The organism is Rhodococcus sp. BP-349 (assembly GCF_019835845.1).
GTDB lineage: Bacteria > Actinomycetota > Actinomycetes > Mycobacteriales > Mycobacteriaceae > Rhodococcoides.
Map to the genome: position 1 here is coordinate 1,763,096 of NZ_JABUDR010000001.1, position 115,343 is coordinate 1,878,438.

The 115,343-nt window shown below is 69.8% G+C and carries 99 protein-coding genes, 1 pseudogene and 1 riboswitch (2 of these 101 running past the window's edge); of the genes and pseudogenes, 63 read left to right on the forward strand and 37 right to left on the reverse strand.

Going from position 1 to position 115,343, the window contains the following annotated elements; genetic code table 11:
- Positions 1-468, forward strand: the 3' portion of a protein-coding gene (locus HQ325_RS08425; protein WP_222628019.1) for a TetR/AcrR family transcriptional regulator. It extends 159 nt beyond the left edge of the window; the window shows 468 of its 627 coding nt (coding positions 160-627); its start codon lies beyond the left edge, outside the window; it ends in the stop codon at positions 466-468.
- 103 nt (positions 469-571) lie between these two features.
- The gene (locus tag HQ325_RS08430; protein WP_222628020.1) at positions 572-1,603 is read left to right on the forward strand and encodes a beta-ketoacyl-ACP synthase III; all 1,032 of its coding nucleotides are present in this window, start codon (positions 572-574) and stop codon (positions 1,601-1,603) included.
- 5 nt (positions 1,604-1,608) lie between these two features.
- Here HQ325_RS08430 and HQ325_RS08435 read toward each other — a convergent pair whose 3' ends face one another.
- The 6 genes from HQ325_RS08435 to HQ325_RS08460 all read right to left on the reverse strand — a co-directional run bounded on the left by HQ325_RS08435 (position 1,609) and on the right by HQ325_RS08460 (position 12,425).
- Entirely contained in the window at positions 1,609-2,247 is a 639-nt protein-coding gene (locus HQ325_RS08435; RefSeq protein WP_308014313.1) for an AAA family ATPase, read from the reverse strand.
- An 82-nt stretch (positions 2,248-2,329) separates the two neighbouring features.
- The gene (locus tag HQ325_RS08440) at positions 2,330-6,115 is read right to left on the reverse strand and encodes a multifunctional oxoglutarate decarboxylase/oxoglutarate dehydrogenase thiamine pyrophosphate-binding subunit/dihydrolipoyllysine-residue succinyltransferase subunit (protein WP_222628022.1); all 3,786 of its coding nucleotides are present in this window, start codon (positions 6,113-6,115) and stop codon (positions 2,330-2,332) included.
- Positions 6,116-6,151: 36 nt separating this feature from the next.
- Positions 6,152-10,012 carry an ABC transporter ATP-binding protein gene (locus HQ325_RS08445; RefSeq protein WP_308014314.1) on the reverse strand — a complete coding sequence of 1,287 codons (3,861 nt, stop codon included), beginning with the start codon at positions 10,010-10,012 and terminating at the stop codon, positions 6,152-6,154.
- Positions 10,009-10,788: a hypothetical protein gene (locus HQ325_RS08450; protein ID WP_222628025.1), complete on the reverse strand. Its 780-nt coding sequence runs from the start codon at positions 10,786-10,788 to the stop codon at positions 10,009-10,011. The genes HQ325_RS08445 and HQ325_RS08450 overlap by 4 nt, the downstream gene beginning before the upstream one ends.
- Positions 10,785-11,735 (reverse strand): ATP-binding cassette domain-containing protein, encoded by a 951-nt coding sequence (locus HQ325_RS08455; protein ID WP_222628027.1) that lies wholly within the window; start codon positions 11,733-11,735, stop codon positions 10,785-10,787. Before HQ325_RS08455 ends, HQ325_RS08450 begins: the two co-directional genes overlap by 4 nt.
- Before the next feature lie 3 nt (positions 11,736-11,738).
- Complete coding sequence (locus tag HQ325_RS08460) at positions 11,739-12,425, reverse strand: hypothetical protein (protein WP_056442559.1); 687 nt, start codon at positions 12,423-12,425, stop codon at positions 11,739-11,741.
- Positions 12,426-12,499: 74 nt separating this feature from the next.
- On the opposite strand from HQ325_RS08460, the gene HQ325_RS08465 reads away from it, so the two are divergent.
- From HQ325_RS08465 to HQ325_RS08515, 11 genes are all read left to right on the forward strand, one after another.
- Positions 12,500-13,348, forward strand: coding sequence for an AraC family transcriptional regulator (locus tag HQ325_RS08465; protein ID WP_222628029.1), 849 nt, complete (start codon positions 12,500-12,502; stop codon positions 13,346-13,348).
- Positions 13,345-13,764 carry a glyoxalase/bleomycin resistance/extradiol dioxygenase family protein gene (locus HQ325_RS08470; protein ID WP_222628032.1) on the forward strand — a complete coding sequence of 140 codons (420 nt, stop codon included), beginning with the start codon at positions 13,345-13,347 and terminating at the stop codon, positions 13,762-13,764. Before HQ325_RS08465 ends, HQ325_RS08470 begins: the two co-directional genes overlap by 4 nt.
- A gap of 141 nt (positions 13,765-13,905) precedes the next feature.
- Positions 13,906-14,127, forward strand: a complete 222-nt coding sequence (infA, locus tag HQ325_RS08475) for a translation initiation factor IF-1 (RefSeq protein WP_005140011.1) — start codon at positions 13,906-13,908, stop codon at positions 14,125-14,127.
- Positions 14,128-14,226: 99 nt separating this feature from the next.
- A complete protein-coding gene (gene rpmJ, locus HQ325_RS08480; RefSeq protein WP_009679193.1) occupies positions 14,227-14,340 on the forward strand; it encodes a 50S ribosomal protein L36 in 114 nt (37 codons plus the stop codon).
- A 173-nt stretch (positions 14,341-14,513) separates the two neighbouring features.
- Positions 14,514-14,888: a 30S ribosomal protein S13 gene (gene rpsM, locus HQ325_RS08485; RefSeq protein WP_027503825.1), complete on the forward strand. Its 375-nt coding sequence runs from the start codon at positions 14,514-14,516 to the stop codon at positions 14,886-14,888.
- Positions 14,888-15,301, forward strand: a complete 414-nt coding sequence (gene rpsK / locus HQ325_RS08490) for a 30S ribosomal protein S11 (protein ID WP_027503824.1) — start codon at positions 14,888-14,890, stop codon at positions 15,299-15,301. Before rpsM ends, rpsK begins: the two co-directional genes overlap by 1 nt.
- A gap of 20 nt (positions 15,302-15,321) precedes the next feature.
- On the forward strand, positions 15,322-15,927 hold the full coding sequence (rpsD, locus tag HQ325_RS08495) for a 30S ribosomal protein S4 (protein ID WP_027503823.1): 606 nt from the start codon (positions 15,322-15,324) through the stop codon (positions 15,925-15,927).
- 117 nt (positions 15,928-16,044) lie between these two features.
- Positions 16,045-17,106 carry a DNA-directed RNA polymerase subunit alpha gene (locus HQ325_RS08500; RefSeq protein WP_027503822.1) on the forward strand — a complete coding sequence of 354 codons (1,062 nt, stop codon included), beginning with the start codon at positions 16,045-16,047 and terminating at the stop codon, positions 17,104-17,106.
- Positions 17,107-17,145: 39 nt separating this feature from the next.
- Complete coding sequence (rplQ, locus tag HQ325_RS08505; RefSeq protein ID WP_027503821.1) at positions 17,146-17,733, forward strand: 50S ribosomal protein L17; 588 nt, start codon at positions 17,146-17,148, stop codon at positions 17,731-17,733.
- A 62-nt stretch (positions 17,734-17,795) separates the two neighbouring features.
- Positions 17,796-18,635: a tRNA pseudouridine(38-40) synthase TruA gene (truA, locus tag HQ325_RS08510; RefSeq protein WP_222629110.1), complete on the forward strand. Its 840-nt coding sequence runs from the start codon at positions 17,796-17,798 to the stop codon at positions 18,633-18,635.
- Positions 18,636-18,646: 11 nt separating this feature from the next.
- A complete protein-coding gene (locus HQ325_RS08515; protein ID WP_222628034.1) occupies positions 18,647-19,189 on the forward strand; it encodes an NADPH-dependent FMN reductase in 543 nt (180 codons plus the stop codon).
- Here HQ325_RS08515 and eccE read toward each other — a convergent pair.
- A complete protein-coding gene (gene eccE, locus HQ325_RS08520; protein WP_222628036.1) occupies positions 19,154-20,800 on the reverse strand; it encodes a type VII secretion protein EccE in 1,647 nt (548 codons plus the stop codon). The two genes, HQ325_RS08515 and eccE, sit on opposite strands and share 36 nt — an antisense overlap.
- Before the next feature lie 116 nt (positions 20,801-20,916).
- Here eccE and eccB point away from each other — a divergent pair, with 116 nt between their 5' ends.
- Positions 20,917-22,305: a type VII secretion protein EccB gene (gene eccB, locus HQ325_RS08525; protein WP_222628038.1), complete on the forward strand. Its 1,389-nt coding sequence runs from the start codon at positions 20,917-20,919 to the stop codon at positions 22,303-22,305.
- Here eccB and mycP read toward each other — a convergent pair.
- Entirely contained in the window at positions 22,290-23,624 is a 1,335-nt protein-coding gene (gene mycP, locus HQ325_RS08530) for a type VII secretion-associated serine protease mycosin (protein WP_308014315.1), read from the reverse strand. The two genes, eccB and mycP, sit on opposite strands and share 16 nt — an antisense overlap.
- Positions 23,625-23,644: 20 nt before the next feature.
- Positions 23,645-25,123 (reverse strand): type VII secretion integral membrane protein EccD, encoded by a 1,479-nt coding sequence (eccD, locus tag HQ325_RS08535; RefSeq protein WP_222628040.1) that lies wholly within the window; start codon positions 25,121-25,123, stop codon positions 23,645-23,647.
- A 313-nt stretch (positions 25,124-25,436) separates the two neighbouring features.
- Between eccD and eccCa the strand changes: the two genes are divergently transcribed.
- The 8 genes from eccCa (at position 25,437) to glmM (ending at position 34,643) form a co-directional block, all read left to right on the forward strand.
- On the forward strand, positions 25,437-29,369 hold the full coding sequence (gene eccCa / locus HQ325_RS08540) for a type VII secretion protein EccCa (protein WP_222629114.1): 3,933 nt from the start codon (positions 25,437-25,439) through the stop codon (positions 29,367-29,369).
- The gene (locus HQ325_RS22770) at positions 29,366-30,793 is read left to right on the forward strand and encodes a type VII secretion-associated protein (protein WP_222628043.1); all 1,428 of its coding nucleotides are present in this window, start codon (positions 29,366-29,368) and stop codon (positions 30,791-30,793) included. Before eccCa ends, HQ325_RS22770 begins: the two co-directional genes overlap by 4 nt.
- A gap of 114 nt (positions 30,794-30,907) precedes the next feature.
- On the forward strand, positions 30,908-31,210 hold the full coding sequence (locus HQ325_RS08550) for a WXG100 family type VII secretion target (RefSeq protein ID WP_162246747.1): 303 nt from the start codon (positions 30,908-30,910) through the stop codon (positions 31,208-31,210).
- A 51-nt stretch (positions 31,211-31,261) separates the two neighbouring features.
- The gene (locus tag HQ325_RS08555; RefSeq protein WP_222628045.1) at positions 31,262-31,540 is read left to right on the forward strand and encodes a WXG100 family type VII secretion target; all 279 of its coding nucleotides are present in this window, start codon (positions 31,262-31,264) and stop codon (positions 31,538-31,540) included.
- 101 nt (positions 31,541-31,641) lie between these two features.
- Positions 31,642-32,040, forward strand: a complete 399-nt coding sequence (locus HQ325_RS08560) for a TraR/DksA C4-type zinc finger protein (RefSeq protein WP_222628047.1) — start codon at positions 31,642-31,644, stop codon at positions 32,038-32,040.
- Between the two features lie 172 nt (positions 32,041-32,212).
- On the forward strand, positions 32,213-32,656 hold the full coding sequence (rplM, locus tag HQ325_RS08565) for a 50S ribosomal protein L13 (protein ID WP_027503810.1): 444 nt from the start codon (positions 32,213-32,215) through the stop codon (positions 32,654-32,656).
- Positions 32,657-32,706: 50 nt separating this feature from the next.
- The gene (gene rpsI / locus HQ325_RS08570) at positions 32,707-33,192 is read left to right on the forward strand and encodes a 30S ribosomal protein S9 (RefSeq protein WP_371831715.1); all 486 of its coding nucleotides are present in this window, start codon (positions 32,707-32,709) and stop codon (positions 33,190-33,192) included.
- Positions 33,193-33,305: 113 nt separating this feature from the next.
- On the forward strand, positions 33,306-34,643 hold the full coding sequence (gene glmM, locus HQ325_RS08575) for a phosphoglucosamine mutase (RefSeq protein WP_222628049.1): 1,338 nt from the start codon (positions 33,306-33,308) through the stop codon (positions 34,641-34,643).
- Positions 34,644-34,655: 12 nt separating this feature from the next.
- Here the strand turns inward: glmM and HQ325_RS08580 are convergent, their stop codons facing one another.
- Positions 34,656-35,696 carry an LLM class F420-dependent oxidoreductase gene (locus tag HQ325_RS08580; protein ID WP_056442530.1) on the reverse strand — a complete coding sequence of 347 codons (1,041 nt, stop codon included), beginning with the start codon at positions 35,694-35,696 and terminating at the stop codon, positions 34,656-34,658.
- Between the two features lie 168 nt (positions 35,697-35,864).
- On the opposite strand from HQ325_RS08580, the gene HQ325_RS08585 reads away from it, so the two are divergent.
- The 3 genes from HQ325_RS08585 to HQ325_RS08595 are packed head-to-tail and all read left to right on the forward strand — an operon-like array spanning position 35,865 to position 38,094.
- Complete coding sequence (locus HQ325_RS08585; RefSeq protein WP_222628051.1) at positions 35,865-36,200, forward strand: hypothetical protein; 336 nt, start codon at positions 35,865-35,867, stop codon at positions 36,198-36,200.
- A complete protein-coding gene (locus tag HQ325_RS08590; protein ID WP_222628053.1) occupies positions 36,197-37,846 on the forward strand; it encodes a WXG100 family type VII secretion target in 1,650 nt (549 codons plus the stop codon). Before HQ325_RS08585 ends, HQ325_RS08590 begins: the two co-directional genes overlap by 4 nt.
- Entirely contained in the window at positions 37,843-38,094 is a 252-nt protein-coding gene (locus HQ325_RS08595; protein ID WP_222628055.1) for a hypothetical protein, read from the forward strand. Before HQ325_RS08590 ends, HQ325_RS08595 begins: the two co-directional genes overlap by 4 nt.
- Here the strand turns inward: HQ325_RS08595 and HQ325_RS08600 are convergent.
- Positions 38,067-38,933 carry an alpha/beta fold hydrolase gene (locus HQ325_RS08600; protein WP_308014316.1) on the reverse strand — a complete coding sequence of 289 codons (867 nt, stop codon included), beginning with the start codon at positions 38,931-38,933 and terminating at the stop codon, positions 38,067-38,069. The genes HQ325_RS08595 and HQ325_RS08600 overlap by 28 nt on opposite strands.
- Positions 38,934-39,023: 90 nt before the next feature.
- On the opposite strand from HQ325_RS08600, the gene glmS reads away from it, so the two are divergent.
- A complete protein-coding gene (gene glmS, locus HQ325_RS08605) occupies positions 39,024-40,886 on the forward strand; it encodes a glutamine--fructose-6-phosphate transaminase (isomerizing) (protein ID WP_222628058.1) in 1,863 nt (620 codons plus the stop codon).
- Here glmS and HQ325_RS08610 read toward each other — a convergent pair whose 3' ends face one another.
- Positions 40,887-41,255: a plastocyanin/azurin family copper-binding protein gene (locus HQ325_RS08610; protein WP_037184149.1), complete on the reverse strand. Its 369-nt coding sequence runs from the start codon at positions 41,253-41,255 to the stop codon at positions 40,887-40,889. It lies immediately after the preceding gene.
- 56 nt (positions 41,256-41,311) lie between these two features.
- Between HQ325_RS08610 and HQ325_RS08615 the strand changes: the two genes are divergently transcribed.
- Genes HQ325_RS08615 through tsaD form a run of 7 tightly spaced genes read left to right on the forward strand, consistent with a single transcriptional unit; the run spans position 41,312 to position 47,706 of the window.
- Positions 41,312-42,742, forward strand: a complete 1,431-nt coding sequence (locus tag HQ325_RS08615; protein ID WP_222628059.1) for an NAD(P)H-hydrate dehydratase — start codon at positions 41,312-41,314, stop codon at positions 42,740-42,742.
- A 40-nt stretch (positions 42,743-42,782) separates the two neighbouring features.
- Positions 42,783-43,973 carry an alanine racemase gene (gene alr / locus HQ325_RS08620; RefSeq protein ID WP_222628060.1) on the forward strand — a complete coding sequence of 397 codons (1,191 nt, stop codon included), beginning with the start codon at positions 42,783-42,785 and terminating at the stop codon, positions 43,971-43,973.
- Positions 43,974-43,993: 20 nt separating this feature from the next.
- Positions 43,994-45,043, forward strand: a complete 1,050-nt coding sequence (locus HQ325_RS08625) for an alpha/beta fold hydrolase (protein ID WP_222629117.1) — start codon at positions 43,994-43,996, stop codon at positions 45,041-45,043.
- The gene (tsaE, locus tag HQ325_RS08630) at positions 45,012-45,506 is read left to right on the forward strand and encodes a tRNA (adenosine(37)-N6)-threonylcarbamoyltransferase complex ATPase subunit type 1 TsaE (protein ID WP_374107195.1); all 495 of its coding nucleotides are present in this window, start codon (positions 45,012-45,014) and stop codon (positions 45,504-45,506) included. The genes HQ325_RS08625 and tsaE overlap by 32 nt, the downstream gene beginning before the upstream one ends.
- A 21-nt stretch (positions 45,507-45,527) precedes the next feature.
- Entirely contained in the window at positions 45,528-46,184 is a 657-nt protein-coding gene (gene tsaB / locus HQ325_RS08635) for a tRNA (adenosine(37)-N6)-threonylcarbamoyltransferase complex dimerization subunit type 1 TsaB (protein WP_222628061.1), read from the forward strand.
- A complete protein-coding gene (gene rimI, locus HQ325_RS08640; protein ID WP_222628062.1) occupies positions 46,181-46,663 on the forward strand; it encodes a ribosomal protein S18-alanine N-acetyltransferase in 483 nt (160 codons plus the stop codon). The genes tsaB and rimI overlap by 4 nt, the downstream gene beginning before the upstream one ends.
- Positions 46,660-47,706: a tRNA (adenosine(37)-N6)-threonylcarbamoyltransferase complex transferase subunit TsaD gene (gene tsaD / locus HQ325_RS08645; RefSeq protein WP_222628063.1), complete on the forward strand. Its 1,047-nt coding sequence runs from the start codon at positions 46,660-46,662 to the stop codon at positions 47,704-47,706. Before rimI ends, tsaD begins: the two co-directional genes overlap by 4 nt.
- Before the next feature lie 7 nt (positions 47,707-47,713).
- Here the strand turns inward: tsaD and HQ325_RS08650 are convergent, their stop codons facing one another.
- Positions 47,714-49,276: an Hsp70 family protein gene (locus HQ325_RS08650; RefSeq protein WP_222628065.1), complete on the reverse strand. Its 1,563-nt coding sequence runs from the start codon at positions 49,274-49,276 to the stop codon at positions 47,714-47,716.
- Between the two features lie 152 nt (positions 49,277-49,428).
- Here HQ325_RS08650 and HQ325_RS08655 point away from each other — a divergent pair, with 152 nt between their 5' ends.
- The 3 genes from HQ325_RS08655 to groL all read left to right on the forward strand — a co-directional run bounded on the left by HQ325_RS08655 (position 49,429) and on the right by groL (position 52,700).
- Positions 49,429-50,517, forward strand: coding sequence for an LLM class flavin-dependent oxidoreductase (locus tag HQ325_RS08655; RefSeq protein WP_374107196.1), 1,089 nt, complete (start codon positions 49,429-49,431; stop codon positions 50,515-50,517).
- A 179-nt stretch (positions 50,518-50,696) separates the two neighbouring features.
- Entirely contained in the window at positions 50,697-50,996 is a 300-nt protein-coding gene (gene groES, locus HQ325_RS08660) for a co-chaperone GroES (RefSeq protein ID WP_027503792.1), read from the forward strand.
- An 87-nt stretch (positions 50,997-51,083) separates the two neighbouring features.
- A complete protein-coding gene (groL, locus tag HQ325_RS08665; RefSeq protein WP_027503791.1) occupies positions 51,084-52,700 on the forward strand; it encodes a chaperonin GroEL in 1,617 nt (538 codons plus the stop codon).
- 82 nt (positions 52,701-52,782) lie between these two features.
- Here the strand turns inward: groL and HQ325_RS08670 are convergent, their stop codons facing one another.
- A complete protein-coding gene (locus tag HQ325_RS08670) occupies positions 52,783-53,076 on the reverse strand; it encodes a WhiB family transcriptional regulator (protein WP_037183820.1) in 294 nt (97 codons plus the stop codon).
- A gap of 298 nt (positions 53,077-53,374) precedes the next feature.
- Between HQ325_RS08670 and HQ325_RS08675 the strand changes: the two genes are divergently transcribed.
- The 3 genes from HQ325_RS08675 (at position 53,375) to HQ325_RS08685 (ending at position 55,860) form a co-directional block, all read left to right on the forward strand.
- The gene (locus tag HQ325_RS08675) at positions 53,375-54,130 is read left to right on the forward strand and encodes a hypothetical protein (RefSeq protein ID WP_222628067.1); all 756 of its coding nucleotides are present in this window, start codon (positions 53,375-53,377) and stop codon (positions 54,128-54,130) included.
- A 136-nt stretch (positions 54,131-54,266) separates the two neighbouring features.
- Complete coding sequence (locus HQ325_RS08680; protein ID WP_222628069.1) at positions 54,267-54,845, forward strand: sigma-70 family RNA polymerase sigma factor; 579 nt, start codon at positions 54,267-54,269, stop codon at positions 54,843-54,845.
- A complete protein-coding gene (locus HQ325_RS08685; RefSeq protein WP_222628072.1) occupies positions 54,838-55,860 on the forward strand; it encodes an anti-sigma-D factor RsdA in 1,023 nt (340 codons plus the stop codon). The genes HQ325_RS08680 and HQ325_RS08685 overlap by 8 nt, the downstream gene beginning before the upstream one ends.
- Before the next feature lie 87 nt (positions 55,861-55,947).
- Here the strand turns inward: HQ325_RS08685 and HQ325_RS08690 are convergent, their stop codons facing one another.
- A complete protein-coding gene (locus HQ325_RS08690; RefSeq protein WP_027503788.1) occupies positions 55,948-56,352 on the reverse strand; it encodes a DUF5319 domain-containing protein in 405 nt (134 codons plus the stop codon).
- A 185-nt stretch (positions 56,353-56,537) separates the two neighbouring features.
- Here HQ325_RS08690 and guaB point away from each other — a divergent pair, with 185 nt between their 5' ends.
- The 4 genes from guaB (at position 56,538) to guaA (ending at position 62,800) form a co-directional block, all read left to right on the forward strand.
- Positions 56,538-58,091: an IMP dehydrogenase gene (guaB, locus tag HQ325_RS08695; RefSeq protein WP_222628074.1), complete on the forward strand. Its 1,554-nt coding sequence runs from the start codon at positions 56,538-56,540 to the stop codon at positions 58,089-58,091.
- Positions 58,092-58,160: 69 nt separating this feature from the next.
- Complete coding sequence (locus tag HQ325_RS08700; RefSeq protein ID WP_222628076.1) at positions 58,161-59,303, forward strand: GuaB3 family IMP dehydrogenase-related protein; 1,143 nt, start codon at positions 58,161-58,163, stop codon at positions 59,301-59,303.
- 79 nt (positions 59,304-59,382) lie between these two features.
- Positions 59,383-61,173, forward strand: a complete 1,791-nt coding sequence (locus tag HQ325_RS08705; protein WP_222628078.1) for a GMC family oxidoreductase N-terminal domain-containing protein — start codon at positions 59,383-59,385, stop codon at positions 61,171-61,173.
- Positions 61,174-61,201: 28 nt separating this feature from the next.
- Entirely contained in the window at positions 61,202-62,800 is a 1,599-nt protein-coding gene (gene guaA / locus HQ325_RS08710; protein ID WP_056442621.1) for a glutamine-hydrolyzing GMP synthase, read from the forward strand.
- A gap of 17 nt (positions 62,801-62,817) precedes the next feature.
- On the opposite strand, the gene HQ325_RS08715 is transcribed toward guaA, so the two are convergent.
- Positions 62,818-63,054 (reverse strand): hypothetical protein, encoded by a 237-nt coding sequence (locus tag HQ325_RS08715; RefSeq protein ID WP_222628080.1) that lies wholly within the window; start codon positions 63,052-63,054, stop codon positions 62,818-62,820.
- Positions 63,044-64,312: a PspC domain-containing protein gene (locus HQ325_RS08720; protein ID WP_222628082.1), complete on the reverse strand. Its 1,269-nt coding sequence runs from the start codon at positions 64,310-64,312 to the stop codon at positions 63,044-63,046. Before HQ325_RS08720 ends, HQ325_RS08715 begins: the two co-directional genes overlap by 11 nt.
- Before the next feature lie 149 nt (positions 64,313-64,461).
- Between HQ325_RS08720 and HQ325_RS08725 the strand changes: the two genes are divergently transcribed.
- The 3 genes from HQ325_RS08725 to HQ325_RS08735 are packed head-to-tail and all read left to right on the forward strand — an operon-like array spanning position 64,462 to position 67,375.
- Positions 64,462-65,784, forward strand: coding sequence for a sensor histidine kinase (locus HQ325_RS08725; protein ID WP_374107211.1), 1,323 nt, complete (start codon positions 64,462-64,464; stop codon positions 65,782-65,784).
- Between the two features lie 2 nt (positions 65,785-65,786).
- Entirely contained in the window at positions 65,787-66,422 is a 636-nt protein-coding gene (locus HQ325_RS08730) for a response regulator transcription factor (protein ID WP_037184132.1), read from the forward strand.
- On the forward strand, positions 66,419-67,375 hold the full coding sequence (locus tag HQ325_RS08735; RefSeq protein ID WP_222628086.1) for an endonuclease/exonuclease/phosphatase family protein: 957 nt from the start codon (positions 66,419-66,421) through the stop codon (positions 67,373-67,375). Before HQ325_RS08730 ends, HQ325_RS08735 begins: the two co-directional genes overlap by 4 nt.
- Before the next feature lie 34 nt (positions 67,376-67,409).
- Here HQ325_RS08735 and HQ325_RS08740 read toward each other — a convergent pair whose 3' ends face one another.
- Positions 67,410-68,660: a serine/threonine-protein kinase gene (locus tag HQ325_RS08740; protein ID WP_308014318.1), complete on the reverse strand. Its 1,251-nt coding sequence runs from the start codon at positions 68,658-68,660 to the stop codon at positions 67,410-67,412.
- Positions 68,661-68,846: 186 nt separating this feature from the next.
- Between HQ325_RS08740 and HQ325_RS08745 the strand changes: the two genes are divergently transcribed.
- From HQ325_RS08745 to HQ325_RS08770, 6 genes are all read left to right on the forward strand, one after another.
- A complete protein-coding gene (locus HQ325_RS08745) occupies positions 68,847-69,653 on the forward strand; it encodes a hypothetical protein (protein ID WP_222628088.1) in 807 nt (268 codons plus the stop codon).
- Entirely contained in the window at positions 69,650-71,227 is a 1,578-nt protein-coding gene (locus HQ325_RS08750; protein ID WP_222628090.1) for a DNA polymerase Y family protein, read from the forward strand. The genes HQ325_RS08745 and HQ325_RS08750 overlap by 4 nt, the downstream gene beginning before the upstream one ends.
- Positions 71,224-72,459: a DNA polymerase IV gene (dinB, locus tag HQ325_RS08755; RefSeq protein ID WP_222628092.1), complete on the forward strand. Its 1,236-nt coding sequence runs from the start codon at positions 71,224-71,226 to the stop codon at positions 72,457-72,459. The genes HQ325_RS08750 and dinB overlap by 4 nt, the downstream gene beginning before the upstream one ends.
- 28 nt (positions 72,460-72,487) lie before the next feature.
- Positions 72,488-73,267, forward strand: a complete 780-nt coding sequence (locus HQ325_RS08760) for an alpha/beta fold hydrolase (RefSeq protein ID WP_222628094.1) — start codon at positions 72,488-72,490, stop codon at positions 73,265-73,267.
- A 61-nt stretch (positions 73,268-73,328) separates the two neighbouring features.
- Positions 73,329-73,877, forward strand: a complete 549-nt coding sequence (locus HQ325_RS08765) for a hypothetical protein (RefSeq protein WP_222628096.1) — start codon at positions 73,329-73,331, stop codon at positions 73,875-73,877.
- Between the two features lie 42 nt (positions 73,878-73,919).
- Entirely contained in the window at positions 73,920-74,876 is a 957-nt protein-coding gene (locus HQ325_RS08770) for a sensor histidine kinase (RefSeq protein ID WP_222628098.1), read from the forward strand.
- 1 nt (position 74,877) lies between these two features.
- Here HQ325_RS08770 and HQ325_RS08775 read toward each other — a convergent pair whose 3' ends face one another.
- Both HQ325_RS08775 and HQ325_RS22775 read right to left on the reverse strand, forming a co-directional pair.
- On the reverse strand, positions 74,878-75,246 hold the full coding sequence (locus tag HQ325_RS08775) for a helix-turn-helix domain-containing protein (protein WP_222628100.1): 369 nt from the start codon (positions 75,244-75,246) through the stop codon (positions 74,878-74,880).
- Positions 75,247-75,391: 145 nt separating this feature from the next.
- Positions 75,392-75,700: pseudogene (locus HQ325_RS22775) on the reverse strand (DUF6597 domain-containing transcriptional factor); the annotation flags it as partial.
- 72 nt (positions 75,701-75,772) lie between these two features.
- Between HQ325_RS22775 and HQ325_RS08780 the strand changes: the two are divergent.
- From HQ325_RS08780 to HQ325_RS08790, 3 genes are read left to right on the forward strand one after another with little or no spacing between them, the layout of a single operon-like run.
- Positions 75,773-76,150, forward strand: coding sequence for a VOC family protein (locus tag HQ325_RS08780; protein WP_222628101.1), 378 nt, complete (start codon positions 75,773-75,775; stop codon positions 76,148-76,150).
- 54 nt (positions 76,151-76,204) lie between these two features.
- A complete protein-coding gene (locus HQ325_RS08785) occupies positions 76,205-76,495 on the forward strand; it encodes an antibiotic biosynthesis monooxygenase family protein (RefSeq protein WP_222628102.1) in 291 nt (96 codons plus the stop codon).
- Positions 76,492-76,932 carry a 6,7-dimethyl-8-ribityllumazine synthase gene (locus HQ325_RS08790; RefSeq protein WP_222628103.1) on the forward strand — a complete coding sequence of 147 codons (441 nt, stop codon included), beginning with the start codon at positions 76,492-76,494 and terminating at the stop codon, positions 76,930-76,932. The genes HQ325_RS08785 and HQ325_RS08790 overlap by 4 nt, the downstream gene beginning before the upstream one ends.
- Positions 76,933-76,940: 8 nt before the next feature.
- Here the strand turns inward: HQ325_RS08790 and sigJ are convergent, their stop codons facing one another.
- From sigJ to HQ325_RS08810, 4 genes are all read right to left on the reverse strand, one after another.
- Positions 76,941-77,822, reverse strand: a complete 882-nt coding sequence (gene sigJ / locus HQ325_RS08795) for an RNA polymerase sigma factor SigJ (protein ID WP_222628104.1) — start codon at positions 77,820-77,822, stop codon at positions 76,941-76,943.
- Positions 77,819-78,574, reverse strand: a complete 756-nt coding sequence (locus HQ325_RS08800; protein WP_222628105.1) for an SDR family oxidoreductase — start codon at positions 78,572-78,574, stop codon at positions 77,819-77,821. The genes sigJ and HQ325_RS08800 overlap by 4 nt, the downstream gene beginning before the upstream one ends.
- Positions 78,575-78,652: 78 nt before the next feature.
- A complete protein-coding gene (locus HQ325_RS08805; protein WP_222628107.1) occupies positions 78,653-80,659 on the reverse strand; it encodes an SDR family oxidoreductase in 2,007 nt (668 codons plus the stop codon).
- A 36-nt stretch (positions 80,660-80,695) separates the two neighbouring features.
- Positions 80,696-82,810 (reverse strand): MMPL family transporter, encoded by a 2,115-nt coding sequence (locus tag HQ325_RS08810; RefSeq protein ID WP_222628109.1) that lies wholly within the window; start codon positions 82,808-82,810, stop codon positions 80,696-80,698.
- Positions 82,811-82,921: 111 nt separating this feature from the next.
- Here HQ325_RS08810 and HQ325_RS08815 point away from each other — a divergent pair, with 111 nt between their 5' ends.
- The 3 genes from HQ325_RS08815 (at position 82,922) to HQ325_RS08825 (ending at position 85,219) form a co-directional block, all read left to right on the forward strand.
- Entirely contained in the window at positions 82,922-83,236 is a 315-nt protein-coding gene (locus HQ325_RS08815; RefSeq protein WP_261777762.1) for a DUF6412 domain-containing protein, read from the forward strand.
- A gap of 64 nt (positions 83,237-83,300) precedes the next feature.
- A complete protein-coding gene (locus HQ325_RS08820; RefSeq protein ID WP_222628111.1) occupies positions 83,301-83,924 on the forward strand; it encodes an ABC transporter ATP-binding protein in 624 nt (207 codons plus the stop codon).
- The gene (locus tag HQ325_RS08825; RefSeq protein WP_222628113.1) at positions 83,915-85,219 is read left to right on the forward strand and encodes a DUF6297 family protein; all 1,305 of its coding nucleotides are present in this window, start codon (positions 83,915-83,917) and stop codon (positions 85,217-85,219) included. The genes HQ325_RS08820 and HQ325_RS08825 overlap by 10 nt, the downstream gene beginning before the upstream one ends.
- 10 nt (positions 85,220-85,229) lie before the next feature.
- Here the strand turns inward: HQ325_RS08825 and surE are convergent, their stop codons facing one another.
- Positions 85,230-86,036: a 5'/3'-nucleotidase SurE gene (surE, locus tag HQ325_RS08830; protein WP_222628115.1), complete on the reverse strand. Its 807-nt coding sequence runs from the start codon at positions 86,034-86,036 to the stop codon at positions 85,230-85,232.
- A gap of 29 nt (positions 86,037-86,065) precedes the next feature.
- A complete protein-coding gene (locus HQ325_RS08835; RefSeq protein WP_222628117.1) occupies positions 86,066-87,007 on the reverse strand; it encodes a 1-phosphofructokinase family hexose kinase in 942 nt (313 codons plus the stop codon).
- A gap of 119 nt (positions 87,008-87,126) precedes the next feature.
- Here HQ325_RS08835 and HQ325_RS08840 point away from each other — a divergent pair, with 119 nt between their 5' ends.
- Positions 87,127-90,438, forward strand: coding sequence for an error-prone DNA polymerase (locus tag HQ325_RS08840; protein ID WP_222628119.1), 3,312 nt, complete (start codon positions 87,127-87,129; stop codon positions 90,436-90,438).
- Positions 90,439-90,459: 21 nt separating this feature from the next.
- Here HQ325_RS08840 and HQ325_RS08845 read toward each other — a convergent pair whose 3' ends face one another.
- Entirely contained in the window at positions 90,460-90,924 is a 465-nt protein-coding gene (locus tag HQ325_RS08845) for a tRNA (cytidine(34)-2'-O)-methyltransferase (protein ID WP_222628121.1), read from the reverse strand.
- Between the two features lie 54 nt (positions 90,925-90,978).
- Between HQ325_RS08845 and HQ325_RS08850 the strand changes: the two genes are divergently transcribed.
- Together HQ325_RS08850 and HQ325_RS08855 are read left to right on the forward strand one after the other, a co-directional pair.
- Complete coding sequence (locus HQ325_RS08850; RefSeq protein WP_222628124.1) at positions 90,979-91,851, forward strand: bifunctional methylenetetrahydrofolate dehydrogenase/methenyltetrahydrofolate cyclohydrolase; 873 nt, start codon at positions 90,979-90,981, stop codon at positions 91,849-91,851.
- Between the two features lie 56 nt (positions 91,852-91,907).
- Positions 91,908-92,174 carry a DUF3017 domain-containing protein gene (locus tag HQ325_RS08855; RefSeq protein WP_222628594.1) on the forward strand — a complete coding sequence of 89 codons (267 nt, stop codon included), beginning with the start codon at positions 91,908-91,910 and terminating at the stop codon, positions 92,172-92,174.
- Here the strand turns inward: HQ325_RS08855 and HQ325_RS08860 are convergent.
- From HQ325_RS08860 to HQ325_RS08880, 5 genes are all read right to left on the reverse strand, one after another.
- Positions 92,171-93,010 (reverse strand): ABC transporter permease, encoded by an 840-nt coding sequence (locus HQ325_RS08860; RefSeq protein ID WP_308014319.1) that lies wholly within the window; start codon positions 93,008-93,010, stop codon positions 92,171-92,173. The two genes, HQ325_RS08855 and HQ325_RS08860, sit on opposite strands and share 4 nt — an antisense overlap.
- Entirely contained in the window at positions 93,007-94,005 is a 999-nt protein-coding gene (locus tag HQ325_RS08865) for an ATP-binding cassette domain-containing protein (RefSeq protein WP_222629230.1), read from the reverse strand. The genes HQ325_RS08860 and HQ325_RS08865 overlap by 4 nt, the downstream gene beginning before the upstream one ends.
- Complete coding sequence (locus tag HQ325_RS08870) at positions 94,002-104,537, reverse strand: non-ribosomal peptide synthetase (RefSeq protein WP_222628126.1); 10,536 nt, start codon at positions 104,535-104,537, stop codon at positions 94,002-94,004. Before HQ325_RS08870 ends, HQ325_RS08865 begins: the two co-directional genes overlap by 4 nt.
- Positions 104,538-104,714: 177 nt before the next feature.
- Positions 104,715-105,806 (reverse strand): homoserine O-acetyltransferase, encoded by a 1,092-nt coding sequence (locus HQ325_RS08875; protein ID WP_222628128.1) that lies wholly within the window; start codon positions 105,804-105,806, stop codon positions 104,715-104,717.
- Between the two features lie 56 nt (positions 105,807-105,862).
- Positions 105,863-107,218: a bifunctional o-acetylhomoserine/o-acetylserine sulfhydrylase gene (locus HQ325_RS08880; protein ID WP_081821014.1), complete on the reverse strand. Its 1,356-nt coding sequence runs from the start codon at positions 107,216-107,218 to the stop codon at positions 105,863-105,865.
- Positions 107,219-107,445: 227 nt separating this feature from the next.
- A riboswitch (SAM riboswitch) is annotated at positions 107,446-107,564 on the reverse strand.
- A 296-nt stretch (positions 107,565-107,860) separates the two neighbouring features.
- Here HQ325_RS08880 and HQ325_RS08885 point away from each other — a divergent pair.
- Both HQ325_RS08885 and HQ325_RS08890 read left to right on the forward strand, forming a co-directional pair.
- Positions 107,861-109,012: an MFS transporter gene (locus HQ325_RS08885; RefSeq protein ID WP_222629128.1), complete on the forward strand. Its 1,152-nt coding sequence runs from the start codon at positions 107,861-107,863 to the stop codon at positions 109,010-109,012.
- Between the two features lie 94 nt (positions 109,013-109,106).
- Complete coding sequence (locus HQ325_RS08890; protein WP_261778087.1) at positions 109,107-109,859, forward strand: exodeoxyribonuclease III; 753 nt, start codon at positions 109,107-109,109, stop codon at positions 109,857-109,859.
- Between the two features lie 9 nt (positions 109,860-109,868).
- On the opposite strand, the gene araA is transcribed toward HQ325_RS08890, so the two are convergent.
- The 5 genes from araA to yjfF all read right to left on the reverse strand — a co-directional run.
- Positions 109,869-111,413 (reverse strand): L-arabinose isomerase, encoded by a 1,545-nt coding sequence (gene araA / locus HQ325_RS08895; protein WP_222628131.1) that lies wholly within the window; start codon positions 111,411-111,413, stop codon positions 109,869-109,871.
- Positions 111,414-111,492: 79 nt separating this feature from the next.
- The gene (locus HQ325_RS08900; RefSeq protein ID WP_222628134.1) at positions 111,493-112,170 is read right to left on the reverse strand and encodes an L-ribulose-5-phosphate 4-epimerase; all 678 of its coding nucleotides are present in this window, start codon (positions 112,168-112,170) and stop codon (positions 111,493-111,495) included.
- A complete protein-coding gene (gene araB, locus HQ325_RS08905) occupies positions 112,167-113,849 on the reverse strand; it encodes a ribulokinase (protein ID WP_222628136.1) in 1,683 nt (560 codons plus the stop codon). The genes HQ325_RS08900 and araB overlap by 4 nt, the downstream gene beginning before the upstream one ends.
- Complete coding sequence (locus tag HQ325_RS08910; protein ID WP_222628138.1) at positions 113,846-114,874, reverse strand: LacI family DNA-binding transcriptional regulator; 1,029 nt, start codon at positions 114,872-114,874, stop codon at positions 113,846-113,848. The genes araB and HQ325_RS08910 overlap by 4 nt, the downstream gene beginning before the upstream one ends.
- A protein-coding gene (gene yjfF, locus HQ325_RS08915; protein ID WP_222628140.1) for a galactofuranose ABC transporter, permease protein YjfF crosses the window boundary here: on the reverse strand, positions 114,871-115,343 show its 3' end. 571 nt of this gene lie beyond the right edge of the window; 473 of the gene's 1,044 nt are visible here — the last part of the coding sequence; the start codon falls outside the window, past its right edge; the stop codon is at positions 114,871-114,873. The genes HQ325_RS08910 and yjfF overlap by 4 nt, the downstream gene beginning before the upstream one ends.

Consider the following 115,343-nt stretch of genomic DNA (forward strand, 5'->3'; position numbering starts at 1 on the left):
TTCTCGTCCAAGCACGACTTCCACGTCGCGATCGTCGAGCACACCAGTCGCCAGATGCTCGACGCCACCGAGCCGCCCGTCGGACTCGACCCGCTGACCACGCTCGCGTCGGCGCTCGCGTCGTACGTCGACTACGTCGCCGACCATCGCGCCAGCTACGTCTCGCTCCTCCGCGGCACCGCCAGCGGGGACCCCGACATGCGGGCCGTCTTCGAGCGCACCCGCGACGTGATGGTCGAGCGCACGGTGTCGCAACTTCCGTTGCTCGGAGTCGAGCGCACGCCACGGATCGCGCTGGCCATCCGCGGGTGGGTGGCGTTCTGCGAGGAGGTCACCATCACATGGCTGAACCAGGAGGATCTGAGCCGCGACGAGCTCATCGAATTGCTGGTGCACGCGCTGCCGGCCGTGGCGTTGCCTGCGGACGACGTGAGCGAGTTGTCGTGGTCCGGGGTCGACGCAGGATGACACTCCGAGCCACACCCCGTCCGATCGGCCGGTCCGCACCAGTAACGTGAGTGCGTACACCGACGCACGAGCGGCGGTCAGCAGCACGAGAGGACGGCCTTCGATGGGCGCGCAGATCAGTATCCCGACCGAGACGCGACACTCAGGAATCCTGGGTATCGGGGCATACCGGCCCGAGCGTGTCGTCACCAACGAGGAGATCTGCAAGACCATCGACTCGAGTGACGAATGGATCCGGACGCGCACCGGCATCGAGTCCCGCCGCTTCGCCGGCGAGAACGAGAACGTCGTGTCCATGTCGATCGAGGCCGGTCGCCGTGCGCTCGAGAACTCGGGCGTGGACGCCGCAGAGATCGACTGCGTCATCATCGCCACCTCCACCCACCTGCTCCTGACGCCTCCCGCCGCCTCGATCATCGCCGACGCTCTCGGTACCGGTGGCCCCGGCGCCTTCGACCTCGGTGCCGGGTGCGCGGGCTTCTGCTACGGCCTCGCACTCGCCTCGGACATGGTCCGCGCGGGCACGTCGGACAAGGTTCTGGTCATCGGCACCGAGCACCTGAGTGTCACGACGCGACCCGACGATCGCGGCACCCGCATGATCTTCGGTGACGGCGCCGGCGCCATGGTCGTCGGCCGCACCGAGGAGCCCGGCATCGGACCGGTCGTCTGGGGTTCGGACGGTTCGCAGTCCGACGCCATCAAGCAGGACAAGGACTGGCTGCAGTACTTCGCGGACCTGAAGGAGGATCCGAACGCCGATCGTCCCTGGATCGCGATGACCGGTATCGCCGTCTTCCGCTGGGCCGCGTTCGAGATGGCGAAGGTGGCGCGCGAGGCGCTCGACAAGGCAGGGCTGACGGCGTCGGAGTTGGACGTCTTCGTACCGCACCAGGCGAACTCGCGTATCACCGATCTGCTGGCGAAGAGTCTCGAGCTTGCCGAGGACATCCCGGTGGCGCACGACATCGCCGAGGCGGGCAACACCTCGGCCGCCTCCATCCCGCTCGCGGTGGAAGAAGTGCTGCGCACCGGCAAGGCGAAGAAGGGCGACACCGCCCTGCTGCTCGGTTTCGGCGCCGGCCTGTCCTTCGCCGGCCAGGTTGTCACATTGCCGGCGGCTCCGACCGCCTAGCCGTGTCAGAGGTGGCGCAGGAACCGTTCGGGACCGTCGAAGAACGCCGACCAGTCCCGGACGACCTGTGCCTCCTCCCACGTCGTCGCCGACAGGCCGTCGTCGCCGAGTTCGAGGATGCGTGCTCCGGGCATGGCTGCCAGCAGAGGTGAGTGGGTCGCCATCACGATCTGTGACCCCTCCTCCACCAGCTCCTTCATCACCGAGATCAACGCGAGGCACGAGTTGAAGGACAGGGCGGCCTCAGGCTCGTCCATCAACCAGAGCCCCACTGCGACAGGGCGATCCGCCACGTAGCGCAGGAACGACTGCCCGTGGGACAGTGCGTTGTAGACGACGTCGGTGTCGCGGACCCGCCGGGAGTCCGCGGACTCGAACAATCCGTGCATCGTCTCGGCGCGCAGGAAACACCCGCCCTGCGGCCGAGGTAGGGCACCGTGGCACGTCAGGTGCTTGTGCAGGTCGGTGTCCTGCGCGCCGCCGCCGGGTGACCACATCGCGTCGGCCGCACCGAGGCCGAAGGCCCAGCAGGCGGCCAGCGCCTCCATCAGTGTCGACTTCCCGGTTCCGTTCTCCCCGACGATGATGGTCACGGGACTGTCGAATTCGAGCCCCGTGCGCACGATCTCGTCGACGACGGGCACCTGGAGATACCACGAAGCCGGATCGAATCCCCTCCGTGGAGTGAACTCGATCCGGCTCAGTGGCAGCGTCGCAGGTGAGCGATCACCCGTTGAAGGCCGTATCGATGATCTCGGCCTGCTCGACCGCGTGGACCTTGCTCGAACCCGACGACGGTGCGGACATCGGACGTCGCGAGACGCGCTTGATGCCGGACAGACGCTCGGGCAGCAACTCCGGGAACGCGAGACCGAACGTCGGCCACGCACCCTGGTTCGCCGGCTCCTCCTGGACCCACCGGTACTCGGTGGCGTTGGGGTAGCCGTCCAGCGCCTCCGCGATGCGGCGGCTCGGGATCGGGTAGAGCTGCTCGACACGCACGATGGCGACGTCGTCCCGCTTGTTCTTCTGCTTGAAGGCGAGCAGCTCGTAGTACAGCTTGCCGCTGACCATGAGCACCCGCTCGACCTTCTTGCGGTCGCCGTCGCCCGAGTCGTAGGTGGGCTCGTCGAAGACGGAGTGGAACTTGCCGTCGGTGAAGTCCTCGATGTTGCTGACCGCAGCCTTGTTGCGCAGCATCGACTTCGGGGTGAACACGACCAGCGGCCGCTGGATGCCGTCACGTGCGTGACGACGCAGCAGGTGGAAGTAGTTCGCCGGCGTGGACGGCACCGCGACCGTCATCGATCCCTCGGCGCACAGCTGCAGGAACCGCTCGATGCGTCCCGAGGTGTGGTCGGGGCCCTGGCCCTCGTGGCCGTGCGGCAGCAGGAGCACGACGTCGGACAGCTGTCCCCATTTGGCCTCACCGGACGAGATGAACTCGTCGATGATGGACTGGGCACCGTTGACGAAGTCGCCGAACTGCGCCTCCCACAGCACCAGCGCGTCCGGGTTGCCCACGGAGTAGCCGTACTCGAAGCCGACCGCCGCGTACTCGCTCAGCGCGGAGTCGTAGACCAGGAACTTGCCCGGATCGTCGCTGCCGAGGTTGTGCAGCGGCGTGTACTCCTCACCGGTCTTGCGATCGATGATGACCGAGTGCCGCTGCGTGAACGTGCCGCGACGGGTGTCCTGGCCGGACATGCGCACGAGCTTGCCCTCGTCGATCAGCGTGCCGAGTGCGAGCAGTTCGCCGAACGCCCAGTCGACCTTGCCCTCGTAGGCCATCTCGCGACGCTTGTCGAGGACGGGCTGCACGCGCGGATGCACGGTGAAGCCGTCCGGGACGTCGACGAACGCGTCGCCGATGCGGTGCAGGACCGACTTGTCCACCGCGGTGGTGAGCTTGGCGGGCAGCTGCTGGTCGAGCTCGACGGACTCGCTGGGCTCCGGGGTGTACTTCTCGAGTTCGCGCACCTCGTTGAAGACGCGTTCGAGCTGGCCCTGGTAGTCGCGGAGTGCGTCCTCGGCCTCCTTGAGGCTGATGTCGCCACGACCGATGAGCGACTCGGTGTAGCTCTTGCGAACGCTGCGCTTTGTGTCGATGACGTCGTACATCGCCGGCTGCGTCATCGAGGGATCGTCACCCTCGTTGTGGCCGCGACGGCGGTAGCAGATCATGTCGATGACGACGTCCTTGTGGAACTTCTGACGGAAGTCGACCGCCAGTCGAGCCACCCAGGCGCACGCCTCCGGGTCGTCGCCGTTCACGTGGAAGATCGGTGCGCCGATCATCTTCGCGACGTCGGTGCAGTACTCGCTGGAGCGCGAGTGCTCCGGCGCCGTGGTGAAACCGACCTGGTTGTTGACGACGATGTGCACGGTGCCGCCGGTGCGGTACCCGCGCAGCAACGCGAGGTTCAGCGTCTCCGCCACCACGCCCTGGCCCGCGAAGGCCGCGTCGCCGTGCAGCATGAGCGGCAGGACGGAGAAGCCGTCGGACGAGTCGCCCTTGTTCAGCATGTCCTGCTTGGCGCGCACCAGGCCCTCGAGGACCGGGTCGACCGCCTCGAGGTGCGAGGGGTTGGCCGTGAGCGAGACCTTGATGTCGTTCTCGCCGAACATCTGGATGTAGTTGCCCTCGGCACCGAGGTGGTACTTCACGTCGCCCGACCCGTGTGCGGCGGCCGGGTTCATGTTGCCCTCGAACTCGGTGAAGATCTTCGAGTACGGCTTGCCGACGATGTTGGCGAGCACGTTCAGGCGTCCACGGTGCGGCATGCCGATGACGACCTCGTCGAGGGCGTGCTCGGCGGACTGGTCGATGACCGAGTCCATCATCGGGATGACGGACTCCGCGCCCTCGAGCGAGAAGCGCTTCTGTCCGACGTACTTCGTCTGCAGGAACGTCTCGAACGCCTCGGCCGCGTTGAGCTTGCTCAGGATGTACTTCTGCTGAGCGACCGTCGGCTTGACGTGCTTGGCCTCGACGCGCTCCTGGAGCCATGCCACCTGGTCGGTCTCGAGGATGTGCGTGTACTCGATGGCGGCGTGACGGCAGTAGGAGTCGCGCAGCACGCTGAGCACGTCACGCAGCTTCATCTTGTCCTGGCCGTGGAAGCCGCCGACCTGGAACTCGCGGTCGAGGTCCCACAGCGTCAGGTCGTGGCTGATCACGTCGAGGTCCGGGTGCATCCGGAACTTGTCCTTGGTGAACATCAACGGATCCGTGTCGGCCATGAGGTGGCCACGGTTCCGGTAGGCCGCGATGAGCTCGAGGACGCGCGTGTTCTTGTCGACGCCGCCCGTGGGGAGGTCACGACGCCAGCGGATCGGCTCGTACGGGATGGCCAGACCGTGGAAGATCTGGTCGTAGAACTCGTCGCTGATCAGCAGGTTGTGGATCGTGCGAAGGAAGTCGCCCGACTCCGCGCCCTGGATGAGGCGGTGGTCGTACGTCGAGGTGAGCGTCATCAGCTTGCCGACGCCCATCTCGGCGATGCGCTCCTCGCTGGAGCCCTGGAACTCTGCGGGGTACTCCATGGCGCCGGCGCCGATGATGGTGCCCTGGCCGTTCATCAGACGTGGCACCGAGTGCACGGTGCCGATGGTGCCCGGGTTGGTCAGCGAGATCGTGACGCCGCTGAAGTCGGCGGCGGTGAGCTTGCCGTCGCGCGCACGACGGACGATGTCCTCGTACGCAGTGTGGAACTGATTGAACGTGAACTCCTCGCACCCCTTGATGGCGGCGACGACGAGTGACCGCGAACCGTCCTTGCCCGGCAGGTCGATGGCGAGGCCGAGGTTGGTGTGCGCGGGGGTGACCGCGTTGGGCTTGCCGTCGATCTCGGCGAAGTGCCGGTTCATGTTGGGGAACGACTTGACCGCCTGCACGATGGCGTAGCCGAGCAGGTGAGTGAACGAGATCTTGCCACCGCGGGTGCGCGCGAGGTGGTTGTTGATCACGAGGCGGTTGTCGATCATCAGCTTCGCGGGGATGGCGCGCACGCTGGTGGCCGTCGGGATCTGCAACGAGGCGGCCATGTTCTTGGCGACCGCGGCCGAGGCGCCGCGGAGCACCTTGGTCGTGTCCTCCTTCGGCGCGTCCGACTCCGGCTGTGCGGGCGGCACGGCCGCGGACTTCTTCTCGGCCGGCCCGGCGGCGGCGGTCGACTTCGCGGGGGCAGCTGTGGTCACGGGCTTGGTCTCCGCCTTCGGTGCCGGCTTGTCGGTCTTCGGTGCAGCAGGCTTGTCGGCCTTCGGTGCAGCGGACTTCTCGGTCTTCGGCGCAGCAGGCTTCTCGGTCGCGCCCTTCGCGGAAGCGGGTGCGGCTGCGGTGGTCTCGGTGTCGGTGGCGGGATCGCCGCTACCGTTCTGCTCGGGCGTGTAGTCGGCGAGGAACTCGTGCCAGCTCTCGTCGACCGACGACGGATCGGTCTTGAAACGCTGGTACATTTCGTCGACCAACCACTGATTCTGTCCGAACTGTGTTGTAGAGCTGCTGCTCACGGCAGGTGTTCGCCTCGTTTCCTTCTTCGTTCTCGCTCAGCGCACGGCACGATCAAGGTTAGACCTTTCGGTCCGCGGCCGTGTGTCCGGATCACCCTTGTGATCGGCTTCACCGGTGTGTGGCGTGGTCGCGCCGTGGCCGGGTGCGTGACCCGCGCCACTCGCAGCCGTGGTACGTCCTTCGGTGGTTTCCCAGAGTTCGGCGTAGAAACCGTCCGAGCGCACCAGGTTCTCGTGGGTTCCGCTCTCCACGATGCGGCCGTCGTCGACCACCACGACGAGATCGGCCCGCGCGGCAGTGGCGAGGCGGTGCGCCACGATCACCGATGTCCGGCGGGTGGTGACGGTGCGGCCGGCGTCCAGGACGGCTCGTTCCGTCGCCGGGTCCAGGGTCGCCGTCGCCTCGTCGAGCAACAGGATGTCGGGATCGACCAGCTCGGCGCGCGCCAGCGCCAGCAACTGCCGGGTTCCCGCCGCGAGGCCGCGGCCACGTTCTCCGACGGGCGTCGCCATGCCGAGGGGGAGTGCGGCGATGGCGGGCAGTGCCCCCACGGCGCGGGCCGCGCTCTCGATGTCGGCGCGCGTCGCGCCCGGACGCCCGAAGGCGATGTTGGAGGCGATGGTGCCGCTGAAGAGATGCGCCTCCTGCGGTACTACTCCGAGGCGTCGGCGGTAGTCCCCGAGCGGGTAGGACCGCACGGGCACGTCGTCCACGACGACGTCCCCGGTGGTGGGGTCGTAGAACCGCGCCATCAACTTCACGATGGTCGACTTGCCGGCGCCGGTGCGACCCACCAGTGCCACCGTCGATCCCGCCGGAACGTGCAGGTCGACCGACGTCAGCGCATCCCGCGGAGCCCCGGCGTAGCGGAAGGTGACGTCGTTCAGCGCGATGTCGCCGCGCAGTCGCGGTGGGACCGCGACCGGTGTCGACGACCCGGCCTGCTCGATCGAGCTGCGGGTGCGCAACAGGTCACCGATGCGAGTGAGACCCACGGACGCCTGCTGGTAGCCGTCGAACACCTGGGACAACTGCTGGATGGGGCCGAAGAGCAGACCCAGGTACAGCACGAAGGCGACGAGGGCGCCGGCCGAGGTGCGCCCGTCGGCCACGCGGTACGCACCGACGAGGACCACGGCGGCGAGGGCGAGGTCCGACAGGAATGCGATGAACGGGAAGAACACCGAGATGGCCCGTTGTGACCGCATCCGGCTGCGGCGATACGACTCGGAGCGGGCGAGGAACGAGCGTGCCGCAGCCGGCTGATGCCGGTACGCCTGCGTGACCCGTAGTCCGGTGACGTTCTCCTGGAACTCGGCGTTGACGGCCGAGATCCGCTCGCGTGACGTCGAGTACGCGCGAGCGGAGATGCGTCGGAACACCAGCGTCGCCACCGCCAGGATCGGGACGACCGACAGGGCCACCGCGGCGAGGACGCCGTCGGTGAGGATCAACGCCGCCGACACCCCGACGATCGTCAGGAGGCTGACGACGGCCGTCGAGAGACCCGTCTGCATGAACGCCGACAACGCGTCCACGTCGGTCGTCATACGCGTCATGATCCTGCCGGACAGTTCCCGCTCGTAGTAGTCGAGGCCGAGACGCTGCAGGTGCGCGTAGCTGCGGACGCGGAGCCCGAAGAGCACGCGCTCACCGGCCCGCGCGGTCACCACCGTCATGGTGCGGACCACGAGCCAGTCGACGATCACCAGCGCCAGCGCGATGCCCGACACCGCCGCGAGGATTCCGGTGGACCTCTCGGCGACACCGTGGTCGACGGCGAACCGCACGATCGACGGGAAGGCGATGGTGACGGCCGAGTCGAACGCCAGGCAGACCATGACCACCGCGAGCAGTCCGGCGACGGGGGCGAGGGTGCGCCGCAGGGTGAACGTCGACTCGTCCCGCCGAGCCGTCGCGGTGTCGACGCGCGGGTCCTCGTCGGCCGGGGCGAGTCGGGTCAGGATCTCGGTCATGGCCTCGGTAGGCACGGCGCCGCCGAGTGACGACGCCATGTGACCGCCCGGGCCAGGAGGGCCGCCGGCAGCCGCGCCGTCCGCGCTCGCGCGGGAGGCGGGTGAGGACGCGAACTCGATGGAGTCGCCGTCGTCCGGCCACAGCGAGTCGGCGGGCACGTCGTCCTGCGCCGGCTCGGACTTCTCGCCTGCGCCGGACATCAGCGCGCGGAACAGGGGGCAACGCTCGTCGAGTTCGGCCTCGGTGCCGATGTCGACGATGCGCCCCCGGTCCAGGACGGCGACGCGATCGGCCAGCGCGAGCGTCGACCGGCGGTGCGCGAGCACCACCGTCGTCCGGCGTGGACCGGAACGCAGCCGGTCGAAGATCGCTGCCTCCGTGCGGGCATCGACGGCCGAGGTGGCGTCGTCGAGGACCAGGACGCGCGGGGAGGACAGCAGGACCCGCGCGAGCGCGATGCGTTGGCGTTGGCCACCGGACAGCGAGAGCCCGCGCTCACCCACCGTGGTGTCGTAACCGTCGGACAGGTCGCGGACGAAGTCGTCGGCCATGGCGCGCGTGGCTGCGTCGCGGACACTCGCCTCCGACGCGTCGGGGGCACCGAGGGCGATGTTGCGCGCGACGCTGGAGGAGAACAGGAACGGATCGTCGAACGCGACCGACACCGCCGCGCGGAGGTCGTCGGCGGACAGGTCGGCGATGTCGACGTCGCCGTTCTCGGACGTGAGCACGATGCTGCCCGACGAGGGTCGGTAGAACCGCGGCAGCAGCATCGACAGGGTCGACTTGCCGCTGCCGGAGGGGCCCACCACCGCCACCGTCTCGCCCGGCGCGACCGTGAGGTCCAGCCCGTCGAGCACGGGGGCATCGGGGTCGAAACCGAATCGGACGTCGCGCAGACGCAGCCCCAGTGGTCCGTCCGGGATCGGTACCGGATTCTCGGGTTCCTCGTGCGCCGGCCGGGTGTCGATGACGCCGTACACCCGTTCGACCGCGGCACGGGACAGCTGGGCCATGACCACGACGGACGTGAGTGTCCGGGTCACGGCGGCCATCGTGGCGACGTAACTCGCGAAGGCCAGGAACGTGCCGACGGTGATGGAACCCGACAGAGCCAACCACCCGCCCAGGGCCACCACACCCACCAGACCGAGCTGCGGCAGCGCCGCCATGCCGGGGGCGAATCGGGAGTTCACGACGGCGGCACGCAGGCGCTCGGCGTACAGCCGCCGGCCGATGCGCTCCAGCGTGTCCACGGCACGCGATTCCTGGCCGAAGCCCTTGACCACGCGCACGCCGGTGACCGTCTCCTCCACGTGCCCGGCCAGTTCCGCGGCCTGCTGCTGGGCCGACCAGGTGGCCGCGTACAGCGTGGGGCGCATGCGGACCACCAGCACGCTGATGGCCGGTACGACGGCGAGCGCCACCAGGGTGAGCAGCGGCGACAGATAGGCCATCACGCCGAGAGCCAGCACGAACTGCAGCAGGGCGCCCGCCGACAACGGGACCATCGCGAGCAGACCCTGCACCAGCTGCAGGTCGGTGATCGAGCGCGACACCACCTGACCGACCTGCACCTCGTCCTGCCGCTCGCCGTCGAGGCGGTGCAGCGACGCGAGCAGGCGTTGGCGCAGCCCGTGTTGCACGTCGATGGACAGGGCGCCGGCGAGGAGGCGCCGCCCGAACTGGCACGCGAAGCGGACGACGGCCAGTCCCGCGATGGCCGCGGCGATGGTGGCGATGTGGTCGGTGCGGCTGGCCGACGCGCCGTCGACGGCGGCGCGGGTGAGGAGGGGGAACATGATGTCGATGGCCGCGGCCACGAAGGTCACCGCGAGTGCGCCCACCGCGACGCGGCGATGAGCGAAGCAGTCCGACGCCAGCCTGCGGATCCACCCTCGCGAATCGGGAGTGCTCACGTCACGTCTCGGCGAGTGGTGCGCAGCCACCCGGCTCCGGCGATGCCGATGGTCCACAGCAGCAGTCCGACGACGGCAGCGGAGAACGGAAGCAGCATGTCGCCGTCCGTCCCCCTGTCCGCCGCCAGGATGGCGACGGTGGTGGCTCCGGGGAGCAGGGCGGCGACCGCGTCCGCGCCGATGCCGCTGAGCACCGCGATCACGACGAGCTCTCCGATCGGCAGCCACGCGACCACGACGATCGCCGCGATGGCGGGGGATCCGACGAGCAGTCCGAGCCCGCAGCCGAGGACGCACCACAGCGCGGAGACCACGATGCCGAGGAGGCAGACCGCGATCACCAGTCCGTCGTCCACCACTGCGCTGCCCCCGAACACAGCCAGCGACGCCACGCTGACGAGGACGGACACCACGGCGTACGCGGCACCGACGGCGGCCGAGACGAGAATCCTGGCGGCCACCACCTGACCGCGACGTTGTGCGGCGAGGAAGGTCGTGGACGCGGCGCCGTGGCGCAGGTCGGTCGCGGCGTGCACCGCGCCGAACACGGCGGCGAACAGCACCGACACACCCACGGCGACGTACAGCCCGATGAGAGCGGCGACGCGATTCGCGTCGTCGACGCTGGTGAGTGCGTCCGACGACGCGATGGCGGCGTACACGGCGCTGGCGAATCCGCCGATCAGCACGGGCGGCAGACCCAGTGCCCACCACGACCGCAACGATCCGACCCGGCGGATCTCCGATCGGAGCAGACCGCCTGCTGTGGGGCTCATCGCCGAGCTCCGGTGAGCGCGGGATGCGGACCGACCGGGGTCGTGAGGGACAGGTAGATCTGCTCGAGATCCACGGCGGACACCACGGTTCCGTGGACGGTCACTGCGGACGCGTGCGCCGTCGACCGGATCACGGCCTCGCCGACACCGGTGACCACGAGTCGGCCGTCGGGACCCAGCACGGCGTCGGTGTGGCCGGACGCGGCGAGGCCCAGTGCCAGGGCGGCGGGGTTCGAACTGTGCACCAGGATGCGGGCGGGCCGGATACCGCGGAGCTCGCCGATGCTGCCGTGGAAGACGACCGAGCCGCGGTCGAGGATCACGACGTGGTCGACGATCCCCTCGAGCTCGCGAACGACGTGGCCGGACACCAGAACGGTGCCGCCCGCACGAGCGAATCCGCGCAGGAAGTCGCGGAGCCACACGATGCCGCCGGGGTCGAGACCGTCGGTCGGCTCGTCCAGCACGAGGATGCGGGGTGTGCCGAGCAGCGCTGCCGCGAGCGCGAGGCGCTGCCGCATCCCGAGAGAGAACTCGCCGACGCGGCGACCGGCGACGTCGTGCAGACCGACGAGTGCGAGCACCTCCTCCACACGGGAGTCGGCGACACCGAGGACAGGCGCGAGAGTGCGCAGGTGTGCGCGCGCCGTGCGGCGGGGGTGCGCGCCGCCGCCGCCGAGCACGGCACCGACGGTGCGGCCCGGCTCGACGAGTGCCGCGTACGGCAGGCCCTCCACCAGCGCCGCACCCTCGTCGGGCTGTACGAGCCCGAGGAGCATTCGCAGCGTGGTCGACGTGCCGGAACCGACGGGTCCGAACAACCCGGTCACGGATCCGCGCGGTGCGACGAACCCGATTCGCGCGGCGGCGACCGCGGTGCCGTACGTCTTGGCGAGGTCACGCGCCTCGAGCGCGTGTCCGGGGCTCGTCTCGATGGTGACGTGCACGTGTCAGGCGTCCGGCTCGACGACGCCCGGTGCGTCCTGCCACCGCGCCGGCGGCGGCCCGAAGGCGTCGCGTGCATTGGTGACGACGCCTTTGCCCAAGGCGCGGTTGCCGGCTCCACCGATGACGGCTCCGATGCCCGCGGGCAGCAGCGTGCCGAGCATGACCGCCCCTCGCTTCGCGGCGTACTTGGCGACGAACTTGCGGACGAGCCGCTTGTTCAGACTGCCGAGGTTCGCGCCGGGGATCCCGGCGGTGAGCACGCGGCCCACGTTGCCGCGGCCCAGTGTCCTGCCGACGATCTCCCGGCCGGACTCACCGAGAGCGACCGCCAGCACCAGCGCACGCCGCTGTTCGTGGTCGTGCACGGCGATGCCGTGAACGGCGGCCACCGACAGGGTGAGCAGTGCGGAGGCCTCGACGAAGAAGGCCGTCTCGGTGCCGACGGCAGCGACCGACGCGACGGTGCCGATGCCGGGCACCGCGGCGGTGGCCCCGGCAGCCCCGCCGCTTCCCGTCACGGCGTTCAGGAACGTCTTCTCCAGGCGACCGATGATCTGCGCCGGCGACTCGGTGGGATGCGCGCGGCGAATTCGCCAGACGTACTTCTCGACGGCGGGGCCCTGCAGTCGGCTCCCGTTGTCGAGGATCGACACCAACGCCTTCTCGACGCGTCCTGGATCCTCGGCCATCGATCGGTCCTCCTCGTCCGCAGCGTGTGCACGAATGCCGTGCGGCCTCGCTCGTACCGTTCTACCGTGTGCCCATGACAGCCGTGTCGGACGGCGCGACCGCGGTGCCGTCGCGGCCCCTCCGCGGCCTCGTGCGTCGCTACGAGGGGTACCGCCTCTCCGGCTTCGCGCCGGGCTCGCACGTCGGCATGCCGTCCGTCGACCTGACGATCATTCTGCCGATCGGGCCACCGCTCACGATCTCCCGCACCGCGATGGCGGATCAGCGGCCGGGGGAGTTCGGTGCCTTCGCCTCGGGGCTGGGGACCGAACCCGTCGTGATCGAACACGACGGCGAGCAGCACGGTGTCCAGATCACGCTGACGCCCGCGGGGTGCCGCGCGCTGCTCCACGTCCCGCCCGCCGAGCTGCGCCAGTACATCGTGCCGTTGGACGACCTGCTCGGGCGCGATGCCGCACGGCTTCTCGACGGCGTGCACGCAGCTACCGAGTGGCGTACGGCGTTCGCGCTGCTGGACCGCACGCTGTGCACGCGACTGGGCCGAGCTCCGCAGCCGGACGCCCGGCTGGAGCGGGCGTGGGCGCGGACCACCGGCCCCACCGCGATCTCCGTGGAGCAGGTCGCCGCGGAGGTCGGATGGAGCCGTCGACGCCTCGAGACCGCGTTCGCCTCCGAGTACGCCGTCACGCCGCGGGACGCGGTCCGGCTGGGGCGGTTCGCCCGAGCGCACGCGATGCTGCGGGTGGCCGAACCGCCCCGACTCGTCGAGGTGGCGTCGGTCTGCGGCTACTTCGACCAGGCACACATGGCACGGGACTGGCGCGCGCTGGCGGGATCGGCGCCCTCGGTGTGGCGTGCGAACGAGGTGTTCGCATCCGTACAAGACGAGCGCACCTCCGCGGCGACAGGATCGACGGCATGACCGAGTCACAGCACACCGACACCACCCCGACCGTCGTCTGGCCCGCACTCCGCTACGACGACGCGCGTGCCGCGATCGCCTTCCTCGTCGACGTCCTCGGCTTCACCGAGGCCGCCGTGTACGGCGAGGGGGAGCGCGTCGACCACGCCGAGCTCGTCCGCCCCGGTGGCGGAGCCGTCATGCTCGGCTCGGCGCGACCGGACAGCAGCATCGGGGGTCTGCCCGCCGGCGTCGGCGCCGTGTACGTCGTGGTCGGCGCCGAGGAACTGGTCGCACTGCACGATCGCGCACGGGATGCAGGCGCTCGTATCGTGGAACCGTTGCGCGAGGAGGACTACGGGGGGCAGGGCTTCACCTGCCGCGATCCCGAGGGCGTGCACTGGTCCTTCGGCACCTATCGGGGCCATTCGGGCTGAGGGTGCTCCGCGCCTGTAGACGGCTGGTTTGGCCTGCTCGCTCCGACCCGGTAACATGGAACGTCGGTGCGTTCACGCGTGCCTGCACGAAGTGTGGTTACGAGACGTCAATCAGGTGTGCAAACCAGGATCGCGGAGGATATGGCAAAGAAGGACGGCGCAATCGAGGTCGAGGGCCGAGTAGTCGAACCCCTGCCCAATGCGATGTTTCGCATCGAGCTGGAGAACGGTCACAAGGTGCTCGCTCACATCAGCGGCAAGATGCGGCAGCACTACATCCGCATCCTCCCCGAGGATCGCGTCGTGGTCGAGCTGTCTCCCTACGACCTGACACGCGGGCGGATCGTCTACCGCTACAAGTAGTCAAGAGTCCCCGGTTCCTCGCGAGCCGGGGATCAACCATGTCCGAGGTTCGGCGCGTTCGCGCGTGATCCTCGGACGCGACCAGGAGATCGAACAGACGTGAAGGTCAAGCCGAGCGTCAAGCCGATCTGCGAGAAGTGCAAAGTGATCCGCCGTAACGGCCGGGTCATGGTGATCTGCGACAACCTGCGCCACAAGCAGCGTCAGGGCTGATCAACCCCCCTCTCGAAGATCTACTTGGCTCCACATGCCAGAAGAAGACCTCCCAGCACCAGCTGCCCACACGCGGGTAGTACACCCCCGGCCGCGGAGGCCGGGGCCCCGAGCACCACATGTATGGGGACGGACTGGGAGCAGACCTCCGCACGAATGAAGGAAAACGCCACATGGCACGTCTAGCCGGTGTGGATCTTCCGCGCGAGAAGCGCATGGAGATCGCACTCACCTACATCTACGGCATCGGCCGTACCCGTTCGCAGGAGATTCTCTCCGCCACGGGCGTCAGCCCCGATCTCCGGAGCAAGGACCTCACCGACGAGGACCTGACCAAGCTCCGCGAGTACATCGAGGAGTCGCTCAAGGTCGAGGGCGACCTGCGCCGCGAGGTGCAGGCCGACATCCGTCGCAAGATCGAGATCGGCTGCTACCAGGGCCTTCGCCACCGTCGTGGTCTGCCCGTCCGTGGACAGCGCACGAAGACCAATGCGCGCACCCGCAAGGGACCGAAGCGCACCATTGCCGGCAAGAAGAAGGCGAAGTAATGCCCCCGAAGTCACGCACCTCCGGTCCGAAGAAGACCCAGAAGACGCGCCGCAGGGACAAGAAGAACGTCCCGCACGGCAGTGCTCACATCAAGAGCACGTTCAACAACACGATCGTGTCGATCACCGACCCGTCGGGCAACGTCATCTCGTGGGCGTCCTCGGGCCACGTGGGCTTCAAGGGCTCGCGCAAGTCGACTCCGTTCGCCGCTCAGCTCGCTGCCGAGAGTGCCGCGCGCAAGGCGCAGGAGCACGGCGTCAAGAAGGTCGACGTCTTCGTGAAGGGTCCCGGCTCCGGCCGCGAGACCGCGATCCGTTCGCTCCAGGCGGCAGGCCTCGAGGTCGGCACCATCTCCGATGTCACCCCCCAGCCGCACAACGGCTGCCGTCCGCCCAAGCGCCGTCGCGTCTAGCGGGAAGGAAGTAACAGAACATGGCTCGTTATACCGGACCCATCACCCGCAAGTCGCGTCGTCTGCGCGTCGACCTCGTCGGAGGCGACCAGGCCTTCGAGCGTCGCCCGTACCCGCCCGGCCAGCACGGCCGCGCGCGTATCAAGGAGAGCGAGTACCTGCTCCAGCTGCAGGAGAAGCAGAAGGCACGCTTCACCTACGGCGTCATGGAGAAGCAGTTCTCGCTGTACTACAAGGAAGCGAACCGCCTCAAGGGCAAGACGGGTGAGAACCTTCTCCGCATCCTCGAGACGCGTCTCGACAACGTCGTCTACCGTGCGGGCCTCGCTCGCACGCGTCGTCAGGCACGCCAGCTGGTCACGCACGGCCACTTCTTGGTCAACAACAAGAAGGTCGACATCCCCAGCTACCGCGTCTCGCAGTACGACATCATCGACGTCCGCGAGAAGTCGCTGAGCACGCTGCCGTTCCAGATCGCCCGTGAGACCTACGGCGATCGTCCCGTTGCCGGTTGGCTGCAGGTCGTTCCGAACCGTCTCCGCATCCTGGTCCACCAGGAGCCGGAGCGTTCGCAGATCGACATCCCGCTGACCGAGCAGCTCATCGTCGAGTACTACTCGAAGTAGGCCATCGGCCCGTGCGCCTCACGTGACCTCCCCCTGCGGGAACACGCGAGGCGCACGGGGCGTTGACCGCCCCACCACGAGCGTCAAATAGCGGACGCTCTTCCCAGGAGGACATCAATGCTCATTTCTCAGCGACCCACGCTGACCGAAGAGGTCATCGCTGACAACCGCTCGAAGTTCGTCATCGAGCCCCTCGAGCCTGGCTTCGGGTACACCCTCGGCAACTCGCTTCGCCGCACGCTTCTCTCGTCGATCCCCGGCGCTGCTGTCACCAGCATCCGTATCGACGGCGTTCTGCACGAATTCACCACGGTCCCCGGCGTGAAGGAGGATGTCACCGACATCATCCTGAACCTCAAGGGTCTCGTCGTGTCCTCGGAAGAGGACGAGCCGGTCACCATGTACGTCCGCAAGCAGGGCCCCGGCACTGTCACCGCAGGCGACATCGTTCCTCCGGCCGGCGTCACCGTGAACAACCCGGATCTGCACATCGCGACCCTGAACGACAAGGGCAAGCTCGAGATCGAGCTCGTCGTCGAGCGTGGCCGCGGATACGTTCCGGCTGTTCAGAACAAGGCGTCGGGCGCCGAGATCGGCCGTATCCCGGTCGACTCGATCTACTCGCCCGTGCTGAAGGTGACCTACAAGGTGGAGGCCACCCGCGTCGAGCAGCGCACCGACTTCGATCGGCTCGTTCTCGACGTGGAGACCAAGAACTCCATCACCGCGCGGGACGCGCTCGCCTCGGCGGGCAAGACCCTGGTCGAGCTGTTCGGGCTTGCCCGTGAGCTCAACGTCGAAGCAGAAGGCATCGAGATCGGACCCTCGCCCGCCGAGGCCGATCACATCGCATCCTTCGGTCTGCCGATCGAGGATCTGGACCTCACCGTCCGGTCCTACAACTGCCTCAAGCGCGAGGGTGTTCACACCGTCGGCGAGCTGGTCGGCCGTACCGAGTCGGATCTGCTGGACATCCGTAACTTCGGACAGAAGTCCATCGACGAGGTCAAGGTCAAGCTGCACTCGCTCGGCCTCTCGCTCAAGGACAGCCCCGCGACGTTCGATCCGAGCACTGTTGCCGGATACGACGCCGCCACCGGTACCTGGAGCGACACCGACACCGCCGTGAGCGATGCCGACGGCGCCGAGCAGGACTACGCCGAGACCGAACAGCTCTGACGCACTCGCGTCCCGAGCTCTTGATCAGGAGAGATTGACATGCCCAAGCCCACCAAGGGTCGCCGTCTCGGCGGATCGGCGTCGCACCAGAAGGCGATTCTCGCCAACCTGGCCACGGCGCTGTTCGAGCACGGACGGATCACCACCACGGAGTCGAAGGCCAAGCGCCTCCGCCCCTACGCCGAGAAGATCATCACGCACGCGAAGGCCGGCTCGCTGGCTCACCGTCGTGAGGTCATGAAGGACATCCGCAACAAGGACGTCGTTCACACTCTGTTCGCAGAGATCGGCCCGCACTTCGCCGAGCGCGCAGGCGGCTACACCCGCATCATCAAGACCGTCCCCCGCAAGGGTGACAACGCTCCTCAGGCCATCATCGAGCTCGTTCGCGAGCAGACGGTGTCCAACGAGGCGGACCGTGCTCGTCGTGTCCAGGCATCGCAGGCCGCGCCTGCCGCCACGAACGACGAGACCGCCGCTGACGAGGCTGCATCCGATCAGAACGTCGTCGAGGCCGTCGAGGCCGAGGCAACCGACGCTCAGGTCGAGAATGCAGACGCCGTCATCGAGGGTGTCGAGGCAGAGGACGCTCACGCGGCCAACGCCGATGAGGCAGACAAGAAGTAAGAGTGTCCTCGGACTCTCTGGGCGAGCCCGTCACCCCTTCCGGGGGTGGCGGGCTCGCCCGTTTGCGTCTCGATGTCGCCTACGACGGCACTGCCTTCGCCGGCTGGGCTCGACAACGCGACCAACGGACCGTCTGCGGTGTGCTCGAGGAGCGACTGTCCGCCATCTTCGGCACCCCACTCGAGCTCACCGTGGCCGGGCGGACGGATGCCGGCGTGCACGCCGAGGGCCAGGTCGCCCACGTCGACGTGCCGCGAACCGCGTTGGCCCGCATCGATCCTCGCGATCCCGACCGCGCACCCGACCCGTCGTTGCTGGTGCGGCGACTCGCGCGTTTCCTGCCGCCGGACGTCCGCGTCCTGCGTGTGACGTTCGTGTCCGACGATTTCGACGCCCGGTTCTCCGCACTGCGGCGGCACTACGAGTATCGATTGTCCACCGCGCCCTACGGAACTCCGCCCCTCCGAGCGGGTTTCGTGGTGCCGTGGACCCGCACACTCGACGTGGCGGCGATGCAGGAGGCGTCGTCGACCCTCGTCGGCCTCCACGATTTCGTCGCCTTCTGCAAGCGCCGTGACGGCGCCACCACCGTGCGGGAGCTGCAGCGCTTCGACTGGGTGCGGGACGGAGACGATCTCACCGCGCACGTGAGCGCGGACGCGTTCTGCTGGTCGATGGTGCGTTCCCTGGTCGGGGCGATGCTGGCTGTGGGCGAAGGACGCCGTGAGCTCACGTGGGTGCGCGGCCTGCTGGGGGCCGGTGCGCGGTCGAGTTCGATCACCGTGGCCCCGGCGCACGGTCTGTCGCTGGTGCGTGTCGACTACCCGGTCGATGCGGAGTTGGCCGATCGCAGTCGCACGACCCGGGCCACGCGATCGTTGCCCGGTGCCTGCTGCGGCTAGCCTCTTCAGGCATGGCTCCTGTTCTCGGCGTGATCATCGGCTCGGTCCGGACGGGGCGTGTCGGCCCCACAGTGGCTCAGTGGTTCGTGCGCCGCGCCTCGGCGGACGGGCGATTCGAGGTCCGGGTACTCGACCTCGCGGATGTCGTTCTGCCGATCGATCTCTCGGGTGGCCCCGGTGTCGACGAGCTGACCCGCTGGGTGGACGGCTGCGATGCCTTCGTGCTCGTCACTCCCGAGTACAACCACGGTTACCCGGCATCGCTGAAGTTGGCACTGGACTCGGTGAAGCTCGAATGGCGTGGCAAGCCGGTGGGTTTCGTCTCCTACGGCGGCACGGCCGGGGGAGTGCGCGCCGTGGAGCAGCTGCGTCAGGTGGTCGCGGAGTTGCACATGGCCCCCGTGCGCGACGCCGTGCTGTTCCCCCGAGTGAAGAAGGCGTTCGACGCGCACGGCGAGACGTCCGACGGTGCCGCGATCGATGGCGCACAGCGGATGATCGATCAGTTGCTGTGGTGGTCAGAGCGCGCCGGGCAGCCCTACCCGCGCGGCTGAGCCCGGTCGTGGGAGACCCCGCGGTCGACCGATGGCCTCGGTCTCGGCCGCGGTGGTGACGAGCCGCAGGGTGATGCTCCGCGACGCCATCGTGAGGATCACGTCGTCGGTGACGTCCGGGGACTGGTCGATCACGATGTGGGGCCCGCCGGTCGACGAGGCCGGGTTCACCCGGAGCACCGTTCCCGGTACCGGCGTCGGTCTGTCTCCGGCATGATCGGCGACCACCAGATCCACCGCGGTGCCCGACTCGACGTCGGACACGGGAGTCACCACCGAGAGGGTGCCCGAATCCGCGATCGCGACGGCGAGGTGCCGCCACGCATGGGGTCGGTCGGTCATCACCAGGACCGCTGCGCCGACGGCCACGGCGCGGAAGACGATCTGGTGCACCACGTACAGCTCACCGTGGACGTCGACGGTGTCGACGTCCTTCCCGAACACACGTGCGGTGACCGTGGTTCCGTCGGCGTCGACACCGACGACTTGACCGCATCCCGCGACCGGCAGCACGAGGGTGCTCCACTGCGCTCCCTCGACGGGGTGCGTGGGCGTCGGCGGCCGGGCGGTCGACACGAGGACGTCCTCCAGGCCCTGTCGATGCAGGCCGTCGAGCGTGCTGGATCCCGCGACCCGGATCGATCGGCGCTGCGGCGATTCGGCCGACAGATAGCCGTAGGTGGCCGTCGCCGTCGCTTCGGTGGTGGTCGAGAGAGCCGCCCGGACGGCGAGACTCGTGACGTCCGCGTCGTGATCGCCGATCGAGTCGATCGCCGCCGCGGTCCAGGCGGACGGTGCGAGCCGCCGTGAGCACCAGGTCGATCCGCCGAGCCGGGCGAAGCGCCACTGCGGACGGACGTGACGCAGGGGAACCCCACTCGTCACCAGAAGATCCGCCGCACGGATCTGATCGGCGGTGAGAAGGCTGCCCACGAGACCGTGGGTGCGCAGGACGTGCTGCAGTCGGGCCATGGTCGTGGCGAGCATCTGCACCGACCCCGCAGCAGTTCCGCCCCGACGCGCCGCGGCCGTCTCACCCTCGTGGACGTCGGTCGAGAGGGAGAGGAAGGTTCGCCGCCGCGCCACCGACGCGAGCGGTCCGGCCATGGACAGGTAGCAGTCCGCGGCGCGGCGACCCCGTGCCGGACGCGTGCCGACGGAGGTGACACCCAGGTGGGTGGGCGTGTCCGTGCCCTGCGACAGTCGGTCGACGAGGTCGCGGAGCGGCACCACGGCGTCGGGTGTCGCACCGCGTGAGCCGACCGTCGACCATCCGGCCGCACTGGGTTCGACGCGGAGTTCCGCGACGATCGTCAGGTCGGACCCGTTCCACACCACACCGATCCGACCACCGGGCCGGTCGAACGACAGCACAGTGTGCACGGGTACCGGTCGACGAGCCAGAAGCTGCAGCCACGCCGAGACGTGACCCACCACGGGACGCCCGTCCCGTGGGAGGCAGAGTCCGATCACGACGACGACCGCGGCCGTGATCGCCCATGGCGCAGGTACTCCCGACGACATGAGCGCGACGGCCACGCCGAGCGCTACCGCTTGCGACACCACGACATCGCGTGCGGCCGTCATCCCCGGGCGACTCTCGGACACCATGGCTCCTCCTCTGCGGTCGATGTACTGTGCCCTCACGCGGGACCGCTCCACCGGGTCCGGCGTGTCCGGCGGGGGGCCGGGCCGCGTCGCAGCGGCACCGAGGGCAGGGGATGTCGATGGCAGGAACACCGACCACGCGATGGCAGATCGGTGCGCATCGGTTCTCGATGCGACGGCTCGATCACGCGTTGGTACTGGGCGACACCTCGATGCGGCACGAACCGCTGCGATCGACGGCGCGGGCATCCGCTGTCGGCGTCGTCGTGGCGGTCCTGATCCTCGCCGGCTGTGCCGCGCTCGCCTTCGTCCGACCTGCCGCACGTATCGGTGATGCCGTGATCGTGTTGGACGACGAGAGTGGCGCTCTGTACGTCGTCGAGGACGACACGCTGCACCCCGTGTCCGATCTGGCGTCCGCCCGGTTGTTCGTCGGTCGGCCGGACGAGCCCACCGCGGTCGGTCCGGACGAGATCGCTCGTCGTGCCCGAGGCACCGCCGTCGGCATCGGCGGCGCACCGCAGGCGCTTCCCGTCACGTCGGGTGCGATGGTCTGGTCCGCCTGCGAGGAATCGGACAGCGGCACGACCGATGTGACCGTCCAACCGATGGGGACGGACTCCGTGGCACCGCGCCGCGCGCTCGAGCCGGACGACGCGTTGGTATGGCGTCGGGACGGCGTCGACTACCTGGTCCACGGACAGGTGCGCTCGCGGGTGGACCTGCAGAACACTGCCGTGACTCGCGCCCTCGGTCTGGAGGACGCGGTGCCCACTCCGGTGTCGGCGGGGCTCTTCGACGCGGTGCCCGAAGCGCCGGAGATCGCGACCCCCACGGTGATCGGGTCGGGTGCTGCTGCCCCGTATCCGATCGGGGGTCGGCCCGTCGGGTCCGTGGTGACGGTCGATCTCGGGGACCGCAGCGAGCACTACGTCGTTCTGCAGGACGGTGTGCAGGCGGTCGGAGCGGCCACCGCGCAGCTCCTGCGCTTCTCCGACTCCGTGGGCAGGGTGGGTGTCGACGCTGTCCCGCCCGATGTGATCGCTCGGGCTCCGCGAACCTCCGCACCACTGGCCGTCGACACGTTCCCGGAGCGACCACCGACCGTCGTGACGGGCGGCGACGCCACCTGCGTGGAGTGGGTCGGGCCGGACGAGTCGACGGGGCGCGGGGCGCAGACGAGGATGACCATCGGTTCGACGGCCGACGCGCGCGCCGTGACGCTGGCCGGGGCGGACGGCGCCGGGGATGCGCTGGACACCTTCTTCGTGGCACCGGGGTCCGGCCTGTGGGTCGCCACCACCGGGCAGGCCGCCGACGACCCGCGCCGCGATTCCGCCTTCTACGTCGCCGACACGGGAACCCGCTTCGGCGTCCCGTTCACGGGGGACGCCGAAGCGCTCGGACTCGGTGATCCGGCGCCGGCGCCGTGGCCCGTCGTGGGACTGTTGCCGCCCGGCCCGGCCCTGACCGTCGACGCGGCCCGGGTGGGTCACGACGGGTCCTGACGTCGGACCACGGCGCGTACCGCCAGTGCGCCGCAGACGATCAGCAGGATGCCGATGGCGGAGGTGAGGGCGAGCAGTGCGTCGCGACGGTCGGTGACCGGCGGTGTGGTGCGCGGGGACAGTCGCACGGACGCATCGTCGCCGCGTGCGACCGCGCTGCCAGTCACCGCCGCGACCGGATCCAGACTGCCGTGGCCGACAGCCGAGTCCCATTCACCGGCCGGTGAGTGCGCCGTCGTCACGATGCGCTCGATGACGTCCGCCGCGGACAGCTCCGGATGTCGTGCCCGCACCAGGGCTGCCGTCGCGGAGACGAACGGGGTGGCGAAACTCGTTCCCGTGAAAGCTGTTCGGCGCCCCTCGTCGTCCAGGGTGCCGTCGGCCAGGCCGGTACCCGTGGTCCCGAGGGACGTGACCTCGGTACCCGGAGCCGCGACGTCGACCCACGGCCCGTTCAAGCTGAACGACGACGGCCGCCCGTCCGGGTCCAGCGATCCCACGGTGAGGACGTACTCGTCGAACCAGGCCGGCGACGCGAGAGTCACCGGCAGCGCAGTGTCTCGTCGATCGAGGCCCCGGGTGAGATCGTTCTGCGTCCGGCACCGACGACCGTCCAGATTACCTGCAGCCGTGACGATCACGGCATCCTTGTCCACCGCCGCGTACCGCACCGCGGCCCCCAGCGCGCCGTCGCCCATCGACGATCCAGCACTCGCGCAGGCGACCTCCGAGATGTTGACGACGCCCGCGCCCGCGTCGACAGCGGTGCGGATGGCTGCGGCCATCGACTCGACGTCGCCGTACCCCGCGGAGGTGGAACCGTTCTCGTCGGACTCTCGCTCCGAGGACGTCGCCGCGAAGGCCGCACTGGACTGACGAATCGAGAGGATCGTGGCATCCGGCGCCCCACCGGCGAAGCCGGATCCCGGGGTCGGCCGAGCAGCGATGAGACCCGCGACGACGGTGCCGTGAGCATCGCAGTCCTCGAGGCCGTCGCCCGTCGAGACGTAGTCGCCGCCGGCGCGCAGAGTCGGAAGAAGCGGATGAGGTGCGACACCGGTGTCGATGACGGCGACGATCTGACCGGCGCCTCGGGTGAGGCTCCACACGTCCGAGAACCGAAGCGTCTCCTGTGCCGCGGGTACCACCGCAGCCACGGGCACCTCGGAGACGGTCGCGCACCGCGTGCGCTGCTCGGTCGGTTCGGCCGGGGCCGCGGCAGCCGGCTCGGGGAGCAGTCCGGGATCGATGATCGGTGCCTCCGCAGCTGCCGTACCCGCCCCGAGAACGGCCAGAACGACCACGGTCGCGGCCGTCACGCCTGGTCGGCGCTGGGTCGTCACAGGCCGCGGGCTGCCGAGTACGCCCCGACAACGAGACAGACGAGGGGAACGATCGAGACCACGACGGCAAGCTCGCACAGTTCACCGGCCCGGCGCGCGACGGGTGAGAATCGCCGACCCGGCGCGACGACACCGATCAGGATCGCGAGGACACCGACCGCCACGGCAGCCCCGGTCCACCACTGCCACAGCTCCGGCCGTGTGTGCGCACCCACGGCCAGGACGACGAGGACGGCCGCGACACCCGTGACGACGGCGACAGCGCACCGCAGACGATCGACGCCCACGCGGCCCCGGCAGCACAGAACGAGGGCTATCGCGCCGGCCGCCGCGAGTCTGCCGGGGTCGACGTTCGTGGCGATGCCGTGCGTGGCCACGACGATCGCTCCGACCGACGCGAGCAGAGACAACCCGGTGGTGTATCCGGTGAGGTACTGCTGAGCCGTGCGCGCTCGTTCCGCGACGACGCCGACGTCGGAGAGAGCGGACTCGTGCGCGGCGACGAGTGCAGCGTCCGACGGCCGCGTGGGCGGCGCCTCGTGTCCCGGATGGTCGAGACGAGCGCCCGCATCGGCCAGTGGTACCGGTGGGAGACGTATTCCGGCCCGTGCGGCGGACAGTCGAGGGGCTCGGGTGAGCGCCAGCGTGCACACGCCGGCGGTGATCGCCGCGATCGTCACCGTGGGCACGTCGCTCAGCGCCTCGACCGCGGAGGCCACGGCGCCCACGAGGCTCACCGTCGACACCGCGGTGAACGTGGCGCGTCCCTGGCGGCCGGCGATCATCGAGGTGACGACGGACGCGGCTGCGCTCAGCGCGAACCCGAGCACCGCGTCGGCCGCGGCATCGCGACCGGGAACGAGCATCGTGCCCGCGGCGAAGGCGAGGAGGCACCCGGCCGACCGGAGCCCGAAGCTCAGGCTCGAGGGCAGACGGGCCGCGACGCACACACACGCGGCCATGACGGTGAGCATTGCCAGGGCGGCGAGGGTCGCCGCCGCAGGCGCTCCGCTCGTTCTCGTCGCGGTCCATCCCGCGATCGCCAGTGCCGTCGACGACACGACAGTGGCTGCGACGATCGAGTCGGACCGGGTCCACGAGGAGCTGTCGCCGAGGACGGCGACCGCCTCGGTCAGGTCGTCGAAGACCGGCGGTGACGACTCGCGTCCGCGATGGAGAACCACGGTGTCGCCGTCGCGAACACCGTTGTCCAACAGAGACAGACGTGGCTCCAGAGGCACTCCCACCATGGTGGAGAGCGACCGTGGACCAGGCGGACGACTCGAGTCCGTGCGCTGGTCGATCAGCTCCGTCAGCGCAGGCACCGTCGCGGCGACTGCGACACCACCGGGGACGGAGACGTCCACCTCGACGTCCTCCGCGATCACGGTGATGCGTAGGACTGCCGACTCGATCCGGCGTACAGCAGGTTCGCCCGTCGTGGAAATCGGCGCAGCGGTCGGCGCGATGGTCATCGAAAGTCCCCCCGAACTCTCTTCCCGCGGTCGCACCGCGGGTCGTGCGAGCACTATAGGGCAGTTCGGTGACATCGCCTCGCGATATGCACAGGCACGAGGGTTCGTCCACAACCCTCGTCGTCTTCCCTCCCCGTCGTCGGCGTTCGACGCTACGGTCTGACCCGACTCGCCGAACGGGGCGGCGAGCCACTGGGGGGTGGACGTGGTTGTCGGACGTGAGGGCGAGTACGCGACGGCGGTGGACTCGCGAGTGGTCCAGGCTCGATCGCCGCGTGAGGACGCGCCGCGGGTGCCGGGCGGCACCGTCGAGATGGAGCCGCCACCGGAGATTCCGCGGGTGGTTCCGGGGAACCCGCTCCTGAAGATGCTGCCGCTGGTCATGGTGGTCGCGATGGTCGGCATGGTGGCCCTCATGATCACGTCGGGCGCGGCCGCCAACCCGATGACGCTGCTCTTCCCGGCCATGATGGTGGTGTCCATGCTCGGGATGTTCGCCGGGGGAGGCCGCGGTGGCGGGCCCCGGACGGCCGAGCTCGACGAATCGCGCAAGGACTACCTGACGTACCTCGGTGGGATGCGCGAGCGAGTGCGGTCGACGGCGTCGGCGCAGTACGAGGCACTGGCCTTCGTCCATCCTGATCCGTCGACGCTGTCCTCGTTCGCCGGATCCTCGCGCATGTGGGAGAGACGGCCGACCGACGACGACTTCGTCCATCTGCGGGTGGGCGTGGGCGATCAACGCCTCGCCACTCGTCTCGTCACACCGGACACGGGTCCGCCCGAGGGTCTCGAGCCGGTGTCGGCCGCCCTCCTGCGCTCGTTCGTCCGGACCCGTGCCATCGTGGCGGACCTTCCCACCGCGGTCTCGTTGCGCGCGTTCTCCGTGATCGGTGTCGACGGCCCTGTCGAGGCGGCGAGAGCGCTCGTGCGCTCGATGGTGTTGCAAGCATGCACTTTCCATGGTCCGGACGACATCACTGTGATGGTCGTCGTGGACGACCGCACTGCTGCGACGTGGGACTGGACGAAGTGGTTGCCGCACCACGGGGACCAGACCGCGTCGGACGGTGGCGGGCGACGGCGGCTGACCTACGGATCGCCGGCCGAGGCAGCGCGTGACCTCGCTGTCCCGGCGGCCCGATCGTCGACCGGCGCGCGGCCCCATCGCATCGTCGTCGTGGATCGGGGTGTCGAGGACAGTGGTGTCGAGGGTCGTGCCGAGGACGCCGAGGCGTGGGAGGCCGTGACGAGGGGCGGGGACGTGACGGTCCTGACCGTGTCCGGGGCGGGCCAGGACGGCACCGCGGATCGCACACTCGTCCTGGTCGTCGGCGACGGCGTCGCACGCCGGCCGGTACTGGGCGCTCGGAGCGCGGCCGGAGTCGAGATGTTCGGTACCGCAGACGGTGTCGACGTGGTCACCGCCGCCGTCGTGGCGCGGAGACTTGCCCGATTCCGCACGGCCGACGCCGTCGTGCGCCCGGAGGGCGGCCCACGCATCCGAGGCTGGGAAGACCTGCCCGGCATGACGTCTCCCGACATCCTCGACCCCGCTGTTGCCTGGTCCTCCCGGTCCGGGGGATCGCGGCTCCGCGTCCCGTTCGGCCTCGACGACGACGGGTGTGTCGTCGAGCTCGACCTCAAGGAAGCGGCCGAGGGCGGCATGGGACCGCACGGACTCTGCATCGGCGCCACGGGATCCGGGAAGTCGGAACTGTTGCGGACGCTGGTGCTCGGCCTCGTGGCGACGCACCCGCCCGATGTCCTGAATCTGGTCCTGATCGACTTCAAGGGCGGGGCGACGTTCCTCGGACTGGAATCGGCCCCGCACGTGGCGGCCGTCATCACCAATCTGTCCGAGGAAGCGCAGATGGTCGAGCGGATGCGCGACGCGCTCGCGGGCGAGATGACTCGGCGGCAGGAACTGCTCAGAGCCGCCGGCAATTACGCGAACGTCTCCGACTACACCCGTGCCCGCGAGGGTGGTGCGGCGCTCGCGCCGCTGCCGGCACTCTTCGTCGTGGTGGACGAGTTCTCCGAACTTCTCACCCGGTTCCCGGAGTTCGCCGAACTGTTCGTCGCGATCGGCCGGCTCGGGCGCTCGCTCCACATCCATCTGTTGCTGGCGAGCCAACGGCTCGACGAGGGTCGGCTGCGCGGACTCGACAGCCATCTCTCCTACCGCATCGGCCTGAAGACGTTCTCGGCCTCCGAATCTCGATCGGTACTGGGTGTCGCCGACGCGCATCACGTGACCGGGGGTCCGGGAGTGGGGTTCCTCAGAACGGACTCCAGCGAGCTCGTCCGCTTCACCGCGATGTACGTCTCGGGTCCTGCTCTCCGAGGTGACGGACCGGCGGCAGTGTCGAACGGTGCCGGTTCGACTGCACCCCGTCTCTTCGCTGCGGCGCCGATGCCGCTGCTCGTCGAGACCGTCCTCGAACCGGCGGGCGAACCGCCGTCTCCGTTCGAGTCGTCGGACGGCGGCACCGTCCTCTCCGCCGTCGTCGCGCGAGTGCGCGGTCACGGACGTCCCGCACACCGGGTGTGGCTACCGCCGTTGGACCGGCCCGTCACACTCGACTCGGTGTCGCCCGCCGCGACGCGAGACGGTGACCGTCCCGACGAGGCGGGGTCGTTGCGCACAGTCGTCGCACTGGTCGACCGTCCGTACGACCAGCGGCGGGACGCGCTCGAACTCGACCTCACCGGTGCGTCCGGGCACGTCGCGGTCGTCGGGGGACCGCAGTCCGGCAAGTCCACCGCACTCTGCACGCTCGTCCTCGATCTGGCGCTGCGGTACTCCCCGCAGCACGTGCAGTTCCACGTACTGGACTTCGGCGGCGGATCCGCTGGACGTCTGATCGGTCTGCCCCACGTCGGCTCCGTCGCGGTCCGCTCGGAGGCGGATGCCGTGCGCCGCATCGTCGCCGACGTGGTCGGAACCGTTCGGCGCCGTGAGGAGTTGTTCCGCACCGGCGGGATCCGATCGATGGCCGATGCGCGGCGCAGGCGAGAGTCGGGTGACGACGGGGCACCGACGTTGCCCGACATCGTTCTGGTCATCGACGGGTGGAGCACGATCCGGGCCGAGTTCGAGGCACTGGAACCGTCCCTGCACCAGCTGGTGTCGAGCGGACTCTCGTACGGGGTGCACGTCGTTCTCGCCGCGAGTAGGTGGGCCGAGCTCCGTCCTGTCGTGAAGGACGCCGTCACCACGAGAATCGAACTGCGCATGGGTGATCCGTCGGACTCGGACATCGGCCGGGCGCGAGCGATGCAGGTCCCGACGCGTCGCCCCGGGCGAGGCATCACCCCTGACGGGCTACATCTGCTCGTCGCGCTACCGCGTGTCGACGGCATCGTCGACACGGACGATCTCGGACACGGGACCGACCACGCGATCGCTGCGTCGGCTCACCGGTGGCGGGGTGAGGCACCGATGCCGCCCGTCCGACTGCTGCCGCGGCGACTCGAGCGCGACGACCTGGTGTCGTCCGTGTCGACGTGGTGGCCGCCGTCCGCCTCGGGGACGTTCGTCGCCACCGTCCCGGTGGGTGTCGACGAGAACGATCTCGCGCCGGTCGTTCTCGATCTGGCGGAGCATCCGCACCTCCTCGTCCTCGGCGACTCGGGCTGCGGGAAGACCAGCCTCCTGCGATCGATCTGCCGGTCGCTCGTACAGGCCAACGACGCGACCTCGCTGAGGATCCTGGCGGTCGACTACCGACGAACCCTGTTGGGAGACATCCCGTCCGATCGGCTGGCCGGTCACGCGTCCACGGCAGAGCAGGCCACGACGATGGTCGCCGAACTCGCGACCTACCTGCGTGCCCGCCGTCCGGGACCGGACACCACTCGTCGAGAACTCGCTGCGAGATCGTGGTGGACCGGTCCCGAGATCGTCGTCGTCGTGGACGACTACGACCTCGTCGTCACGCCGCACGGGAACCCGCTGACGGAGTTGCTGGAACTGCTGTCCCAGGCACGGGACGTGGGACTGCACCTCGTCGTCGCACGCCGGTGCGGCGGATCCGCTCGGGCACTGTACGAACCGGTGCTGGCGAGGCTGAAGGATCTCGCATCACCAGGACTGGTGATGAGCGGGAGCCGAGAGGAGGGCGTCCTGCTCGGCTCGGTACGTCCGTCGGAACTCCCACCCGGACGGGGTGTGCTGGTCGGACGCGGAACGGCGACACTGATGCAGACCGCGCTGTGCGAGGCCGCACCGGACGAGCGGTGACGTCACCCGTCGGGCTCCTCACGACCGTGGACGCGGTGTGGTGTTCACGGTTCGGGGTGCTGTCGAGAACCCCCGCAGACGGTTCCGCGTCCGTGGACGTCCTCGGCCATATCGACGACCGCGTCGTCACTCTCGCCGACGGACGCGAGGTCGAGGTGTCGACGATGGTGTCCGAGATGTTCGCCGACGCTCTGCACGATGCGGGCGCTCACGGCGGAGACCACGACCTGGTGCTGGTGCACCCGCCGCACTGGGGGGCCGTGCGCTGCAGCGTTCTCACCGCGGCCGCACGACCCCTCGGGCGTGACGTTCTCCTGGTGTCGTCGGCGCTCGTCGCGCGGGACGCGGCGCAGTCGGCCCGACCGTGCCCGTGCGGAGGATCACGCTGCCGGACAGTGGTTCTCGACCGCACGCCGCACCGCACCACGGTCTCGACGGTGGTGAGTACGGCCATCAGCAGCGACGTCGTGGACTGTGTTCTGACCGACCCCACGATCGGAGGGGACGACGAGCTGACGGTGTCGCGCACCCGCTCCGCGGTGGACGGGGCTCTCGCTGCCGCGCCGGCCTGCCGCCTCGTCGTGCACGGCACGAGTGACACCTTGCCTCGGGCCGTACTCGACGAGATGAGCGATCTGACGGTGGTGACGGTGGACGACGAGGAGATGGCGGCAGCCGTGGTCCCGAGCGCGGGCGCGAGTCCCTCGGCTCCGCCCGTCACATCGTCCGTACCGGCCGAGCTCACGCCCGGTAGGACGGGCGCGTGGCTGGCCGAACGAGCCGCCGCGGCGGCCGTGGACCGTCGGCGCGCGACCCGACGGCCGGTCCTGGTGGCAGCGGTGGCGACCGCGCTGGTGTGCGTCAGTGTCGGAGCGGCGGCACTGACCAGCGGGAAGCCGCCCGCACCTGCGACGGAACCACCACGCGCCGCGCAGCCGTCCATGGTCCCCGCCGGTCCCACCGAGTCCCTCACTGTGTCGACCGCCGTGCCGACGACCTCGGCAGTTCCCGCCGGTGCCGACTTCTCGGTCGCGGGAACACACCTGACCGTGCCGGTGGGCTGGCACGTCGAGCCCGGGACGGAGCGGGTCGAGATTCGTCCCGACACGCCTGCCGGCATGCGACTGGTGATGGTGGTACGCGAACTCGATGCGGGCGTCGGGCTCTCCGACGTGCAGGCCACGCTGTCGGCTCGGGTCGACGCTGCACCTGATCGCCTCGACGGGCTCGATCGACGGTCGGACGTCGCCGACCGTCCCGCGCTCGTCTACACCGAGACGGCGTCCGACGGCTCGACGGTGGCATGGACGGTGATCGTGTCACCGGGGGAACAGACGAGTCTCGGCTGCCAGAGCGCCGAGGCTGCGAACCCCGTGATGGCCGAGGTCTGCACCGCGGTCCTCGCGTCCCTCGTCGTCGGGTGACGAGGTGGTGGAGACGGAACCGTTCGCCGAGTCGTCGCGTCGAAGAGGGTGCAGGGGAAGTTCCGGCAACCGGCCCGGACCACACCGAGGGGGGATCGAGAAACCATGTCGCAGATGAAGACCACCGTCGAGACGATGCACGTCACCGCAGGGAAGGTGGACCAGCTGACGCTCGAGATCAAGGCGCTGCTGGACCAGCTGCGTGGCGATGTCCAGGCTGTCGGGGGGAGTTGGGAAGGCGCGGCGGCGATCGCGTTCCAGAACGTGATGACCAGCTGGGACGGCAGCGCGAACAAGTTGCAACTCGCGCTGGGATCGATCGGGGACGCCATCAAGTCGAGCGGGACCGCCTACGGCGCTGCCGACGACGACAACACGCGCACCGTCACCGCCGCGGGCGGTTCGCTCAACCTCTGATCAGCCGATCATCCGATCTGCCCATCACTCACGTCAGGAAGGACGTTCACCATGAGATACGTGTTCGGTGCCATCGACCAGGTCACTGCTCAGATCGACGCCAAGCAGGCCACTCTCAACAGCAAGCTCGACGAACTGCGCCAGATCATCTCGCCGCTGGTGGCGGAATGGGAAGGCGCGGCGGCGGAGTCGTACCAGGACAAGCAGCGCCAGTGGGACTCGGCGGCCCTGGAGCTCAATCAGGTGCTCGAGGCGGTCGGCAGTGCCGTCGGTCAGGGCAACGCCGACATGCAGGCACGCGAAGCGGCGAACCGGGGCATGTTCGCCTGATCACGGACAGGGTGGGCAACCGGGGCGCGGGGGGTGTCCGGTTGCCCACCCCAGACGGTCCGTGGGCCTCCGGACGGCGGAGGGCGGATACTGGACGCGTCATGACACACCCGGATCAGCCCGTCACCGAACCGAGCGACCGCGACCACGTGGCTCGGGCCGTCGCCCGTGGCCGTGTCGCGGCGGAGCGCGCGCTCACCGAGGCCCGCATCGTGTCGTTGGCACGGCAGCACCAGGCCATCGTCGAGGGGTCGCGGTGGACGACGGACGACGACGAACACGATCCCGAGGGATCGACCATCGCTTTCGAGCGCGCCGCCATCGCATCGATGTCGAGAGAGGCGCGGGAGGAACTGCGCGAACTCGACGACGCGGAGATGCGGATCGAGCGCGGCACCTACGGACAGTGCGAGGTGTGCGGCGGGGCGATCTCCGACCCCCGCCTCGAGGCGTTGCCCACTGCGCGCCGCTGCATCGACTGCACCTCTCGTCGGCGATGACTGTCGAGGGGTTTTGACCTGCCAGTACGTGGGCCGGTAAGGTACACCGTTGGCGTTCGGTACATCGAGTCGTCACGTTCGACCGATACCGGTACCTCGGGTCTCCACTGGCCGCCGAGGATGCCGACCACGCGCCTGGCCAGCACCATCAGCGATGAGACAAGGAAGTTCTGTGTCCACGTACAGCCAAAAGGCCGGGGATGTCACCCGGACCTGGCACGTGATCGACGCCACCGACGTCGTTCTCGGCCGCCTCGCAGTCCAGGCAGCAACTCTGCTGCGTGGCAAGCACAAGCCCACGTATTCCCCCAACCTCGACGGCGGAGACTTCGTCATCGTCATCAACGCTGAGAAGGTCGCGATCAGCGGCAACAAGCGGACCGACAAGTTCCACTACCACCACTCGGGCTTCCCGGGCGGACTTCGCGCGCGCAGCATCGGTGAGGTTCTGGACAAGAACCCCGACCGCGTCGTGGAGAAGGCCATCAAGGGCATGATCCCCAAGACCAAGCTCGGCAACCAGATCGCCGGCAAGCTCAAGGTCTACGCAGGTCCCGATCACCCCCACACGGCTCAGCAGCCCGTCCCGTACGAGATCAAGCAGGTGTCCCAGTGACCGCTCCCGAAGAGAACGTCGTGACCGAGACGGCCGAAGAGACCGTCCCCATCGGTGACTCCGTCGAGATCGCCGACGAGTTCGTCTCCGTCGAGGAGCCCGAGGTCGTCGCCGACATCGAGGCCGCCGCTCGTCCCGCCATCTACATCGATCGCCCCGTCACCACGGTCGGTCGTCGTAAGGAAGCCGTCGTGCGTGTGCGCATGACCCCCGGCTCGGGCGACTTCAAGCTCAACGGCCGCACCCTCGAGGACTACTTCCCCAACAAGGTGCACCAGCAGCTCATCAAGTCCCCGTTCGTCACCGTCGAGCGTGCGGACGGCTTCGACATCGTCGCCCTCCTGCACGGTGGCGGCCCGTCCGGCCAGGCAGGCGCTCTGCGTCTCGCCATCGCCCGTGCCCTCATCGAGGTCACTCCGGACGATCGCCCCGCCCTCAAGAAGGCCGGCTTCCTCACGCGTGACCCGCGTGCCGTGGAGCGCAAGAAGTACGGCCTGAAGAAGGCTCGTAAGGCATCGCAGTACTCGAAGCGCTGATCCCAGCACTTCTGGAGAAGCAGGCGCTCCGGCTGGTCCTCGGACCGCCGCGGGCGCCTGCTTCGTGTCACGGCACCTGCATTCGCTCCACCTGTTCGGAAGAGGTAACTGTCATGGCCCGGTTGTTCGGTACCGACGGAGTTCGGGGACTGGCGAACGAGGAGGTGACGGCAGACCTCGCACTACGACTCGGCCGTGCCGCCGCAGCAGTGCTCGGCGAGGTCGCCTCGTCGACCACCCGCCCCCTGGCCGTTGTCGGACGGGACCCGCGCGCGAGCGGCGAGATGCTCGAAGCCGCGATCGTGGCCGGACTGTCCTCCGCCGGAGTCGACGTCCTCACGGTCGGTGTCGTCCCCACCCCGGCCCTGGCGTACCTCACCGACGACTACGACGCGCAGCTCGGCGTCATGATCTCCGCATCGCACAACGCGATGCCCGACAACGGCATCAAGTTCTTCGCGGCCGGCGGCCACAAGTTGGACGACGACCAGGAGGACCGCATCGAAGCGTTGCTCGACGCGCCCGCCACGGGCCCCGTCGGTGCCGCCATCGGCCGCGTGCGACAGGCGCCGGACGCCCTCGCCCGCTACGAGAGCCATCTCGCGACCATCGTCACCCGCCGCCTCGACGGCATCACCGTGGTCGTCGACTGCGCACACGGAGCGGCCTCGACCGCCGCGCCGGACGCCTACCGCGCCGCGGGTGCGACCGTGATCGCCATCAGCGCCGACCCGGACGGCCTCAACATCAACGACGGATGCGGTTCCACTCACCTCGACGTGGTGCAGAAGGCCGTCGTCGAGCACGGCGCCGACCTCGGACTCGCCCACGACGGCGACGCGGACCGCTGTCTCGCAGTGGACGCGAGAGGCGCCGTGGTCGACGGGGACGCCATCATGGCGATCCTCGCGATCGCGATGCACCAGCGCGGCGAGCTTCCCGACGACACGCTGGTCGCCACCGTCATGAGCAATCTCGGACTGCACATCGCGATGCGTGACGCCGGAATCACGGTGCGCACCACCGCTGTCGGCGATCGCTACGTTCTCGAAGAACTGCGCGCCGGCAGTTACGGACTCGGCGGTGAGCAGTCGGGACACATCGTCCTGCCCGCCTTCGGCACCACCGGTGACGGTGTGCTGACGGGCCTGCAGATCATGGCCAGAATGGCCGAGACGGGACGCACCCTCGAGAACCTCGCGTCCGTCATGCGCACGCTGCCCCAGGTGCTGATCAACGTTCCCGTGCAGGACAAGTCCGCCGCGACGTCGGCTCCGCTCGTGCAGGACGCGGTGACCCGGGCGGAGGACGAGCTCGGACGAGAGGGGCGAGTGTTGTTGCGTCCCTCGGGAACCGAGCAGCTCGTCCGCGTGATGGTGGAGGCGGACACCGCAGACACCGCCCGCCGGCTCGCCGACCACATCGCGGATGTGGTCGGCGCCGTCGGCTGACGTCGCGGCCCGTCAGCCGATGAGGGCCTTGAGCTGCTCCACCTGACCCACGCGGCCTGCGGTGTCGGCTGCGATGGGGTGGATGTTCAGTGTGGTCACTCCCGCGGACTCGAAGGCGGCGAGGCGCTCCTTGACGTAGCTCTCGGTGCCGATCAGCGAGATCGACCGGACCAGCTCGTCGGGAACGGCGGCCGTGGCCTCCTCCTTCTTGCCGGCCAGGTAGAGGTCCTGGATCTTCTCTGCCTCCGCCTCGTAGCCGTAGCGCACCGCGAGGTCGTTGTAGAAGTTCTTGCCCTTTGCGCCCATGCCACCGATGTAGAGCGCGAGCTGGGGCTTGATCCACGGAAGGAACTGGTCGGCGTCGTCGCCGATGGCCACCGCGGGGCTGGCGTAGACGTCCAGCTCACCCAGAGACGGGTCGCGCTTCGCCTTGCCTGCCGCGAGCGACTCGCCCCACACCGATTCGGCCTTCTCCGGATGGAAGAAGATGGGCTCCCAGCCCTGGGCCAGCTCGGCGGTGAGCGCGACGTTCTTGGGTCCGAGTGACGCGATGACGATCGGGATGTCGGCTCGCACAGGATGATTGATGAGCTTGAGGGGCTTGCCCAGACCCGTTCCCTGATCGGCGGGCAGGGGAATCTGGTAGTACTTTCCCTCGAACTGCACCTTCTCGCGACGCCACACCTGACGGCAGATCTCGATGATCTCGCGGGTGCGGCCGAGCGGGGCGTCGTACTTCACGCCGTGGAATCCCTCGATCACCTGGGGGCCGGACGCGCCGATACCCATGACGAATCGTCCACCGGAGACGTAGTCGAGACCGGCGGCGGTCATCGCGAGCAGCGACGGGGTGCGGGTGTAGATCTGGAAGATGCCCGACGCCAGCTGGATCGTCGAGGTCTTCGCGGCGAGGAAGCCGATCTGGCTCACCGCGTCGAACGAGTACGCCTCGGGGATGAAGGCGATGTCCATTCCCGCCTTCTCCAGTGCCCCGACCTCCTCGACCGTCTCGCTGAACCCGCCCGAGTAGTTCAATTGCATACCGATGCGCATGGGGCTCCCTGATCGCCGAAGTGTGTGTAACTCACCTGTGAATTCGGAGGTTACCGGTCCGACCGGCCGTGCCCACCGACGGCTGCCGTTTCGCGGGAACGCATGGGCACGGCGGTGCGTCTGATGGGTGGGGATCGCGCTCTCGTGCATCACTTCGGAAGGAACGACATGAGCAGTGGAACGTCGCGAGGCGGGACGGCGCTGGACGAGGGGGCGGCTCGGGCGGCGATCACGGCCCTCGACGAGTCTGCGGCCGCGGTACGACTGTGTGCCGAGCGCGGTGTCGGGGGTCTGTTCGGCGCCGAGACGGCAGGCCGCAATCACCGGGCGGCGGCCGCTGTCCTACTGGGCCACCTCGGCCGCCTGTCGGAAGGTCTGCGCTCCTGGTCCGATGCCACTGCTGCGACGTCGGTCGCTCTCCGGGCGTCGGTCGATGCCACGGTCTCCGTCGACGATGTCTCGGCCCGGTCCGTCGCGGCACCGGCACAGTGGGGTGACCGGTGACCGCGCCGATACCGCCGACGATCGACGGACTCCTGGACCTCGGCAGTGAGGGCCTGACGTTCTTCGAGGCGTTCCTCCCGCTGGTCGGTGCGAGCGGCGCGCCGATGACCACGTCCCACGATGCTCTCTGCGCTCGATACGACGAGCAACGCGGGCTCGACACAGAGGCGCTCCGAGCGGACGCGGACCGCCTCTGCGCCGCGGCGGCCGAGGCGCGGGGCGAGATCGGTCGTCAGTCCGCCGCGGCGGATGCGTTGGGGCAGGCGTGGTCGGGAGTCGCCGCCGATGCGGCGCTCGACCTGCTTCGACGGCAGTGCGCGAGGTCGGCCGCCCACGCCGATCAGCTCGAGGCGATCGGATCTGCGATGGCCTCGGCGTCGGCGGGGTTGCACGCGATAGTGGAGGACAAGTCGATCGCCGCCTCCGCGTTCCGAGCCGATCAGGTGGGTGGTCGCGACGCGGTGCAGGTCGCCGCCACCATCGCCGGAGCCGGAGGTGCCTCCGCACCCGATGCGGTACGGACACTGGCCTCGGTGTTCCCGGGCCTAGAGGCCATGTTGCTGGCCGCGTCCGATACCGGCCGGCGGCAGGTGGAGGTTCTCGACCCGGTCGCTGCCCGGTGTCGGGAGTGGCTGGACACCGTCTTCGTACCGGCGATGACCGAGCGGGTCGCCGCGTTCGAGGAGCTGTGCACCTCGACGGAGACCGCCGTGTCCGAGATCTACGCGGCACTCTGCGCTGCGGCGGCTGACATCGACGACTCACCGTGGCCGAGTGGCCACCGGTCCGTCGAGGACGACGGGTGCGAGTGTGTGCCGGCGGCAGCCACCGCGCCGGCTGCGGTGACGGCGCCGGCCACTGCACCACAGCTGCCGCCGCCCGCCCTCGCGCCGCCTCCCGTGGTCGTGGAGCCGCCCACGACGCTGCCTGTCGCTCCCGTACCGGATCGGTCGCCGCTCGCCGACCTGATCGGGCGGGCGGTGCGGGACGCGGTGGTCGAGGTGGTCTCGGGCGCGGTGCCGTGCGAACCACCGCCCGCCGAGGCGCAGATCTCACCGGAGGCGGCGCTGACTGCGCCTGCCGAGAACGTCGAGCGCGGTCATCTCGAGGCGGAGCTCGACGGTCGCGGGGTGAGTGTCGCCCTCGGCGCGGACGGGGCCGTGGACATCCGCACCCATGACGCGGCGGGGGAGTCGCACCACCTCACTCTCGCCGCCGGTCCTCTCGGACTGCCCGTCCTCACCGAGGTGGTGGACGAGGCAGCGGAACTGCCGTCGGAGGCCCCGAACTCAGCGGGACAAGAGAGACCGGATCCGGAGGCGGACGAACTGGCGGCAGATGAACTGGAGGCGGCGGATCCAGAGGCGGTCGTCGAGCACCCGGTCGTCGAGCCCCCGGTTGTCGAGCCCCCGGTTGTCGAGCCCCCGGTCGTCGAGCCCCCGGTTGCTGAGCCCCCGGTTGCTGAGCCCCCGGTTGCTGAGCCCACGGTCGCCGCAGCGCCGGACTGCGCGCCTGCGGCTGAGGAATCCGGTGACGACCACGCCACGGAACCTGCTGTGCCGCAGCCGGACACGGAACCGAGCGCAGAGGCTGCGGCGGCCGACGAGCCGGCGCGACCCGAGCTCGCGGAAGCAGGTCCGCTGTGAACTCTCAGAACAGCGCGGACATCATCGATGCCGTAGTGCGGGAGCACCGACGGGCCACGCGGCGTGTGCGAACCCGTCTCGCGGCCATCGACGAGGAAGCTCGGCAGCGCTCGGAGGCCGCGCGTTCGGCGTCCGCGCGCTCGGTGCCCCGTCGCGCCGGAATGATCCTGCGATCGGCGACCGAGGCGGTGTCCGGCGACGATGTGCCGCCGGAGACGCCTCAGCGACCGGTGAGGTGGCTCAGCTGACGGATCGCGCTGACCTTCTTGGGGGCGTCCGCGGTCGGCGCGTTCGGGTCGACCACCTCCGTGCCCTTCACGACGGCGTCGGGATCGGAGAAGTCGGAGTACGTGTCGTCACCCGCGAGGCGGTGCAGGAGGAATCCGGTGAGCAGTGCCTGTACCGAGCGCCGAGTCTTCGGCTGGGCGTTGCCGACTCCGAGGAAGCTGAGCAGCTTCCGGCCCTCGACCATGCCGTCACCCTCCGACTTGTCGATCACGCGGAGCAGGGTGGGGCCACCGAGCGCATCGGCGAGTGCGACGGGCTCGGCGGTGAGCGAATTCAGTTCGGAGGGACTGCCGAGCACCAGCGCCGGAGCGGTGACCGCGTCGGCGATGCCGGGCGAGAGGGCGCGCGGCGAGGTGGGCGCCGGGTAGAGCGCACCGAGAGCGGCGACGTCCGATCGCTGAGCCGCAGCGATGACGGCGGCGCCCGCACCCATCGAGTGGCCCACCAGGCCGAGCTTGGCGGGGTGCACGCTGATGTCGCCGCTGCCCAGACGGATGCCGGTGCACACGTCGAGCGCGACAAGGAGATCCTGCGCCAGGGCGCTGTGCGAGGGAACCGGTCCGCGCTGCGTGTTCGGCGCCACGACGACGATGCCCCACGACGCGAGGTGCCGCAGCGTGGAGTCGTAGTGCGAGGCGCCGGTCATCCAGCCGTGCGCGAAGGCGATCGCCGGCAGTCCCGTGCCCTCACTGGGCGTGTAGATCACACCGGGCAGGCCCGCGAGAGCGAGGTCACCGCGCAGTACGCGATGGGGACCCCGCTTGGTCAGGTCGGCGACCAACTTCTGCGTCTTCGGCACAGCACTGACCGTAGTCGACGCGGCAGTTCGCCATGCCGTCGACGTGCGGGCGGCCGGAGCGCCGTCCGCGCCGAAGTAGGCTGTCGTCCCATGTGCGGAATCGTCGGGTACGTCGGACATCGTCGAGCGCTACCGGTGGTGGTGGAGGCGTTACGCCGGATGGAGTACCGCGGATACGACTCGGCCGGCATCGCCGTCCTGGACGGGTCCGGCGGAATGGCCGTCGAGCGCAAGGCCGGAAAGCTGGCCAACCTCGAGGCCGAGCTGGACGAACTCGGGCGGGACACCTTCGTCGGCACCAGCGGAATCGGCCACACCCGGTGGGCCACCCACGGACGACCCACCGATCGCAACGCCCACCCGCATCGCGACCGCGCCGACCGCGTGGCCGTCGTGCACAACGGCATCATCGAGAACTTCGCGCCGCTGCGCGCCGAGCTCGAGAACGCCGGCGTGGAGTTCGAGTCGGACACCGACACCGAGGCGGCCGTCCATCTGGTCGCCGCCGCCTACGACGAGGGCCCCACGGCCGGAGACTTCGTCCAGAGCGCCCTCGCGGTGCTGCAGCGCCTCGAAGGCGCCTTCACGCTCGTGTTCACCCACGTCGATCACCCCGACACCATCGTCGCGGCCCGTCGCTCCACCCCGTTGGTCGTCGGCGTCGGAGAGGGCGAGATGTTCGTCGGGTCCGATGTCGCCGCCTTCATCGAGCACACGCGCGACGCGGTCGAGCTCGGGCAGGACCAGGTCGTGGTGATCACCGCCGACGGCTACGACGTCATGAACTTCGACGGGTCCGAGGCCGAGGGGCGTCCGTTCCGCATCGACTGGGACCTCGCCGCCGCCGAGAAGGGCGGTCACGACTACTTCATGTTGAAGGAGATCCAGGAGCAGCCCGCGGCGGTGGCGGACACCCTCCTCGGACACTTCACCGACGGTCGCATCGTCCTCGACGAGCAGCGACTGTCGGATCAGGAGCTGCGCGACGTCGACAAGGTGTTCGTCGTCGCGTGCGGCAGCGCGTACCACTCGGGGCTGCTGGCGAAATACGCGATCGAGCACTGGACCCGCCTCCCCGTGGAGGTGGAGCTGGCCAGCGAGTTCCGTTACCGCGACCCCGTTCTCGATCGGTCGACACTCGTGGTGGCCATCTCCCAGTCGGGCGAGACCGCCGACACTCTCGAGGCGGTCCGGCACGCGAAGGAGCAGAAGGCCCGAGTCCTGGCCGTGTGCAACACCAACGGTTCCCAGATCCCGCGCGAGGCCGACGCGGTGCTCTACACGCGGGCGGGACCGGAGATCGGTGTCGCGTCGACCAAGGCGTTCCTCGCCCAGGTGACGGCCAACTACCTGGTCGGTCTGGCGTTGGCGCAGGCTCGCGGTACCAAGTACCCGGACGAGGTCGCACGGGAGTACGCGGATCTCGAGGCCATGCCGGACCTGGTGAGGAAGGTGCTCGAGACGGTCGAGCCCGTTCGCGCCCTGGCCCGCGAGTTGGCGTCGTCACCGACGGTGCTGTTCCTGGGTCGCCACGTCGGTTACCCGGTGGCACTCGAAGGTGCGCTCAAACTCAAGGAGCTCGCGTACATGCACGCCGAGGGCTTCGCCGCCGGCGAGCTCAAGCACGGTCCGATCGCCCTCATCGAGGACGACCTGCCGGTGATCATCGTGATGCCGTCGCCGAAGGGCCGAGCGGTGCTGCACTCGAAGATGCTCAGCAACATCCGTGAGATCCAGGCGCGCGGCGCCCGGACCGTGGTGATCGCCGAGGAGGGCGACGAGACGGTGCGGCCGTTCGCCGATCACCTCATCGAGATCCCGGCCGCGCCGTCACTGCTGCAGCCGTTGCTGTCGACGGTGCCGCTGCAGGTGTTCGCCGCCGAGGTCGCGCAGGCGCGCGGCTACGACGTGGACAAGCCGCGCAACCTGGCGAAGTCCGTCACCGTCGAGTGATCAGCTCTCTCGGACGATGACGGTGCCCGTCATGTTCGGGTGCACCGAGCAGAAGTACGGGTACGTGCCGGGGTCGTCGAACGTCTGGCTGAACTGACCGGACGAGATCATCGGGCTGTGCAGCAGACGGGACGCCGCGTCGATGCCGATCACGTTGTGCGCGACACCGGTGTCGTCGAAGAACCACGTGACGGTGTCGCCCGGCGAGATGGTGACGCTGGCAGGGGAGTAGGCCATCGCGGCGACCGTGACGACGTTCGGCCCGGTCGGACGTTCGGCGGTGGGGGCGTCCTCGGTGCACGATGTGAGCGACAGTGCCAGTGCGGCAGTGACTCCGATCGTCGCCGCGAGTGTTGTCAGGCGAGCCATGATTCCCACGGTAGACCTGCCGTGCATCGTGGCCGGTCGGCGCTACCGTGGGACGCATGCGCCACTTCCACACCGCCGACGAGGTGCGAGCGGCGGAAGCCCCGCTGCTGGCCCGACTGCCCGAGTACGCGGCGATGCGCCGCGCGGCCCACGGACTGGCGACGGTCGTCGCTCGTGAACTCCGGGCCCGCACCGGCGGGGTGGTCGGCAGACGGGTGCTCGTTCTCGCCGGATCCGGGGACAACGGCGGCGACGCGCTGTTCGCCGGCGCCGAACTACGCCGGCGCGGTGTCGCCGTGGAGGCACTGCTGCTCCGCCCCGATCGCGCCCACCCCGCCGCACTGGGGGCGTTCCGGGCCGCCACGGGACGTGTGGTGACGCGGGCCGGCGACCCCGATCTGGTGATCGACGGCATCGTCGGCCTGTCCGCGCGGGGATCGCTCCGACCTGACGCGGCCGCGATCGTCGACGGACTCACCGCCCCCGTCGTGGCTGCGGACCTGCCGTCGGGTGTCGACCCGGACACGGGCGCCGTCGACGGTCCCGCCGTGCGTGCCGCCGTGACGGTGGCGTTCGGCGCCTACAAGCCGGTGCACGTGCTCGCGAGCGCGTGGTGCGGCGAGCTGCACCTGATCGACATCGGCCTCGTTCCGGACGCCGCGACGATCACGTCTCCCGACGACGGCGAGGTGGGCCGCGCGTGGCCGGTACCCGGACCTGCGGACGACAAGTACTCCCAGGGTGTCACCGGCATCATGGCGGGCAGCGAGAAGTATCCCGGCGCGGGCGTGCTGTGCACGGGCGCTGCGGTGGCGGCGACGTCCGGCATGGTCCGCTACGTCGGGCAGGGCGGCGCCGAGGTGGTGCATCGCTACCCGGAGGTGGTCACCGCCCGTTCGGTCGACGAGGCAGGACGTGTACAGGCCTGGGTGGTAGGGCCCGGCTTCGGCACCGACGACGACGCGGCCGACCGGCTGCGCTCCGTCCTGGAGTCCGACGTCCCGGTCCTCGTCGACGCCGACGGACTGACCGTGCTGTCGCAGCGACCCGAGCTGGTGCGCGGACGGTCGTCGGCGACCGTGCTGACACCGCACGCGGGAGAGTTCGAGCGACTCACCGGGTCCGCGCCCGGACCCGATCGTGTCCGGTCCGTCCGGGCCCTCGCGGCCGACTGGAACGTGACGGTGCTGCTCAAGGGGCGAGCGACGGTGATCGCGGATCCCGACGGCACCGTCTCCGTCGACGACGCGGGGTCGTCCTGGTCCTCGACGGCCGGGTCCGGCGACGTGCTGTCCGGCATGATCGGTGCCCTCCTCGCGGCGGGCGTGCCGGCCCGCACCGCCGCCGTCATGGGCGCTCGCGCGCACTCGCGGGCGGCCGCGCTCGCCGCCACCGATCGCGGTCGGCGTACCGCTGCTCCCATCCCCGCCTCACCGCTGCTCCGCGCCGTCCCGGACGCGGTCGGCGACCTCCGCGCACAGGCCTGACACCCGCCACCGCACGTCGGTGCGGGGTGCCGATGGCAGAATGACGCCGGTGAACAGCGCGCAGGAGGTGCCGACGAGTCCGGTCGCACCGGCTCCGACTTCTCGCCCGCAGGCCGAGGCGCTGATCGATCTGGACGCCGTCGCGCACAACACCCGCATCCTGATCGAGCACGCCGGCGTTGCTGCGGTGATGGCCGTCGTCAAGGCGGACGGCTACAACCACGGCGGAGTGGAGGTCGCTCGGGCGGCGCTCGCGGCCGGTGCTCGCGAACTCGGTGTCGCCACGGCTGCGGAGGCGCTCGGACTGCGCACAGCGGGCATCACGGCGCCGGTGCTGTGCTGGTTGCACGCCCCCGGCACCGACTTCACGGGACTGATCGACTCGGACGTCGAGATCGGCGTGTCCTCGCCCCGTCAGATAGCGGAGGTCGCCGACGCCGCACGACGTGTCGGCCGTCCCGCCGTGGTGTCCCTCAAGGTCGACACCGGTATGAATCGCAACGGGGTGGGTGCGGACGAGTTCGACGCGGCCGTCGACGCCCTGGTCGCGGAGCAGGGTGGAGGCGGGCTGCGCGTGCGCGGCCTGTTCTCCCATCTGGTCGATGCGGACGTGCCCGGCGATCCGATCAACGACCGGCAGAAGGAGCGCTTCGACGCCGCCGCCGACGCGATGGCCCGAGCGGGCGTGGCACCCGAGGTACGGCACATCGCTAATTCCGCCGGTGCCCTGACCCGTCCCGACCTGGCCTACGACATGGTCCGACCAGGCATCGCGCTGTACGGCCTGTCCCCGGCGCCGGACCTGGGCTGGTTCGGACTGCGCCCCGTGATGACGCTGCGCGCCACGGTGATCCTGCTCAAGCGGGTGGCTGCCGGCGACGGCGTCTCCTACGGCCACGAGTGGATCGCTCCCGTCGACACGACGGTGGCGCTGCTGCCCGTGGGCTACGCCGACGGCATCACGCGCGCGTTGAAGAACCGATACGAGGTGTCGATCCACGGTGTGCGCTACCCGGCCGTGGGGCGGGTGTGCATGGACCAGATCGTCGTCGACCTCGGACCCGGCCGTCCCGACGTCGCCGAGGGTGACACCGCTTACCTGTTCGGACCGGGCGACCACGGGGAGCCCACGGCCCAGGACTGGGCGGAGACGCTCGACACGATCAACTACGAGGTGGTGACCGGCATCCGCGGTCGAGTACGACGGACGTTCGCCGGGGGAATCGCGTGATCAGCGCCCGTCTCGCCGGAATGGCCGGGGGCGCAGCGAGTATCGCCGCTGTGGCCGCCGTGGCCGGTATCACCGCGGTGCGACGACGAGTGGGCCCGCCGGTGTCCGACGCCGGTCGGCGCGAGGACTTCGAGTCGATGGAGTTCGATCGCGGGTGCGTCGTCGCCAGCGGAGACGGAGTGCCGTTGGCGGTGCGCGAGGTCGGTCCACTCGAGGCGCCGCTGACCGTGGTGTTCGTGCACGGGTACTGCCTGCGCATGGAGTGCTGGCACTACCAGCGCCGCGAGCTCGCCCGCCGGTGGGGCGACGACGTGCGGATGGTGTTCTACGATCAGCGCGGTCACGGCAGATCCGGCGACGTCTCGCCGGACGAGTGCGACATCGCCCGCCTCGGCATCGATCTCGCCGACGTGATCCGGGCCGTCGCACCGCGCGGACCGCTGGTGCTGGTGGGCCACTCGATGGGCGGCATGTCGGTGCTCGCGGCCACGCGCCAGTTCCCCGACGCGGTGGCCGAGCGGGTCGTCGGCGTCGCGCTGATGTCCACCACCGCAGCGGGTCTCGCGCGCACCGGTCTCGGACGCAATCTGCAGAACCCGGCCGTCGACGCGTTCCGGCTCGCGGTGCGGACCGCGCCCGGCGCGGTCCAGTTCGGCCGCGGCGTCGTGCGCGGGGTCATCGCCCCGGTGCTGCGCGCAGCCTCGTTCGGCACCGAGGTCAGCCCCGCTCTCGAGGCGTTCGCCGAGCAGATGATCCACGACACCTCGGTGGTGACCATGGTCAACTTCCTCCAGGCCCTCGAGCTGCACGACGAGCTGGAGGCGCTGCCCGTCATCGCGGACACCGCGACGCTGGTGCTGTGCGGCGACGACGACTGGGTCATCCCGTTCGACAAGTCGGAGCAGCTGGCCGACGCGCTGCCGCACGCCGAGATGGTGCGGGTCCGCCGCGCCGGTCACCTGGTGCAGCTCGAGTTCCCCGACGAGGTGAACGACGCGTTGGACCGACTCGTAGAGCGTGCCCGCGACGGACGGGTCCGTGCCGAACCGACGAGGCGAACCGTTGGCTGACGCGGTGCCGGACGAGGGGCAGGCCGTCCTCTCGACAGCCGAGGACACCGAGCAGCTGGGCGAGCGCCTCGCCGCGGAGCTGGCGGCCGGCGACGTCGTGGTGCTCGACGGCCCTCTCGGCGCCGGCAAGACGACGCTGACGAAGGGGCTCGCTCGCGGACTCGGCGTGCTCGGCCGCGTGAGCTCGCCGACGTTCATGATCGCGCGCACCCACCGCGCCGATGGGGACACCGGCCCCGGACTGGTGCACGTCGACGCCTACCGGCTGGGGCTCGGAACCGGCGCCTCGGCGATGGACGAGCTCGACGCCCTCGACCTCGACACCGAGCTGGCCGACTCGGTCGTCGTCGTGGAGTGGGGCGAGGGCATCGCGGAGGCTCTCGCCGACCGGCACCTGCTGATCCGGCTGCGGCGCGAGCCGGAGTCCGACGTCCGCACCGCCACGTGGCGGTGGATCGGGTGAGCACGGGTAATCTGGATCCCCGTGCTGATACTCGCCGTGGACACCTCCACTCCCGCCGTGACGGCCGGGGTGGTGCGGCTCGACGACACCGGCCCGCAGCCGCTCGCGACGCGCGTCACCGTCGACGCCCGTAAGCACGCCGAAGTTCTCACCCCGCACATCCTCGAGTGCCTCGCCGATGCCGGCATCACCGCGGACGACCTGTCCGCGGTCGTCGTCGGCACCGGGCCGGGGCCGTTCACCGGCCTGCGCGTGGGCATGGCGACCGGAGCCGCGTTCGGTGACGCCCTCGGGATCCCGGTGCACGGTGTCGGCAGTCTCGACGCCATCGCCGCGGCCGTGCCCGGTGACCGCGAAGTCCTCGTCGTCACGGATGCGCGTCGCCGGGAGGTGTACTGGGCCCGGTTCCGCGGCGCCGAGCGCGTCGCCGGACCGTTCGTCTCGCCCGCCGCGGACATCGTCGTGGGGGAGTCGACGGTGGTGGCCGGATCGGCACTGCACGTCGATCTGGTGGACCTGCCCGTGGAACCGGTCGAGAGCCCGTCTCCGGAATGCCTCGTCGCCGTGGCCGCGCAGGCGCTGCGCTCCGGCGCGGAGCCGATGTCGCTGGTGCCGCAGTATCTCCGGCGCCCCGACGCGGTCGCGACGGCCGATCGAGCGGCGAAGACCCGCGCATGATCGGCACGGTCGAACCGATGCGCGTCGAGGATGCGGACCGGTGCGCGGAGCTCGAGGCCGTGCTGTTCCCCACCGACGGGCCCTGGCCGGCGTCGGCGTTCGTCGACGAACTGCGCGGCCCGCACGTGCGGTACTTCGTCGTGCGAGAGGACGACGGTCGGCCCGTCGGGTACGCCGGGATCGCGTTGTTGGGCAAGGGCGACGACACCGAGTCCGAGGTCCACACCATCGGCGTCGATCCCGCCGCGCAGCGTCGCGGTATCGGCAGGGCACTCCTCGACGCGTTGCTGCACGAGGCGGACCTGCACGGCGGTCCGGTGTTCCTCGAGGTGCGCACAGACAACGAGCCGGCCATCGAGTTGTACCGCCGGGCGGGCTTCGACATCGTCGGGACGCGCCGCCGCTATTACCAGCCCAGCGGTGCGGACGCGTACACCATGACCAGGCCCGCCCCGACTACGAGAGGTGGTCACCCGTGATCGTCATGGGTATCGAGAGTTCGTGCGACGAGACCGGTGTCGGCATCGTCCGCTACAGCGGAGACGCGTCGGGCACCGGCACGTGCGAGATGCTGGCCGACGAGGTCGCGTCCAGTGTCGACGAGCACGCCCGCTTCGGTGGTGTCGTCCCCGAGATCGCATCGCGCGCACACCTCGAGGCCATCGTGCCCACGATGCGACGAGCGTTGGCGCAGGCGGGCATTCGTCGCCCGGACGCCGTCGCCGTCACCATCGGACCCGGCCTCGCCGGAGCGCTCCTCGTCGGTGTCGCGGCGGCGAAGGCCTACGCGGCGGCGTGGAACGTGCCATTCTACGCGGTCAACCACCTCGGTGGTCACGTCGCGGTGGACACGCTCGAGCACGGCCCGATGCCGGAATGCGTCGCGCTGCTGGTCTCGGGTGGACACACGCACCTGCTCGAGGTGTCCTCGCTCGCCGCACCGATCGTCGAACTCGGCAGCACCGTCGACGACGCGGCGGGAGAGGCCTTCGACAAGGTCGCCCGGCTTCTCGGGCTCGGCTATCCCGGCGGTCCTGTGCTCGACGCGCTCGCCGCGGGGGGTGATCCGCGCGCCGTCGCGTTTCCTCGCGGCATGACCGGACCGCGCGACTCCCGCTACGACTTCTCGTTCTCCGGCCTCAAGACCGCGGTCGCTCGCCACGTCGAGTCGGCGCAGCGCGCCGGCCGTCCGATCGTGGTGGCCGACGTGGCCGCGTCGTTCCAGGAGGCCGTCGCCGACGTCCTGACCATGAAGGCGCTGCGCGCTGTCACCGATCGGGGGATCGGCACCCTCGTCCTGGGCGGCGGTGCCACGGCGAACTCACGTATCCGATCGCTCGCCGAGGAGCGATGCGCGGCGGCGGGGGTGACGTTGCGCGTCCCCACCCCGCGTCGATGCACCGACAACGGCGTCATGATCGCCACGCTCGGGGCGCACATCGCCGCGTCCGGAGCCGAACCGTCACCGCTCACGGCGGCGACCGATCCGGGCCTGCCTGTCTCGATCAGCCAGGTCGTCTGACGGCCCGTCAGGCGGGCGGTGCCGTCGACGGCGTGACCGCGGGAGCGGGTGTCGTCGGCACGGGAACGAGCCCCTCGGGGATCACCGATTCCGGCACCACGGCACCCGGTGCGGGCGAGACGGGTGCCGAGCCCGACTCGGGAGCGCTCTCCGGCGTCGTCACCGGTGGGGTCGGCAGCACACTGGTCAGATCCGTCCACCACGGTGGAAGTCCGGGAATGTCCGGCAGGACGATGACCGGCAGATCGGGAGCCGGACGGAGCGTCGGGGTGGTGGAGGTCGGGGGCGCCATGGTCGCCGTTGCCGTCGGGGCGGTCGAGCGAGACGGGTAGGGACGTACTTCGGGCGTGTACGTGTAGTCGGTCGTCGGCCAGGGCTCCACGGCGGTGGGCTGCGCAGGCTCGCCGTCCCACCCACCGGTCAGAGCAGGCGGCGCCGCGTCGGGCGCCGTTGCACTGGTGGCCGTCTCCTCGGCCGTGGCCGACTCGGGGAGCTCCGAGGTGGCCACCGTGGTGACGCTCGGCTCGCTCGACGGGGTCAGGGCCTGAACGCCGTACGCGAGCACGACGGCCATGGCGGCACACGCCGCAGCGAGCAGCCCGACCGTACGCAGGCTCCCGGCGATCGACGTGGGCGGCCGGACGGACGCGGGCAGCACCGAGTGTCCGAGGTCGCGGGCCAGCAGGGCTGCGCCCTTGGCCACGGCGGCGTCGGGTTCGGGTGTCGGCACCGCGGGTACACCGGCGGCGTCGGTGATGGTCTCGACCACGGCGGGCACGTGTGCGCCGCCGCCGACCACGGCGGTCACCTCGGGGCGCGCGGTCGGGCCGGCCTCGTCGAGGACTTCAAGAACGAGTTCGCGCAACGCAGCCAGCGGTGCGGCGATGGCGACGACCATCTCGGCGCGGGTGACGGTGAGCGTCTCGGCGCCGGGCAGATCCACGGTCACGGACTCGTGGAAGGACAACTGCTCCTTGGCCGTGCGCAGACGCGCCGCGACCACCGGACGGTCCGAGGTGGTGACCGCGGGAAGCCGTTCCGCGGTCAGGGCCAGGAGGTGCGCGTCGAGAACGGCGCCGCTGACCTCGTCGGTGCGCCGGACCGCGCGCACGGTGCCGTCGACCTGATCGATGACCGTCGTGGTGGTGCCCGACGCGCCGACGTCTACGAGCAGGACGTGGCCGTAGCGCGCCACCTCGCCGGTGTGCCGGAGCCAGCACAGCAGGGCGTCGGTGTCGGTCACGAGGTGCTCGCTCGTCACGTGGTGACGGCGGGTCGCCGACAGGATCGACCGCGACCCGGCGCCACCGCGATGCGCCACGGCGATGCGTCCGCCCGAGGTGGCGGGGCCGGTCACCTCGTCGACGAGGTGGTGGGACGCGAGATCGAGCGAGGTGGCGACGAGGTCACCGATGTCGGAGCGTGCGCCCTCGGCGGTCACGGTGCGGTAGTCGAAGGTCTCGGTGCCGTCGCGGGCGGTGGTGAGGACAGCGCAGCACACCACCTCGGACCCTGCCGAGACCCCGATGGTGGGTTCGGGGACGACGCTCTCCTGCTGTGTGTCCGACACGTGCATGCACCTCCTCGGGCGGTCGTTCGTACGCTGCCGTTATGCGAATGTTACCGAAGTCGCCCGGAAATAGTGCACATCCCGCGGTGGTTCCATCCGCTGAAGGACACCGAACCCCTTCCTGACCAGTGCAATGACGAGACGTCACGAAAGTGAGAAAGGGGCGCGTCACCGTGTCTGCGAGCTTCGAGATCGGTATCACCACCTTCGCCGAGACCTACCCGGAGGAGGGGGTGCCGGAGGTGCGGGGCCACGGTCGACGACTGCGCGAGGTGGTCGAGGAGGCCCAGCTCGCCGACGAGGTGGGACTGGACGTCTACGGCGTCGGTGAGCATCACCGTGAGGACTTCGCCGCGTCCGCGCCCGCCGTCGTGCTCGCCGCGACAGCAGCGCGGACCGAGCGCATCCGCTTGACGAGCGCCGTGAGTGTCCTCAGTTCGGACGACCCGGTGCGGGTGTACCAGGACTTCGCGACGCTCGATCAGCTCTCCTCGGGCCGCGCCGAGGTGATCGCCGGACGCGGATCCTTCACCGAGTCGTTCCCGCTGTTCGGCTACGAGCTCGAGGACTACGACGACCTGTTCGCGGAGAAGCTCGACCTTCTCGTGGCGCTCTCCCGGTCCGAGCGGGTCACCTGGTCCGGCCGTCATCGCAGCGCCCTCACCGATCAGGCGGTGCACCCGCGTGCCTTCCAGGAGCCGCTGCCGGTCTGGGTCGGAGTGGGCGGCAACCCGCAGTCGGTGGTCCGGGCGGCGTCCTACGGGCTGCCCGTCGCGCTGGCGATCATCGGCGGCGAGCCCGCCCGGTTCGCGCCGTTCGGCGATCTCTACCGACGCGCGCTCGACGAGTTCGGCAAGCCCGCCACCCCGCTGGCCGTCCACGCGCACGGCTTCGTCGGCGAGTCCGACGACTCCGCGGCGGAGAAATTCTTTCCGCCGTACCGCACCGCGATGTCGCACATCGGTCGCGAGCGCGGATGGCCGCCGATCGGTCGGGGTCAGTTCGACGCGGCCCGGTCCGAGCGCGGCTCGCTCGTCCTCGGTTCGCCGGAGACCGTGGCCGCGAAGATCGTCTCGATGTCGACGTTGCTGGGCCTCGATCGCTTCATGCTGCACATCAGCGTCGGCACGCTGCCCCACGAGACGGTGCTGCGCTCCATCGAACTTCTGGGCCGCGAGGTCGCGCCTCTCGTCCGCGAGGCGATGGCGTCCTCGACGCGACACGAGAATGTGCACTCGTGAAGGTTGAGTGCTGGCACTCGCGTGTATAGAGTGCTAGTCGACGCCAGGTTCAGTGACCCGGCACCCGCGACGACGGGCCACCGCACTCACGCGTCGTGAACCAGAGCAGTACGAACACCAGCACAATCCGTGCCGGGGACCAGCCCCGGACCGACAATCGTGAAAGTGGAGGGCTCATCGTGGCAGGCGTGAACATCAAGCCGCTCGAGGACAAGATCCTCGTCCAGGCCGTCGAGGCCGAGACGACGACCGCCTCCGGCCTGGTCATCCCCGACACCGCCAAGGAGAAGCCCCAGGAGGGCACCGTGGTGGCCGTGGGTGAAGGCCGTGTGACCGACAAGGGAAATCGCATCCCTGTCGACGTCAAAGAGGGTGACACCGTCATCTACAGCAAGTACGGCGGCACCGAGATCAAGTACGCCGGCGAGGAGTACCTGATCCTGTCCGCACGCGACGTGCTGGCAGTCATCTCCAAGTAAGCCCCACGCCCTCCGCCCCGGTGTCCTTGTCTCGAGGACCCGGGGCGGAATGCGTCACGCCGTACTGATGAGGAGTTGGTAGGCCACATGTCCAAGCAAATCGAATTCAACGAGGTCGCACGACGCAGCCTCGAGAGGGGCGTCGACAAGCTCGCCGACGCCGTCAAGGTCACCCTCGGGCCCCGCGGTCGGCACGTGGTGCTGGCCAAGGCCTTCGGTGGTCCCACCGTCACCAACGACGGCGTGTCCATCGCGCGTGAGATCGACCTCGAGGATCCCTTCGAGAACCTCGGCGCACAGCTCGTCAAGAGCGTCGCCACCAAGACCAACGACGTCGCCGGTGACGGTACGACGACCGCGACGGTGCTGGCCCAGGCCCTGGTCAAGCAGGGTCTCAAGAACGTCGCCGCCGGCGCCAACCCGATCGCGCTCGGCGCCGGTATCACCAAGGCCGTGGAGCACGTGTCCGAGGCGCTGCTCGCCGCCGCGGTTCCCGTGCAGGGTGAGAAGTCCATCGCGCAGGTCGCCACCGTGTCGTCCCGCGACGAGGTCATCGGTCAGATGGTCGGCGAGGCGCTCACCCGTGTCGGCGCCGACGGTGTCGTGACGGTCGAGGAGTCGAGCTCACTCGTCTCCGAACTCGTCATCACCGAGGGCGTGCAGTTCGGCAAGGGCTACCTCTCGCCGTACTTCGTCACCGATCCGGACAGTCAGGAAGCGGTCTTCGAGGACGCGCAGATCCTGCTGTACCGCGAGAAGATCTCGTCCCTTCCCGATTTCCTGCCGCTCCTGGAGAAGATCGCGGAGTCGGGCAAGCCGGTCCTCATCATCGCCGAGGACATCGAGGGCGAGGCACTGTCGACGCTCGTCGTGAACTCGATCCGCAAGACGGTCAAGGCCGTCGCGGTGAAGGCGCCGTTCTTCGGAGACCGTCGCAAGGCGTTCCTCGAGGATCTCGCCATCGTCACCGGTGCCACCGTCATCAACTCCGACATCGGCCTCAGCCTCAAGGATGCGGGCCTCGACCTGCTCGGCAGCGCGCGCCGCGTCGTCGTCACCAAGGACGAGACCACCATCGTCGAGGGTGCGGGCACCGCGGAGGCCATCGCCGACCGCGTCGGACAGCTCCGTCGCGAGATCGAGGCGACCGAGTCCGACTGGGACCGCGAGAAGCTCGAGGAGCGTCTGGCGAAGCTGGCCGGCGGAGTCGCGGTCATCAAGGTCGGTGCCGCCACCGAGACCGACCTCAAGGAGCGCAAGTTCCGGGTGGAGGATGCCGTCAACGCCGCCAAGGCAGCGGTCGAGGAGGGCATCGTCTCCGGCGGTGGCGCCGCACTCGTGCACGCCAGCCGCGGCCTGAAGGACCACCTCGGTCTGACGGGCGACGAGGCCATCGGCGTCGAGGCCGTGCGCCTCGCGCTGCGGGCCCCGATGTACTGGATCGCGAGCAACGCCGGTATCGACGGTTCCGTCGTCGTCGGCAAGCTCGTCGACGCGGACGACGGCACCGGCTTCAACGCCGCCACGCTGACGTACGGCGACCTGGTCGCCGACGGCGTCATCGACCCGGTCAAGGTCACTCGCTCGGCCGTGGTGAACGCCGCGTCCGTCGCGAAGATGATCCTGACGACCGAGTCGACCGTCGTCGACAAGCCCGAGGTCGTCGAGGACGAGGGCGGCCACGGTCACGGCCACAACCACTGATCACCCTCTCGACGAGCGAGGCCCCATCGGACACGGTCCGGTGGGGCCTCGCTCGTTCGTGCCGGGTCAGCGGGGGGGTGGGTCAGGAGGCCAGACGACGGCGGTTGCGCCGCGCGAAGACCTCTCGCTCGGTCTCGGACATGCCGCCCCAGATGCCGTACGGCTCACTCACGGCGAGCGCGTGGCTCCGGCACTGGGCGAGGACGGGGCACGCGCGGCACATCTCCTTGGCCTTCATCTCGCGTTGCGCTCGCGCTCGTCCTCGTTCACCATCGGGATGGAAGAACATCGACGAGTCCTCGCCGCGGCACGATCCGTGCATCTGCCAGTCCCAGATATCGGCATTGGGTCCGGGAAGGTGATTGGGCTGGGGCATTGTGTACTCCTAGGACTCTCACGCACGGTCGTGAATTCTTCTGGTGCAGTTCACGATCTGTCGCAACCGTAGAGCCGCGCGAGTTTCACCGTCAACAGTCTCGATCGTGGTGATCTGCATACTCCGAGCAGGCATTAATTAACTCGGACGACACTTTTCTCTGGTGTCGAGCCGGTAGGGGAGTCGTCGTAATGTCCCCGTCACATCGTCGACAAGACGCCGACACACTGGGCCCGGAAATGTCGTGACATTTCGTGTGTAAATTCCTGAAGAACGCCCGGAGACTATTCTGTTTCCCGTGCAGTCCCCACGTCGTCCCGTGCCCGGTCCGGACTCGATGACACGGTGGTCGGAGGCCGTCGAGGCCGGCGCCCGCGGGTGGTACGCCGCGTCGCTCACCGGGGCGCGGTCGCTGCGGCGCGACGCAGATCCGGCCGTGCGGTCCCTGAGCGCGAGTCTCGAAGGATCGCTGTTGCGACAACTCGGTCGCCACACCGATGCCGCGGTTCGCGACGGCGCGGCCCTCGCCGACAGCGGCTACTCGCGGGCGGCGGATCCGCGCCGGGCGATCGACGTCGATGCCGCGGTCGACGCGCTCGTCGGTCTCGCCGCCGACTCCCTCGGTCCTCGTCGCCTCGCCCGCGCCGACGACCTCCTCATCCGAGCGGAGGGGGTGCTCGCGACTCGGCCCGGACGTGACCGGGTGTCACTGCGCGTGCTGTGGGTACGGGCGGAGGTGGCGATGGCGTCGGGTGACGCGCGGCGCGCCCTCGACGCAGCGGAGGCATCCGTGCGGGCGGCGCAGGAGTTCGGCTCGCCGCGGCACCTCGTCAAGTCTCGCGTGGTGCACGCTGCCGCCCGGCTGGTGGCAGGTCACCGCGCGGACGCCGCGACAGCCGCCCGTTCGGTGCGCGCCGACGCCGCCGACGCCGGTCTGCTCCCGCTCGCATGGGCTGCCGCATGTCTGTCCGAAGCCTGCGGTGACCGCGACGCGGGGGATGTCCGACGAGGTTTCGAGGTTGCGATCCGGTCACGCGGAGGGCAATTCTCGTGACCGAACCGTACGGTTCGGTCGAACCGCGTCGGGCGGCGACTATCCTTGAGTGGTTCCGCACCGGGCCGTCGGGGACCGGGAGGAAGCACGCCCGAATTCGGAGCGGGCCCGATGTGAGGTGGGAAACACTCTGACGATGATTGCCACGGGTGAGGGGCTGGACTCGGCCGTCGCCGCAGCTGCTCGCGGTGACCGAAGGGCTCTCTCCGTCGTCCTCGAAACCATCAGGCCGATCGTGGTCCGGTACTGCCGCGCGCGCGTCGGCGCAGGTGAGAGGGGTCAGCTGTCTGCGGACGACGTCGCCCAGGAAGTGTGCCTCGCGGTCATGACAGCGCTGCCGCGCTACGAGGACCAGGGCCGCCCCTTCATGGCGTTCGTGTACGGGATCGCGTCGCACAAGGTCGCGGACGCCCATCGGAGCACGTCGCGTAACAAATCCGAACCGATGGCCGATGTACCGGATGTCATGTCCATCGAGGACGGCCCCGAGCAACGGGCGCTGGACTCGGAGGCAGGACGTCGCATGAACGAACTGCTGTCGACGCTGTCGGAGAAGCACCGCGAGATCCTGGTGCTCCGGTTGGTGGTCGGGTTGTCGGCAGAGGAGACGGCCGCCGCCGTGGGTAGTACCGCAGGCGCCGTTCGTGTGGCGCAGCACCGGGCAATAGCGAAGCTGAAGAACGAAGTAGTGGGAGCAGGTGACAAGTATGGCTAGGGACTCGTGGCGCGGCAGCGCTGGAGATTCTCGGCACGGCGCCTCCGGACACGGAGCCACCGGCCGCCCCGACGCCTCCGGCGCAGGTGGCGTCGATCCCCGTGCCGTCGACGATCTCGAGTCGTCCGGCCCCGTCGACATCATGGCCGTGCGCCGTGACGACGCGCTCATCGATGCGATCGCGAGCGACGGTCCCGTCGCGACCGGCGATTCCGACGAGTATCGCCTGGCCAGTCTGCTGGCCGAGTGGCGTTCCGACATCCTCGCCGATCCACTCCCCGAGAGCCCCGATCTGGATCAGGTCGCCGCGGCGATCGATCTTGCTCTGGCAGAGGACGCCCTGCACCGTCAGCGGACGCGGAGCCGGATGAGTTTCCTGCGTCCCGTCGCCGGTGCCGCGGCTGCGGTCGCATTCCTCGCGGGTGGAGTCACGGCGTTCTCGTACAGCGCGATGCCGGGCGACCCGCTGTGGAAGGTGAAGGAGGTCGTCTTCACTCAGCAGGCCGATTCGACGGTCGCGCAGGTCGACACCACGTCAGCGTTGCAGGAGGTCGAGAACCTGATCGCTCGTGGTGACGCGGAGACGGCCAAGACTCGTCTGGCCGAGGCCGCGCAGCGGACCGAGAGCATCCGCGACGAGGACGAGCGTGCCCAGCTGCAGATGTGGTGGACACGGTTGTCGGACGAGCTGAAGAAGTTGACCGCACCGGCCGCAGTTCCCCCGCCGGCGCTGCCGACCACGTCGGTCACCACGGTTCCGACGGTGCCGCAGGACATCATCCCGGAACTTCCCGCCGACCCGAGTCTGCAGATTCCGCAGATCCCGCTCCCGACGGCGATTCCACAGTTGCCGACGGACATCCAGTTGCCGTTCCCGCTCCCGACGGCTCTGCCGCTGCTCCCGCAGTTGCCCACCACGACGGTCACCGTCTCGCCGGACATTCTGCGAGCGCCCATGCCCGTGCCGTCGACGACGGCGGCGGTCACCCCGAACACGTCCGTGACGCCCAACTGACTTGAAGTCACGACCCTCGGCCACGAGTAAGGCCCGCAGACGCTGTCTGCGGGCCTTACTCGTGAGGTGGTGTTCCGGCGACGCGTCCTACGAGTCGTACCCGTCGCCCTGGAGCGCGTCGTTCATGGACGCGTCCGCGTACCCACGGCAGTAGTCCCACGTCACGTACGCGTCGGGAATCGGATCGTAGGCGGGCTCGTGCGGACGCACGGTGCCGTCGACGAGCAGCTGGAGCAGATTCGCGCGCAGCATGTCCCAGTCGTGGTAATGGTCCTGCTGGCAGTCCTCGCAACACACGACGAGACCGCGGACGCCGCGATGGGCGAGCAGTGCTTCGTAGACGGCGAGGTCCGCGAGATCCTCCTCGACCGCCAGGCGTTCCTGGGGGTCGAGGGGTTGTCCGGGCTCGATGGCGTCGAGGGCGGCCGAGGGGTCGGCTGGATCGCCGGCGAAGGGATCCGGCGGCAGACCTGGAGGCAGTTGATCGCGCACACGTCCACGGTACGCAGCAAGTGCCGGTCTGCGCCAGCGCTACACGGCTCCACGCGGGCGGGGCGGCCTCCGACGCACGGGGTGACCTGCGCCGGGCGGGGGACCGATACGATGTATCGCGAGCGGACGAGGGAAGTCCCCGGCTCGCAGATCGATCGACCGCAGCTCAGGAGGGCCCGATCCGTATGAGTACCCCCGACAGGCCCGTGACCGCCCCAGAGGACTCGACCACGCGTGTCCGCACCGGTGGCGACGACCCGAACAAGGTTGCCATGCTCGGCCTCACCTTCGACGACGTTCTCCTCATACCCGCCGCATCGGATCTCATTCCGAGCAAGGTGGACACGTCCAGCCAGCTGACCCGAGAGATCCGGCTGCGCGTCCCCCTGGTGTCCAGTGCCATGGACACGGTCACCGAGGCGCGCATGGCCATCGCCATGGCCCGTGCCGGCGGAATGGGCGTTCTGCATCGCAATCTGTCCGCGGCCGATCAGGCGGCGCAGGTCGAGGTGGTCAAGCGGTCGGAGGCCGGCATGGTCACGGATCCGGTGACGTGCTCGCCGTCGGACACGCTCGCCGAGGTCGACGCGCTGTGCGCCAAGTTCCGCATCTCCGGCCTGCCCGTCACCGACGAGCGCGGCGAACTGGTCGGCATCATCACCAACCGCGACATGCGGTTCGAGGTCGACCAGAACCGCACCGTCGCGGAGGTCATGACGAAGGCTCCGCTGGTCACCGCGCGCGAGGGTGTCACGGCGGATGCCGCGCTGGGCCTGCTGCGCCGTCACAAGATCGAGAAGCTGCCCATCGTCGACGGACACGGCCGGCTCACCGGCCTGATCACCGTCAAGGACTTCGTCAAGACCGAGCAGCACCCCTACGCCACCAAGGACCGTGACGGCCGTCTGCTGGTCGGTGCCGCCGTCGGCGTCGGTGACGACTCCTGGTCCCGCGCGATGCTGCTCGCGGAGGCGGGGTGTGACGTCCTCGTCGTCGACACGGCGCACGGGCACAACTCCCAGGTCCTCGAGATGGTCAGCAAGATCAAGGCCGAGGTGGGCGAGCGTGTCCAGGTCGTCGGCGGCAACATCGCCACGCGTTCGGGAGCGCGCGCCCTGGTCGAGGCGGGTGCGGACGCCGTCAAGGTGGGCGTGGGTCCCGGTTCCATCTGCACCACCCGCGTCGTCGCCGGCGTCGGTGCCCCGCAGATCACGGCGATCCTCGAGGCGGTCGCGGTGTGCAAGGCCGCAGGTGTGCCCGTCATCGCCGACGGCGGACTGCAGTTCTCGGGAGACATCGCCAAGGCGCTCGCCGCCGGCGCCTCCACCGCGATGCTCGGATCTCTGCTCGCCGGCACCGCCGAGTCGCCCGGTGAGCTGATCCTGGTGGGCGGCAAGCAGTTCAAGAGCTACCGCGGCATGGGTTCGCTGGGCGCCATGCAGGGGCGTGGCGCCACCAAGTCCTTCTCCAAGGACCGCTACTTCCAGGACGACGTGCTGGCCGAGGACAAGCTGGTGCCCGAGGGCATCGAGGGGCGCGTCCCGTTCCGGGGCCCGTTGTCGCAGGTCATCCATCAGCTCACCGGCGGACTGCGGGCCGCGATGGGATACACGGGGTCGAACTCGGTGGAGGAGCTGCAGGAGGCGCAGTTCGTGCAGATCACCTCGGCCGGACTCAAGGAGAGCCACCCGCACGACATCACCATGACCGTCGAGGCACCGAACTACACTGCCCGCTGACTCGATTCCGACCGGAGTCGAGCGCCACCCGTCCCACGAGGTTCGGGAGGCTTACGAGAGAGGACGCGCGTGCGCGACCTGGTGGAAATTGGCATGGGCCGCACGGCTCGACGGACGTACGAGCTCGAGGACGTGGACATCGTCCCGTCCCGCCGTACCCGGTCGTCGAAGGAGGTGTCGACGGCGTGGCAACTGGACGCCTATCGCTTCGACATCCCGATCGTCGCGCACCCGACCGACGCGTTGGTGTCTCCGTCGTTCGCGATCGAGCTGGGCAAGCGCGGTGGCCTCGGCGTCATCAACGGTGAGGGCCTGTGGAGCCGCCACGCCGACGTGGAGTCGGTGATCCATCAGCTCGTCGAGCTCGCGGAGTCGGACGTCGACGCGGATGCGCCGGTGAAGATGCTGCAGAAGCTCCACGCCGCACCCCTGCAGCCGGATCTGCTCGCCGCCGCCGTCGCGCAGGTGCGGGAGGCGGGGGTCACGGTCGCCGTGCGCGTCAGCCCGCAGAATGCGCGTTCGTTGACCCCGGCGCTGGTGGCCGCAGGCGTCGATCTGCTGGTCGTGCAGGGCACGATCATCTCCGCGGAGCACGTGGGGCACCCGAGCGAGGAACCGCTCAACATGAAGACGTTCATCGCCGAGCTCGACGTTCCCGTCGTCGCCGGCGGCGTGAGCGATCACCGCACCGCCCTGCACCTGATGCGGACCGGTGCTGCAGGCGTCATCGTCGGGTACGGATCCACCGAGGGTGCCACCACCACGGGCGAGGTCCTCGGTATCGGTGTCCCGATGGCCACCGCCATCGCCGACGCCGCGGCCGCCCGTCGCGACTACCTCGACGAGACCGGCGGTCGGTACGTGCACGTGCTCGCCGACGGCGGGATCACGACGTCGGGTCATCTCGCGAAGGCCATCGCCTGCGGTGCGGACGCCGCCGTGCTCGGCGCGCCGCTCGCCCTGGCCGACGAGGCTCCCGGACGCGGCTGGTACTGGCCGTCGGCAGCGGCGCACCCGTCGATGCCGCGCGGTGCGTTCCTGCCCGTGTCGTTCGGCGAGGACCGCCCTTCGCTGGACCGCGTCCTGTCCGGTCCGTCTACGGACCCGTTCGGTTCGTTGGACCTGGTCGGCGGCCTGCGACGGTCGATGGCCAAGTCGGGCTACTCCGATCTCAAGGAGTTCCAGAAGGTGGGCCTCAACATCCGCGGATAGTCGCGACCAGTTCCTGTCACCCGGATTCACACGTACGGTATCGTGGTGCCGATCACGTCCGGGTAATCAGGAGGTCTCGATGAGCGACGCAACCACGACGAGCGACACCCCGCATTACGACGTCCTCGTCGTGGGGTCCGGCTTCGGTGGCAGTGTCACGGCGCTGCGGCTCGTCGAGAAGGGCTACACGGTCGGCGTTCTCGAGGCCGGGCGCCGGTTCGAGGACGACGAGTTCGCGGCGACCAGCTGGGACCTGAAGAAGTTCCTGTGGGCACCGAAGCTGGGTTGTTTCGGCATCCAGCGCGTCCACCTGCTGCGGGACTGCCTCATCCTGGCCGGCGCGGGTGTCGGCGGCGGGTCGCTGAACTACGCCAACACGCTGTACCAGCCGCCGCGGTCGTTCTTCCAGGACCAGCAGTGGTCGCACATCACCGACTGGCACTCCGAGTTGACGCCGTTCTACGAGCAGGCGCAGAAGATGCTCGGTGTCGTGCAGAACCCGCACATGACCCCGGCGGACCATGTCATGAAGTCCGTCGCCGACGACATGGGCGTGGGCCACACCTTCATCCAGACGCCCGTCGGCGTCTTCTTCGGCGACGAGCCCGGCAAGACGGTGCCCGATCCGTACTTCGGCGGTGTGGGTCCCGATCGAACGGGCTGCATCGAGTGCGGTGAGTGCATGACCGGCTGCCGCCACAACGCCAAGAACACGCTGCTCAAGAACTACCTCGGCCTGGCGGAGAAGGCCGGCGCGGACATCGTGCCGATGACCACGGTGACCGACCTGACTCCGCGCCCCGACGGATCCTGGGTCGTCGCCACCCAACGCACCGGCGCGCACGTCAAGAAGCACCGTAGGACGTACACGGCCGGCCACGTCGTGCTCGCCGCCGGTACGTGGGGCACTCAGCAGTTGATGCACAAGTTCCGTGACAACGGCTCGCTGCCCGGGCTCTCGCCCACCGTCGGGCGCCTGACCCGCACCAACTCCGAGTCCATCGTGGGCGCGGGGAAGCTGACGTACGACCCGTCGATCGACCTCACACGCGGCGTCGCGATCACGTCGTCCTTCCACCCCAGCGAGGACACCCACATCGAGCCGTGCCGCTACGGCAAGGGCTCGAATGCGATGGGCCTGCTGCAGACCCTCATGACCGACGGCGGCGGCCGCACCCCGCGGTGGCTCAAGTTCCTGGCCGAGGTGGTCGAGAACCCCGTCCGGTTCCTGCGCATGATGAACACGCGGCACTGGAGCGAGCGCACCATCATCGCGCTGGTGATGCAGAACCTCGACAACTCCATCACCACGTTCACCAAGCGTGGTCTTCTCGGGCGTCGTCACGTCAGCAGCAGGCAGGGCCACGGCGAGCCGAACCCCACGTGGATCCCGATGGGCAACGAGGCCACCCGCCGTATCGCGGAGAAGATCGACGGCATCGCCGGCGGGACGTGGGGAGAGGTCTTCAACATCCCGCTCACCGCACACTTCCTCGGTGGTTGCGTCATCTCCGAGGACGTCGAGAACGGCGTCATCGACCCGTACCACCGCGTGCACAACTACCCGACGCTGAGCATCGTCGACGGCTCGTCGGTGTCGGCCAACCTGGGCGCCAATCCTTCGCTGACCATCAGCGCGCAGGCCGAGCGAGCCGCGTCGCTGTGGCCGAACAAGGGGGAGAAGGACCTTCGTCCCGCGCAGGGTCTGCCGTACCAGCGCATCGAGCCGATCGCGCCCCGCAGCCCGGTGGTTCCCGCGCACGCACCGGCGGCCTTGATGCTGCCCATCGTCGAGATCCGGACGCCGTCGAGCACGCCTCCGTCCTCGTCACGGGTCGCCAGCCACGCGGGCAGCACCGGCGCGGCGTGAGGGCGGACGCGCTCTCTAGACTGTGCGCGTGACCGACTCCCCGCAGCAGGATCCCGTCCCGCCCCTCGAGAACGCGAATCCCGTGCTCGTCGTCGACTTCGGCGCGCAGTACGCCCAGTTGATCGCGCGGCGCGTCCGTGAGGCCCGGGTGTTCTCGGAGGTCGTGTCGCACACGATGACGGTCGACGAGATCGCGGCGAAGAAGCCTGCGGCGATCGTGCTGTCCGGTGGTCCGTCGAGCGTCTACGCCGAGGGTGCGCCGCAGCTCGATCCGGCGCTGTTCGACCTGGACGTCCCGGTCTTCGGTATCTGCTACGGCTTCCAGGCGATGGCGGGCGCGCTGGGCGGCACGGTCACTCACACGGGTACGCGCGAGTACGGGCGCACCGACATCGACGTCTCCGGCGGCACGCTGCACGACGGGCTGCCGTCGACGCAGCCCGTGTGGATGAGTCACGGCGACGCCGTCACCGAGGCTCCCGAGGGTTTCGAGGTCGTGGCGACCAGTGCGGGCGCCCCCGTCGCGGGATTCGAGAATCGGGCACGACGCCTCGCGGGGGTGCAGTACCACCCCGAGGTCCTGCACTCCCCGCACGGTCAGCAGGTGCTCTCCCGCTTCCTGCACGACATCGCCGGCATCGCACCGACATGGACGGCGGCGAACATCGCCGATGCGCTGGTCGAGCAGGTGCGCGAGCAGGTGGGTGACGGCAGGGCCATCTGCGGTCTCTCCGGTGGGGTCGACTCCGCGGTGGCCGCGGCGTTGGTGCAGCGCGCGATCGGTGACCGACTGACGTGTGTGTTCGTCGATCACGGACTGCTGCGAGCGGGAGAACGCGAGCAGGTCCAGCAGGACTTCGTCGCCGCCACCGGCGCCCGGTTGGTGACGGTGGACGCGGTGGACACCTTCCTGCGCGAGCTCGACGGCGTCTCGGATCCGGAGACCAAGCGCAAGATCATCGGCCGCGAGTTCATCCGCTCGTTCGAGGGTGCGGTGAGCGCGGAACTGGGTGACAGTGCGGCGCACGGGGAGTCGATCGACTTCCTCGTCCAGGGCACGCTCTACCCGGACGTGGTCGAGTCCGGCGGCGGCAGCGGTACCGCCAACATCAAGAGCCATCACAACGTCGGCGGTCTGCCCGAGGATCTGCAGTTCTCCCTCGTGGAGCCGCTCCGGCTGCTGTTCAAGGACGAGGTCCGCGCCGTCGGCCGGGAGCTCGGCCTGCCCGAGGAGATCGTGGCTCGGCAACCGTTCCCCGGCCCGGGCCTGGCCATCCGCATCATCGGGTCCGTCACGCCCGATCGGCTGGCGACGCTGCGCCACGCCGACGCCATCGCCCGCGAGGAGCTGACGATGGCGGGTCTGGACTCCCAGATCTGGCAGTGCCCCGTGGTGCTGCTCGCCGACGTCCGCAGTGTGGGTGTGCAGGGCGACGGCCGGACCTACGGCCATCCCATCGTCCTGCGTCCGGTGTCGAGCGAGGACGCGATGACCGCGGACTGGACCCGGCTGCCGTACGACGTGCTCGAACGGATCTCCACCCGGGTCACCAACGAGGTGCGCGAGGTGAACCGAGTGGTGCTCGATGTGACGAGCAAGCCGCCGGGCACCATCGAATGGGAGTGAGCCCGGCGGCGAGAGTGTCACCGCGAGCGTGACTTCCGGCGCCTGACGGGTGCCAGGACGAGGACCACGCCGACGACGACCGCGGCGATCACCAGAGTCCATCCCGAGGCGGCACCGGCGACGATCGCGGTGGGGTCCGCGCCGACGAGTGTCGGGATCGCCAGCAGCAGTGCCGCCACACCGGCGATCAGCAGGACCGGTGAGGGCCCGCGGCGATCGGTACTGCTCGTGTCGTGTCCGGTCTCATCGGTCACGGTGCACCTCCAGATTTCCCAGCGCTGTGCTGGCCTCGATGGTCAGGGTCGGTCCTGCCGTCCCGTCGGATCCGCCGTCGACCCCGCCGGCGCCGATGCAGTTCGCGTTGCCGACGGCGCTGCTGCAGTCGGTGACGACGTTCATGGTCGGCGACAGCAGGATCTCGGTGTTGCCGACGGCCTTCTCCACGGTCACGGTGCGGTCCTCGGTGAGGTCGAGTCCGCGCAGGTCGAGGACGAAGTTCCCCACACCGGACTCGTACGCGGGCGCCAGCGCGGCCATCGAGGTGGGCGCGATCGTCACGTTGCCCATGTTCGGTGACTCGACACCGCGCAGGTCCTGCACGTCGACCAGGGACGACACGAGGACGAACCCGGCGAGCGGGGCCGCGAGAACGAGCAAGCCGTAGCCGCGCCGCAGGAACGCGCCGATGATCAGTCCGATGCCGACGACGGTCAGCGCCACCGCCCCGACACGGGGTGCTGTCACGACGGCCGCGCCCGTCGCGGCGCCGATGCCGATGGTCACGGCGGAGGCGATGATGGCGAGGCCGATCACCGTGGACGTCAGGTGCGACTTCCGCGTCGGTGCGGGGACCGGGAGAACGGGCCGACCCGGTTCGGGTAGGTCCCAGGCGAACGGGGCGACCCCCAGGGGATCCCAGCTCGGCGGCGGCGGAGTGGACGGTGTGTCCCGGTCGTCCTTCGACAACGAGACGGGCGCGGTGTGTGCGGCCGGTTCCGAGACGTACTGGTCGGGGAGCGTCGAGTAGGCGTTCCACTGCTGTGCGGCCAGGTGTCCGGCAGAGTGAGGAGCGCCCGCGATCTCGGCCGGTGTCGGCGCGTTCGGAGTCCGACGGAACAACAGGTACAGGGCCCCGAGCATGGCGATCGTGGACACCAGCCCCGATCCCATTCCGAGTGGTCCGACCGTGAGGACCGAGACGACGAGAGCGACGGACAGCACCACGGCCGTCGTGTGGGAGTCCGACGTGCGGCCGCGGCCGAGCAGCGACTCCGCCGGCGACACGACGTCGCCGCGGCGCGGAAGCACCAGCCACGCAGCGAGATACAGGACCAGGCCGGATCCACCGAACAGGGTCGAGACGACGAACGCGACACGGACGAGAACGGGGTCGACGCGGTAGCGGTGGCCGATTCCGGCGGCGACACCGGCACCGGGGCCCTGATCGGGCAGGCGCACGGGTCGGGTTCGCCAGATCTCGGACAGCTGGGCGGACGCGGTGGCTTGGGTCATGGATACATCCTGGGCTGCCGGGGCGTCCCGGCACATCGGGGCGAACCCTGATTTCGCCGGTGTCCACGCGTCGCGTGACTCGACGCAGATGGGGGAGAACCCCGATACCGCGGAGCCGTGAGCCGTGCCAGTATCGAGGCGTGTCCACCCTGCCCGCACAGTCTCCGCACACGCGGGAGCCCCCCGGCCGTCCGCCCTTGCCGACGCCGGCGCTCCGTCGCCGTGCCGCCGGCCGTGTCGTCGGCGGTGTCGCGGGCGGTGTCGCCGATCACCTGGACGTCGACGTCTTCCGGGTGCGGGTCGTCTTCGCGGTGCTGTGTGCCGCAGCCGGTGCCGGTGCTGTCGCCTACGGACTGCTGTGGATCTTCACCTCCGCGGGTACCGACGTGCGCAGGCCGGACCGCTCGGAGAAACGTCGTGCCTACGGGCTGATCGCCCTCGGGATCGGCGGCGCCGTCGCGCTGGGGTCCGGGCTGACGGGCAGCTCGTCCACGATCATCGCCCCTGTCGTCGTCGTCGCGCTCGGCGCCGCGCTGGTGTGGCGCGAGTTCGACGCGGCCGGGACCCGAACGTCGGACACACGGACGGCGGACACCCGGCCTCGGCACGCACGCACGTCGGTACTGGGATGGGCGCGGATCGTCGCCGGGGTCACGCTCGTGATCATCGGTCTCTGTGTCGTGCTCGTCGCCCGGGTGGACGTGCGGGCCTTGCAGTCGTCCCTGCTGGCCGTCGTCGTGACGCTGGTCGGGGCGGTGCTGCTCACCGTGCCGCTGTGGATGCGGTTGTGGCGCGCCCTCGGTGACGAGCGCGCGGCACGCATCCGGAACGACGAGCGCGAGGAGATCGCGTCGCACCTGCACGACTCGGTGCTGCAGACCCTCGCGTTGATCCAGAAGCAGTCCACCGACTCCGCCGAGGTGATGCGCCTCGCGCGCAGCCAGGAGCGAGAGCTACGCAAGTGGCTGTTCGGGGGAGACCGTGACGACCACGCGTCCCTCGTCCGCGCGTTGGCCACCATCGCCGGTGAGGTCGAGGACCATTACGGTGTGACCGTGGATCCCGTGACCGTGGGCGACGTGGCTCTGGACGAGCCGGTCGAGAGTTCGGGGCTGAACCGTGAGGTCGCCACCGCTCTGCTCGGAGCCACACGCGAGGCACTCGTCAACGCCGCCAAGCACTCCGGGGTGACCTCCGTCGACCTGTACGCCGAGGCGGGTTGCGACACCGTCGAGGTCTTCGTCCGCGACCGCGGGTGCGGATTCGATCCGGACAGCGTGCCGCAGGATCGCCAGGGGCTGGCGCGCAGTGTGCGGGCGCGCATCGAACGCCGCGGCGGCTCGGTGCGGGTGCGGTCCGCGCCCGGGCAGGGCTCGGAGATTCACATCTGTGTGCCGCGGGTGCGCGGCACGGGTACCACCGGGCACGCGGACTCCGTGCCCGACACCGCGAGAGAGGAACGGTCCGCGTGACCCTGCGAGTCTTCCTGGTCGACGACCACGGAGTGTTCCGGTCGGGGGTGCGCGCGGAACTGGGGCGCGAGACCGACATCGAGGTGGTCGGTGAGGCCGGGGGCGTCGCGGACGCGGTCCGCGGTATCGACGAGATCCGACCCGACGTCGTCCTGCTCGACGTGCACATGCCCGACGGCGGTGGGGTCGCTGTTCTGCAGTCCATCGCGGAGGGCCCGGTGTGCCTGGCGCTCAGCGTGTCCGATGCCGCCGAGGACGTCATCGCCGTGATCCGCGCCGGCGCACGCGGTTACGTCACCAAGACCATCTCGGGGTCCGATCTCGCCGACGCGGTGCGCCGCGTTGCGGGCGGTGACGCCGTGTTCGGACCGCGATTGGCGGGGTTCGTCCTCGACTCCTTCACCGGTCGCTCCGCGGCACCGGAGCCGCCGCTCGATCCGGAGCTCGACTCCCTGACACCGCGCGAGATGGAGGTGCTGCGTCTGCTCGCCCGCGGCTACACCTACCGCGAGATCGCCGAGACGCTCTTCATCTCGATCAAGACCGTCGAGACCCATGCCTCGAACGTGTTGCGGAAGACGCAGCAGTCCAACAGGAACGCCCTCACCCGCTGGGCACACCGACGGCGCATCGAATGAGGGCCCGCGCGATCGCGGCCGTCGTCATCGGTCTCGGTGGGGTGGCCGCAGGTCTGGTGGCCGTCGTCTCGTCGATGCTCGAGACCCGCAGCATGGTGGTCGTGGGTCCCGCCTCCGCGGCGCCGCTGCTGTTGTGCGTGACCGTCGTCGGAGTCGTGGTGTGTCTGCTCGCGCGGCGGTGGTGGATCGCCGCAGCGTCGGCCGTTCTCCTGGGGCTGGGCGCGGTGGTCGCGGTGCCGCTGTACGTGCCGGGCGCCGCAGGAGTCGCCGATGCTGCTCCCGGTGAGCCGCTGCGCGTGATGCAGGCGAACGTCAAGCTGGGAGAGGCGGATCCGCAGGCACTGGTGTCGTCGGTGCGGGAGCGCCGCATCGACGTCCTCACCGTGCAGGAGCTCACCGAGCAGTCGGTGGGGGCGTTCGACGCCGCAGGGCTCTCCGCCGCGTTGCCCTACCGGTTCGTGGCGCCGTATCAGGGCGGCGCGGGCGCCGCGATCTACAGCCGGTTCCCGCTGTCGAACGGCCGGGAACTGCCCGGCTACCTGCTGGCGAGCGTGACGGCAGATCTCGATGTCGGTGCGGCGCAACCACTCCGGGTCTACGCGGTGCATCCGGTACCGCCCTGGCCGACACCCACCCCGGTGTGGGCGTCGGAGCTGGACATGCTCGGTGACGAGTTGGCACAGGCGTCGCCGGGAGCGGTGATCGTCGGCGGTGACTTCAATTCCACGCACGCGCACAAGCGGTTCCGCGATCTGCTCACCGGTGGTTACGTGGACGCTGCGGACGCTGTCGGTGCGGGGCTCATCCCGACCTACCCGATGGACGCGTGGTACCCACCAGTGGTCGGGATCGACCACGTCGTGGTGCGGGACGCGCAGGTGCGCTCGCTCGAGGCCGTCGACATCGTGGGATCCGACCATCGGGGGCTCGTCGCGACCGTCGACGTCCCCTGACCCACCTCGATCTCTCGCCGGGGTCGGGAGCGGGTCAGAGCACCAGGAGCAGGACGATGAGCAGGAGCAGCGCCGCGCCGCCGATCGCGAGGTAGAGCGGCAGCCCGGCGGGGGCGGTGAAGGACTTCGGTTCCTTCGTCTCGAACGCGGGCGGCGAGTACGTCGGGCGCGGGGCCGGCCCGGGTGCCGCCGTGGTGGACGCCGCCGTCGGACGCGGAACCCGATCCAGAGGGGTGGCGGTGTCCGCTGCCGGGAGCCCCGTCATGGTGCGGCCGTGGATGCGTTCGCCTCGGCGGGAGGTGCCCGGGACGCGGGAGCCGCGCAGAGCCCAGAACGGGACCTGACCGTCGGCCGCGCGCAGCGGATGGTTGATCACCGATCCGGCGTTGCCGTTCTTGCCCACGGCGAGGGTGACGAAGCGGGTGCGGACCTCGGCCATGGTGGGGCGGCGCGCGGGGTCGGGTTCGAGCATGTGCAGCAACGTGGCCGTCATCGGTCCGCTCTTGCGCGGCGGGATGATGCGCCCCCCGGCGACGCGGTGCAGCAGGGCGATGGAGTCGGCGTCGATGCCGAAGGGTGGTTGTCCCTCGGTCGCGGTGTACAGCGTGGCGCCGAGCGAGAAGACGTCGCTGGCCTCGGTGGGGTCCGCGCCGCGCGCCACCTCGGGTGCGAAGTACGCGGGGGTGCCGGTGATGACGGCGCTGTTCTCCTCGTGCGTGTCCGTCTTGGCCCGTGAGATGCCGAAGTCGCTGATCTTGACCATGCCCAGCGCGCTGCCGCGATCGGCGACCAGGATGTTGCCCGGTTTGATGTCGCGATGCACGATGCCGGCGGTGTGGGCGGCGGTGAGGGCGTCGGCGATCTGGGCGCCGATCTGGACGACCTCGTCCGGGGGCAGCGACTCGGCGATGTTGAGGGCCATCGCGAGGCTGCGGGCGGGGAGGTACTCCATGATGAGCCAGGGCTCGCCGCTGTCGAGCGCGACGTCGTGCATGGCGATGGCGTGCGGGTTGTTCAGCTGGGCCGCCATCCGCCCCTCGCGCATGGCACGGTCGCGGATCTCGCGGGCGGCCTCGGGAGTGAGGTCCACGGTCGAGGTGGCCTGTTTGACGGCCACCTTGCGGCTGAGCAACGTGTCGCTCGCGAGCCACACCGCGCCCATTCCGCCGCCGCCGAGCTTGGAGTCGAGTCGGTAGCGACCGGCGAGGAGGTAGTCGGGTCCGATGACCGGTCGCGTGCGCCCCGAGCCGGCCGCCGCTCCGCTGGGCTGCTGGTGATCAGTCACGGTGTTCGAGGTTATCGGACGAGCCGATCGAGTGCCGGGCAGGGCTGTCACCAGTACGTTTCCGGGCGTCTTGACGTTCGAACGGGCAGCGGCTTTACTGGTGTGAGCGTTCGAAAGTATGTTCGAATTCTCGGTCTTCCCCCGGGTCTCCAACGCAGTCTCGACCGTCCCGACCGGGGAGTGAGTATGCCTGTATCCGTTGATCTCGAAGGCCTCGAAGGGCTGTCCCGCACCGAGCGGATCGAGTTCCTGCGTCGTCGTATCCGGTCCTCACCTGCGCGTGTGGCCGATGCCCCCGCTCCTGCCGCACCGGTCACCCTCACGGCCACCGCGCCTGCCCCGGATCCTGTGCCGGCCCGGGTCCGCCCGGTTCTCCCGGTCCCGGCGGCGTTGTCGGCGCTGCTCCCCGAGGGTGGGTTGGCCCGCGGCACGGTGGTCTCGGTGTCCGGCGCCGGATCGTTACTGCTCGGGATCCTGGCGTCGGTCACCGGATCGGGACGGCACGCCGCCGTCATCGGCTTGCCGCGGCTGGGACTGTTGGCGGCGTCGGAGATGGGGGCGCATCTGCAGCGGGTGGCGCTGGTCCCGGATCCCGGGCCGGACCCGGTGGAGGTCGCCGCCGTGCTGCTCGACGGCATCGATCTGGTGGTGCTGGGGCTGGGCGGCATGTCGGTGCCGCCGTCGCGAGCGCGGGCGGTGGTCGCTCGGGCGCGCAACAAGGGCGCCACGCTGATCGTCACCGACGGACGCTGGGACGGCGCCGAGCTCCGGTTGGACGCCCGCATCCGCGGGTACGGCGGGCTCGGCTCGGGGGCTCGCACGGGTCACGGCCGGGTGCGCGCCGTGCATCTGGGCGTCGAGGTGCAGGGCCGCGCCGTCCGACCGCGGACCGGTCGGTTGACCTTGACGTCCACGGGCGACGGGGTCGAGTGGGGATCGGCCGATTCCACCGTGTCGCATCAGGATCCGGTGCTGGAAGCGCTGCCGTCGTGAGTACCGATCGTCGGAGCCGGGTGCTGGCTCTGTGGTGCCCCGACTGGCCTGCCGTGGCTGCTGCCGCCGCGGCCGAGATCCCGGCCTCGTCGCCGGTGGCGGTGGTCTCCGCCAATCGCGTCGTCGCCTGCTCCGCGACGGCGCGCGCCGAGGGGGTCCGTCGCGGTGGCCGTCGCCGTGAGTCGCAGGCCCGCTGCCCGGAACTGTATGTGGCGCGGGCGGATCCGGATCGGGACGCGCGGCTGTTCGAGCCGGTCGCCTCGGCGGTGGACGAGGTGGTGCCCGGTATCGAGGTGCTGCGGCCCGGCCTGTTGCTGCTGTCCGCGCGCGGCGCGGCGCGGTACTTCGGTTCGGAGGAGGCCGCGGCGGAGCGGCTGGTGGACACCGTCGCGGCGGTCGGTGTCGAGTGCCAGGTGGGGATCGCCGACGAGGTGTCGACGGCCGTCGTCGCGGCTCGGCACGGCGCGATCGTGCCGCGGGGGAGCGGCGCGCAGTTCCTGGCTCCGCTCCCGGTGGCCGAGTTGTCGGCGGAACCGTCTCTCGCGGCGCCGGACCGGGTGGATCTGGTGGATCTGCTGGTGCGTCTGGGTCTGCGCACGGTGGGGGACTTCGGGGCACTGTCACCGGTGGACGTGGCCTCCCGCTTCGGCACCGACGCGGTCCTCGCGCACCGCAGCGCGCGAGGTGAGCCGGAGCGGCCGCCCTCGGCGCGCGTGCTTCCTCCCGACCTCGAGGTCGAGTACCGCTGCGACCCGCCGATCGATCGCGTCGATGCGGCGGCGTTCGCGGGTCGCGCCCTGGCCGAGCGGCTGCACGTGACGCTGTCGGCCGCGGCCGTGGCCTGCACCCGGTTGCTGGTGCAGGCCACCACGGCCAACGGTGAACACCTCTCCCGCACGTGGCGATGCGCGGAACCGCTCACTCCCGAGGGCACCGCGGATCGCGTGCGATGGCAGCTCGACGGCTGGCTCACCGGCCGCAGTGAGAACAAGCCGACCGCCGGCATCGTCCTGTTGCGTCTCGAGCCGGTGGAGGTGGTGTCGGCGGGTGCGCTGCAGCTGGGACTGTGGGGCGGAGTCGGCGACGAGGACGAGCGGGCCCGCCGTGCCCTGGTGCGGGTGCAGGGTCTGCTGGGCGGCGACGCCGTCCAGGTGGGTGTGCTCAGCGGTGGTCGGGGGCCGGGTGAGCGCGTGACGATGCTGCCGTGGGGCGACGAACCGGTGCCCGATGCGGATCCTTCCGCTCCGTGGCCCGGCCGGTTGCCGTCCCCGTCGCCCTCGGCGCTGATGCCGACGCGTCCGGAGATCGCCGTGACCGACGAGTCGGGCGTCGCGGTGCAGGTCACCGAGCGCGGGATGTTCGATCGCGTACCCGGCCGGGTCGACTGGGGATCACGGAGCTGGGTGTTGCACGGCTGGGCGGGACCGTGGGCGGCGGACGAGCGGTGGTGGGATCTCGGCGCCACCTCCACCGCCCGCCAGGTGGCACGGGCGCAGGTGCTGCTGGAGGACACCCGTGCTCTGCTGGTCCTGCACGACGGTGGACGATGGTTCGTGGAAGGGATCTACGAATGACGGCGGAACGCGCACGGGAACGCACGGGCGAGGCCACGATCCTGCATGCGGACCTCGACTCCTTCTACTCCTCGGTGGAGCAGCGGGACGACCCGTCGCTGCGCGGGCGCCCCGTCATCGTCGGCGGCGGTGTGGTTCTGGCGGCGAGCTACGAGGCCAAGGCCTTCGGCGTGAAGACGGCCATGGGTGGCCGGCAGGCACGGGCTCTGTGCCCGCAGGCGGTGGTGGTGCCGCCCCGGATGGCCGCCTACTCGCAGGCGAGCAAGGACGTGTTCGACGTCTTCGAGAACGTCACCCCGCTGGTCGAGGGCATCTCCATCGACGAGGCCTTCCTCGATGTCACCGGGCTGGCGCGGTTGTCCGGATCGCCGTCGGACATCGCTCGGGACCTGCGTCGCACGGTGGCGGAGGACGTCGGTCTCCCCATCACCGTCGGGGTGGCGCGTACCAAGTTCCTCGCCAAGATCGCCAGTGCCGTCGCCAAACCTGACGGCCTGCTCGAGGTTCCGCCGGACCGTGAGCTCGAGTTCCTGCATCCGCTTCCGGTGGAGCGCATGTGGGGCGTCGGCAGGATCACCGCCGACAAGCTGCACGCGCAGGGCATCCGCACCATCGGTGACCTCGCCGCGCACCGCGAGGGCGCGCTGGCCGCCGTCCTCGGATCTGCCGCCGGTCGGCACCTGCACGCCCTGTCGAACGGTGTCGACGCGCGCCGGGTGAGCACCGGCCGGAGCCGACGGTCGGTGGGCGCCCAACACGCTCTGGGGCGCCGACACAAGACCCCCGCGGACATCGACGCAGCCCTCGTGGGACTGGTCGACCGTGTCACCCACCGCATGCGGAAGGGCCACCGGGCCGGTCGCACGATCACGCTGCGCCTGCGTTTCGACGACTTCACGCGAGCGACGCGATCCACGACGCTGACCCGCGCGACGGCCGACACCCACGTCGTGCTCACCGCGGCGCGATCTCTGCTGAGCGCATCGATGTCGACCATCACGATGCAGGGCCTCACCCTTGTCGGGGTGGCCGTGTCGAATCTGGAGGACGGCGCCGCGATGCAGCTCGAGCTGCCGTTCGAGACGCCGGAGGACGAGCATCCGACCATCGACCGGACGGCCCTGGACGAGGCGCTCGACGGAGTGCAGCGCCGGTTCGGCACCTCCGCGCTCACGCGCGGTGTGCTGCTCGGGCGAGAGGAGCAGACATCGGTGCCCATGCTCCACGAGTGAGAGTCTGCGCTTCTGGGAGGATGGCTCGATGATCATGACGGACGGTGTGGTGGACGCCGAGGGCGTGCGCCTGCACTATCGGGATTCCGGCGGTACCGATGCGCTGGGGTCGCCCGTCGTACTGGTACACGGCATGGGCGGCGACGGCCACACCTGGGACACGTTCGCGCGCACGATGGTTCGGCGGGGTCGCCGTGTCGTCGTTCCCGACCTCCGCGGGCACGGCCGCAGCGGCCGGGCGCAGAGCTACCTGTTCGGCGAGTTCGGCAACGATCTCGAGGCGCTTCTCGATCATCTCTCGCTGACTCGTGTCGACCTCGTCGGCCACTCCCTGGGAGGCCACGCCGCGACGCTCGTCGCCCAACGCCGTCCGACGACGGTGCGCAAGCTCGTGGTCGAGGAGGCTCCACTCCCCATCCGTCCCGGTGACGAGACCCCGTCGATCACGACGAAGTTCCCGTCCGCGCGCGAACTGCTGCACGCTACGACCAGCGTGATCCGACACCCCCGCGCAGTGCTGGCCTTCGATCGGTCGATGACCTCCTCCGCGCTCACCCAGTTCCGCGCCCCTGATCCACTGTGGTGGGATGCGCTGGCGCACATGGAGAGTGACGTGTTGCTGGTGGTCGGTGGTCCCACCGGCATGGTCGACCGCGCACGCCTCGAGGCGATGACGGCGCTGGTACCGCGCAGCCGGGTCGTCGCTGTGGACAGCGGGCACAGTGTGCATCGGGACCGGTTCGCCGAGTTCGACGCCGCGGTCGGCCCGTTCCTCGCCGAGCACCAGGAAACTCCCCGCGCCCTGTGAGGCGTCCAGAACCGCCGGCGTCCTCACCGTCCCTCGCGACGACAGTCGCTACGGTCGGCGCATGACGGCACCCACCCAGCAGTTCACCCCTACCCGGCGCGACGCCGAACTCGCCGGCCGCGCACTGATGTACGCCGTGTCCGAGCTCAGCCTCATCAGGGTCACCGGCCAGGGCGGCGCTGCCTACGCGCAACTGCAGGTGTGCCCGTCGGGTGCGCGCTACCGGTCGGTCGTCGACGGCTTGAGTCCGCGCGCCGCGCGGGAGTTGACCAACGGGTACCACGCCAATTTCCATCACCCCGTGCTGTACGCGGCGGCGCTGAGGCTGGGCGCCGAGCGGCTCGCCGAACTGGTCCCGATGTCGCGGTCACTGCGCGCGGTGCTCGTCGCCGCGCCGGCCGTCGCCGCCACGGCGGACATCACCGAGAACGTCGTCAACCTCTACCTCCACCGCGACACCCGCCGCATCACCGACGCGACCGCGACCGTGTCGAGTGCGCTCAGCATCGTCAAGTGGGGTGGGACGCTGGGACCGTTGGCCTATATGACGGCCGGCTTCTTCCCGATCTGGGGCCGAGCCGTGCGTGATCGGCTCGCACGCGGCCGGTAGACGAGCGCAGCCGCCGAGCGGGCGGCCGGTTACCGTCGTGTCATGACCGTCACCCGGCCCCGCGCGGCGACGCTGTCGTTGCGGAGTCGCATCCGACTTCTCACGGTGAGCGTGGCGGCGCTGGCCGTCGCGATCTGCTCCTTCGTGATCTACATGGTCACCGAGGACGCGCTGCGTGCGCAGCTCTCCGACCGGGTGGGCCGGGACGCCGACAAGTTGATCGCCAGCGATTCCTCGGGGCTCTCTCCGGCGGTCTTCGGCTTCGCTGCCGGACCCCGCGCGGGACGCTATCTGCAGGTGGGCATCGTCAGTGCGGACGGTGACGTGTATTCCGCATCCGGAAGTTTCACTCCGTTCGCCTCGGCCGACGGCGAGCTGGAACCGGTGGTCGCCTCTGTGGTCGCGGGGGAGTCCGATCGCGTCGTCACCGACCTGAACGGCTACGCGGTGGCCATCGAGAAGGCGCCGAGCGGGTCGACGGTCCTGGTCGGAGAGTCCTACCGGTCGCTCGACGGGGTGATGAGCGGGCTGCTCCTCATCTTCGTCACGGTGGGCGGCGCACTGGTGGTGCTGGCCGGGCTGTCGGGGTACCTGGTGGCGCGGACGGGCCTGCGCCCGGTCGGCCGGCTCACCCGCGCCACACGGCGGATCACCGAGACCGGCGACCTCAGTCCGGTGGCCGTGGTGGGTGACGACGAGCTGGCGCACCTCGCCGATCGGTTCAACGACATGTTGGCGGCTCTGCAACGCTCTCGGCTCGCACAGAACCACCTCATCGTCGACGCGGGCACCGAGCTGCTGGCGCCGCTCACCGCACTACGCACCAACATCGAGCTGCTCATCGAGATCGGTGACCCCGACCGTGCACCCGCGGTGCCGTTGGATCAGGACGCGGTGGACCAGCTTCGGCGTGACATCGTCGATCAGCTGGACGAGGTGGCACGCCGTATCCACCGGCTGGTCGACGAGGCGCGGGAGGCGCACACGCGGGACGGATGAGTCAGGTGTCCGCCCGGTAGCGCGCGGGGGGACTACCCACCAGGGCGGTGAAGGCCCGGACGAGATGACTCTGATCCGCGTATCCGAGGTCGGCGGCGAGCGCCGCCCAGTCCACCGTGCCGTCGGTGTGCGCGGCGCCCGCCACGTCCAGGAGTCGGCACCGCTGCACCACCCACTTGGGCCCGACGCCGACATGGTCGGCGAACTGTCTTTGCAGCGTCCGCAGGCTCACTCCCGCACGATCCGCGAGCTGCTGCGCCCGGATGATCGCCGTGTCCGTCTCGGCCAGCTCCACGAGGTCCGCGATGTCGGCGGCCACGGGGTCGGCCGTCGCGGTCCGCTCGATCAGCCACGAGGACAGTCGATCCACACGTGGTGACGTCCGCGTCCGGGTCGAGGAGGAGACCGGCGAGTCGGCGATCGTCGGTGCCCAGCACGTCCGCGACGGTCCCGATCCGATCGGTCATCGAGCTCACGGGCCGGCCGAGAACGGGGCGGAAACCTGCGGGACGGAACGCTGCGGCTACTGTGCGCCCGTCGCCGACGAGGGTGCGCTGGAAGCGATGTCGCATCACGCCGTGCACCAGCAGCCGCGGAGCGCCGTCCCGCGATTCCGCCGTCAGATGGATCACCGGGCGCGGGACGACCTCCTGCACGTGCGGTTCGGGGCAGTGCCACTCCACCCACCAGAAGTAGTCGACGTGGGTCGCGAGGCCGTCGGGAGGGCGGGAGCGGCCGACGGTGATCCGACCCTCCGCACGCGCGGGGTGCAGAATCGCCGACTGCGCGCGTCGGCCTGCTCGGGTCAACGGATCCTCCGTCACGGAGCGAACCGTACCGCTCGGGGTGGCGCGTTTGTTCAAGTCACGGTGCCGATCGTGAGGGAGGCTGAGGTCATGACGACGACGCGACTGGCGATGACGACCCTGGACTGTGCCGAGGTTCCTCCGGTGGCCGAGTTCTGGGCGGCGTTCCTCGGTCTGACACAGACGATGGGCGACGGCGAGAACTACGCCATGCTCGCTCCCTCGAACGGAGGCCCGGCGCTGGGCTTCGGCCGCGTGGACGGCTGTCGGCCACCCGCCTGGCCGAACCCCGACGGGAGCAAACAGTTCCACTTCGACATCGCGGTCCAGGACATCCCGGTGGCCGAGGCCCGTGCGATCGAGCTGGGGGCGACGCTCGCCGAGCCGCAGCCGGGCGAGACGTGGCGCGTTCTCCTCGATCCGGCCGGCCATCCGTTCTGCCTGACGGATGCCGCCAACTGGGGCTGACCACACGCGTGGTGAACTGGCATCGACAGCGATCCCCGACCGAACGGACGTCCCGTGGCCATCACCGCTCTGCTCGAACTGCGTCTCGATCCCGCCCGCCTCGACGAGTCGCACCGCATCATCGACGAGACTCTCGTCGCCACCCGTGCGTTCGAGGGATGCCTCGGTGTGGAGGTGACGGCGGACGTGAAGGATCCGGCGCACGTCGTGATCGTCGAGAGCTGGGACAGCGTCGAGGCCGACGCCGCCTACCGCGCGTTCCGTGCGACTCCGGAGGGCCGCAGCGAACTCGGCTCGATCGTCACCGCGGCACCGGTGCTCACCGTGCTGGCGCCCGTTCGATGACGACGGACGCGACTCTCTCGGTGGCCTTCGTCCAGGCCACTTGGCATCGCGAACTGGTGGACCGGGTGCGCCAGGGTTTCGTGCGGGAGTTCGGGCGTGAAGTGGACACCTTCGAGGTGCCCGGCGCGTTCGAGATTCCGTTGCACGCCAAGCGACTCGCGCTCACGGGCCGGTACTCGGCCGTCGTCGCGGCGGCGCTGGTGGTGGACGGCGGAATCTACCGGCACGAGTTCGTCGAGACGGCCGTCATCGACGGACTCATGCGGGTGCAACTCGACACCGATGTGCCCGTGTTCTCGGTGGTGCTGACCCCGCACCACTTCCACGAGCATGCCGACCACACGAGCTTCTTCGCGGAGCACCTCGAGAAGAAGGGTGTCGAGGCGGCGAGCGCGGTGGTGCGCACACTCGCGTCCCTCGACTCGATCGGCCGCTAGCGGCGGGGTCAGTACTGCCAGACCGAGGGGTCGACGAGCGCGAGCTTGTCCGGTGACCGGATCATGTCGATCCGCGACACCAGGCCCGTCGACGACACCTCGAACGACACGACGCCGAGCAACTCGTCGCCCGCCACGAGCGCGAGTCCCGTTCTGCCGTTCACACGGCACGGACGCACCCGCAGACCGTCGCCCACCTTCGCCGCGATGCCGAGGAGAAACCGCGCGACGTGGTCCGCGCCCGTCACGGGACGCCGTGCGGCCGAGACGACTCCGCCGCCGTCGCTGACCAGAACGACGTCGGGATCCAGCGTCGTCAGCAGATCGGCGAGCACTCCCGTACCGGCGGCACGGGTGAAGTCACGCACCGCGCCGGCATGCAGTTCGGGTGACACGGCGAAACGCGGAGACCCCTCCGTCACGTGCCGCCGTGCGCGAGACGCGAGCTGCCGCACGGCAGTCGGTGTGCGACCCACGATGCGCGCGATCTCGTCGAACGGGACGTCGAACACGTCGTGCAACACCCATGTCGTGCGTTCGGCCGGGGACAGCGTCTCGAGCACCACCATGAGCGCGAAGCGCACGCTCTCGTCGAGCGTCACCCGGTCGGGCGGCGAGTCGGCCGGTCCGACCAACGGCTCGGGCAACCACGGTCCCACGTACGTCTCTCGTCGCACGCGGGCCGACCGCAGCACGTCCAGTGCTGCGCGCGAGACAGCGACCACGGCCCACGCCTCGACGTCGAGAACGGGTGACGTCGCATCGGCTGCGACCAGTTTCGGCCAGCAGTCGGACACGACGTCCTCGGCGTCGGCGTGCGAACCGAGGACGGCGTAGGCGATGCGGACCAGCCGTGGGCGGACGCGGACGAAGTCGTCGGTGACACTCACCGGGTCGAGGCACCCACACGCGCGAGCCACTGATCGAACGTCTCTTCCCCGTGCGCGGCGTCCGGACCGGGAAGGAGCCCACCGTTCGCCATGCCGCGACCCCCGGCGCCCGGCAGCCGCAGGGGGAGGACGAGACGCTTCGATCCACGCGCGCGCAGCAGCCTGCGAGCCAGATCGGGTTGATACTCCGGGCGCGGCCCGGCGTACTCCACGACGGAGGTGAGCGGTGTCCCCACTGCCAGGTCGACGATGTGGACGGCGACCTCCGCGGTGCTGACCGGCTGACTCCGCATCGTCGGGACCATCGCGACCGGACCCGGAGTCATCGCGAGAGCCTGGCCGGTGAACTCGTGGAACTGCGTCGCACGCAGAATCGTCCACGGAACCGTCGACTCGCGTACGAGTTTCTCCTGCAGACGTTTACCGGCGTAGTAGCCGTAGTCGACACGATCGCACCCCACGATGGACAACGCCACGTGGTGCCGGATTCCCGCGCGCTCCCCGGCGGCCAGCAACGTCGATGTGACAGCGCCGAAGAACTTCTCGGACGCGCGCGCCGACATCGTCGTGACGTTCGAGGCGTCGATCACCGCGTCGACGTCCGTCAGTGCGCGGTCGAGCTCCGGGGTCGGCCGCGTGAGATCGATACCGGCCGATCTCGCGAGCACCACGGGAGTGTGTCCTCGGGCCCGCACCTGCTCCACCACGTGCCGCCCCGCTGCGCCCGTTCCGCCTGCCACTGCGATTCGCATGGCGTCATCCTTCCCTCGTGCGGGTCCTCGGTGGAACCCGTTCGAGAGTAGGACGAGAGAGAGCGAGCATCTGTGACATCACCAGTGCGCGCCGGGAACCCATCGTCCGGCCCGCCGCACGACCCGGGGCATCCGGAACTCGCGTCGGTTCTTCTTCGGTGCGCGGGGACCGGACGACCACGAGCTGGTGTCGGTGATTCCCTTGGCGGCGGCGCTGTCCGGATACGCCTTGTAGTACGACGCCAGCACGCGGTCCTTCGAGCGGGGCATCAGCAGGTTGCCCCATTCCGCGGCGGTTCCGGTGGGAACGTCGATGCGCTTGGGCTTCTCGATCAGTGCCCGCATCACCATCGCGGCGGCCTTCTCCGGCGTCTCGACCTTGTTGACGTTCTTGTTGCCGGTCGGGGCGATCATCGGGGTGTCCACGAGGGGCATGTGCACGGTGGTGAACGAGACACCGTCCGCCAATGTCTCCGACGCCGCGACCGAGGTGAAGGCGTCGAGGGCCGATTTGCTCGCCACGTACGCGGCGAAGCGCGGCGGATGGCTCTGCACCGAGGCGCTGCTGATGTTGACGATGTGGCCGTACTTCCGCTCACGCATGTGGGGGAGCAGCGCGAGGATCAGGCGGAGTGCACCGAAGTAGTTGACGGCCATGGTCCGCTCGAAGTCGTGCAGACGGTCGGTCGACAGGGTGAGTGAGCGCCGGATCGATCGGCCCGCATTGTTGACGAGCATGTCGACGTGGTCGTGGTCGCGCAGGACCGCGGCCACGGTCTCGGCGACGGACGCGTCGTCGGTGATGTCGCAGACGTAGCCGTGCGCATCGGCGCCGGTCGCCCGGATCTCCTCCACGACGGCCGTCAGCTTGGCCTCGTCGCGGGCGATGATGATGACGCGCGCGCCTTTGCGGGCCGCAGCGAGAGCGGAGGCCTTACCGATGCCCGAGGAACCGCCGGTGATGACGACGTGTCGGTTCACCAGCGGCCCGGCCGGATCGTCGCGTCGCGCCCGGTATGGGTCGAGATGCGCACGCCAGTACGACCACAGTGCGGGTGCGTACGTGCGGAACTCCGGTACGCGGGCCGCGTTCTCGCCCATCGCCTCGTTCAGTGCGGCACGGGTGAGGGTCGAGTCGAATCGGGTGGGCAGCGTGAGGTGCTCGGCCATGACGGGCGGGATGTCGTAGTTCTCGAACACCGCGTCGCGGGCGGCGACGACATGACGATTGGTCGAGCGGAGCAGCGGCGTGACGACGGAGCCGGGAATGCTCCCCACGGCGCGGGGCGCGCCGGCCGCGTCGGCGAGAGCGGAGTAGACCTCGCGCATCGGTTGCGGACGCGGGTTGACCAGGTGGAACACGCGGCCGTCGAGATCCGGGGCGTGCAGGAGCGCGACCAGCGCGTCGGCGACGTGGTCGACCGGGACGATGTTGGTCGCGCCGAGTGCGGGCACCGTCATCGGCAGGGCCGCGGGCAATTCGGCGAGCAGAGAGATGAGCCGGAAGAGGTAGTACGGGCCGTCGATCTTGTCGATCTCGCCGGTGGTCGAGTCGCCGACCACCGCTGCCGGTCGGTAGACCCGCCAGGTGAGGCCCGGGGTCTCGCGGACCACCTTCTCCGCCTCGAACTTGGTGCGGTGGTAGGGCGTCGGAAAATTCTGACCGAGGTCGAAGTCGTTCTCGGTGAACACCCCTCGATGGTCTCCGGCCACCGCGATGGACGACACGTGGTGCATCGTCGCCCCGAGCAGGACGGCGAGCGCTGCCACGGCCGCGGTGCCCTGCACGTTGGTCGCCTGCTGTTCGTCGCCGGCCGTGAGGTCGTAGACAGCGCCGAGATGCACCACGTGGCCGACGTCGGACAGGGCCGACGCGTCGATACCGAGACCGGGTTCCTCGAGGTCTCCGACCAGCGGGCTGATCCGCTCGCCGCCCGCGGCCCCGTCCGCGAAGGCTCGCAGACGGTCGACCGACCCGGGGCGCACGAGCACGTGCACCGTCGCGCCCGCGTCCCGCTCCAGGATTCTCCGCACGACCGCCCGGCCCAGGAATCCCGTGCCGCCGGTGACCACGTAGTCGCTCATGGCGGGCACCTTACCGCGCAGTAAGAACGGGCGGTGTCAGTGACCGATACCCACCTTCGCGTGGACTCTCCGCATCCAGGCCGGGGCCCACCAGTTTGCTTCGCCCATGAGCTTGACCAGCGACGGGACCAGCAGCATGCGGATGATCGTGGCATCGATGATGAGCGCCAGAATCATGCCGACTCCGAGGAACCGCATGATCGACAGACCCGACAGCGAGAACGCCCCGGTGACGATGATGAGGATCAGCGCGGCCGCGGTCACGATGCGGCCCGTGCGTTGGGCGCCGATGAGCACGGCCTCCTCGGTGGTGGCGCCGGCGGTGCGCGCCTCCACCATGCGGGACATGAGGAACACCTCGTAGTCCGTCGAGAGCCCGAACACGACGGCGAGGATGAGGACCACGAACGTCGCCTCGAGCGGCGCCGGTGTGACGCCGAGCAGTCCGGCGCCGTGTCCCTCCTGGAAGATGAACGTCAGTGCGCCGAACGTCGCCGCCATGCTCAGTCCCGCCATCGCGACGGCCTTCACGGGGAGCACCACGGAGCCGAACGCCAGGAACAGCAGTATCAGCGTCGACACCACCATGATCGTCAGCATCACGGGCAGCCACGTCACGATCGCGTCGTTTCCGTCCAGCACCAGTGCGGCAGCACCGCCGACCCGGAGTTCGGTGCCGTCGGGAGCGGGGATCGCGCGCAGTTGCTCCACGACGTCCTGTTGCGCCTCCTGCGAGACTCCCGACGAGAAGCTCGCGTCGATCACGACGAAGTCGCCGCTGGCGGTACCGAACTGCACGTTCTCGATGCCGTCGATCCCGCGGGCCGCCGTCGTGACGGCATTGATCGCGGGACCGTCGGGACGCGCGGTGTCACCGTCCAGCACGATCGTCGCGCTGTCGCCGGTGCTGCGGAAGTCCGTCGACAAGGTCTCGAAGGCGATCCGGGCAGGATCGTCTGCCGGCAGAGCCGTGTAGGACACCTCGCCGAGTGTGGCCTGGACCAACGGACTCGCGACGATCAGCAGCCCGGCGATGATGAGGGTGGCGACGGCGATCGGTCGCCTCATCACCTTCGTGACGACGGATCCCCAGAACTTCTGGGCGCGGGCGTCGCCGCGGTCGGACGCGGTGCGCGACCAGGTGATGGCGTTGATGCGGTGACCGAGCAGGGTCAGCACCGCGGGCACCGCCGTCAGCGAGAGCAGTGCGGCGCAGCCCACGGCGGCCATGGCGCCGTAGCCGAGCGAGCGGATGATGGCCTGCGGGAACACGAGCATGCCGGCGAACGCGCAGATCAGCAGCAGCCCGGAGAAGACGATGGTGCGTCCGGCCGTGAGCATGGTGCGACGAGCAGCCTCGTCCGCCGACGCGCCGGTGCGCAGCTCCTCCCGGAACCGGCTGACGATGAACAGTCCGTAGTCGATGGCGAGGCCGAGGCCCAGCAGGCTGGCGACGTTGACGGCGAAGGAGCTGATCTCGGTGAACTCGGTGAAGACGCGCAACACGGTGAGGGCGCCCGCCACCGAGAGGACACCGACGATCACGGGCACCGCGGCGGCCACGACACCGCCGAAGATGACGACGAGCAGGACCAGCGTGATGGGTATGGCGATCATCTCCGCGCGCACCAGATCGCTCTGCAGCTGCGTGTTGAAGGAGACGCCCGCGACGGATGCCCCGGCGAACTGCGTCTCGACACCGGGAACCTCGAGCTTCGGCAGCAGTTCGGAGAAGGACGAGACCGTCACGCCCGACGCCGACCCGAGGGTGACCGTGGCCAGGCCCTTGGTGCCGTCGGTGGATTCGAGGAACGGCTGCTGCACCGGGCCGGCAGTCCAGTAGGACGTCACGTCGTCCGGTCCGACCTCGCTGCGGAACGCGTCGAGCACCGGAGTCACGTCCGCACCGATGTCGTCGAGGGTACGACCCTCCGGCGCCGAGTAGATGACGATGATGTCCGGAGCGGCGGTGCCCAGGCCCTGGATCTGCTGCGCGACCTGCACGGCTTCGCTGCCGGGATCCTCGTAACCGCCCTGGCTGAGGCTGCCGAAGACGCCGAGGCCCCAGCTCGCCCCGGCGAGAACGATGACGACCGCGGCGGTGAGGACCCACCTCGGTCGAGACACCACGAACGAAGCCCAGCGCGTCACAGAAGTCTCCATCTCGGTTCCGGTCGAGGATCGACGGTTCAGTGCGACTGTAGTGAACTGTCATGGGGAAGCTCTGAGAGCGGGCGGCAGACCGGGCGGTACAGTTCGGTCATGCGATCAGGGAGCGTGATTCTCGGCCGGCTGACGGTCGCGCTCATGATGCTGGCCCTGGGACTCGTCCTGGTCGTCGTGATCCCGCAACCCGTCGAGGTGGCCGTCGCCGTGACGCTGGCCGTCTCCGCAGTGCTGCTCGCTGCCGCCGTTCTCCGGCCCGACCTGGCGGTGATGCGGCCCGCCACGGGCAGCGGTCCCCCTGCCGACGAACGCCGACTGCGCGGATCGTTCCGCCGTCAGACCCATCCCGCGACGCCGGGTCGTCCCATGCCCCGAGCACCCGGAGCTCTCGCGGAGGCGCAGCCGAGCTGATCGGCGCCGTGCGTCTCCGCACCGACGACACCGTTCACATCTCGGATCGTGGGAGAGAGACCTCATGTTGCACCTGTCCGGCATCACCCGTGCCCACGGAGAGTTCACCGTCTTCCGGCACGTCGACCTCACCGCTCGTCCCGGCTCGGCCTGTGCCGTGGTCGGAGCCAACGGCTCCGGGAAATCGACGCTTCTCCGCTGCGCCGTCGGCGCAGACGACGTCGACGAGGGGCGCGTGCTCCTCGACGGCACCGACCTCGACGAGACCGATCCCGCCACCCGTGCGGCGATCGCGGCCGTCCTCGACGACGGGGCCATGTTTCCTCACCTGTCGGTGCGCGAACATCTGACACTGATCGCCACGGCCCACGCGGTCGACGACGCGGAGGCCGCCGTGGCGGCGATTCTCGACGGTCTCGCCCTGTCCGCCGCTGCCGATCAGCTCCCGGTCACGCTGTCCAGCGGTCAGCGCCGGCGGCTGGTCCTGGCCTCCGCCTTCGTGCGACCTCGTCGTGTCCTCGTCCTCGACGAACCCGAGCAGCATCTCGACTCGGACGGGCGCGCGTGGCTCGCCCGCACACTGGCGGCCGAGAAGGCGGCCGGAGTGGCGGTGCTGCTCGTCTCGCACGACAGGGCGATCGTCGACGCCGTGGCCGACGTCGTCGTGGACGCGGACGCATGGCGATGACGTCCGCCGCCGATCTGCACCGAGAGCTCCGCCGACGCCGACGCGGCACCGAGAGTGCGGTCGAGCAGGTGTCGATCTGGGGTGGCGGCGCCGCGTCGACGGTGGCCCTCGCGCTGTGGGTGCTGTCCGGCCGCGGGACGGGATTCACGCTGGACCCGGTGCTGTCGGCGTCGGCATCGACGGGTGTCGGAATTCTCCTCGCGGCGGCCGCGCTCCATGTTCTACGCGTCGTCGGACCGATCGGTACCGATGCGGCCACGACGCACTGGCTCGTGTCGGCGCCGCTCGATCGGCGCACGCTGCTGCGCGGCAGAGGGCTGGCCTGGACCGGTGCGCTCGTCGTACTCGGAGTGCTGGTCGCTCGCCTGCTGACACTGATCGCGGGTGCGACGTCCTGGTGGCCGTCGGCCGTCGTCGGGGCAGCGGCTGGTGCGCTGGTGGTCGCTCTGGCGATGCTGGGTCAGCAGTCCCGCAGGTGGTCGTTCGCGCTGCCGATGATCGAGCTCGGAACAGTCGTGTCGGCGGGCGTCGCGACGCTCCTACCGCCTCTTCCAGCTGTCGCGTGCGCGACTGTGCTCGCCGTCGCGGCCGTCATCGGATGGTGGGCGGCCGTCTCCCGCCTCGGGCGGATTCGTCGGACGTCCCTGACGTCGGGGGCCGATCTGCTGGCGGCCGGGTCGGCGGGACTGTCCTTCCTCGACATCGGGTTCCTCGTGTCCGCGCTGGAGACCAGGGCCTACCGACGCCGAGGGGCGGTGCGCCCGCGGGGTCGTGCCGAAAGATCGGTCGGCCCGTTCCGCGCCCTGGTGCGGTCCGACCTGATGCGGCATCGCCGGAACACGATGCTGCCGGCGGTCCTGGTGACCGGACTCGGTCTCGTGCTCGCCGCTTCCGTGGTGTCGATGCCCTACTGGGCGGGCGTCGTGGGCCTTCTCGTGGGCTACGTGGCGACGTCGGCGGCCAGCATCGGATTTCGAGACATGATGGCGGACGGGGCATTACGATTCTCCCTCGCCCTGCCGGACCGCACGGTGGCCGGTGCGTTCCTCGTGGTGCCGTCGATCGTGGCCCTCACCGTCGCCGTCACGGTGGCGGCAGCGGTGTCGTGGTGGGCGGGCATCGTGGTCGGGTCGACGATCCTGATCGCCGTGGTCCGGTCCCGCACCGCGCCGCCCCGCGTCTACGACGGCCTCGCCGTGGTGACCATGTTCGGCACGGTGCCGGTCGACGTGATCCGTCAGGTCCTGCGCGGCCCGGGCCTGCTCCTCGTCGGTGCCGTGCTGCTCCTGCTGTGACGGGACGCGATCACTCCAACCCGGCCAGGTCGACGTCGACCCTCGACGGGGGTCGCAGTGCGGTGGTGGTCGCCCATCCGCGGGCGACGAGGCCGGCGTCGCTGTCGTCGTCGTCCCGCGCGTGGATGGCGTCGAAGCGGACGGTGACGAACTCGTCGTCGGTGTCGCCGATCTCCGCCTGGACGGCGCCGAAGGCTGCGAGGTCGGCCGGGCGGATGCCGCGGAGTTCCGACGGTGCGACCGGGGGGATGTTGACGTTGAGGACCCAGTCCGCCGCACCGTGGTCGACGAACCAGTCGAGTGCGCGCTGGGCCACGAGGTGGGCGGTGTCCCAGCTCGAAGCGCCCGCGGCGACCTCACGGTCGACCTGATCGTGGATGTCGCCAGGCGCGGCGAGCGACGCCGTGTCGAGGCCGGCGAGGGACAGGGCCATCGCCGGAACCCCGTGGGTGGACGCGGTGAGGGCCGCCCCCACGGTGCCGGAGTGCAGGACGGCGGAGCCGGTGTTCGGACCGTGATTGATGCCGGACAGCAGGATGTCCGGCCGTGGACCGAAGGCTCCGCGAGTCGCGACGAACGCGATCATGGCGGGCGAGGCCTGCACGGCGAACGCGTCGACATCGAGATCGGCGACCGATGCGCGGGAGAGTACGAGCTGGTCGCGGTTCTGCAGCGCAGACAGCGACGCACTCGCACCGCTGCGCTCCTCGTGCGGCGCCGCCACCACGACGTCGTGACCGGCCTCGAGGGCGACTCGAGTGAGCACGGCGATCCCGTGGCTGTCGATTCCGTCGTCGTTCGTGATGAGCACGCGCACGTGTGCCTCCTGCGAGTGGGTGCAGCCGGTCAGGACGAGAAGGGGCGTACCTCGACCGTGGACATGATGGTCTCGACGAGCCCCAGCTGTCCTGTACCCAGTCCGCGGCGGGTCACGTTGGCGGTGCCGGCGGCGCCGCCGAGGGCGAGTGCCTCCTCGATGGACATGCCGCGGGCGAGTCCGGTGGCGATGCCGGCGCTCATGGAGTCGCCCGCACCATGGTGGTCCGTCTGCTCCAGGTCGGGAGTGACCACCTCGAGCACCGTGCCGTCGACGAGGGCGAGCGCCGGGTCCGCCGCGCGGGAGAGAACTACGATGTCGGCACCCTCGTCGTGCAGGGAGCGCATCGCCTCGATGAGAGCGTCCGGGTCCTCCGACTCCGCGCGCCCGTCCTCGATGAGGTCCTCGTGGCTCATCTTGAGCACGGTGAGACCGCCCTGCAGAGCCGCCGTCGCGGTCGGTCCGGACAAATCTGCGACGACGGGCTTCGACAGCGATCGCAGATCTGTCGTGAGCCGTCGATAGAAGTCTGCGGGCACCACCGACTCGGTGTGCGGGCCCCCCAGCAGCACGATGTCGGACGAGGCTCCGGATTCGAGGGTGATCCCGTAGAGATCGTCGAGCGCGTGCCTGGCCAGGTGCGGGGGATCGATCGTCGCCACCTCGGTGCGGTCGCCGTCGCGCCGGTCGTGGATATAGGACCCGGACTCGTGGCCGATGTCCACGGCACGCACGGTGATGCCCTCGCGGTGGATCAGATCGCGCAGCACGCCCCCGCTCTCGCCGCCGAATGCACCGGTCAGCGTCACGTCCATGCCGAGGTTGGTGGCCATGCGGGCGATCCAGTGGCCCTGGCCGCCGGCGTGCACGTGAAGTTCGGTGTCGCCGTTCGGCGCTGCGTCCAGGGTGATGGTGAGCAGCGGGGACGGCGCGAAGACGGTGGCGGTGGGCGCGTGTTCGGCAGTCGACATCGCCGTGATGTGCCCGTTTCGTCCGTTCCTCAAACGGACTTGCCGTCGGGGGCGGGTGGTGATCCAATGGGAACATACGTTCGAACACAAGTTCTCCAGCAAGCGGACGAGGGTGCGTGATGGGATGGAACGACGGACCGCCCACGTGGACCGAGATGGAGCGGTTGCTCTCGGGCAAGCCTCGTGTCATCGATCCGCTCGCGATGGGCGACGGCGGTGACAGTCCGGCGTGGTCGCGCAAGCGGGATCCCTACGAGGGTGCGGTGGTGCGGCCGCGTGACACCGTTCCCTACGCGGAACTGCACGCCCACTCGTCCTTCAGCTTTCTCGACGGAGCCTCCCAGCCGGAGGAGATGGTCGAGGAGGCCGTACGGCTGGGTCTGGACGCCATCGCGCTGACCGATCACGACGGCATGTACGGCGTCGTGCGCTTCGCCGAAGCGGCGCGCGAGCTGGACATGAAGACGGTCTTCGGCTCCGAACTCTCCCTGGGGGAGACGGGTATGCCGACCGAATCACGCACCGGCGCAGCCGATCCGGACGGCACTCATCTGCTGGTACTCGCTCGTGGGCAGGAAGGCTACCGACGTCTCTCCCGGGAGATCGCCACCGCCCATCTCGCCGGGGGTGAGAAGGGGCGTCCGCGCTACGACATCGATGCGCTGGCCGACGCAGCGGGTGGGCACTGGCAGATCCTGACGGGGTGCAGGAAGGGCAGTGTGCGGCGTGCGCTGACCGAGAGCGGGCCGGCGGCGGCAGAGCAGGCACTACGGGAACTCGTCGACAGGTTCGGTCGGGACCGGGTCACGGTGGAGCTGACCCGTCAGGGAATCGCGGAGGACGACGACCGCAACGACGTCCTCGCGGACATCGCCGCGCGTCTCTCGCTCCCGGTCATCGCCACCACGTCGGCGCACTTCGCGCGGCCCGGCCGTCGGCGACTGGCCATGGCGATGGCGGCGGTGCGCTCGCGCCGCAGCCTCGACGACGCGTCGGGCTGGCTTCCGCCTCTCGGTGGGACGCACCTGCGCTCCGGCGCAGAAATGGCGCAGTTGTTCTCCGCCTATCCCACCGCCGTGTCCCACGCCGCGGCGCTGGGGGAGGAGTGCGCGTTCGACCTGCACCTCATCGCGCCGCAGCTGCCGCCGTTCGACGTGCCGGAGGGCCACACCGAGATCACGTGGCTCCACGAGTTGACGATGCGCGGGGCCGAGCGACGCTACGGTCGACGCGAGGACGAACCTGCGGCCTACGCCCAGATCGACCGCGAACTCGCCGTCATCACCGAACTCGACTTCCCCGGCTACTTCCTCGTGGTCCACGACATCGTCGACTTCTGCAAGCGGGCCGACATCCTGTGTCAGGGGCGAGGATCCGCGGCGAACTCTGCTGTCTGCTATGCCATCGGCATCACCAACGTCGACCCCGTGCGTAACGGGTTGCTGTTCGAACGGTTCCTCTCCGTCGAGCGCGACGGCCCACCCGACATCGACGTGGACATCGAATCCGACCGTCGGGAAGAGGCCATCCAGCACGTCTACGCCAAGTACGGGCGCGGGTACGCGGCGCAGGTGGCCAACGTGATCACCTATCGCGGCAAGTCCTCCGTGCGGGACATGGCCCGAGCGCTGGGTGCATCGCAAGGGCAGCAGGACGCGTGGAGTAAGCAGATCACCCGCTGGTCCGGCGTGCCGGGCCGCGACCTGTCTGCCGAGGCCCGCGAGACCACGATCCCGCTGCCGGTGCTGGAGCTGGCCGCGCAGATCGAGAACTTCCCGCGGCATCTCGGCATCCACTCCGGCGGCATGGTGATCTGCGATCGGCCGATCGCCGACGTGTGCCCCGTCGAGTGGGCGCGCATGGAGAACCGCACCGTGCTGCAGTGGGACAAGGATGACTGTGCCGCAGTGGGTCTGGTGAAGTTCGACATGCTCGGTCTCGGCATGCTCTCGGCGCTGCACTACATGATCGACCTGGTGAAGGAGCACAAGGGACTGCACGTCGACCTCGCCGAACTCGATCTCGGCGAGGCCGCGGTCTACGAGATGCTGCAGCGCGCCGATTCGGTCGGTGTCTTCCAGGTGGAGTCGCGGGCCCAGATGGCGACGCTCCCTCGCCTCAAGCCGCGGGAGTTCTACGACCTGGTCGTCGAGGTCGCCCTCATCAGACCCGGTCCGATCCAAGGACATTCGGTGCATCCCTACGTCCGGCGACGTAACGGACTCGAGCCCGTGACGTTCGACCATCCCTCGCTCGAACGTGCTCTCGAACGCACACTGGGTGTCCCGTTGTTCCAGGAACAGTTGATGCAGATGGCCGTCGACGTCGCGGGGTTCTCGGCCACCGAGGCGGACCAACTGCGTCGGGCCATGGGGTCCAAGCGCAGTCCGGAGAAGATGGACCGCATGCGTCAGCGTTTCTACGACGGGATGCGCGACCTGCACGGCATCACCGGCGCCAAGGCCGACCGCATCTTCGACAAGCTCTACGCCTTCGCCAATTTCGGCTTCCCCGAGAGTCATTCGCAGAGCTTCGCGTCGCTGGTCTTCTACTCGTCGTGGTTCAAGCTGCATCACCCGGCGGCGTTCTGTGCCGGGCTGCTCCGCGCCCAGCCGATGGGTTTCTACTCGCCGCAATCGTTGGTGGCCGACGCTCGACGGCACGGTGTCCTGGTGCACGGGCCCGACGTCCGTGCCAGTCTCGCCCATGCCACGGTCGAGAACGACGGCACCGAGGTGCGCCTCGGATTGTCCGACGTGCGGTCCATCGGGACGGCGTTGGCCGAGAAGATCGTGGCGGCGCGGGAGTCCGGCGGGCAGTTCACGTCTCTGCTCGATCTCACCGGACGTGTCGAACTCTCCGTCACGCAAGCAGAGTCCCTCGCCACCGCCGGCGCCCTGGCGTGTTTCGGTGTGACACGTCGAGAGGCGCTGTGGGCAGCCGGTGCCGCCGCAGCCGAACGCCCCGATCGACTCCCGGCGCTGGGTGCGTCCACCCGCGCGCCGTCGCTCCCGGGAATGAGTGCGTGGGAGTTGGCCGCCGCGGACATCTGGGCCACCGGTGTCTCGCCCGACAGCTACCCCACCCAGTTCCTGCGCGAGCGGCTCGACGAGATGGATGTCGTCCCCGCCGACCGCCTGCTGTCGGTGGCCGACGGAGATCGGGTGCTCGTGGCCGGGGCGGTCACCCACCGCCAACGTCCGGCCACCGCGGCGGGCGTCACGTTCATCAACCTCGAGGACGAGACGGGGATGATCAACGTGGTCTGCTCGGTGGGACTGTGGCAGAAGTACCGCTCGGCGGCGCAGTTGTCGCAGGCCCTGTTCATCCGGGGCATCGTGCAGAACGCCGAGGGCGTCGTGACGCTGGTGGCCGACAAGCTCGAGACGCTGGACCTCCGCGTCCTCCTGCGTTCGCGAGACTTCCGCTGATCCTTCGGTCTGTCCCGACCGTCAGACGCTGCCCTCGAAGTCGCATTGACGCCACGCCTCGTAGACCACGACCGACGCGGCGTTGGTGATGTTCATCGACCGGCGCCCCGCCAGCATCGGAATACGTAGGCGGTCGGTCACGTGCTCGTCGGCCAGTACCTCCGGTGCGAGGCCGGTGGGCTCGGGCCCGAACAACAACACGTCGCCGGGCTGGTACGACACCGACGCGTAGGACGTGGTGGCATGGGCGGTGAAGGCGAAGACCCGCTCGGGCGCGAGGGTGTCCCACGCCGCCTCGAGGTTCGGGTGCACCGTGACCGACGCCAGGTCGTGGTAGTCGAGGCCGGCGCGCCGCAGCTTGGGCTCGGACAGGTCGAAGCCGAGCGGTTCGATCAGGTGCAGCTCACACCCCGTACCGGCGACCAGGCGGATGGCGTTTCCCGTGTTCTGCGGGATACGCGGTTCGTGGAACATCAGACGGAACACCTGATCAGACTGCCACGTCCCACCCACCTGCCCGAGCGTGGGAAACTATGTGGCGTGACCGCAACGCGACTGGACGGCAAACTCACCCGCGACGAGATCTTCGTCGACCTCACCGCGCGCGTGACGGCGCTGCGGGAGCGCGGCGTGACACCCGGGCTCGGCACCGTGCTGGTGGGCGACGACCCCGGCTCCGCTGCCTACGTGCGCGGCAAGCACAACGACTGCGCCAAGGTGGGCATCGCCTCCCTGCGACGCGACCTGCCCGCGGACGTCTCGAGCGAGGAACTCGACGCCGTCATCGACGGACTGAACGCGGATCCGGCGTGCACCGGCTACATCGTGCAGTTACCGCTGCCGAAGCACCTCGACGAGAACCGCGCCCTCGAGCGCGTCGATCCGGAGAAGGACGCCGACGGCCTCCATCCCGTGAACCTCGGCCGCCTGGTGCTGGGCGAGGACTCCACCCTGCCGTGCACTCCGCGCGGGATCGTGCACCTCCTGCGTCGGTACGACGTTCCGATCGCCGGAGCCCACGTCGTCGTGGTTGGACGCGGAGTCACTGTCGGCCGGCCACTCGGTCTGATCCTCACGCGACGCTCCGAGAACGCCACGGTGACGCTGTGCCACACCGGTACCCGTGACCTGGCCACCGAGGTGCGGCGGGCCGACATCGTCGTCGCCGGCGCCGGTGTCGTCGGGCTCATCACCCCGGACATGATCAAGCCCGGTGCCGCTGTGATCGACGTCGGTGTCTCACGCACCGACGACGGACTGCGCGGCGACGTGGCCGACGGTGTCGACGAGGTCGCCGGCTTCCTGTCCCCGAACCCCGGCGGCGTCGGACCCCTCACGCGCGCGTTCCTGCTGAGTAACGTCGTCGAGCGCGCGGAGCGCATGCTGGCCGCATCGGAGTCGGTCTCGTCATGAGAGGCCGGCTCGGGTCGGCTGTCGGGGGACCGACGCGACGGAGGCCGGCGCGGGACATGTTCCGGCGCAGCATCCCGGTGGTCGCCGTCGTGCTGGTGATCGTCGTCGCCGTGGTCCTGGTGCTCGCCGACCGGTGGCGTCGCGGCGCGTTCGTCTTCGGTGTCGCGACCCTGATCGCCGCGGCGTGCCGACTGTGCCTCGGCAGCGAACGCGTCGGGATCCTGGCCGTACGGTCGCGCGCGTTCGACACCTTCTCCTTGGCAGCCGTGGGCAGCGCGGTGGTGTGGCTCGCCGTCTCGATCGATCCGCTCGGAACGGACTAGCCCTCGCGCGAGCGGGTCACCCGCAACGTCAACGGGACGAAGATCGCGAGGATCAGCAGCGAGACGATCACCGAGTACAGCATCGGGTGTGTCGACGCCCAGTTGATCGGTTCGCGGATCGCGACGGACGGTGCAGTGGGATTGCCGAAGGACTCGCGTGTCGATCGCGCCACCGAGGTGATCGGATTCCACTGTGCGACAGCCCGGAGCGGACCCGGCAGCGTCGAGGACGGCACGAACGCGGACGAGATGAACGTGATCGGGAACAGAATGATCATGAGCGCGCTCTGGGCGCTCTCCGCCGTGCTGGCGACGGAACCGACCACGGCGCCGATCCACGACATGGCGAAGCCGAAGAACATCAGCAGCAGTACCGCGCCCAGCGCGTCGAGAGCGCTCCCGCGGATACGCCACCCGACGGCGTAACCGGCGCCGATCATCACGGCGATACTGATCACCGACACGAGCATGTCGGAGAGGGTGCGCCCCAGCACGATGGACAGGCGTGACATCGGCAAGGAGTGGAACCTGTCGACGATGCCCTCCTTGCTGTCCGTCGCGAGGCCGATGGCCGTGAACGCGGCACTGAACACGACGGTCTGCGTGAAGATGCCACCCATCAGGAACTCGCGATAGGTGGCACCACCCAGTGCTCCGCCGAAGACGTAGCTGAACAGCAGGACGAACATCAGGGGCTGGATCGTCGCCCCGAGCAACAACTGTGGGACCCGGAGAATGGTCAGCAGGTTGCGCTGCGTCATGGTCACGCAGTCGACGAGGAAGCTGGAGAAGTTCTGCTCCCGCACCGCGCGACCCGCGACCGTCGGCGCGGTCACGCGTTCGCCGTCGAGAGGGTCGGTGACGAGTTGCCGGTCGACTGGAAGAAGACGTCGTCGAGATCGGGCACGTTCACCCGCGCGTCGCCGACGCGGATGCCGGTGCCGTGCAGGCGACTCAGCACGTCGACCATGGATTCGCTGCCCCACGGTGCGTCCACGGTGAACCACCCGGCGGACGCGGAGGCGCGGTGCACGCGGAAGTTCATCCGCGGAAGCAGATCCGCTGCAAGGCGCAGGTCACGAGGGTCGGCGAGGCGCACCTCGACCGACGGCGGACGGACGCGCGACTTCAGATCGGACGGGGTGCCCCTGGCCACGACGACACCGCCGTCGACGACGACGATCGCGTCGGCCAGTCTGTCGGCCTCTTCGAGGTACTGGGTGGTGAGCAACACAGCCGTTCCGTCCGCCTTGAGGTCGGTCACGATGTCCCACATGTCGTTTCGGCTGCGGGGATCGAGACCGGTGGTGGGTTCGTCCAACACGATGAGCGGTGGCCGAGCCACCAGTGCGCCGGCCAGGTCGAGTCGGCGTCGCATTCCACCGGAGAACGTGGACACCGAACGCGTTCCGGTGTCGTCGAGCCGGAACCGGGTGAGCAGCTCCCGTGCCCGCGCGCGTGCGTCATGTCCGCTGAGGCCGTAGAGCCGTCCGAGCATCCGCAGATTCTCGTAGCCGGTGAGCCTGCCGTCGACAGCGGCGTACTGGCCGGACAGCCCGATGAGCCCGCGCACGGTACGGGGGTCCCGCACGGCGTCCACTCCTGCCACGTGTACGGAACCCGACGTGGGTCGGATGAGCGTCGCGACGATCCGCACGGTGGTGGTCTTACCCGCGCCGTTGGGGCCCAGCACCGCGGTGACCTGTCCGGCGGCGGCCGTGAGGTCGACGCCGTCGAGGGCGCGGTGGGTGTTGCGTCGTCCCGTGTAGTCCTTGACCAGAGATCGGACGTCGACGGCGAGGGTCGCTCCTCCGGAGAGTCCGGCGGTCACCGGACACCGGCGAGCAGCGCCGGACGCACGCCGCCGAGGCGGCGTGCGACGACGGCCAGCGCCTCGGGCGTACCCATCGCGTTGTGCGGGACGTCGACGGGGTAGTCGGTGATCGACCCGGCGATGTGGCGGCGCCATGCCCACGGTGTGAGGGTGGGATCGGAATCCACGGTCGCGGAGAAGAAGTGGAGATCACCCGAGAAGCGTTCCGGGGTGTGGTCGTGACCGAGGTCGACGAACAGCCGATAGCGCTCGTACAGACGTCGCATCTGACCCTCGTCGAGGTGAGCTGTCGGTCCGCCCGCGGCTCGAATCATGGCGATGGCCTCGTCGAGGTCGATGTCGTCGTCGACGGTCACCTCGAGGGGAAGGAATTCGCGCATCAGTGACGCCACCGACATCTCGGTCCGCGGGTGACCGCTGTCCGCGAGGGGATACGCGTCCATGACGAACAGTTCGACCTCGTCGCCGAGCTTCTCGATCTCCACTGCCATCGCATGGGCGATGAGTCCGCCGAGAGACCACCCGAGGAGTCGGTACGGTCCCGCGGGGAACTGGGCGCGCACGGTGTTGACGTAGTCGCGCGCGATCTCCGAGACCGACGCCGGCTCGGGTGCGGGGATGCCGATACCGCGGGCTTGCAGACCCAGCACCGGGATCGACGGGTCGAGGTGCGGCAGGAGTCCGGTGTAGCTCCAGGAGAGCCCGATGGCCGGATGCACACAGATGAGGGGAGTCACACCCTCGTCGCCGGCGCGCAGCGGCAGCACCGAGTCGGTGCTGGTGCGGCGGACCGGCGGCCTCGGGGTGCGGGCCGACGGCTCGGCCACCGGTGGGGGCGCTGCGTGTGACCCTGCCTTGGAGGTGGACCCGTTGGTGGTGGACCCGTTGGTGCCGGAGCCGTTGGTGCCGGAGCCGTTCGAGGAGGAGCCGTTCGCGTGGCTGCCGCCGTCGCCTCGGGCGCCGTGGTTGTCGTCGAGCATGATCAGCTCCTGTAAGCGAGCGGACAACGCAGCCGGGGTGGCTGCGTCGAAGAACCAGGTGACGTCGACGGAGTCGGGATCGACGTCGGTATCGCCGTCGGACTGGACGCGCTCGCGCAGCACGTCCATGACCCGCACCGCGGCGAGGGAGTTCCCGCCGAGGGCGAAGAAATCGTCGTCCGGGCCGACGGTGTCGAGGCCGAGCACGTCGGCGAAGACGCCCCGCACGGTGTCGAGCAGCGAGCGAGCGGGCGCGATCGCCGTGGCGGTGGTCGTACGGGCGGGAGCGGTGCTCAGGTGATGCGGGGCCAACGGTTCCAGCCGGCCCAGGGGAATGAGCAGTGCGCGTCGGTCGACCTTGCCGTGCGCGGTGCGCGGCAACGACGCGTGCACGGTGACCGTCGCGGGCACGAGGGCGCGAGGGAGCTTCTCGGCGGCGAAACTGCGCAGGGCCGCGGAGTCGACGGTGCCGCGGACGGTGACGTGTGCCGCGAGCGCCGCGCCGACCGAGTTCTCCTCGACGACGACGGCCACCGATGTCACCGCGGGGTGTGCGGCCAGCACGGCCTCCACCTCGGCGGGTTCGATGCGGACACCGCGGATCTTCCTCTGGGTGTCCGATCGGCCCGTCATCTCGACCATGCCGTCGGAAGCGACTCGCACCAGGTCGCCCGTGCGGTACGTCCTGCCGCCCGGCCGACCCGACGGGTCGGCCACGAAGCGTGCCGCCGTGAGCCCCGGGCGCCCCGGATAACCTTGTGCCACTCCGGGTCCGGAGACGTACAGCTCACCCACGTCGCCGTCGGCGACCTCCGTGAGCCTCGTGTCGAGCACGCGCAGGGCGGTCCCGGGCACGGCGAGCCCGATGTGGGGTGCGCGGCCGGCGCGCTGGACGCCCATCGTCGCCGCCACCGTGGTCTCGCTGGGGCCGTAGGCGTTGATCATGCGGCGCCCCGGTGCCCAGGCCTCGAGAAGTGCCGCCGGAAGCGCCTCGCCGCCCGTGCCCACCGACCGCACGCCGGACACGGTGTGCGGATCCAGGGTGGCCAACGCCGCGGGAGTCAGGAACAGCACGTCCACGTGCTCACGCTCGAGAAGACTTTCGAGCGCCCTGCCGGCGTACGCGGCGGGCGGCGCGACCACGGACGTCGATCCGCGGATCACCGTCAGCAGCATCTCGAGAATCGCCGCGTCGAATCCCGGGGAGGCCGCGTGCAGGACGCGAGAGGTCCGGTCGGTGTCGAAGGCCGTTCCGAGGGCGACGGCGAGACTCTCGAGTCCGCGGTGAGTGACACCCACGGGTTTCGGGCGTCCGGTCGTTCCCGAGGTGTAGACGAGGTAGGCGACGTCGTCCAGGCTGCGCCGAAGCGTCCCCGGTGGTGGTGCGGCGGGTGCGGAGGTGTGGTCGACATCGCCGTCCGCGGTGAGGGTCCACCACCGGGCCGCGTCCGGCGCGACCACGGGATCCGAGGCTGTACGCAACGCCAGTATGGGTGTCGCGTCCCCGAGGATGTACCTCAGACGTTCCTCGGGGTAGGTCGGATCGAGAGGCAGTATCGTCGCGCCGGTTCTCGCGACGGCCCAGAACGCCGTCACCGAGGTCGCGGACCGGCTCATCGCGAGCGCCACGGTGCGTCCGGGCCCGGCGCCGGCCGCGCGGAGTCGGTCGGCGAGAACGTCTGCGGCGGTGAGGAGTTCACGATAGGTGTGAGTGCCCTCGGGGGCGACCACGGCGAGACGCTCCGGGGAGTCACTCGCCACCCGCTCGAGGAGGGCGTCGAGGAACTCCGTCTCGGACGGGAGGCGGGACGGGCCCGTGAGGCTCGCGATCGACAGTGCGGGATCGGACGTGGCGCGGTCCAGGGTGTCCACCACTGCGTCGGCCAGATGACGAGCGGTGCTGGGCAGGAACAGGTCTCGCGCATACGTGACCGACACGTCGGCGCCCCCGTCGGTCCGTGCGCGAACGGTCACGACGAGATCGAACGCGGATCTCTCGACGGGCAGGCGAAGTGCGGAGACGGTGCGTCCGCCGAGATCGAGGTGTAGCGGCGGTGCCGCGTGGACCGACAGCATGATCTGCACGATCGGGTGGCGTGCCGGATGGCGTTCGGGCTGCAGGGTCGACACCAGCGTCTCGAACGGGACCGCTGCATGGTCGAGCGCGGCGAGATCGCGATCCCGCACCAGGTCGACGGTCTCCTCGAAGGTGGATGCCAAGGACACCGACGCACGCAACGCGAGAGTGTTCACGGCCATGCCGACCATCGACTCGGCTCCGGCGCGGTCCGCGTACGGGGTGCCGACGACGATGTCCGCCGTTCCCAGCAGTGGGTCGATTCCGGGGGTGTGTGCGGCGAGCACCGCGGCCAGCGCGGCGTGCACCACCATGAACTCGGTGCCGCGGCGATCAGTGGCGTAGGCGAGCACGCGGGAGCGGACCTGCGGGCTCAGGACCGCGTCGACGACGTCGGCGCGGCCGGTGGGTCGGTCGGGACGCGGGCTGTCCAGTGGGACCGGGTGCACGGGGGGAGCGCCGTCCAACGCCGACCGCCAGAAGTCGACGGCACGGGTGTGGTCCGCGCTTCCCACCGAGAGTGCCAGCGCCAGGGAGTGATCGATGTACTGCACCGGCTCCGTGGGCCACACCGGTGCGACACCGGTGCGCCGAGCCTCGTAGGCCAGCAGCAGATCGGTGGTCAGCGGTGTCACCGATTCGCCGTCTGCGGCGATGTGATGGACCGCTACGCCGACGACGTGGGTGTGCTCCGACAAGCGCACCACGACGGCGCGGACGGGAGCCTCGGTGGCGAGATCGAAGCGTCGACGGGCCAGCTCGTCGAGCGCCGCCTGCACTCGGGGGGACGAGGGATCGAGATCGTCTCCGGACGGTGTCACCAGATGGACGGTGACGGGGGCGGCGTCGAGGACCACCTGCACCGGTTCGCCCGCGACCGTGGGGTACACGGTGCGCAGCGATTCGTGTCGCGCGATCACGTCGTTCACGGCCGCACCGACGGCGTCGACGTCGAGCGCGCCCTCCACGAGGAGGCCGGCCACGATCGTGTACGCCGTGGCGGTGCTCGCCACCTTCGACGAGAACCACATCGACAGCTGCGCGGGTGACAGCGGGACGGGATCGGGCCGCGCCGCTCTCGCCGTCGAGGCCGACGCCCGGGGTGCGTCGAGATCTGCGGTCACGTCGGCGAAGTCGGGAAGTTCGGCGAGCTCGGCGACGGTGGGCCGGTCGAAGATGGTGCGTACGGCCACGGGTACACCGGTGACCTCGGTGAGGCGTGCGGCGTACCGCGTCGCGGTCAGCGAGGTCCCGCCGAGCGCGAAGAAGTCCGCTGTCACACCGACGCGCTCGAGACCCAGGACCTGCGCGAGCACACCCGCGACGGCCACCTCTGCGGGGGTGACGGGTGCGCGGTCGTCGTCGTCGACGAGGACCGAGGGAACCGGCAGCGCGGCTCGGTCGAGCTTGCCCACCGGTGTCAGTGGGAACGCGTCGAGGACGACGATCGAGGTGGGCACCATGTGGCGGGGAAGTCGAGTGCGGGCGAGACGCAGCAGCTCGCTCGACCGCAGCTGATCCGACACCGGGCCGGCCGAGTCGGCGACGACGGGGTGGACGAACGACACGAGCAGGGTCTCGCCGGTGGGTCCGGGCGTCGTCAGCGTGACGGCTCCACCGACACCCGGTGCCGACCCGAGCACGGCGTCGATCTCACCGAGCTCGATCCGTAGACCACGGATCTTGACCTGGAAGTCGCTGCGACCGGTGATGCGGACGACCGGTTCGCTGCTGTCGGGTTCCGCTGCGAAGGTCCACCGTGCCAGGTCGCCGGTGCGGTAGGTCCGGCTTCCCGGCGGGCCGAAGGGATCGGCGACGAAGCGCGTCGCCGTGAGGCCCGGCCGGTCGAGGTAGCCCCGTGCGAGTTGTACTCCGGCGAGGTGCAGTTCACCCTCCACTCCGGGCAGGACCGGTCGCAGCGAGGTGTCGAGCACGGTCGCCCGCATCCCGGCGACGGGGCGCCCGAGCCCGACGTCGTCGCCCTCGTGCAGCGTCCTGGCGTGCGTGCAGATCGCGGTCTCGGTGGGCCCGTAGATGTTGATCACGGCGCGTCCGGGCGCGACCGAGTCGAGCAGATCCGAGCCGAAGTTCTCGCCGCCGACGCCGAGGGCGGACAGCAACACCGGGTCGCCGGGGGCGAGTTCGTCGGCGGACAGAGTCGACAGGACGGACGGGGTGAGGAAGCAGTGAGTCACGTCGTGGCGGCGCAGCAGCGTCGCCAGTTCCGTGCCGCCCACGACTCCCGGTGGCACGACGACCAGCGTTCCACCGGATCCGAGGGCGAGGCCGAGTTCGAGCATCGAGGCATCGAAACTGGGGGAGGCGAACGCGAGCACGCGGGCGTTCGGGTCCGCCCCGTAGGCACGTACCAGCTCGCTCGTGATGTTCGCGTAGCCCTGGCGGGTGACCTGGACACCCTTGGGGCGCCCCGTCGTTCCCGAGGTGTAGGTGACGTAGGCCGCGCAACCGAGTGGGATCTGCCAGTCGCCGTCGTCGGGACACGCAGGGACGTTCTCCTCGGCGAGCAACGAGTCCGTCGTGGACCACAGGAAGCCGTCACTGGGGACGTCGGCGGGATCGGAGCACACGGCGTGCAGGGTCTTGCTGTCGCGCACCATGAACGAGCGACGATCCGCCGGGTAGTCGGGATCGACGGGCACGATCGCGCCGCCGGCCCGAGAGACGGCGAGAATGGCGGCCACCGAGTCGGTGGAACGTCGCAGCAGGCCGATGACGCGTGTGTCGGCGGAGACTCCGTTGTCCACCAGGCGCGCCGCACCGCGGGCGACGAGCGTCTCGAGCTCCGCGTAGGTGGTCCGGCGTTCGCCCTCGATGACGGCCACCGCATCCGGCGTGGCCGCGGCGTGCTGCGCCAGGAGAGAGTCGAGCGCGGAGGTCGACTCCACCGACCGCACTCTCGCACGTTCGCGCATCGGCACGGTCGCCACGCGTTCGGACGCCAGCAGGACGTCGATGTCGGAGAGGAGCGCGTCGGGCTCGGCGGAGATCGCGTCGAGCACGGCCAGGAGTCGATCGAGCATCGCGCGGGCGGTGCGCTCGTCGAAGAGGTCGGTGGCATAGGTGAGATCGATGCTCGACCGAGGGCCGGTGTGCCCCGGGGACTCGTCGAGCACCAGCTCGAGGTCGTACTTGGCTCGCGCGACGTCGATCCCCTGGGCGGTCACCCGAGCATCGCCCACCGTGCCCGACGTGTCCGGCGTGCTCCGGGTGGTGAGCATGACGTCGAACAGCGGGTGTCGGCCAGGGGTGCGCGGTGGGTCGAGGAGGTCGACGAGGGTGTCGAAAGGCATGTCCGCGTGCGCCATCGCGTCCAGATCGGCTGCCCGCACGGCGTCCAGATGGTCGGCGACGGTCGCAGCGCCGTCGACCACGGTGCGCAGCACCACGGAGTTGACGAACATGCCGACGACTCCGTCGAGGTCCGGGTGATCACGCCCGGCGACGGCGGTACCGATGGTGACGTCGTCGCCTGCTCCCGACCGACTCAGGACCAGGACGAGAGCGGCGTGCACGATCATGAAGTGGGACAGTCCGACTCGGCGGGCGAGGGCGTCGACGTGCACTCCACGGTCGCCGTCCAGGACGACGGACACCGTCGCGCCGTGTCCGGACGGCTCCGCGCGACGCGGACGATCGGCACCCGGGGTGGGGACGTCCGGAAGATCGGCGAGCGTGGTCGTCCACCAGGTGGCGGACGCCGACAGGGCCGACTCGGGGTCGTCCGCCGACCCCAGTGCCAGCCGCTTCCATTCGGAGGCGTCGGCGTACTGCACGGGCAACGGAGGCCACGTCGGAGCATGGCCCTCGAGCCGCGCGGAGTACGCGACGACGAGATCGGTGGCCAGCACGCCGAGCGACCACCCGTCGACACACACGTGGTGGAGAACGAGAGCCAGGACGTGATCGGTCGCGTGCCCGGACGTACCCGCGACGCGGACGATGCGGGCGCGCAGAGGCAGATCGACTGCGAGGTCGAAGGGGCGGGAGGCGACGTCCGCCAGCGTGGGGAGGACGTCGTCCGAGTCCGGAGCGTCGAGCACGTCGACATCGAACAGGGCTGTGGCGGTGTCGATGTCCAGGACGCGCTGCACGGGGCCGTCGACGAGGTCGTCGCGGTCGAAGAGCGTACGCAGGCTCTCGTGACGATCCAGGACGTCGAGGAGCGCGGTCCGCGCGGCCTCGACCGAGAACGAGCCGGTGACGCGCAGGGCGAGCGGCACGTGGTAGGTGGCCGACGGCCGGTACTGCTCGATCCACCACATGCTGCGCTGGGACGGCGACGCGGGAATCGGTGCGGACCGGTCGACGGGAGCGGGCCCACTCCGGTCACCGGTCGACGGAGCGCCGTCGTCGAGGTGCAGTGCCAGCGCTTCGACCACGGGGTGCCGGAACACCTCGCGGACGCCGAGGGCATGGCCCCCGACCGCCGAGATGCGCGCGGCGACTCTCGTGGCGAGGAGGGAGTTGCCGCCCAGTTCGAAGAAGTCGTCCGTGGCGGCCACGTCGTCCAGCCCGAGGACGTCGGCGAGGACGCTCGCCACCAGGAGTTCGTTGTCCGATTCCGGAGCGCGCGCGGGACGACTCTCGCGGGCGCGCGGTTCGGGCAGGCGTCGTCGATCGATCTTCCCGTTGGGCGTCAGCGGCATCTCGTCGAGGATCGTGAGCCGATTCGGCACCATGTAGTGGGGGAGCAGCAGGGCGAGATCGTCGAGCAGCGTCTCGGCGACGGCTCCTGCATGCGTCATGCGTACATAACCCTCGAGTGTCCGGAGGGTGCCGTCGCCGCGCACCACCACGGCGGCGTCCGCGACGTCGGAGAGCGCGCGCAGCGCCTCCTCGATCTCGCCGAGCTCGATGCGGAACCCGCGCACCTTCACCTGGCTGTCCTTGCGTCCCAGGTAGACGAGGGTGCCGCGGGAGGTCCACTTCACCAGATCGCCTGTGCGATAGAGCCTGTCCGAGTGTCCGAAGGGATCGGCGACGAAGCGCTCGGAGGTGAGGGCGGTGCGGCCGAGGTACCCGCGAGCGATGCCGGTACCGCCGAGGTAGAGCTCTCCCACACATCCCGGCGGCGTCAGGGCGAGAGAGCTGTCGAGGACGAAGGCGCGGATGCCCGGGAAGGGTGAACCCAGTTCCACCTCGTGCTCGGCGACCAGTGGACCGAACGTCACGGCCACCGTGCTCTCCGTGGGGCCGTACACGTTGACCATCCGGCGTCCGGGCGCCCACTCGTCGACCAGGGCGGCCGGAACGACGTCCCCGCCGACTCCGATGGCACGTGGACCCGCGCCTGGCGGCACGGGAACGGTGGCGAGGGCGGAGGGCGTGATGAAGCCGGCGTCGATGCGCTGGGCATCGAGCACCCGGGCCAGTTCCTCGCCGCCGTGCACGTCGGTCGGCACGACGACCAGCGTGCCGCCGGACCCGAAGGCGAGGACCATCTCCAGCACCGACGCATCGAAACCCGGTGAGACGAAGTGCATCACGCGTGCGCCGCGAGGCAGGCGATGCGCCGACACGGCGGCGTAGGTCATCGCGGCGAAGCCCCGGTGCGTCACCGCGACACCCTTCGGCGTTCCGGTGCTGCCGGAGGTGTAGATGACGTAGGCGAGGTCGTCCGGTCCGGGGCGACGCGCTCCCACGAGACCCGCGCCGGCGAGAGACGCCCTGTCCTCGTCGACCAGCACCCATTCGACCTGTGAGGGAAGTGACGACACCAGAGCGCTGGTGGTGAGACCGACCAGTGCGCCGCTGTCCTCGACGATCGTGCTGATCCGGTCGGACGGCAGAGCGGGATCGACCGGCACGTACGCGCCGCCCGCCTTGGCGATGGACCAGGCGGAGGTGACGGACGCGTGCGAGCGAGGAAGAGCGGACACGACCATGATGTCCGGACCGATACCGAGGTCGAGCAGCTCCCGTGCGAGTTCGTCCGAGCGACGGTCGAGTTCGGCGTAGGAGAGTACGACGTCGCCGTCGACGACGGCGGGTACCTCTTCACCCAGCACCAGTCCGTGCGTGAGGATGTCGGCGAACGTCGCGAACGGCGGCACCAGAGGATCGAGTGCCGGGAGGATGGCGGCGCGGTCCTCGTCGGTCACGAGGGACAGCGCACGCAGCGGGGTGTCGACGTCGGCCTCGGCGAAATCGACGAGGAAGCGGGCGAATCGTTCGCTGTGCACGACCAGTTCGTCCGCCGTGTACAGGGCGGGGTTGCCCTCGAGGTCCACCCGCAGGCGACCCGTGGTGGTGCTCTCGTGCACCGTCACGGCCATGTCTGCGGTCGGTCCGGAGGTCAGCAACTCGAGGTCCGCGGGGATGTCGCCCAGCAGAACGCGTTCGCCGAACATCATGAGGTTGATCGTGGGACCGAGGGTGATACCGGGAACGCCGAGCAGATGTGCGATCTCGGAGGCGGGAAGCAACTGGTGACGGAGTGATTCGCTGACGCGGTGCCCGACCTCGCGGACGACCGAGCCGATGTCGACGCCGCCGCCGCAGTGCGCGGGGACGGGTACGGCGTTGGCGACCATGGAGGCCGATTCGCGCATCCACGACGTCACGCGCGCGGCCATCGGCATCGTCAACACGACGTCGGGGGTGTCGGTGACGCGTGCCAGGAACGCCGCGAACGCGGCGGCGACGACGACGGCGACGGTGGATCCGTGTCGCTCCGCTGCGTCGTGCACGATCCGATCGGCGGCGGTGCCGAGCAGGGTGTCGCAACGGTGGTTGAACGCGGACGGTGGTGCGACGCGACCCGACACCGAGACAGGGTCGCCGAGCACGTCGCGCAGACCGGCCCAGTGCGCTCGGTCGCGCTCGTATCGCGACGAGGCTCGGTATCGCGCCTCCGCGTCCGCGAAGGCGCGTGGATGCCGCGCTCGCGACGGAGGCGGATCCTCACCGCGCACCAGCGCGGTGTAGATCTCGGCAGTGCGGGCAGCGGCGACCGACGCCCCGTAGCCGTCGATGGCCACGTGATGACCGCGGGCGTACCAGTAGTGGTGATCCTCGGCCAGAGTGATGACGGCGGTGTAGCCCAACGCGTCGCGATACATGTCGAGGGGTCGGGTGAACTCCGTCATGATCTCCGCGGCGGCCTCCTCGGGGAACTCGTCGTCGCTGACGTCGATGCGATCGAGGTCGATGTCGAGGAGCGAGAGGTCGAGCCGCTGGCGGAGCGCGTCGGAGTCGACGCGCTCGTCCTCGGAATCACCGGTGACGAGTCGAGTGAGCATGGAGCCGGTGTCGAGGGTGGCGAGGCGCATGGCCTGCTCGAGAAGATCGACGTCGAGGGGACCGCGGATGTCCATGTAGTGCGCGACGGCGAAGGTGACCTCGGGGTCGAGTTCCTGCAGCAACCACATGTCGCGCTGGGCCCGGGTGAGGTCGAAGACCTCCGTGTAGTCGTCCGGTCCCGCGCCCGCGCCCGGGTGATCGTCCGACATGCTGTTCCCCCGGCTCGCTCGCATCCCCACGGTGGGCCCTTCGGCCACCGCAGCGTCGAGCGCTGCGGTGCAGACCACACGATGTCGAACACTAACAAACCAGAAACTTGATTTCCCTTGTCCTCGAGGACTTCAGATTTCTTTGTGAGACGTGCCAAGCATGAGGGAAGGAGAGGTTCAGTCCTTCGCCGCGAGCGCGTCCGAGGCCATCGCCATGGTGGCCACCAGCATCGTGGACACCGCGTCGGGTTCGGTGAGGAAGCCGTCGTGGCCGTCACGCGAGGAGATGATGCGCAACCCGTCGCACCCCGGGATCAGATCGGCGATCTCCTGCTGCTGCCGCAACGGGTACAGCCGATCGGAGTCGACGCCGCCCACGATGGTCGGCGTGTGCACCGACCCCAGGGCCGCTTCGAGTCCGCCTCGCCCGCGACCCACGTCGTGCCGGTTCATGGCCTCGGACAGCAACACGTAGGTGGCTGCGTCGAATCGGTCGACGAGTTTGGTGGCCTGATGTTCGAGGTAGCTCGCGATCGCGTAGCGCCCACCGTTCAGGGGGTCCTCGCCGACCTGGGGCTCGTTGCCGAACCGGGCGTCCAGCTCGTGCTCGGTGCGATAGGTGAGGTGCGCGATGCGCCGAGCGACGGCGAGTCCGGATCGCGGTGCGCGGCCGGAGGCGTGGTAGTCGCCGCCCTGCCAGTCGGGGTCACCGGTGATGGCGGCGATCTGCGTGGTCTGGGTGCCGATCTGATCGGCGGACGCACGTGCGCCGACGGCGAGCACCAGTGCCGACGCGACGCGGTCCGGGTACGAGACCAGCCACTCGAGGGTGCGCATGCCACCCATGGATCCACCCACGACGGCCGCGAAGCGATCGATGCCGAGGGTGTCGGCGACCATGCGTTCCGCCGTCACCTGGTCGCGGATGGAGATGGCGGGGAAACGCGATCCCCAGGCGACACCGTCCGGGTCGAGCGATGCGGGCCCGGTGGTGCCCCGGCATCCGCCGAGCACGTTCGTCGCCACCACGCACCAGCGATCGGTGTCGAGGGGCGCGCCGGGACCCACCATGCCCGTCCACCACCCGGGCGACGGGTGATCCGGCCCGGCCGGCCCGGTGACGTGCGAGTCGCCGGTCAGCGCGTGCTGGACGAGAACCACGTTGTCGCGATCGGGCGAGACCTCGCCCCACCGCTGCACGGCGACCGTCGCGTCGGGAACCACGCGTCCGCTCTCGAGGGGAACGTCGCCGATGTGCACGGTGCCCACCTGCCCGTCCGCCGGCGGAAATGCCGACGGACGGGCGGGCGAGTGGAGATCGAGTGTCAAGATGCGGCCCGGAAACCCTTCTCCAGATCGGCCAGGATGTCGTCGATTCCCTCGATACCGACTGCGAGGCGTACCAGGCCCGGAGTGACTCCGGAGGCCAGCTGCTCCTCGGGCGTCAACTGAGAATGCGTCGTCGACGCGGGATGGATCACCAGTGAACGCACGTCCCCGATATTAGCGACATGGCTGTGCAGCTCCAGCGCATCCACGAAACGCTTGCCCGCGTCGACACCGCCCGCGAGTTCGAACGCCACGATGGCACCCGCTCCGCGCGGAGCGAGTTCCTGTCCGCGCTCGTACCACGGGGAGGACGGCAACCCGGCGTAGTTCACGCTCGTCACCTCCTCGCGCTGCTCGAGGAACTGTGCGACCGCCGTCGCGTTCTGCACGTGTCGCTCGAGGCGCAGGGACAGCGTCTCGATGCCCTGGCCGATGAGGAAAGCGTTGAACGGGGAGACCGCCGCGCCGATGTCGCGCAGCAGCTGCACACGGGCCTTGAGTGCGAAGGCCGGAGCGCCGAGATCGGCGAACACCACACCGTGGTAGCTGGGATCGGGGGTGGTGAAGTTGGTGAAGCGACCCTGCGTCCAGTCGAAGCCGCCGCCGTCGACGATGACGCCGGCGATCGCGGTGCCGTGGCCGCCGAGGTACTTGGTGGCCGAGTGCACGACGATGTCCGCACCGTGCTTCAGCGGCTGGATCAGGTACGGCGTCGCCACGGTGTTGTCGACGATCAACGGGATGCCGTGGCGGTGCGCCACGTCGGACACTCCGCGGATGTCGAAGATGTCGTTCTTCGGGTTGGAGATGGTCTCACCGTAGAACGCCTTCGTCTCGGGGCGGACGGCCTTCTCCCACTGGTCGAGGTCGTCCGGATCGTCGACGAACGACACGGTGATGCCCAGCTTGGGCAGCGTGTAGTGGAAGAGGTTGTACGTGCCGCCGTACAGGCGGGGGCTGGAGACGACGTGGTCGCCGGTCTCGGCGATGTTCAGGATCGCCAGCGTCTCGGCTGCCTGGCCGGACGAGACGAGCAGTGCGGCGACGCCGCCCTCGAGCGATGCGATGCGCTGCTCGACGACGTCCTGCGTGGGGTTCATGATGCGGGTGTAGATGTTGCCCGGCTCGGCGAGCCCGAACAGCGCGGCGGCGTGGTCGGTGTTGTCGAACGTGTAGGACGTCGTCTGGTAGATCGGCAGGGCGCGCGCGTGGGTGGTGACGTCGGGAACCTGTCCGACGTGCACCTGCCGCGTCTCGAAGCTCCAGTTCAGTGCCGGATCCTCGACGGGTGCTCCGGCTGCGTCGACGACGTCGCCCTCGGTGGCACCGGTGTCGGAAGTGTGATCGGTCATGGGTGTCGTGCTCCTCGTGGGGGTGGTGCTCGAGTGGAGTGCTCGAGTGGGATCCACGTCGGCAGCCGCCACGCCCGCAGCACGAGAGGCACCTCACCGTGTGCAGAGCGCAGTAGGCGAGCCGATCTTCGTGGAGAGAAGGGTCGGGGCCTATCGCCGGCTACAACACAGTCGGTGGGAGAACATGGGTACCTCCGAGATCGTCGTTCGGTGGGCCCGAGGAGACGGGCCCGCGCTTGCTCCCGGCCCGTGCGGGCCGAGTAACCCGGTCATCACCCGGGGCACCCCACCGCGGTTGGAGGGTTGCCGGCCAGCAAGCCGGGGCTCGATGCTGGCACTCATGACCTTGGCCGGAATGGTAGCGGGTCGGGTGTCGACGGCACGAGGGTGGCCGAACTCACGATCGTTCGATTGGCGAATGATTCTGCCGGCGGTCACACTGGTGAGGTGATCGGGCGCCTCTCGGGGCGCCCGTCGTCGTTGACCACCCGAGCGCTTCTGAATCGATCATGAACGAACGATGACGGGCGCGGATCCGAAAGTGAGCTCGTGACACCCCCCTCCGTCGCGTTCGACGTCCTTCCCGCTGCTGCCGCGGACCCCGCGGCTGATCGGCTGCGGGTGCGCCGGCGACGCGTCGCGATGCTGGCGCTCGCGCTCGGCGGTTTCGGCATCGGCACCACGGAGTTCGTCTCGATGGGCCTGCTCCCGGAGATGGCGACCACTATGGGGGTGTCCGAGCCCAGCGCCGGCCACCTCATCTCCGCCTACGCCGTCGGTGTCGTGGTGGGTGCGCCCGTCATCGCCGCGCTCGCGGCGCGGGTGCCGCGGCGGACGTTGCTTCTCGCCCTCATGGTGGCGTTCACTCTCGGCAACCTCGGCACGGTGTTCGCGCCCAGCTTTCACGAGCTGATGGCTTCCCGCTTCGTCGCCGGCCTGCCGCACGGCGCGTACTTCGGTGTGGCAGCGCTGGTGGCCGCCCACCTCGCCGATCCCGGTGCGCGTGCCAAGTCGGTGGCCATGGTGATGATGGGACTGTCCGTCGCCAATGTCGTCGGTGTGCCGGCGGCCACGTGGATCGGCCAGGCGTTCGGCTGGCGCAGCGCGTTCGGCATCGTCGCCGTCATCGGTGCCCTCACCGTCACCGCCCTCGCGATGTGGCTGCCGCGACTGGACTCGATGCCCACGACGAACCCGCGGACCGAACTGGGTGCCTTCCGGCGCACGCAGGTCTGGATGACCCTCTTCGTCGGCATGGTGGGCTTCGGCGGCATGTTCGCCGTCTACACCTACATCGCCACGACGCTGACGGACGTGGCCGGGCTCGCCAAGGCCGCGGTGCCCCTTGCGCTGATGATCTACGGCCTCGGCATGGTGGTCGGCAACATGGCCGGTGGATGGATCGCGGACCGCATGCTGATCCCCGGGCTCTTCCTGGCGATGACGTCCGTCGCGGTGAGCCTGGCGGTGTTCGTCGCCGCAGCGCACAACCCGGTGACCGCTCTGATCGTCGTATTCCTCATCGCCGCTTCGGGATCCGCCATCGTGCCCGGACTGCAGACGCGACTCATGGACGTGGCCGCCGATGCGCAGACCCTCGCCGCCTCGCTCAATCACGCGGCGTTCAACTTCGCGAACGCGCTGGGGGCTGCCCTCGGCGGCGCCGTCATCGCCGCGGGCTTCGGCTACACGGCGCCGGCCGTGGTGGGTGCCGGTCTCGCGATCGCCGGCATCGCCGTCCTGGCCACGTCGGTGGCGATGCAGCGTCGCACCGACGCTCGTCTCGTCGCCTGACGGTTCTGTCCGCGCTGTCGGATACGGTGCTTCGGTGTCTCACACCATCACGTCGGTCAACGTCAACGGAGTGCGCGCCGCGGTGCGCAAGGGCATGCTCGAGTGGCTCGAGCAGTCCGCGGCAGACATCGTCTGCCTGCAGGAGACGCGGGCGACGGACGAGGAGCTGCTCGCATGCCTCGCTCCTGCGTTGGGCGAGGGCTGGCATCTCGTGTCCGCCGAGCCGTCCGCGAAGGGCCGCAACGGTGTCGCCATCCTGTCGCGCACTCCTGCGGACAGCGCCGTCGTCGGGTTCGGGAGCGACGAGTTCGACGACGCGGGGCGCTGGATCGAGGCCCGCTTCCCGGCCGTCGGAGCAGATCCGGCCGTCACCGTCGCCAGTCTCTACCTGCCGTCCGGTGAGGTGGGCACCGAGAAGCAGGACTCCAAGGAACGGTTCATGGCCGCGTTCGAGCACCGTCTCGCGGCGCTCGCGTGCTCGGGCGAGCATCACGTGGTCAGCGGCGACTGGAACATCGCGCACACTGAACGGGATCTGAAGAACTGGAAGGGCAACCGCACCAAGTCCGGCTTCCTGGCGAGCGAGCGCGCCTGGCTCGACGCTCTCGTCGGTGAGTCGGGAGCGTGGGTCGACGTGGTGCGAGCGCTCCACCCGGACGTCGACGGGCCCTACAGCTGGTGGTCCTACCGCGGCAAGGCCTTCGACAACGACGCCGGGTGGCGCATCGACTATCAGATGGCCACCCGGGACTTCGCGGATCGCGCGAAGGATGCCGTGGTCGAGCGGGCCGACTCCTACGACCAGCGATGGTCCGACCACGCGCCGGTCACCGTCGTCTACCGCTGACCGGTCGGCTCACAACGCCGCGGCCAGCCGGTGGTACGCCGCGTTCCAGCGCAACGTGCGTTGGAAGTCCCGGGTGGTGGTGCCCTCCTCGATCGTGAGCAGCTCCACCGCGATCATGTCCGAGAATGCCTCCAGCACCGGCAGATCGAGTGCGGTGCTCAGCACCGTGTGATGCGGTGCGCCGGCCGTGAGCCACGACTCCGCCGACACCGACAGCGAGGGCTGCGGCTTCCACACGGCGCAGGCCACCGGCAGTGAGGGCAGCGCCTCGTCGGGCTCGACCACCTCGATGACGTTGGCGGTGAGGCGGAACCGTTCGCCGACGTCGGAGATGCCCACGACGATGCCGGCGCCGGGATCCGCCGTGAAGCGCAGTCGTACGGGATCCTCGCGCCCGCCGATCGACAACGGATGGATCTCGAGAGTCGGGGTCGCCGTGGTGATGGACGGGCACACCTCGAGCATGTGCGCGCCCAGGATCTTCTCCTCGCCGGGCACGAGGTGGTAGGTGTAGTCCTCCATGAACGACGTGCCGCCGGGCTGCCCGATGGCCATGGTCTTCATGGCGCGCAACAACATCGAGGTCTTCCAGTCGCCCTCGCCGCCGAAGCCCCACCCGTCGGCCATCAGCCTCTGGACCGCGAGTCCGGGGAGCTGTCGCAGTCCGCCGAGGTCCTCGAAGTTCGTGGTGAAGGCGCCGAATCCGCCCTCGGTCAGGAATTGCCGCATTCCCGCCTCGACCCGTGCGCCGTAGCGCAGCGACTCGTGTCGATCGCCGCCCGGCCGCAACGCGGACGCGACGTCGTAGGTCTCGACGTACTCGTCGACCAGGGCGGACACCGCGGCCTCGTCCACCGCGGAGACGACCTCGACGAGATCGTTGACACCGTAGGTGTTCACCGAGACACCGAACCGCAGCTGAGCCTCCACCTTGTCGCCCTCGGTGACGGCCACGTCGCGCATGTTGTCGCCGAAGCGCGCCAGCCGGAGCGACCGCATGTCGGCGCGACCGCGCGCCGCACACGTCCACTGTTCGACGCGCCGGACGACGGCGGGATCGTCGACGTGTCCGGCGACGGTGGTCCGCAGCACGCCGACGCGGGACTGTATGTGACCGAACTCCCGGTCGCCGTGCGCGGCCTGGTTGAGGTTCATGAACTCCATGTCGATGGTCGACCACGGCAGTGACATCCCGGCCTGGGTGTGCAGATGCAGGAGGGGCACGTCGAGGGCGTCGAGGCCGGCGATCCACATCTTGGCGGGGGAGAAGGTGTGCATCCAGGTGATCACCCCGATGCAGTCGTCGGTCGTGTTGGCCTCGCGCATCCGGTTCAGGATGGACGACGCGTCGAGGAGCACCGGCTTCCAGACCACCGTCACACCCAGTGCGTCGTCGAGCTTCTCGGCGATCGTGCGGGACTGCACCGCCACCTGCTCGAGAGTCTCGGGGCCGTACAGACTCTGGCTGCCCGTGAGGAACCAGACCTCGGGTCGGGCGACACCGGACGGTGCGGGCGAGGGGGACGGGGCGGACCTGGTTTCGACGACGGACATGGGAACCTCCTGGTCACCGCAGAGGCGGTGGAACGAGTGCGGGTGAAGACGGGTGCGGAGCGAGTGGTGCTGCGGCGGTTCAGCGTTGGCCGTACACGTTCTGGTAGCGGTCGTGCAGCGCGTCGACAGCGTCCGGCGGGATGGGCAGAGGCCGGCCGAGCTGGTGTGCGAGATGCACCGACCGTGCGACGTCCTCGCACATCACCGCGGCCTTGACGGCGGACCGCGCCGTCGGGCCCACCGCGAAGACGCCGTGGTTCTGCATCAGCACGGCGGGCGACCTGCTGCCACGCAGCGTGTCGACGATGCCGCGTCCGATCGAGTCGTCACCGATCGCGGCGAACGGTCCGACGGGGATGTCGCCGCCGAACTCGTCGGCGCACATCGTGGTGACCACCGGGATCGGCTCGCCGCGGGCGGCCCACGCCACCGCGTAGGGCGAGTGGGTGTGCACCACCGCGCCGACGTGATCGAGATGTCGGTAGACGTAGGCCTGGGCCGCGGTGTCGGAGGACGGGGCGTGATCGCCCTCGACCACGGTGCCGTGCAGATCGCACAGCACCATGTTCTCCGGAGTGAGGTCGTCGTAGGCGACGCCGCTCGGCTTGATCACGAAGAGGTCGTGGCCGGGGACCCGAGCGGAGACGTTGCCGGCGGTCCACACCACCAGCCCGTACCGCACCAGTTCGGCGTGCAGCGCGCACACCTCGGCGCGGACCGCCTCCACGGTGCCGCGAGCGCTGTCGAGAACGGTCATCGCCCCGCCGCCTTCCGGTCGAGCACGTCTCCGCGGAGGGCCCGCAGGTCGCGCATGGTGGACACCTGACGTCCGAAGTGGTCGTGAAGATCGGAGTAGATGTGGAACAGGGCGTCGTAGGCCTGCGACCGGCTCTCGTCGGGTTGATACGCGCCGCGGTGCACGCGTCCCATCGCCTTCGAGGCCACGGGCACGTCGGCGTAGCAGCCGGCCGCGACTGCCGCGTGGATCGCCGATCCCAGTGCCGGACCCTGGTCGGACCCGATGACCGAGAGCGGCATGCGCAGCACGTCGGCGTAGATCTGCATCAGCAGTGGGTTCTTCGCCAGTCCGCCGGCGACGACGAACTCCTCGACCGGAACACCGCTGGCGCGGAAGGTCTCGACGATGACCCGCGTGCCGAAGGCCGTGGCCTCGAGCAGTGCCCGATAGATGTCCTCGGGCCTGGTGGCGAGAGTCGTACCCAGCAACAGTCCCGACAGCCGGTGGTCGACCAGGACGGATCGGTTGCCGCTGTGCCAGTCGAGGGCCACCAACCCGTGTTCGCCGACCTCCTGCTCGGACGCCAGCCGGGTCAGATACTCGTGGACCGACTCGCCGGCCTCGGCGGCGGCGTCGCGGTAGTCGGCAGGAACCCCGGTGCGCGTGAACCATCCGAAGATGTCGCCGACTCCGGACTGCCCGGCCTCGTACCCGTAGGACCCCGCGACGATGCCGCCGTCGACGACGCCGCACATTCCCGGGACCTCCCGCAGCACGTCGGCGCTCATGACGTGACAGGTGGAGGTGCCCATGATCGCCACCATGCGACCGGGTTCCACGGCGCGGGCCGCCGGCGCCGTGACGTGCGCGTCGACGTTGCCGACGGCCACGGCGATTCCCTCGGGCAGTCCGGTCCACGCAGCGGCCTCGGCGGTCAGAGACCCTGCACGAGAACCCAGTTCGCCGATCGGCTGGTCGAGCTTATCGGTGACGAACGCGGCGAACCCGGGTGCCAGGGCGCTGAGGAACTCGGCCGACGGGTACTCGCCGTCCTGGAGAATGCCCTTGTATCCCGCCGTGCAGGCGTTGCGGACGTAGCGTCCGCACAGCTGCCAGACGATCCAGTCCGCCGCCTCGACCCACCGCTCCATGGCGTCGTAGACCTCGGGGTCCTCCTCGTGGATCTGCAACGCCTTGGCGAACTCCCACTCGGACGAGATCAGTCCGCCGTAGCGGGGGAGCCACGTCTCGCCGCGCTCCGCGGCGAGGGCGTTGATGCGATCGGCCTGGCCCTGTGCCGCATGGTGTTTCCACAGCTTCACGTAGGCGTGCGGCCGATCGGCGAACTGCGTGACCTCGTCGAGCGGGGTGCCGTCGGCGAGTGTGGGCACCATCGTGCACGCCGTGAAGTCTGTCCCGATGCCGACCACTCGGTCGGGCGGGACACCGGCATCGCGCAGGGCGGCCGGGACGGCGGTGCGGAGCACGTCGCGGTAGTCGTCGGGAACCTGGAGTGCCCAGGCGTCGCCGAGCCGCACGGAGCCGCCGGGCAGCGCAGACTCCAGGACTCCGTGTCGGTACTCGTGCACGGCCGTGCCGAGCTCGGCGCCGTCGGAGACCCGCACGACGACGGCCCGTCCGGACAGTGTGCCGAAGTCGACTCCGATGGTGTAGGTCTCGGGATCGGTCGTTGTCATGGCTGTTCTCCTGTGACTCGGGTGGTACTCGCGCGCACGACGAGTTCCGGCGCGATCTGCGTCTCGGGACCGGCGGTCCCGTCGATCGCCGCTCGCAGGATCTCGATGGCGCGTCGGCCCACCTCGGTGAAGTTCTGTCGGATCGTCGTCAGCGGAGGGATGAGATAGGCGGCTTCGGGGATGTCGTCGAAGCCCACGACGCTCACGTCCTCCGGCACCCGACGGCCGTGCTCGTGGAACGCACGCAGCAGGCCCAGAGCCATCTGATCGTTGGCGCAGAACACCGCCGTGACGTCGGGATCGGCCGCCAGCCGGGAGCCGCGCTCGAACCCACTGCGCGCGGACCAGTCACCACGGAGCGGAGGGGTCCACGGCAGCCCCGCCTCTTCGAGGACCTCCCGCCACCCCTGTTCGCGCGCGCGAGCCTCCGCCCAACCCAGCGGACCCGCGAGGTGTGCGATGCGTCGATGTCCGGAATCGACGAGGTGACGGGTGGCGAGGCGGGCGCCGCCGACCTGGTCGATGCCGACCGTCCAGCGCGAGGTCAGCGGATCGCCCTCCACGACGACGACGGGCACCACCGCCTCCTCGGAACGCGCCGCGGCCACCGCGTCGTCGGTCGCGGCGATGAGGACGATGCCCTCGACACCCTGGTCGTGCAGGTGGTGCATCGCGTCGACGAGCTCGTTGCGCGAGAGGGTCGTGAGACTGACGGCGCTGACCGAGAAACCGGCCTCGCGGGCGGCGCTCTGAACGGTGCGATGTGTGGCGCTCGGGCCCCAGAACCCGAGCTTGGAGCCGATGATGCCGATGGTGGCCGACCGCTTCGTCACCAGGGCGCGGGCGGCCCGGTTGGGCCGGTACCCGAGCTGGTCGATGGCACGCTGGACCCGTTCCCGAGTCTCCGGGCGAAGGTTGTTCTGTCCGTTGATGACTCGGGAGACCGTCTGATGAGAAACGCCGGCGAGGCGGGCGACGTCGGCCATGACGGGAGGTCGACCGTCCGTCCCGGTCGTGGTGGTCATGCTCGCCTCGGACGGAAGCGGGCCCGGGGCACCGTGGTCAGACGCTGAGCGATGACGAAGACGAGCAGCAGTGTTCCGACCGTGATCCGGGTCCACCACGAACTCAGGGTCCCGTCGAACGCGATGAACGTCTGGATGGCACCGAGGATGAGGACACCGACGACCGAGCCGAGGACGTAGCCTCGGCCACCCGTGAGCAGCGTTCCACCGATGACGACGGCGGCGATCGCGTCGAGCTCCATGCCGACCGCGTGCAGGCTGTACCCCGACAGGGCGTAGAAGGCGAACAGGAGTCCGCCGAGCGCGGCGCAGAAACCGCTGATCGAGTAGACACCCACCTTCACCGCCGCCACGCGCAGTCCCATCAGCACGGCCGACGCCTCGTTGCCGCCGATGCCGTAGACCGACCTGCCGAAACGGGTGCAGGCGAGGACGTAGGCCGCCACCGCGACGGTCACGAGTGCGATGA

Excerpts from the sequence above, each read along its gene's own strand:
- HQ325_RS08680 (WP_222628069.1), top strand. The coding sequence starts at position 54,267 with ATGATTGCCACGGGTGAGGGGCTGGACTCGGCCGTCGCCGCAGCTGCT.
- HQ325_RS08825 (WP_222628113.1), top strand. The coding sequence starts at position 83,915 with ATGGCGATGACGTCCGCCGCCGATCTGCACCGAGAGCTCCGCCGACGC.
- HQ325_RS08465 (WP_222628029.1), top strand. The coding sequence starts at position 12,500 with ATGACAGCCGTGTCGGACGGCGCGACCGCGGTGCCGTCGCGGCCCCTC.
- guaB (WP_222628074.1), top strand. The coding sequence starts at position 56,538 with ATGAGTACCCCCGACAGGCCCGTGACCGCCCCAGAGGACTCGACCACG.
- HQ325_RS08890 (WP_261778087.1), top strand. The coding sequence starts at position 109,107 with ATGCTCGAGTGGCTCGAGCAGTCCGCGGCAGACATCGTCTGCCTGCAG.
- HQ325_RS08805 (WP_222628107.1), bottom strand. The coding sequence starts at position 80,659 with ATGAGCGACTACGTGGTCACCGGCGGCACGGGATTCCTGGGCCGGGCG.
- HQ325_RS08615 (WP_222628059.1), top strand. The coding sequence starts at position 41,312 with ATGCGCCACTTCCACACCGCCGACGAGGTGCGAGCGGCGGAAGCCCCG.
- rplQ (WP_027503821.1), top strand. The coding sequence starts at position 17,146 with ATGCCCAAGCCCACCAAGGGTCGCCGTCTCGGCGGATCGGCGTCGCAC.
- HQ325_RS08560 (WP_222628047.1), top strand. The coding sequence starts at position 31,642 with ATGACACACCCGGATCAGCCCGTCACCGAACCGAGCGACCGCGACCAC.
- HQ325_RS08720 (WP_222628082.1), bottom strand. The coding sequence starts at position 64,312 with ATGACCCAAGCCACCGCGTCCGCCCAGCTGTCCGAGATCTGGCGAACC.
- HQ325_RS08855 (WP_222628594.1), top strand. The coding sequence starts at position 91,908 with ATGTTCCGGCGCAGCATCCCGGTGGTCGCCGTCGTGCTGGTGATCGTC.
- dinB (WP_222628092.1), top strand. The coding sequence starts at position 71,224 with ATGACGGCGGAACGCGCACGGGAACGCACGGGCGAGGCCACGATCCTG.
- HQ325_RS08460 (WP_056442559.1), bottom strand. The coding sequence starts at position 12,425 with ATGGCCGAGGATCCAGGACGCGTCGAGAAGGCGTTGGTGTCGATCCTC.
- HQ325_RS08770 (WP_222628098.1), top strand. The coding sequence starts at position 73,920 with ATGACCGTCACCCGGCCCCGCGCGGCGACGCTGTCGTTGCGGAGTCGC.
- HQ325_RS08835 (WP_222628117.1), bottom strand. The coding sequence starts at position 87,007 with ATGTCGACTGCCGAACACGCGCCCACCGCCACCGTCTTCGCGCCGTCC.
- HQ325_RS08745 (WP_222628088.1), top strand. The coding sequence starts at position 68,847 with ATGCCTGTATCCGTTGATCTCGAAGGCCTCGAAGGGCTGTCCCGCACC.
- HQ325_RS08790 (WP_222628103.1), top strand. The coding sequence starts at position 76,492 with ATGACGACGGACGCGACTCTCTCGGTGGCCTTCGTCCAGGCCACTTGG.
- HQ325_RS08550 (WP_162246747.1), top strand. The coding sequence starts at position 30,908 with ATGAAGACCACCGTCGAGACGATGCACGTCACCGCAGGGAAGGTGGAC.
- groL (WP_027503791.1), top strand. The coding sequence starts at position 51,084 with ATGTCCAAGCAAATCGAATTCAACGAGGTCGCACGACGCAGCCTCGAG.
- HQ325_RS08735 (WP_222628086.1), top strand. The coding sequence starts at position 66,419 with ATGAGGGCCCGCGCGATCGCGGCCGTCGTCATCGGTCTCGGTGGGGTG.
- HQ325_RS08470 (WP_222628032.1), top strand. The coding sequence starts at position 13,345 with ATGACCGAGTCACAGCACACCGACACCACCCCGACCGTCGTCTGGCCC.
- HQ325_RS08555 (WP_222628045.1), top strand. The coding sequence starts at position 31,262 with ATGAGATACGTGTTCGGTGCCATCGACCAGGTCACTGCTCAGATCGAC.
- HQ325_RS08500 (WP_027503822.1), top strand. The coding sequence starts at position 16,045 with ATGCTCATTTCTCAGCGACCCACGCTGACCGAAGAGGTCATCGCTGAC.
- HQ325_RS08885 (WP_222629128.1), top strand. The coding sequence starts at position 107,861 with ATGCTGGCGCTCGCGCTCGGCGGTTTCGGCATCGGCACCACGGAGTTC.
- rpsK (WP_027503824.1), top strand. The coding sequence starts at position 14,888 with ATGCCCCCGAAGTCACGCACCTCCGGTCCGAAGAAGACCCAGAAGACG.
- rimI (WP_222628062.1), top strand. The coding sequence starts at position 46,181 with ATGATCGGCACGGTCGAACCGATGCGCGTCGAGGATGCGGACCGGTGC.
- alr (WP_222628060.1), top strand. The coding sequence starts at position 42,783 with ATGACGCCGGTGAACAGCGCGCAGGAGGTGCCGACGAGTCCGGTCGCA.
- araB (WP_222628136.1), bottom strand. The coding sequence starts at position 113,849 with ATGACAACGACCGATCCCGAGACCTACACCATCGGAGTCGACTTCGGC.
- HQ325_RS08515 (WP_222628034.1), top strand. The coding sequence starts at position 18,647 with ATGGCTCCTGTTCTCGGCGTGATCATCGGCTCGGTCCGGACGGGGCGT.
- araA (WP_222628131.1), bottom strand. The coding sequence starts at position 111,413 with ATGTCCGTCGTCGAAACCAGGTCCGCCCCGTCCCCCTCGCCCGCACCG.
- HQ325_RS08625 (WP_222629117.1), top strand. The coding sequence starts at position 43,994 with ATGGCCGGGGGCGCAGCGAGTATCGCCGCTGTGGCCGCCGTGGCCGGT.
- eccD (WP_222628040.1), bottom strand. The coding sequence starts at position 25,123 with ATGACCATCGCGCCGACCGCTGCGCCGATTTCCACGACGGGCGAACCT.
- HQ325_RS08800 (WP_222628105.1), bottom strand. The coding sequence starts at position 78,574 with ATGCGAATCGCAGTGGCAGGCGGAACGGGCGCAGCGGGGCGGCACGTG.
- HQ325_RS08780 (WP_222628101.1), top strand. The coding sequence starts at position 75,773 with ATGACGACGACGCGACTGGCGATGACGACCCTGGACTGTGCCGAGGTT.
- HQ325_RS08685 (WP_222628072.1), top strand. The coding sequence starts at position 54,838 with ATGGCTAGGGACTCGTGGCGCGGCAGCGCTGGAGATTCTCGGCACGGC.
- HQ325_RS08670 (WP_037183820.1), bottom strand. The coding sequence starts at position 53,076 with ATGCCCCAGCCCAATCACCTTCCCGGACCCAATGCCGATATCTGGGAC.
- eccE (WP_222628036.1), bottom strand. The coding sequence starts at position 20,800 with ATGGTGTCCGAGAGTCGCCCGGGGATGACGGCCGCACGCGATGTCGTG.
- HQ325_RS08820 (WP_222628111.1), top strand. The coding sequence starts at position 83,301 with ATGTTGCACCTGTCCGGCATCACCCGTGCCCACGGAGAGTTCACCGTC.
- HQ325_RS08840 (WP_222628119.1), top strand. The coding sequence starts at position 87,127 with ATGGGATGGAACGACGGACCGCCCACGTGGACCGAGATGGAGCGGTTG.
- HQ325_RS08760 (WP_222628094.1), top strand. The coding sequence starts at position 72,488 with ATGATCATGACGGACGGTGTGGTGGACGCCGAGGGCGTGCGCCTGCAC.
- HQ325_RS08870 (WP_222628126.1), bottom strand. The coding sequence starts at position 104,537 with ATGTCGGACGATCACCCGGGCGCGGGCGCGGGACCGGACGACTACACG.
- HQ325_RS08430 (WP_222628020.1), top strand. The coding sequence starts at position 572 with ATGGGCGCGCAGATCAGTATCCCGACCGAGACGCGACACTCAGGAATC.
- HQ325_RS08910 (WP_222628138.1), bottom strand. The coding sequence starts at position 114,874 with ATGACCACCACGACCGGGACGGACGGTCGACCTCCCGTCATGGCCGAC.
- HQ325_RS08705 (WP_222628078.1), top strand. The coding sequence starts at position 59,383 with ATGAGCGACGCAACCACGACGAGCGACACCCCGCATTACGACGTCCTC.
- glmS (WP_222628058.1), top strand. The coding sequence starts at position 39,024 with ATGTGCGGAATCGTCGGGTACGTCGGACATCGTCGAGCGCTACCGGTG.
- HQ325_RS08765 (WP_222628096.1), top strand. The coding sequence starts at position 73,329 with ATGACGGCACCCACCCAGCAGTTCACCCCTACCCGGCGCGACGCCGAA.
- rpsD (WP_027503823.1), top strand. The coding sequence starts at position 15,322 with ATGGCTCGTTATACCGGACCCATCACCCGCAAGTCGCGTCGTCTGCGC.
- eccB (WP_222628038.1), top strand. The coding sequence starts at position 20,917 with ATGGCAGGAACACCGACCACGCGATGGCAGATCGGTGCGCATCGGTTC.
- HQ325_RS08450 (WP_222628025.1), bottom strand. The coding sequence starts at position 10,788 with ATGAGCCCCACAGCAGGCGGTCTGCTCCGATCGGAGATCCGCCGGGTC.
- HQ325_RS08900 (WP_222628134.1), bottom strand. The coding sequence starts at position 112,170 with ATGACCGTTCTCGACAGCGCTCGCGGCACCGTGGAGGCGGTCCGCGCC.
- HQ325_RS08610 (WP_037184149.1), bottom strand. The coding sequence starts at position 41,255 with ATGGCTCGCCTGACAACACTCGCGGCGACGATCGGAGTCACTGCCGCA.
- HQ325_RS08815 (WP_261777762.1), top strand. The coding sequence starts at position 82,922 with ATGCGATCAGGGAGCGTGATTCTCGGCCGGCTGACGGTCGCGCTCATG.
- infA (WP_005140011.1), top strand. The coding sequence starts at position 13,906 with ATGGCAAAGAAGGACGGCGCAATCGAGGTCGAGGGCCGAGTAGTCGAA.
- HQ325_RS08880 (WP_081821014.1), bottom strand. The coding sequence starts at position 107,218 with ATGACCGATCACACTTCCGACACCGGTGCCACCGAGGGCGACGTCGTC.
- HQ325_RS08585 (WP_222628051.1), top strand. The coding sequence starts at position 35,865 with ATGAGCAGTGGAACGTCGCGAGGCGGGACGGCGCTGGACGAGGGGGCG.
- HQ325_RS08580 (WP_056442530.1), bottom strand. The coding sequence starts at position 35,696 with ATGCGCATCGGTATGCAATTGAACTACTCGGGCGGGTTCAGCGAGACG.
- eccCa (WP_222629114.1), top strand. The coding sequence starts at position 25,437 with ATGGAGCCGCCACCGGAGATTCCGCGGGTGGTTCCGGGGAACCCGCTC.
- rpsM (WP_027503825.1), top strand. The coding sequence starts at position 14,514 with ATGGCACGTCTAGCCGGTGTGGATCTTCCGCGCGAGAAGCGCATGGAG.
- glmM (WP_222628049.1), top strand. The coding sequence starts at position 33,306 with ATGGCCCGGTTGTTCGGTACCGACGGAGTTCGGGGACTGGCGAACGAG.